This is a genomic window from Gemella taiwanensis (assembly GCF_054054385.1).
This window is the reverse complement of sequence record NZ_JBSMTL010000002.1, coordinates 1-115,343: the sequence shown is the minus strand read 5'-3', so window position 1 is coordinate 115,343 and position 115,343 is coordinate 1. Positions and strand designations below refer to the sequence as shown.

Sequence of the window (115,343 nt, the reverse complement as noted above, 5' to 3'; positions counted from 1 at the left end):
TCGTCACTCTTATGTTTTCTAAAGACATCTATATATGAACTAACTCCACCAAGATTTGCTCCTATTTCTTTAATTACTTCTGCCTCAGTTTTATTCTTCGTGTTAAAGTTAAATAATAAATATGATAAAATTGAAGCGTATTGAAGCTGTTCTAGCTCAAAATCGCTAATATCAAAAAGTAATTTAGTATAAGAAATTCCATTTGTTACTGCATTATAATGAGAGAATTTTAAATCTCTATATGTTTCAAATAATGTTTCTTCAAAAGGATTTTTTAACTCAACTTCTTTAGCATCAACACATTTAATTTTTTCAAGATCTTCTTTCTTATCAATACTATTTTGCCAGTTTTGTAGAGATTTCGTATTTTCGACTATATCTTGTAGTTCATTTTCAGATAATGAAGCTTTATATTCAACTAGACTTTTCTCTTTTTGCTCTTTTTCTAAAGTTGGAATTAACTGTAAAACAGCCTGTTTCTCATTATTAATTAGGAACTCTTTTGCAAGACTTTCATATTTTTTATCTTTACAATTTTCTTGTAAATCAGCTATAACTTTATCTAAATCAAATGAAGACAGGATATCTTCTTCACTGTAAAGCCAAGTTCTTAATAATCTTATTGCGTAAGAAACACCTTTAGGTGCAGAAGTTTTGTTAATTTCTTCTTTAATTGAGAAATTTTTCTTATTGATTGAAGCTTGTACTTGTTCATAATCAAAACCTTTTTCAATGATTGATTTAAGAAGTTTTTTGTATTCACTATCAAGATTATCTAATTTATCATCTTTTACATATTTGAAGATGATTGAATAGACAGTTTCTTTTCTATCTTTTTGAACATAACTATAAACATCTTCACAAAAATCATTTTCTATGAAATATTTTCTAAATTCAGTATTACTACTTCCTAGAAGTATATCATCTATAATATCAATATTCTCAATTCTACTGAATTCATTACTATCACCAAGGATGTAATTATATGCAACATATGCCTTGTTGCTTAGCTCTTCGTTGAAATAAGTTCGCTTAACAATTTCTTTTGAAAAATGATTTTGACGTGATAAGTTATAGTCACTATAATCTTTATAATCATAGTTATTTAAATAACTATCGATATGTTCCAAATATTGGTTTACATTTAGATTACCATATAAAAAGATATAACTGTTACTTGGGTGATAATTATAAATGTATGTCTCTAAAAATTCTTCTTGTGTAATTGAAGGAATAGCCTCTGGTTTTCCTCCCGAAGAATATTTATAAGGTGTATCATTAAATAAGTGTTCACTTACATATTGATCAAGAACTTCATCTACTGATGAGTATGCACCTTTCATTTCATTATAAACTACACCTTTGTATATAAGTTCATCCTCTTTATTTTCTAAATGGTAATGCCAACCTTCTTGTGCTAGTATATTTTTATTAACTTTTAAATTCGGATTAAATACGGCATCTAAATAGATGTCCATTAATATTTCTAAATCTTTTTCATTTTTAGATGATACTGGATACATAGTTTTATCAGGAAATGTCATTGCATTTAAAAATGTATTAAAAGAACCTTTAAGTAGTTCTACAAAAGGTTCTTTTACTGGATATTTCGCTGAACCACATAAAACAGAATGTTCTAAAATATGAAAAATACCATTATCATTATAAGGGATAGTTTTAAAACTGATGCTAAAACTTTTATTTATGTCGTCATTTTCAAAGAAAACTAATCTAGCACGAGTTTTAGTATGCTCATAAAGATAAGCATTTGTATTAATATTTTTTAGATATTTCTTTTCTATAAGTTCAAATGTCATATTATTTAATTATTTCATAGTAGATTACATTTTTAGTAATGTAAGAACATCATAACCTTGTAGTTTGTCCATTCCATTTAGACCATCTAGTTCGATTAAGAATGCAATACCTACTACGATTCCTCCTAATTCTTCTACTAATTTAATAGTTGCTTCAATTGTTCCACCAGTAGCTAATAAATCGTCAGTGATAAGAACACGTTGACCTGGTTTAATAGCATCTTTGTGCATTGTTAAAGTGTTACTACCATATTCTAAATCATATTGGTAAGAAATAACTTCACGAGGTAATTTATTAGGTTTTCTAACAGGAACGAACCCAATACCTAATGAATAAGATACAGGACATCCAATGATAAAACCACGTGCTTCTGGTCCAACTACAACATCAACTTTTCTTTCTTTTGCATAGTTAACGATTTGATCAGTAGCATATTTATATGCCTCACCATCTGCCATTAATGTAGTAATATCTTTAAAACTAATTCCTTCTTTTGGCCAATTTTCTACGATTGAAATGTATTTTTCTAAATTCATTTATTTTTCTTTTCTCCTAAATGTTTTCTTAACTCAATTATTATACTATAAAATCCCAAAATAAGCAATTTTAAACACTATTAATACACTAAGAAACAGTAATTTATTAGATTATGAATCTACTTATAATATGAAGAATTTACTTATATAGTATTAGATATCTAGAACTCTGTATATTTTTAGTAATATAAAATCACCAATTGATAAAATCAATTATTATTTGTATTCTATGTTATGTGTTAAAATATATTATAAATACAATATAAGGAGATTTTAGTATGAAAATTACATTTACTGATTCAGCTGTGGATTATATTTATAAAAAATTTGAAAGTAAGGACACTAGTGCATATGATATTATTATCGACTATTTAGATGGAAATAGTCCATATTCTGATAACGTTAATGGGTGTCATTGTCAAGTATATGATAAATATAGAATTCTAATTGTTTCTAAAGAAGATAAAAATATTAAGTGGGATAAATATGATAAAAAACTTTCTACAAACATAGGTACTGTTCATTATCCTTCTTATTATGAAGTGATGTTTGATAAAGACAATAAATTTGATTATAGTGAGACGAATTTTACTTTATATTTAAAGAGCGAAGCGGGAATTATTACAGAACAAGTCCAATTAATAATTAAAAAATAAATTTAAGTAAATTTTAATAAGTTTTGCTAACATTATCATAAGTGTAATTAGAGGAAGGAGAATATTTTGAAATCTTTTCTAAACAGTAGAAAATTAACAGTTTTTCTATTTTTTGTATATTTATTTATTCTTACTTGGGTAATAGTAGCTAAAATGGATTGGAACCTACTTTTAAGTAGTAATATTTCATGGATAAATAATCCTCGTGTATTACTTTATCCTGGTGTAACTTGGAGAACAATCAATCTAGTACCATACAGATTTGGAAATTTTGACATTGTGGAAGTTTTACTTAATATAATTTTCTTTATACCTTTTAGCTTTTATATCAAAATACTATATCCTAAATCGTCTGGCTTAAGCGCTATAATTTTAGGATTTATATTAAGTTTAATATATGAATCTACTCAATATATCTTGACTATTGGGTTCCCTGATATAACAGATTTGATAGATAATACTTTAGGTGCTTGCATAGGAGTAATAATTATCAATATTATTTCTCTAATTTTCAAAGAAAAACTTAGATTGTATATGAATTTCATTTTAATACTTCTTTCGGGATATATTATTTATGAAATAATTAATATAGTATCTTAAATAATAAATAATAACGGATGTACTTGGCGATTGTTAAGTACATCCGTTATTTATATCTTATGTAATTATTATTAAATTTTTAAATTATCTTTTTCTTCTGAAGCCTAATACAGCTAATCCAATACCTAATATACCTAGTAATAATGCTCCAACACTATTTTCAGTTAATCCTGTTTTAGGTAATATATTATTGAATCTTTGTGAAATTGGATTGTTTCCAACATTAGTATTGTTATTTTGAGTAGATAATGTAGAGTTTGTATTAGGATCTTGGTTATGTGATCCATTGTTATTTGTTCTTGAAACAATTGTATATGTATTGAAGTGATCTGTATAGAATGTTAATTTCCCATCTGAATATGAACTTGAGACTTTTTCTAATTTATCACCATTTACATAATAAACTTCTAATGTTTCATTATCTTTAGCAAGAACAGCTACAGTAACTGCTCTAGTTTCACCATTTTTATTTATTACATTTCCATTATCATCTGTGAAGAATAGATCTAAAGTTTTCACAACATTTAAATTCTCATCAAGATTCTTAACTAATTCTTTTACTTCATTTACTTTTTGTTCGTTAGAATTTTGAGCAACAAAGTGAATACCAGTAACATCTTTAGCCTTGAATTTTACAATTACTTCTTCATCTCCAGGTAATTTAGCTACAAGTGTATCTTTTAGATTGCTAAGTTTATCATCATTTGTAGGATTACTTGGTTGTTCAACTGCTGGTGTTTGAGTATTTTCCTCTGATTTAGGCTGTTCTGGTGTTACCTGAGGTTTTTCTTCAACTTTAGGTTGTTCTGGAGTTACTTGAGGTTTTTCTTCAACCTTAGGTTGCTCAGTAGGTTTCTCATCTTTTTTATCTTCTACTTTTGGTTCTTCTTTTTTAACATCAGCATCAACTGTAGTTATAAGTTCAACTAATTTATCATCGATATTAGTAGCATTTTTCTCAAATAAAGTTTTAGTAATTCTATATTTATCTCCTACTTTCATATCATTATCAGTAATTTCTAGTTTTTTATCATCTTCATTAGAAACACTTGAAGAACTAATTTCTTTAATTTCATTGCCACGGATACGTTCTACCTTAGTAACAATATACCAGTTACGACCATAATCATCACTCTTAAGTAGTTCTGCCATAGGTTTAGTTTGTTTACTTAGGAATTCTTTATATTTTTCTAAACCTTGTAAGATACCTTCTCCGCCATAAAACTCAGAACGTCCTCTATACCAGTGTAGAAGATTAAGAATAGTTAATTTCTCATCTTTAGGTTGAATTGTAATCTTGTTATCTTTTGCAACAACATTTAATTCGATAGCTTGTTTTTGTGGATAATAACCTTGTGTTATTTCAGGAGAAATTCCTAATAATTTTGTATCAGAATCATTATACGGCAATGTTGCTGGTAAATTGTTATTAGCGATATCAAGAATTTGTAGACTACCATTTGCTTTAATTAAATCTAACGGTATATTACTAATTTGGTTATTTACCAATCTTACAGTTGCTTTATTTTTAGCTAGTGTTTTCCATAATTCATCAGATAAGCTAGCGATATGGTTATTATTTAAAGCTAGAGTATTTAATTTTGTTAAATTAACTCCATTTTCTGGAAGTGATGTTAATTTGTTATTAGCAGCATATAACTGTGTTAAAGAAGATAAATTAGCAACACTAGCAGGAAGTTTAGTTAGTTCATTATCTGTGAATGATAAGAATGTTAAAGCTGAATTATTATTAAATAAATCATCAGGAAGTGAAACTATTTTATTGTTAGATAAACTTACAGTTTTTAGCTTCTTATTATTAGCAAATACATTTGTCGGTAATGTAGATAGCCATGATTGACTGAATTCAACAGATTCTAATTCAGGATTATTTGCAAACAAACCTTCTGGGATATTACCTAAGTTGTTAGAAGATAAGTTTACAGTTTTTAATTTTTTGTTATTAGCGAATAGGTTTTCAGGTAGTTTAGTAACACCGTTTCCTCCTAAGTTAATACGCTCAATATTAACTGCATTTTTGAATAAGTCTTCTGGTAATTCACCAAAATTATTACTATCAGAAGTGAATGATTTAACTCCAGGACCCATGTGTTTTAGTAAATCTAAGTTGTAAATAGCACCTTTATCAACTTTTCCATCAATCTCTAATGATCCAATGTTGATATCACCAGTGAAGTTTTTTAATTCATCTTCTGTTACTTTACCGTCTTTGTTAGTATCTACCCCATTGGCGATTAATTTTTTCTGAAGAAGATCATCACTTTTTTTACGTTCTTCATTATTTTTTTCTACTAACTCAAATCCATTCCAGCCTTTTTTAATTTCAGGTTTAAATTTCAATTTAACAGTAGTATATTTGTCGAAGTTTCCTTTATCACTTTCTAAAGCGCCCCCATAAGAAACTATAACACCACCTAAGTGTACTTGGTCTAGATCTTCAACCGGAAGAGTAAATAACGCTCTGTCGTATTGTCCTGCTGAGTTCTTCTCACCAAAGTTTTCTTTCACACCTGATTCCCATTTACCTTTGTTTTGGATGGCAAAATCATATAAACCATGAGCAAATAATGTATTTAACATTGTAATACTCATTTTCCCATCTTTAACTACTAATTTCACATTTTTGTCAAAGAATCCTTCTAGCATTGAAGTACCTTGTCTTCCATCAGCGTATAAAGCATTAAATCCTAAAGTATATTCACCATCTTCTAATTTATCAGTAAGTGAATAAGTTTTTTCTTCTTGTTTTTCAGGAGTTTTTTCTGATACTGGTTTTTCTTCAACTACTTTATTACCTGTAGTATATGCTTTACTTTCGCTTCCGTCATTTGCTTTAAATACAATTGTATTATCTCCATCAAAGTTCCAAGCTTTAAATGCTTTAAGACTTTCTCCACCATCGTCGAAAGTAACGATTTGATCTTTCCAGTTTTTATTAAATAGTGATTTATCAAATGATTTTCCATTAATAATTACTTCTTTAGTATTTTTAAGAACATCTTCCGCTTTAAATCCATAAACAAGCGAAATGTTTAATTCATCTCCGTACCCGTTCTTTTCTACTTTAGAAACTAAATCTTTTTGAGCATATGAAGAACTTGTTGTATGCACCTCTTGTTTTGGTTCTGTAGGTTTTACATCTTCTTTTTTATCTGTTGATGTTGGATATGAAATTATTGTTCCATCAACAAGTTTAACTTCTAGTTTGTTGTCAGAATCTTTTAAAGCCTTAACTAAGTCTTCGTTAAAGATTCTGATTCCAAGATATTTTGAAGTTTCTACTTTATCTTTGAAAACATCTTTATTTACAGTTGTACCATTTAGTGTCACACTAGCTATTTCTTCAACAAAATTATCATAAACAGATGTATCAGATAACTCTAAAGTTAAGTGTTTTTCATCTTTCCAGTTTTTACCTTGATCTAATTTAGAAATAGTATATTTAGCATTTGAAGCTGGTTTGTTAGTATCAGTTTCATTTTCTTTTGATGGTGCAGGTGTATCATTACTTGGCTCTACATACCCAGTATCTTCATATGTTGTTTTTGAGCCATCTGTAAATGTAAATTCAATTTTATGTTTATCTTGTTTTTTATAATGCTCAGTTATTGCTTTATCTACAGCAGTTACTTGTCCATCATATAGTTTATAAAATTTACTGTTAGTATTTTGGTTATCAAACCCAAAATCTTTTCCATCTACTGTAAGTTTAGTTACTTTTGTCCAATAATTTCTATAAATATCCGATCCTTCTAAAAAGAAAATTAAAGAATCACTGTCTAATTGTGGTTCTACAATCTTCAAACCTTCATTAATTAATTTTGGTTTAGCTGTTGGATCTACATATCCTTTATCTTCATATACAGCTTTTGAGCCATCTTTAAAAATAAATTCTATTTTGTGTTTGTCTTGTTTATTATAATGATTAGTTATTTCACTATTATTAACATAAATAACACTGTCAAATAATGAATAGTTTTTTGATGCAGATGCTTGATTATTAAAACCAAAATCCTTTCCGTCTATTAATAGCTTATCAATTTTACTCCAGTATCTATTAAATAAAGTATCTGATGTGTCTTGACCTTCAACTGCTATTTCTAAAGAACCACTAGCTCCAATCTCTGGTTCGTATACTTTAAAACCTGTGCTCTGTTGATCTTGTGCATAAACTACATTAGAATTAAGATTTAGTTTAGAATAATTGAAATCTACTGAACCTATACTTAAACAGATAGGTACTGCTAATCCAATTATTAATTTATTATTATATTTTTTGTTCATTACGTTCCTCCATAAAAACAATGATAATCAATATCGATTAATTATAGCTACATTATACTACAACAGGTTAAAAGATACAAGTAAAAACATCAAAATATAAAAAAAATAGAGCATATTTTTATGAAATCAGTTTGGAAAAGATTGATTTCATAGGCTTATACTCTACAAAGTAATGTTCATATTTTTGCCACAATAAAAAAATAATTATTATTAATAATTAGAATCTTTTAGCTATCAAATTATAATGTATTTCGATATCTTCTGGTTCTGTAGCATAACCACGTAAATCGTAGTATTCTCCATCTTTTTCTAATACTGCAGTAGGATAAGATTCTATACCTAAGTTAAGTGTTCTTAGAAAATCTGGATGAATCGGATTCGTATTTTTAAAAGCAATTGTAAGTTTTAAGGCCAAATCAGAACTATCGATTTCATATTTGTCACATAGTTCTAAATATGTTGCAATATCACTTAAACTTTTACCTTCAACAAAAAACTTACATTGCATATCATATGCATAATCTAATAATTTTGAATTTGGTATAAATTCTTTTACTGTATTTAAAGCAATCGCAGGATGAAGTGAATTTAATACCATCTCACCCTCTTCAAGTACTTTTTTATACCCTTCTCCAAACTCAATATTATACATTTCTGAAATTTGTTTATTTCCTTCTGCTATATATGTGTACTCTCCGATTTTTTTACTGTTTTCACCAATAAATAATCCACCAGAGACAATATCAATTTCTATGTCTGTATGATTCTTGTAAAACTCAGTAAATAATTTATCAAAACCATAGCACCAACCACAGTATGCATCCCAAAAATATAATATTTTCATTTTATTCTCCTTTTATTACCTTAATTTTTATCAAAAGCTTTGTTAATATTCGTTATATTCTCTTTTAGTAATAACTTTTCAACTTCGAATATACTTTCCATTCTAACAAAACTTGCTGATTGTTTTAAATCAACTTTTTTATAGTTTTCATTCAATTTAATGGTATTATTCTCAAAAGTTATAAGATTTAATTCTCTAAAAATTTGAATCATGATTTTCAAACTATCCACATTTGTTTTTAATGTTGTTAACAGTTTATCTAATTGCTGTGTAATATTAATTTGTTTATTTGGAATAGATAGAATAATGTTAAATAGTTTTATCAATCTATCTTTATCTATTAAATAAACATCTGATAAAACTTGTTTTTCTTCACAAATTAAATATATTTTCTTAGGTTTTAAATTAACTAATTTCTCAATATATTCTTTACTATTTGGAATGTCTAATAAGTAGATATCTTCAATATTTTCTTCTAATTTTTCAATATCTTTATATAGATAATAATTGATATCCCTGTTATCAATTTTTTTAGAGATTTTTATTGCTTTATTATCAATTTGGGAAATGTCATAATTAATAAATCTTAAGTCTTCAAATAAGAATTCTTTAATATCTATATCTATTATATGAGCTTGTAATTTTGTACGACCGTTAAAGTTATTTTTATCAATTGTACATAATAAATCAATGATATCATTCTTCTCAACTTTTTCAAATGCAACACTATCTTTAAAAGTGATACATTCTAGGTTTCCTACTTCATCAGCAATTGTTAGTCTTAGATACTGGTTATCTGATCCGAAATAAGATTTATTTAGTACCATTGCATTCTCTAATAATACCGTTGGTTTCTCAAAGTCCATACCAAATGGTTTTAATATTTCAAGTGAATTTAGAAATTGATAGCTTATTTCTTCTAAGCTAGTAACAATATCTATTTTTTTAGTTGATTTTAATTCATTATTCTTCTTAAACTTTTCATATTCACAATTTAGAAATTCTTGTATTTTGTCTAGATTAATTTCATCAAACGAAAAACCAGCAGCAAGTGTATGTCCACCAAATGCTAAAAATAAATCAGAAATTTTATTCATAGCTGTGTAGATGTTAAAATCAAAAATGCTTCTAGCTGATCCTTTTAAAATACCCTCTTTATTATTCATAATAAATACAGGTCTTTGATATTTTTCTACTATATTGGATGCTACTATTCCTAGAACGCCTTCATGATAATCTCCAGATATCATAAGTACATTATTATCTTTCTTACTAGAATTCTCTATTTGATCAATAACATCTTTAACAATATCTTCAGTAACTTGTTTACGTTCAATATTGTACTTTTCAATTTGTTCTGCCAATACTCTAGCAGTTTCAGCATCTTCTGCCATTAGGAATGAAAGACCTAATTTAGCACTATCCATTCTACCAATAGAGTTTAGTTTTGGTCCTATGTAAAAGCCTATTGTTTGTTCATCTACTTTTGTATCAATATTTGATAATTCAAGTAACATTTTCAAACCAATACGCGGATCTTCATTTATTAGTTCTAATCCCTGTTTAACAAATATTCTATTCTCATCTGTAATTGATACCATATCAGCGATAGTTCCAATTGCAACTAAGTCTAAAAGAAAATCAGGAAAAATTTCTAGAAGAGCATGTGCAAGTTTAAATGCTACACCTACCCCTGCAAGTTTTTTGAAAGGATAATTTCCTTCTGGATGCTCGGGATGAATAATTGCATATGCATTTGGAATTGTATCTTGAATCTTATGGTGGTCTGTAATAATAACATCACATCCTAATTCATTAGCTAAATCTACTTCTTCTACACCTGCAATCCCATTATCGACTGTAATAATTAATGAAATACCAGATTCAATAATTTTAGTAAATGCTTCTTTATTCGGTCCATACCCCTCTTCGAATCTATTAGGTATGTATGATGAGACATTTGCACCTAAAGAAATCAGTGTTTCAACTAATAAAACTGTTGAAGTTATACCATCTGCATCATAATCCCCATATACTAGAATCTTCTCCTCATTTTCGATCGCTTCATTAATTCTATCAACAGCTTTTTGCATATCATGCATTAGAAACGGATCATATCCTTCTTCATATTCATCTGAAAAATATTTTTTTACTGATGACATATCAGTAATAGAACGAGCATTTAATATTTTAGCAACGTTTTTTGAAATATTATACGATTCTATTTCTTTTATAAAACTTTCATCATATGTTGGATATATCCAATTGTATTTAATTCCCATTTTCTCACCTCACTTCTTTTTATTTCACTATATTTATTCTTTTTTATCTTCTTCTAATTGTTCTTTGGTAAATAATAACTTTTCTGTTCTTTCGTATTTCTTAGAAAGAGTTTTATATTTTTGACGCCAATACAAACTAGCAAGTATCATTCCTATAAAGAAACATACAAAAAATAGAATTGTTAACGGTAATTTCACCGTAAAGAAAATAAATGAAACAGGTACAGAATTATAATTCATTATAAAGAATGTTATTATTGATACAAAGGCTATTACTATACCAAATACTTTATAAGGTAATTTATTATCCATTATTTCACCTCTCTAACCATGTTAGCAAATTCTTCTTCATTTATTACTTTTATTCCTAATTGTTCAGCTTTAGCTAGTTTTGAACCAGCTTTTTCTCCAGCTATTACTAAATCAGTTTTTGAAGTCACACTTCCTGTAACTTTTGCTCCATATTTTTCTAAATATTCTTTAGCTTCATTTCTTGTTAATTCAACTAATTTACCAGTCAGAACTACAGTTTTCCCAGCAAAAATATTATCTGTATTAACTTCTTGAATTTCATACTGAGGATTCATTCCAACTTTAATTAAATCATTTATGAATTTTATGTTATTTTCATCAGATAAATAATCTAAAATAGATTCAGCAGTAATTTGACCTACATCATCTAGATTAACAAGTTCATCTAGAGTAGCATTCATTAAATTAGACAGATTCAAATACTTTTCTGCCAATATTTTCCCTGCTTTTTTTCCTACATTAAGAATACCGAGTGCAAAGATAACTTTGTCTAAACTACTTTTTTTAGAATTCTCAATTGCATTTAGAAGATTATCAGCTGATTTTTCACCCATTCTATCTAATGATATTAATTTTTCTCTTTCTAATGAAAATAAATCAATAGTATGAGCAATAATACCTTTTTCGTAAAGTCTAGCTACAACTTTATCTCCTAATCCTTCAATATTTAAAGCGTCTCTTGAAGCAAAGTGTATTATTCTTCTTATATTTTGGTCGGGACAATCTGGATTTTTACATCTCGTAAATGGATCATTTTCTTTTGTGTAAGTTTGTTGTCCGCACGATGGGCATGTATTAGGCATTACATATTTTATTGAACTCTCAGTTCTTAGTTCTCTAACTACACGTACTACTTTTGGAATTATCTCACCTGCTTTTTTTATAACGACCATATCGTCTATGTGAATATCCAGTTCCTCAATAATATCTTTATTGTGTAAAGAAGCTTTAGATACGGTTGATCCAGAAATTACGATAGGGTCAAGAATAGCTACTGGAGTGATAATACCTGTTCTACCAACACTTAGTTCTACATCAAGCAATTTAGTGGCTAATTCCTCTTCAGGAAATTTATATGCGGTAGCCCATCTTGGACTCTTTTGAGTGTAGCCTACTTTTTCTTGTGTTGAGTACGAATTTACTTTTATAACTATTCCATCGATATCATACGGTAGATCTTTCTTGTGCTCTGTCCAATAATTTATATAATCTATAACCTCATCAATATTTTTGCATAATTTGAAGTTAGGATTAACTGACAAATCATACTCTTTAGCTGTATTTAAAGCATTCTCCTGTGATACAATGCTGTCATCTCCAACTATTGAATAAATAAATGCTGATAATCTTCTTTTTGCAGTTATTTTAGAATCGAGTTGTCTTAATGAACCAGCGGCTGCATTCCTTGGATTAGCAAATAATACTTCATTGTTGCTCTCACGTTCAGAATTTAATAGTTCAAATGATTTTCTCGGCAAGTAAACTTCACCTCTTACTTCAAATGTTCTATTATCTTTTAATACTTTTGGAATTGAGAAAATAGTTTTAATATTTTCAGTAACATCTTCACCAACGCTACCATCTCCACGTGTAGCAGCACTTACCAATCTTCCATCTTCATACTTAATTGAAATTGCTAAACCATCAATTTTTAATTCACATATATATTCAACACTATGATCTGGTACTAATTTTGAAATTCTTGCATCAAAATCTCTTAAATCTTCAGTTGAGAACGTATTAGATAAACTTAACATTGGAACTTTATGTGTTATTTTTTCAAATTCATCTAATACCCTATCTCCTACTCGTTGAGTAGGTGAGTTCTCTAATATATACTCAGGATGATTTTCTTCTAGTTTTTCTAATTGTTTATATAATGTATCATATTCTGTATCAGATATCTGTGGATTATCTTCAACATAATAATCATAAGAATATTTATTTAATAAAGAAACTAATTTCGAAATTTTTTCTTGAACTTGTTTCATAAAAAATTAATCCTTTCTAGTTAAGTTGGCATATTCGATTAGTAATGTTTTCATACCAACTTCACTAAATTCAACTTTAACACTATCACTTGTAATATCTAATACTTTACCCTCACCAAATTTCTTATGAATAACAGTATCGCCGATGCCATAATTGGTACTGATAGCATTCTTTGGTTTATCCGAAATTTTGATTTTCGGACTAAGTTTACTAATAAATTTATTAGCATCTTCTACGTTTGTATTACTAGACTCAAATGCAGAAGATCCAAAAGATGATTCAAAGTGCATAAGTTTATTAGGTACTTCATCTAAAAATCTAGAACGTTTATTCATCTTAATAGAACCAAATTGCATACGTCTATTGGCATATGACATAAATAGTTTTTCTTTAGCACGTGTAATTGCAACATATGCTAAACGACGCTCTTCTTCCATCTTATTTTTCTCATCAGCACTACTTTCCGCATCACGAATTGAAGGGAATAAATTTTCTTCTAACCCCATAATAAACACTACTTTATATTCTAATCCTTTTGCGGCATGAACAGTTGATAAAACGACAGAATCTTCTTCATTTTCATCATCAGCATCTGATGTAAGTGACATCTCAGAAATAAAGTCAATAAGACTATCATTCATACTTGAGAATTGTTTAGCAGAAGATACTAACTCAGAAATATTCTCTATCCTACTTTCAGCATAAGCATCATTTGATTCTTTTAGCATACTTTCATATCCAGAATCTTTATAAATACCAATAATTAATTCATCAATTGAATATTTATCAGTTTCCGAATATTTTTCTATAAGATTTGTCAGCAAATGAACATTAGTTGTAATTTTCTTAGATACCCCTACTGCCTCTATATTTTTTAAAGCATCGAATAACGATATACCATATTGTGTTGCATAGTTGTCAATTTTTTCCATTGAACTTGCGCCAATTCCACGTTTAGGAACATTTATAATTCTTCTTAAACTAAATTCATCATCTCTATTAACAATAACGTTAAGATAGGCAAGTAAATCACGCACCTCTTGACGTTGCAAGAATTTAAGTGATCCAATTAATTTATATGGTATTCCAAAAGCTAAACAAGAATTCTCCATCTGGCGAGAAAGATAGTTAGCTCGGTATAAAATAGCAATATCCTTATACGATATACCTTCTTTTTTCAATTCTAGAATTTTTTTAGCGATATCATCTGTTTCATCTTTATCGTTTGAAGCAGAGTATACGGAGATTTTACCTCCACCTTTGTTTTCAGACCATAGAGCCTTTTCTTTTCTATCAGTATTATTTTTAATTACTGCATTCGCAGCATCTAAAATAGTTGAATTAGAACGATAGTTTTGATCTAAGAAAATCAGCTCAACATCTTTATAATCTTTTTCAAAGTTAATAATATTATCACTACATGCTCCACGCCAACTATAGATACTTTGATCATCGTCCCCAACAACACATACGTTTTTATGGACTTCTGACAACATTTTAATCAATCTATATTGAATTACGTTAGTATCTTGATACTCATCAACATGAATATATTCAAATTTATTTTGATAAATAGCTAGTACTTCAGGGAATTTTTTAAATAGTATGATAGTTTTTAACATAAGGTCGTCAAAATCTAGTACACTATTTTTCTTTAGATATCTTTGGTAATGAGCATATATTTCAGCTACATTTTTCATATATCCATAACGTGATTGTTCTCTCATTGCCTTTACAGTAGTCATACTATTTTTTGCATTTGAAATTATTTTTAATACATTAGCTGGTTGATATGAGTCTTCTGAAAGATTAAGATTTTTAACAATTGTTTTAATAATACTTTTCTGTTCACTAGTATCCAAAATTGTAAAGTTTTTATTATATCCTAGCAATTCTATGTGTTGACGTAAAATTCTTACACACATTGAGTGGAAAGTATTTATCCAAATGTATTTAGAAGTTTCCCCTACTAATGCATAAATTCTTTCTTTCATTTCTTTTGCAGCTTTATTAGTAAAAGTTATCGCTAGTATATTACTTTCTAATACATTTTTTTCTACAATTAAATATGCAATTCTATTAGTTAATACACGTGTTTTTCCACTACCAGCACCAGCTATTACCATTACTGCACCGTCAGTTTTTAAAATAGCTTTTAGCTGATTGTCATTCATATTTTGTACAAAATTCACAGTTATTTCTCCTATATTTTCTCTAATTATATTTTATCATACTTTCAAAATAAAAGGGAGTGACTCTAAAAACTAGATTCCAAGGAAATCAATGTTGCCGAGTCAGTCCCTCTATTTTTATTTAGTTTGTATATAGATTATAAGAATATTGCTATAGCAGAGATAAATCCACTAGCTAATATAATAAAAATCATTAACCATAATACAATTTTAAATAATTTTTTATTCATATATATTATTCTACCTCACCTAATGTTTCTATCCCTAAGTCAAGTTCATCGATGTCATCATTTTCATCATTTTCTACAATTGAGTCAGTTTTTTTCCCAGTTTTATTCATCATTTCTTCCCTAACAAGACCATAAATTTCATTGTAAAGTTCTTCATTTTCTTCGAAAACTTTCTTCACGTTTTCACGACCTTGTCCTAAACGCTCTCCATTATAAGAGAACCATGATCCAGATTTATTAATAATATCTAAATCAACTGCAAAATCAAGAGTTTCTCCGATTTTAGAAATTCCTTCACCAAACATAATATCTACTTCTGCAATTTTAAATGGTGGAGCTACTTTATTTTTAACAATTTTAATTTTTGTTCTGTTACCTAAAATTTCACTATCAGCACCCTTAATTGCTTCCCCTTTACGTACATCAATACGAACTGTAGAATAGAATTTCAGTGCACGTCCACCAGTTGTAACTTCTGGACTACCAAACATTACCCCTACTTTTTCACGAAGTTGGTTGATGAATAATGCAATAGTGTTGGCTTTATTGATTTGACCTGTTAATTTACGTAAAGCTTGTGACATAAGACGAGCTTGTAAACCAATATGGTTAGCTCCCATAACTCCATCGATTTCAGCTTTTGGTACTAATGCTGCAACTGAGTCGATAACGATAATATCAATAGCTCCTGATAAAATTAATTTTTCAGCTATATCAAGTGCCTGTTCACCACTATCTGGTTGAGATAAGAAGAATTTACCTGGTGTAAAATCTACACCTAGAGCTTTTGCATATTCAATATCAAGTGCATTTTCAGCATCTATAAACGCTGCAATACCACCTGTTTTTTGTACTTCCGCAATTGCGTGTAAAGCTATTGTAGTCTTACCTGAAGATTCTGGACCGTATACTTCAACAATACGTCCTTTTGGATATCCTCCAATCCCTAATGCTGAATCTATTGCTAATGAACCTGAAGATACGGCTTCTACTTTAATAGGATTTTCTGAAGAGATATCCATGATAGCACCTTTACCGTATTCTTTTTCAATTACTTTTATGGCTTCGTTAATAGCGGCTTGACGGGCTTTTAAATCGTCTTTTTCAATATGAGTGACTTGTTTATCTTTTGATTTTTTTGCCATTGTTTTTCCTTTCTGCTTATTCTCCAATTACTGTAGTTAAAGTTCCAATACCTTCAACAGTGATTTTAATTTCATCACCTGTTTGTAAGAATCTTGGTGGATTTTGTGCTGCACCTACTCCTGCTGGAGTACCAGTAGCAATAATATCACCAGCTTCTAATGGAACAATTTTACTAATTTCTGCCAATACATCATCAACTCTAAATAACATTTCAGATGTCATAGCATTTTGTTTAATTTCTCCATTAATTTTTGTTACGATACTCATTGATTCAGGTGAACTAACTTCATCTTTAGTTACTAAATAAGGACCTACTACTGCTGATTTTTCTAATGATTTACCTAAGAAAAATTGTCCGTGTTTATATTGTAAATCTGTAGCAGTAATATCATTCATGATTGTGTAACCGAAAATATAATCTAAAACTAAAGGTCTTAGAATGTTTTTACCTGGTTTAGCTATTACCACAGCAAGTTCTCCTCCGAAGTCTAAGCTATCTGTAATATTTTTGTGAGATGGAACTACTTCATTATTTCCAGCTAGAGCTGTTGTTGCTTTCGTAAAGATAAGAACATCTTTAGGAGTTTTAGCAAGCTCATCTCCAAGTTCATTAACATGAGCCTCATAATTGTGTCCAACACAAAGAATATTTTTTGGTGTTCTTGTAATTGGTGAACGCCAAATTATTTTATCAAATGGTACTTTATAACTTTCAGCTTTACCACTTTCTTCAACTAATTTTAGTACTTTTCTAATTTTTTCAATGAAAGAAACTCCATATACTTCAATTGCTTCTCTTAAAGTCGCAGGTATTTTATCAGTATTATCAAAATCTTCTAGTACTTTAATTAGATTCCATGCACTTTCTTCACGTTTTACTTTTACTCCATATAATTCATTATCGTTATAACTGAATGATAAAAATTTCATAGTTGCCTCCTCGACTGTTATAATTTCTTTAAGTTATTATACCATACTTTTAGTAATATTACTATAGAATAATTCAAAAAAATTAAGTTATCCGTATATTTATTTATATAAAATAAGGATAACTTAATAATTTATAAATTATTTTTCAAATTGTTTATTACATCTTTTGGAATACCTAATTTTAATAGTCTTTCTTCAGATGCTTCTTTAATTTCTTCGATTGAAGAAAATGTTTTTAGTAAGAGATTCTTTCTCACTTTTCCAATACCTTGAATATTGTCTAAACTAGAATTGTACATATTTTTAGTTTTAATTGCTCTATGATAAGTAATAGCAAATCTATGTACTTCATCTTGTATTTGTTTTAAGAATAAATATTCTGATGATGTTTTAGGAAACTCAATTATTTCATAATCATCTGTAATTATATATTCAGTAATATGCTTATCATTTTTTGCTAAACCAATAATTTTAACTTGAGTCAAACCAAGCTTCTCATGAACAATTTCTATCGCAGCATTAAGATGATTTTTTCCTCCATCGACAATTAATAATTCTGTATTAGTTTTCTTATCTTTATAGTTTCTATACAAAACTTCTTTCATCGTCTGAACATCATTTATTCCCATAGATTCATCAATTTTAAATTTTCTATAGTTATATGTATTTTTTTTTCCATTTGTAAAATTTACTTTTACCGATACGGCATCTACACCCATAATATTAGAGTTATCAAATGCATCAATACTATCTATTGATTTAACACCTAGTTTCTCTGCTATATTATTTAAAGTTACTTGCAATTTACGTTCTTTTAGCTCTTCAATGGCTAAATTATTGTTTAAATAATGAGAAGCATTTTCTTTTACAGTGTCCAGTATTTTCCTATGATTTCCTCTTTTAGGAATTATAACCTTACAATCAACTACATTTGATAATAAATTGTCATCAACTTCATCAATATAGATTTCTTTAGGTAATTTATTCATAGCATAGTATTGAATTAAATAAGAATATAAAATTTGATCTGGACTGTCGTATAGATTAAAATATTCAACTTTACGTTCAATAATATTACCTAATCTAGATAAAAATATTTGAATACAGATATAATCATTATTAAAACTATATCCTATGTAATCACGATCAATATTATTGCTATCTGCAACAACTTGATTCTGCACTGAAACCTCAATCGATTTTATATAACTATGAATCTGACCTGCGGCTTCGAACTCAAGATTTTTAACATGATCTTGCATTTTATTATTTAAGTCTTCTAAAATTTCTTTAGTATTACCAGTTAGAAATGATTTTATTTTATTAATCTGAGTTTTATATTCATCAGGTGTAATTTTTTTAGCACATGGACCTATACATTCACCTATTTGATAATACATACATGGACGTTTTTCTACAGGATTACACTTTCTAAGTGGATAAATTTTATCAAGAATCTTTTTTACTTCCATAGCAGATTTGATATCAACATATGGACCAAAATAAATATTTTTATTACTCTTTTTATATTTTCTAGTCATTAATAACCTTGGATGTTCTTCCTTAGTAATCATCAAATAAGGGTAACTCTTATCATCTTTTAATCGAATATTAAAGTACGGTCTATATTTTTTTATTAAGTTGTTCTCAAGTAATAATGCTTCCTTCTCTGAGTTTACTATAATGTATTCAAAATCTTCGATTTTTGAAACTAAAGTTTGTGTTTTTTTATTGTGAGTTCCTGTAAAATAACTTTTTACTCTATTCTTTAAATTTTTAGCTTTACCTACATAAATTATTTCTCCAATATTATCTTTATATAGATAACAACCAGGATTATCTGGAAGTAATTCTAATTTTTTTTGTAATGTTAAATTCATTATTATCACCATTTAATTGTATGTTAACTTTTTAAAAAAGGGAGTGACTCAAAAATCGTGATTTCATAGAAATCGATTTTGTCGAGTCACCCCCGCACAGTTTATTAGATATCTAAAAAGCTTACCCAAAGCAAATTTAGATATCAATAAACCACTGCGTCTATGAGTTCTCATGTAAACTATTTTTAAAATCTAGAACTTTTGGGTTAACCCCTTTCATCATCATAATCTAGCTATTATCTCTTCTGTCATTATTATTAACATTAGTTGAAGAGTTTGTATTTCTTGAAGATGAATTATTAGAGTTATTATCATTATTTGTTCTAGGATCAGTATCAGAATCGTCTCTTGAAGTTTTCTTCTCTTTTCCTTTAGAAATTATAATTTCAAGTGATTCCTCACTAGGAATTATACTAGATCCACTTCTTATACTTTGAGAAATTACTGTACCAGCTTCTTTGTCTGAGTATTCTTCTTTATATGAAACATTTTTGAATCCATAAGAAGCAATTATACTTTCAGCTCTACTACTTTCTTCACCGACTAAATTAGGCATAGAAACTTTTTTCTTACCACTTGAAACTTGGATAATTAGTTCTTTTTCCTTTGGAACAATTTCTGTACCCGCTGGGATATTTTGAGAAACTACTTTACCTGTATCATATCTGTCGCTTTCAACTTTCTCAACAGTAATATTTTTAAATCCTAGTTTTGATGCGTTTCTTCTAACATTTTCTTCGTCTATACCAACAAAGTTAGGCATGTCGACAGTTTTCTTACCAGAAGATACTCGTAAGTCCACTTTGGAACCTTTTCTTACTTTTTTGCCAGCCTTAGGATCACTATCAATTACTGTTTTTTCTTTAACATCATCACTTGCTACTTCAGTAATATCTCCAACTTCTAAGCCAGCCTTAACAATAGTAACTTTTGCTTCTTCTAAAGTCTTATTACGGACATCAGGGGCAGAGACACTATTAGCACCTATTAAATAGTTATATGTGAAAAATGCTCCAACAATAATTACTACCATTGCTAGTATTGCGAAGAATATGTGTTTAGCCTTAGAAGTTTGCTCCTTATCATTTTTCTTACTTACACTATTATAACTATTTTTGTACTGTTTATTCTGATATTCCATATTGTTATTGTTATTTTGACGTTGATCCTCTTCATAATCATAATAATCATCTTCTTCATTATAGTTATTATAATCTGAATAACCATGAGGAACATCAATAGGATTTCTATCAATGTATTGAGTTTGATTATAGTTGTTATTTTGAACTGGTTCTGTTGGTATTTTGAATCCTGTATATTTATTTTCGTGTAATCGTTCTGGATTTAATACAGTACTTAAATCTTCAAATAACTCCTTCGAACTTATGTATCGTTCGTTAGGGTTTTTCATTGTGGCTTGAAGTACGATATTTTTTACACTTTGAGGTACATTATCTCTATACTTATCGATATCAGGAAGTTCTTCTTGCAAATGTTTTAAAGCGATAGCAACCGCTGATTCACCTTTGAAAGGTATTTGACCTGTTATCATTTCAAAAATAAGAATACCAAGAGAATATATATCACTTTGAGCTGTAGCAACATTCCCACGAGCTTGTTCTGGAGATAAATAATATACAGTCCCTAACATTTGATTTGTTTGAGTTAATGTAGTATCTCCGTACGCTCTAGCGATACCAAAATCAGTAATCTTACATGTTAAATTCTCATTCATTAATATATTTTGAGGTTTAATGTCTCTATGAATAATACCATTCTGATGGGCATGACTAAGTCCCGCTGCAATTTGTTTAGCTATATGAACAATTGTTTCGATTGGCATACGTGGATTTTTTATCATGTAGTCTTTTAAAGTCATTCCTTCTACATACTCAAGTATCAGATAGTAAAATTCTCCTTCGTTCTCTACGTCATAAATAGATACTATATTAGGATGAGAAAGACTTGTTACTGCTTTCGCCTCTCTATTGAATCTTTTTACTGCATCTTCATCATTAGCATCAATTTTAAATGTTTTAATAGCTACTTGTCTATCTAAAATCGTATCATAACCTAACCAAACAGTGGCCATTCCACCTGTACCTAGATGATCTAAAATTTTATATCTATTACATATAATTTTATTTATCATGGTTTACACCCCCTAGATTTTTTATTATAGCTACAGATATATTATCTACTCCTCCGCGATTAACACACAATTCTATAAGTTTTTCTACAGATATTGATAATTCATTGTTTCTAACTATATCTTGAATTTCTTCATTTTCCATCATGTTCGTTAGACCGTCAGAACATAGTAAAAAATAATCATATTTGCTTAAATCATCAATGAAAGTATGTAAATTAATATTATCTCTTGTAGCTAATGCTTGAGTTAGTACATGGCGTTCTGGATGAGTTTTTGCTTCTTCTTGTGTTATAGCCCCAGCACTTATTAAGGCTCCAACAAATGAATCTTCCACAGTAACTACACTCATCTCATTATCTTTAGTCAAACCATAAGCGCTACTATCACCAATATTATAAACAACAACTTGATTGTCAAATGTAGCTAATGTGACAATAGTAGTTCCCATTTTTTTATTCTTTTCTTGTGACTTGTTAAATAATTCTAAATTCAATTTTTCTATTTTATCACAAAGCCAATTTTTCATATTATTAAAATTAGCAAATGTTAAATTCTGCCACTCTTTTTCTAGAGTCGCCACAATATAATTACTCGAATATGCTGCATTACTATGGCTACCAACACCATCACAAACAACTGCAAGAACTTCACCTTGTTTATTTTTCATAACAGCAATTGCATCCTCATTTTTTTCTTTTCTTCCTTTATTACTATTATACGAATATACTAGTGGCATCTGGAATTCCTCCTTTTACCTCATCCTTACGTTCTTTAGCACGAAGTTGTCCACACGCAGCATCAATATCATCACCTTGAGTTCTTCTAATTGTAACATTAACCTTATTTTTCTTAAGTATTTTTTCAAATGCAAAAATATCGCTCTTACTAGTTCTAACGTAGTTACGTTCTGGTACATAGTTAATTGGGATTAAGTTAACATGACAGTTTAGACCTTTAATAATCTCCGATAATTTCTCTGCATGTTCTTTTTGATCGTTTACTTTACCCATTAGACCATATTCAAAAGTAATACGACGATTAGTAGTTTCTTGATAATATTTTAATGCTTCCATAAGTTTGTCAATATTATAAGCTCTGTTTACTGGCATGATTTTACTTCTTAATTCATTAGTAGGTGCGTGTAAAGAAACCGCGAAGTTAATTTGAACTTTTTCATTCGCAAAATCATAAATTTTCGGCACAATCCCAGAAGTTGAAACAGTAATGTGTCTAGCTCCAATGTTGAAACTTTCATCACTATTTACTATTCTAATAAAATCCATCATCTCATCGTAGTTTTCAAATGGTTCACCAATTCCCATGATTACGATACTAGAGATACGTTCACCTTTTTTATCCAGTTCCTGTTGAACTTTTAACACTTGAGAAACTATCTCACCCGCTTCTAAATTACGTTTTAAACCACCAAGTGTTGAAGCACAGAAAGTACAGCCGATACGACATCCAACTTGTGTTGTTACACAAAGAGAATTACCGTATTTATTTTTCATGAGTACACTCTCAATTGTATATTTGTCTTGTAGCTCAAATAAGAACTTCATAGTACCATCAGCTGATTCTTGTTTAATTATTGTTTTTAAAGTTGTAATTTCGAACTCTTCAGCGAGTTTTTCTTGTAAAGATTTAGGTACATTTTTCATTTCTGAAAAATCTGTAACTCTCTTTTTATATAACCAATCATAAATTTGCTTAGCTCTAAATTTTTTCTCACCAATACTTACAATATATTCTTCTAATTGATCTAGTCTTAAAGAATATATTGACATTTTATCAAAATCTTTTAACCATCTTGACTTTTTATAACCTTTAAAATCTGAAATTAACATTTTGCCTCCATTTTTTTAAGTTTTGCTATAAAGAATCCATCGCAACTATACTCATCGGGTAGTATTTCTAATACACCATTGTCTCTTGTTTTTACTATACTATTATTTAGAGTTATTTTCTCTAAAATAAAATCTCTGTTCTCTTTTAAAAACTTCTCAATATTTTGTATGTTTTCTCTCTTATCAATTGTACAAGTAGAATACAAAAGTGTTCCGCCTTGCTTTACATAATGTTTACTATTTTCTAAAATCTCATACTGAAGTTTTGCGATATCTTCAACATATGCATTTGTGATTTTATATTTAATTTCGGGTTTATTTTTAATAACCCCAATTCCTGAACAAGGGACATCACATACTACTATATCAAATTTATCAGTGAATGAATCGTTCGTTAATGTTGCATCTTGTTCTTTTACTTGAATATTAGTTATTCCAAGTTTTTCTTTATTATCTTCTATTAATTTTAGCTTATGTATATATTTATCACATGAAATTAAACTAGAATTAAAATACTTACTCGCTATATGAAGACTTTTACCTCCTGGAGCAGCACAAGTATCTAGTATTTTGTATTTATTATCTAATGGTAAACCAATTGATGTAGCTACTAACGCACTTGCCTCATCTTGTATAATATAATATCCTTTTGTGAATAAACTACTATCTAGGTTTAATTTATTTAAAACTAGGCTATCTTCACAGATTTCACTCTCGCTAACAGCATCACCTAATTTTTCTATTAGCTCTTTCTTAGTGATTTTTAAAGGATTATATCTAATACTATTTTTACTCTTCTCATTAAAAGATACAACAATTTTTTGAGCTTTTTCTACTCCGTATTGTTCTTTAAGTATATTGTATAATTCGTTAGGGCAACTATTTTCTATACAAAATTGTTCTGTATTATTTCTATATTTTAGATCTAGATTACTAGCATGTCGTTCAATATTTCTAAGAATACCATTTACGAATTTTCCTGTGATATTACCTGCAACTTTCTTACTTAGTTTAACAGCTTCATCAATAACTGCGAAATTCGGAGTTTTATCCATATACAGTAATTGATAAATACTCATTGATAAAATCACTTTAACCTTTGGTTTAACTCTACCTTTTGAATAGCTTTTAAGAATATGTTCAAGATATATTTTATTTTTTATAGTGCCGTACACTACTTCGCTAATAAATCTTTTATCTTGCTCTTGAATCTTATACTGATTAAAGTACTTATTTAACGTAATATTACTATAACCATCTTCTTGAATGATTGTATAAAGTACTTCATAAGCAATCTGCCTAGCATTTATGCTATTCATTGTTTTCACCTAAAATTGTACCTACATAATCTTTCTTATTAGATAAGAAATTTACCACTGGCATGCGCTTTTTACCAGATACTTGAAGTTCATGTACTTTTAGTATTGTTTCATTCCCACATAAAACATAGATGTTTTTCTTATCTTGCTTAACAATTGTTCCTACTTTACTATAACTAGATTGTTCTTCTAATTCAACAACTTCACTAGACCAGATCTTTAACACATTACCATCTAAGTATGTAAACGCCCCTGGTGTAGGATCTAATGCACGAACTTTATTAAATACCTCTCTTGCCGATGTATTCCAATCAATTTTTTCATCTTCTCTTAAAATATTTCTTGCAAAAGTAGCTTGCTCGTCATCTTGTTTTTCAGGTGCTATGTCACCACTAAAAATCTTTGGTAAAGTTTCGTTTAGTAAATCACGTCCAGCTACTGAAAGTTTATCATGTAGTGACTCATAGTTATCGCTATCTAAAATATCAACTTCAACTTTTGAAATCATGTCTCCTGCATCTAGTTTTTTAACCATATACATAATAGTGATACCTGTTTTCTTATGATCTTCTAATATCGAATATTGAATAGGTGCTCCACCTCGTAATTTAGGTAATAAAGACCCGTGAACATTTATACATTTATGTTTTGGAATTTCTAATATTTTTTCAGGTACAAGCTGCCCATATGCAGCAGTAATAATTATATCAGGATTCAGCTCTTTTAATGTATTATATGTCTCTTCATCTGTAGATATTTTTTCAGGTTGTAATACCTTAATATTATTATCTAATGCCACGACTTTTACTGGCGGTGGTGTTAATACTTTTTTCTACCAACTTTTTTGTCTGGTTGGGTAATTACTAAATCTACCCCATAATTTTCAATTAACATTTCTAAAACAGGAACCGCAAACTTTGGAGTTCCCATAAATACTATCTTTTTCTTGTTCATTTATTTCTCCTAATAAAGAATTTAATCTTACTAATTATACCATATTTTTTTATATTCTTCTATTATTAGCCGGTTTTTAGTATCCTAGTTAATAATTATTATTATTATTATTAGATTCAAAGTTCAATAAAAACCTTTTGTTTTCTAATCCAGCAGCATAACCAGTTAAACTTCCATTTGTACCTATAACCCTGTGACAAGGAATAAATATTAACAATGGATTATGTCCTACTGCTCCTCCAACTGCTTGAGATGACATAGTATCTATAGCCTGAAGTTCTGCAATTTTCTTAGAAATATATTTATAAGTAACTACTTCACCATACGGAATATCTTTTAGTAACGACCAAATTTGTTTCCTAAAAGCTGTTCCTATCATTTTTATAGGTATATTTTCCAAACCAGGTTTCTCATTATTAAAATAACTCTCTAACCATAATCTCGCTTCATTAAATATTTCTAAACCATTATTAAATTCGTACATATCTAAATCATCAGGAAAATACCTTTGCTCCTCTAAACAACATCCACATAGATGGATACCATCAGAAATTAAATATAGAAGACCTATCTTACTTTTATACGTGCAATAATACATTCAAAACTCCTTTAATTATTTATATTATAATTATTATAACAAAAAAGAGAGTATGATTAAAAAATCATCTCTCGATTTATTATTATTTATCTTCTTCCTTATAAATTTTAAATAATAAGAATACAACTCCTACACAAATAAAGCAATCAGCCAAGTTGAATATAGGAAAATCATAGCCAAAAATTCTAAAATCTAGGAAATCAACAACTTCATGTCTAGTTAATCTATCAATAAAATTACCAATTGCTCCTCCATAAATTAGAGAAAAAATAGCTTTATCAAAACTCGATAATATATTTCTTTGTTTAACTAAATAATATGTTAAAATAGCAATAAAAATTATCGTAACAACTATAAAAAATATACGGCTATCTTGTAAAATTCCCCATGCGGCTCCTCTATTTCTATGAGATGAAATACTAAAGAAATTAACTATAACTTCCTTACTTTCACCTAATGTAAAATGATTAACTATAAAATTTTTACTAAGTTGATCTAGCAATATTAGAAAACACGCCAGTATAAATATAATTAGCATAGTCCTTCTCCTCTTATTTTAATACTAATAATTTTTCTAATTCGGGGTCAATAAAACGCTCCCCTCTTGCAGGGAGTTTATAACGACCTAAATGAATTAATTGATGATGTATTTTCCCCCAACTTTCCATAGGAAATACACTCATCAGATTTTTTTCGACTTGAAGCGGACTATCATTTATATCCGCAAGACCAAACATTTTTGCAACTCTTTCTACATGAGTATCAACTGCTATAGCAGGTATATTAAAACCAACAGAAAGAACAACATTCGCTGTCTTTCTACCTACACCGGGTAAAGTTTCTAATTCCTCTCTAGTTTGTGGAATTTTATAGTCATAAACGTCTCTAAGCATATTAGCCATTCCAACAATATTTTTTGACTTAGCTTTATAAAGACCTAATGTACGAATATATTTTTCAATGTCTTCTACTTTAGCATCAGCATAGTCATCAATAGTTTTATAATTTTCAAATAATCCTACTGTAGCTCTATTAACATACTCATCTTTACATTGGGCAGACAACAGAACAGCAATAATTAATTCTAAATGGTTAGAAAAATCTAATTCACATTCAACATTAGGAAATACTTTATCCAAATAATCCATTACTTTTTTTGCTTTAATCTTTTTTTGTCTATTTGTTAAACCAGTCATAACCTAAATTACTTCCACTTTCTTTTTTTATTTCTTTACTAACTTTATTGTTTAAAATACCATTAACATAACTAATATTTTTCGAGATAGTTAATGCCTCATCGATTTCTGTTTTTGTATATTTTCTTTCGAACCATGAAGACACTATATCCATCTCTTTTGAAGTTAATATTTTTCCTGTTACTTTCTCAACTAATCTTAAAAGTTCACGTAATGTATAATAATCATCTTTATTATTAAATACTATAAAGTCTATTCTACTATCTGGTAAAAGTGCTATTAATTCTTTCTTAATTAAAATATCTAAGAGAGAAAAAATCTGATCTTCAGAATAACTTAATTTTTCCTTGAAAACTTCTATTGAAAAAGGTATCTTCCCTTGATTTGTCAAATAACTTATCTGAAGAAGAAACATTGCTTCCTCTCCAGATAAGTTATGAGAAGTATAATTCATTAAAAAATCAGCATCAACTAAAAGACCTTTTATATTGATATTGATCATATTAAACTCCTATGGTGTTAGTCTGTTTAATAAACGTGGGAATGGAACAGTTTCACGAACGTGGCCGTTACCAGTAATCCAAGCAACTGTTCTTTCCAACCCTAAACCAAATCCTGCATGTTCAACAGAACCATATTTACGTAAATCTAAATACCAACCATAAGCATCAAGATTTAAATCATGTTTCTTAATATTTTCTAATAGTTTATCATAATCGTCAATACGTTGAGAACCACCAATAATTTCTCCATATCCTTCTGGAGCTATTAAATCCGCACATAATACTACACCAGGTTCATTTGGATCTTCAATCATGTAGAATGGTTTAATATCTAATGGCCAGTGAGTAATAAACACTGGTTTATTATAGCTATTAGCTATAAACGTTTCATGTGGTGACCCAAAATCGTCCCCGTATTCAATGTCGTCAAATCCATTTTCTTTTAATAACTTGATTGCATCTTTATATTTAATACGAGGGAATTCTCCTCTAGCATTTTCTAATGCTTCAATGTCACGACCTAGTACTTTAAGCTGTTCTTGACATTTTTCTAATACATCAGTTAATAAATGATTAACAAAAGCTTCTTGTAAAGCTAAACTTTCATCATGATTACAGAATGCCATTTCAGCTTCAATCATCCAGAACTCGATTAAGTGACGACGAGTTTTAGATTTTTCAGCTCTAAATGTAGGTCCAAATGAGAATACTTTACCAAACGCCATTGCTGTAGCTTCTAAGTATAATTGACCTGACTGAGAAAGGTAAGCTTCTTCGTCAAAGTATTTAGTGTTGAATAATTCTGTTGTTCCTTCAGGAGCTGAAGATGTTAAAATTGGTGGATCAGTTTTTAAGAAACCTTCTTTTTCAAAGAAATCATAAGTAGATTTAATGATTTGATTTCTAATTGTTAAAATAGCATGTTGTTTTTTAGAACGAATCCAAATGTGACGATTATCAGCTAAAAATTCTACTCCATGCTCTTTTGGAGTAATAGGATAATCAACTGCTTCAGAAATTACTTCGAAATCTTCTATCTCTAACTCAATTCCAGAAAGTTCTCTTTCATTTTCTTTAATTAACCCAGTTACTTTTAATGAAGTTTCTTGTGGTAAGTGACGTAATTGTTGATATCTTTCTTCACCTAAAGATTCTTTTAAAGCGATAGCTTGAATAAATCCAGCTCCATATCTTAATTGGAAAAATGCAATTTTACCACTGCTTCTCTTGTTGGCAATCCATGCACCAAGAGTTACTTTTTGACCTAGTTGTTCTTTTAAATTATTAATGTTCAACTTACAGTCCCTCCTATTTTTAATTAATGTTTTGTTCAATTTAAAATTGTCATATATTATATATAAAAACTATTTATATTATAACATAAATTTACTATTTTTTTAATTACGTGTTTTTATTTTTTCTCATCTAATGTTCTAAGTCGCGAAATACTATAATACTTTCAAATATATCTTTAAGATAGTATCGATACTCCAGAATATCCTTCGTCGCGTAACATCTGTAAGATATTTTATTATTTTTTATAACATCATTATATAATTCATTAAAATTATCTTTTATTGAGAAATTATAATATTTTATATAACTTCTTTTTTCTCTTTTGTTAAAATATAAATCCTTATATTTATTACTTTCAAATACATATAGTATTGAGCTTGTAGCTTTTGAATTCAATAATTCCTCATCACCATTACTATAAATATAATGTGCTTTAGCTTTTAGATTTAAATATTTATGGTTTCTAGAATGAATTATATTAATTAATCCCTTTACTTTCTTATCGTCAACAACTGTTAATTTTAAACTATTTTCTTGATTAAGAACAACGAACTTATATGTGTTTTTAGAGTTTGTAAGTACATCTTTCAATTTTCTCATAAATTTGTATGAAGCTGGTAGTATATCTTTATAAGATTTTATATCATTTAATATAGCCTCCACATCTTGAAGAATAAAACTCAAACTATCATTATATAAGAATAAACTTTCTGATAAATACATTTCATGTAAAAATTTTACAAGTCCATCTATATTATTTCTTAACATTTTAATGTTTTTGTCTTTTGGATTTTTCGACACAGCAACATTTAACTCAATGATAACATTTTTATAGAAGTAATCTTTTGTATTTTTTGAATCAAGTTCACGTCCTAAAATCTTTTTGTTTTCAAAAATAAAAGTATGATTTTTCAAGTTATTATTATCCAATAAATACTCGATTGAATTATAATTTGTAACAATATTTTTATAACTATCGGCAACCCTATTCTTTTCATCAAAATAATAAGATTTAGAGCTTATTAAAATACCATTTCTTATATTATCAATATACAATTTCTCAAGATAAAGTAAATTCAACTCACAAAAGTCCCCAGAATTTGTTTCTAATATCCATACATATAATTTTATTAAAAGTTTATCTAAATTTAAATCTTCTTTTTTAGGGAATAGTTTAAATACATTCAATGGAACATAATTACTCTTTTCTTTTAAAATAACATAATTCCTAATTTTAAAGTTGTCTATATATTTCTTTTCACTGATAGATGAAAACATTATAAACTTATCTTTAAAATTGTTATCATTAACATTATATGATACTTTTTTAAAATCTACACCATCAAAATTAATGAAGTCTTCTTTTTTTATTTTCTTTCCTCTAATTATTCTTTTGCAATATCTAGAAAATTTAAGAGTATTGTAATCTATTTTTTCTAAAAGTACTTCTATCTTTTTAAAATTGTTTGAATTTATATTTGCTATTCTCTTAGAAATTTCTTTTAGTAATTCTACAGTTACCTGTACATCAATCGCGGCATTGTGATATCCATCACCAGAGTATAGAGCAAGAGAATTAGATAAATCAGATAATCTATAACTTTCCTGAGTTGGCATAAATAATCTAGCTAGTTCAACTGTATCTAAAGACATTTTAGCATGATATCTTATTCCTACATCATGAAACCTTTTCTTTAAAATTACATAATCAGATGGTAAGCCGTGACAAACAAGTATATCTTCTTTTATGAAGTCATATAATTCTTTCGCAACATCTTCAAAATATAATTTTTCGCTTAACATATCGTTATTAATACCAGTTAACTCAGTAACAAAAGGTGAGACTTGTTTTTTAGGTTTAATATAATAATTAATAGACTCTATCTCTTTAAAGTTTTGATCTAGTTTTGTTGCAGAAAATTGAATTATTTCTTTTTCCTCAGTTAATTCAATATCCACTACACAAAATAATTTATTCATATATTCTCTCACCTCTCTTTCATTATATCTATCTATTATCTCTTATTTTCATTAAAAAATCTAGTATGTCTTTTTTTGTATTATCTATTTTATATAATATAATATCTTCTTCTAGTTTCTTAATGATTTCCTTTATCCACGGTCCTGCAGGCTTATCTATTATACTTATGATTTCCATTGAAGTTATAGCTATATCATTAAAAGATTTAATTGGTAATTTAATTTTTTCTATATCTTCCTTATCACAATAATTAGAATAACTAGCAATAAAAGTAACATCATTAACATCATAGTTATATAAAATTATTTCTAAAGGAACATTACTACTAAAGTCCTCGTTAATTTTTTCATATATTTTAATCTGTTTAATTTCTTTATTAGATAGTTTTAGTTCTTTTAACTTTTCAAAAGAAATATCATTGATTTTAGATAGGATGTATAAACTTTGACAAAATGTATAATTTGAAAAGTCAATTATTCTAGAAATTTCATCTAGAAAAGGAATATAATTATTCAATTTACTATCTAATAATAATTCTAAACTTCGTTTATTTCCTCTTCCTGTTAATAATTTTCTAAATTCATTTACTATACGCTCAATTGAAACAAATTTTATAAGCTCAGCATTATTTTTTATAGCCTTTAAGGTATTTTCTTCAATTTCAAATCCAAGTTTTGAGGAGAAACGGAATGCTCTTAACATTCTTAGGGCATCTTCAAAAAACCTTTCATTAGGATTATTAACAGTTTTTATTACTTTATTTCTTAAATCTCTCTCTCCACAGTGATAATCATACAATTTCCCGTTACTATCTAGAGCCATGGCATTAATAGTAAAATCTCGTCTATCTAAATCTTCCTTTAAATCACTAACAAACTCTACCTTTTCTGGAGTACGATGATCAATATATTCATCCTCAGTTCTAAAAGTTGTTACTTCAAAACTATCACCATTTACTAATATTGTAACCGTTCCGTGTTGTATTCCTGTATCTATACTTTTTCTAAAGATTTGTTTAACTTCATCAGGTAAAGCATTAGTAGTAATGTCTATATCAGAAAATTCATCATTAAGTAAGTAATCTCTAACGCAACCACCCACAAAATATGCTTCATAACCTGCTTCATTGAATTTTTCCAGTACATTTATGGCACTGTTAAATTTCTCATTAAAGTTATTTATATCCATATTATCCTTTCAAAATAGTAAAGGACTGGAGAAACCCCAGCCCTTTTAATCTCTTATATTATTTAGATAAGTTATAAGTATCTCTAGCAATCATAACTTCTTCATCTGTTGGAATAACAAATGCTTTAACTTTAGAGTCTGCTGTAGAAATTTCTGCAACTTTTCCGCGTACATTGTTTCTTTCTTTGTCAACTTGTACACCTAGGAAAGTTAAACCTTCTAATACTTCTTCACGTACCCATGTAGCATTTTCACCAACACCAGCAGTAAATACGATAGCATCTACACCGTTCATAGCTGCAGCATAAGCTCCAACATATTCTTTAATTCTGTTGATGTAAACATCGATTGCTTCAGCAGCATGTGGATTAGTATCTCTTACAGACTCAACGTCACGTAAGTCAGAAGATAATCCTGAAACTCCTTTTAATCCTGATTCAAAGTTGAAAATACGCACGATTTCTTCAAGAGATAATCCAGTTTTTTGAGCGATATAAGGGATAGTAGCTGGATCAATATCACCAGTTCTAGTACCCATTACTAATCCTGATAATGGAGTGAATCCCATAGAAGTGTCGAATGATTTACCATTTTTAATAGCACAAATTGAAGCTCCGTTCCCAATGTGACAAGAAATAGTTTTAAGTTCTTTTGGATCTTTTCCTAAAATTTCAGCAACTTTTTCCCCAATGAATCTGTGGCTAGTTCCGTGAGCACCATATTTACGAACTCCGTATTTTTCATAAAATTCTCTTGGCACAGCATACATGTAAGTTGATTTTGGCATACTTTGGTGGAATGCTGTATCAAATGTTAATACGTTTGGAACACCTGGTAATTCTTTTTGGAATGAACGAACACCTTTAATATTAGCTGGGTTGTGTAAAGGCGCTAAGTCTTCGATTGAATCTACTTTAGCTAACTCTTCATCATTAACTAATACAGAAGCATCATAGAATTCTCCACCATGAACAACACGGTGTCCAACTCCTTCGATTTCTTTAACATCTTTTACAATTCCTAATTTAGTTAATTTTTCAAGTAACATTTCGATTGCCACATCGTGATTTGGAATATCTAATGTTTCTTTATTTTTTTCACCGTTGAATTCGATAGTGAATACACTATTTTCAATACCGATTCTTTCAACTAGTCCTTTTGTAATAACTTTTTCTTCAGGCATTTCAAATAATTGAAATTTTAAAGATGAACTTCCTGAGTTAATAGCTAAAATCTTTGTCATAAGTATATATCTCCTCTTACTCTATTTACATTATATAGTCTATTATCTCATTAATTATAATTAATTACAAGAGTTATTTATAACTTTATAATAAAAAATTTACAAAAAAACTGATAACTAGAATACGCTATCTATATTTTAGTTATCAGTTTTATAAGTTTTTATGTTTTTTTAGCGAATATAAAAATATTTTGATTACAGCATTTAAGAAGTGAATGTACTACTTACTACTACCCATCCGCTATTTTCACTATGTTCAAGTTCACCTCTTGCGTTTACTCTATATTTCCCTACTATACTTCCGTTTTTTTTCAGATTAACATAGGCTAAATGATCGCTACCTAACCAAACATCATATGAAAAATCAGAAGTTGAAGAATTACGAGAAAATTCTTTAATATAAATAGCCCTTGCCCAATCACCGACTTGAGTATCTGTAAGTTCTTTAGTATTCACCGAACTATCTTCTCTAAGTACTATACTACTTGAAGAAGACTTACTATCTTTGCTACTATTATCTTTTGATTTTTCACTTAACCCTTTTACTGTATATGAACGTTTGAATTCACCTTTAAGTTCTAGTTTTTTTGCATCAGCAGAAGATTTACTTAGACTTATTGTTACTTCAACTTTTTCTCCATTTTTTAAGTTATTTGATTTACTATAAGTTATAGTAGGTTCTTGTAGAAATTGTGTTACACTTCCGTCTGCATTTTCTACTGTTGGAATTTTCTTAATATCTGCTGCTGCAGTTCCATCTCCATCAGTTCCGTATGGCTTAAATTCTATTTCATACTGATTAAGATCAACTACCGCCTTCTTATTAACAATATATTTGTTATATGCAAAATATCCAGATATTGCTATAAGTCCAATAATCAAAAAACTAACCAATAGTATTATACCTGTTCTTTTCTTAGGTTCTGCGTATTCTTCATATACTGGATTAAAATTATTATCATTTTGTTCATAATACTCCTGGTTATTAGTTTGGAATTGATTATTATCATTATATGTATTATAATTCATATTTTGATCTTGATAATTTATATCGTAACTATTTAAGCCTTCATTATATTGATCGTTATACTCAGTATTTTGATTTTGTAAGTTACCATTATAATTAACATCTTGACTATATTGACCATTATACATTTCTTGATTTTGATAATTATCGTTATAGATTTGACTTTGGTCATAATTATTCTCATTATAATTCAAGAATTCCTGGTTTTGGTAATTATCATAATAATTTGTATTCTGATCCTGATAACCATTGTTAGATTCGTTGTTATTATATCTTTGATTATTATTACTCATAACTAAACTCCTATACTTCGTTACACTATTTCTATCTAAAATTTATTTTTTATACTTCACTTATAATATTAACATAACTCTAACAATTTTTCTATAACAACCATATTTTGACATAAAATAAAAAGACTATAAGACTAACTTTCATCAAAATTATAATTCTAATTTAAGTATATTTTATAATCCTTTTATTTATTATTCGCTAATTAAGTTTTCTAACTGTCTCGTTGCAGATTCAATTTCATATCCATGTTTTCTAATTTTCTCATGCCTGGATTTTATTATACAACCTTAAGAACTCTGAAAATCTATTCATAGATTTTCAGAGTTCAAAATATAATTTATTATCCTATTGATCCTTCCATCTCAAATGAAATTAATCTGTTTAATTCTACAGCGTATTCCATTGGAAGTTCTTTCGTAAATGGTTCGATGAATCCCATAACTATCATTTCTGTAGCTTGTCCTTCATCAAGACCTCTACTCATTAAGTAAAATAGTTGTTCTTCTGATACTTTAGATACTTTTGCTTCGTGTTCTAATGATACGTTAGAGTTTTTAACTATGTTGTAAGGAATAGTATCTGAAGTTGAGTATTCATCTAAGATTAATGTATCACATTCAATGTTTGATCGAGATCCTTCTGAGTTTTTACCGAAGTGAATCCATCCACGGTAGTTAACTTTTCCACCACGACGAGACATTGATTTAGAAACAACAGTAGATGATGTTCTAGGCGCTAGGTGAATCATCTTAGAACCCGCATCAAGTACTTGTCCTTCACTAGCCATTGCAATAGATAGTGTACTTCCACTTGCTCCTTCACCAACTAAGATACAAGCTGGATATTTCATTGTTAATTTAGAACCTAAGTTTCCATCTACCCATTCCATTGTCCCGTTTTTCTCAACAATCGCACGCTTAGTAACTAAGTTATAAACGTTTGTTGACCAGTTTTGAATAGTCGTATATCTAAAACGAGCATTTTCTTTAATAAAGATTTCTACTACAGCAGCATGTAGTGAACTAGCTGAGTAAGTTGGAGCAGTACATCCTTCTACATAGTGAAGAGAAGAGTTTTTTTCAATAATAATTAAAGTACGCTCAAACTGCCCCATTTTCTCACTATTAATTCTAAAGTACGCTTGAAGCGGTGCTTCTACAGATACATTTTCTGGACAGTAGATGAATGATCCACCTGACCATACTGCAGAGTTTAATGCAGCGAATTTATTATCATTAAAATCAACAGCTTTTGAGAAGTATTCTTTAAAAATTTCTTCATGATTTTTTAATGCTGTATCAGTATCTTCAAAGATAATTCCTTTTTCTTCGAATTGTTTATGCATATTATGATAAACTACTTCTGATTCATATTGTGCAGATACACCTGCTAAGTATTTTTGTTCAGCTTCTGGAATACCAAGTTTTTCAAAAGTATTTTTAATTTCTTCTGGTACTTCATCCCAAGAACGCTCTGTTTTTTCTGATGGTTTTACATAGTATGTTAAATCCTCAAAATCGATTTCTGATAAGTCTCCACCCCATGTAGGCATCGGCATTCTATAGAACTCTTTTAATGCATTTAGACGATATTCTAACATCCATTGTGGTTCTTCTTTTCTTTCAGAAATTGTCTTGACGATTTCTTTTGTTAATCCTTTATCAGTTTTGAATATAGATACATCTTTATCTGAAAATCCATACTGATAATCGGTAAACATTTCTTCATTTTTATTCAATGCAATCACTCCTTTTTCTATTTATTTTCTTCTAATATTTTTTCTGTAATTTTCCATGCAAGAGTTGCACATTTTACCCTAGCTGGAAGTTGAGAAATATTTTGTAATGAAATACTATCTTCTAAGTTTTCTTCATTAAATTCATTTCCCATTATCATATTTAAAAAGTCTTTAATTTTGGCATTTGCTTTTTCTACTGATAGACCTTTTAGTTCTTCTGTTAACATTGAAGCTGAAGCTAACGAAATAGAACAACCAGTCCCAACAAATTTGATATCCTCAATAATATCATCAACTAATTTCATACTAACAGTTATTTTATCACCACATGAAGGATTTAACATCTCTAGCTTATAACTATTTTCTATTACTCCATTATTTCTAGGATGTTTACTATGATCTAAGATTACTTGTTTATATAAACTTTTTAAATCACTAAAACTCATTTTCGAAAAACTCCTTCGTTTCTTTTAAAGTTTGAATAAAGAAATCTATTTCTTCTTTTGTATTATATAGATATAGACTCGCTCTCGCTACCGAATATGTTCCTAATTTTCCTAATAATGGTTGTGTACATTGATGACCTGCTCTTATACAAATTCCTTTTTCATCTAAGAAACTAGTTAAGTCATGAGGATGAACACCTACTAAGTTAAAAGATACTAACGAAACTCTGTCTTCGATATTTTTCACACCATATATCTCAATGTTCTCAATTTTAGACAATTCAGAATACATATATTCTGTAAGTTCTTTTGTATACTTTTCTATATTTTCTAATCCAATACTATTTAAATACTTAATAGTTGCAGCTAGTCCAGCAGCTTCAGCTAGAAGTGGTGTTCCCGCTTCAAACTTATCTGGAAGTATAGCCCACGTTGCAGAAGTATCTTCAACAATACCAATCATTCCTCCACCAAATTCTACTGGATCAAATTTTTCTAATAAGCTCTTTTTACCATAAAGCACACCTATACCAGTAGGTCCACACATCTTATGCGCACTAAAAGCTAAAACATCACAATTCATTTTTTGCACATCAATTCTTAAATGTGGTACTGATTGGGCAGCATCTACTACAAAATAAATATCTTTATCTTTTAATAATTCACCAATTTCATATACCGGATTAATATTCCCTAATACATTAGAAGCGTGACATATTGAAACAATTTTAGTTTTTTCTGTAATAAACTCTTTAAGTTGCTTAATACTAATTCTTCCTTCTTCATCTAGTTCTAAATATTTTAAAACTAGATTTTTACGTTTAGCCAGTTGTTGCCAAGGAATAATATTAGCGTGGTGCTCCATGAATGTAAGAATAATCTCATCACCTTCACTAACATCTTGTTCTAGAATTCTTGCTGCAAAATTTAAGCTCTCAGTAGTTCCACTAGTATAAATTACTTCTTCGTAGCTACTAGCATTAATAAATTCTTTTACAAGCTCCTTTGAACCTTCATAGATTTTTTCAGGTTCATCCCCTAATGTGTAAACAGATCTATGAATATTCGAATTATAATTTCTGTAGTAATCTGAAATAGCATCAATTACTTGGTTTGGTTTTTGAGTAGTAGCTCCGTTATCAAAAAATATCAAATCATTATTCGATATCTTTCTTTTTAATATAGGAAAATCTTCTCTATATTTTTTTAAATCTATCATTATTACTCACTCTCATTATTGTTAATTTTTTCGTCAATAAGAATTGTTACAAGTTCTTTGATTTTATCTACTGTTAATTCTGCGATTACAGGTGATAGGAATCCGTGAACTAGTAATCTACTTGATTCTTTTCTTGTTAATCCTCTACTTTGTAAGTAGTATAATTGCTCTTCATCAATACGTCCTAAAGAAGCACCGTGTCCTGCCATAACATCATTCTCATCGATTAATAGCATTGGATTTGCATCAGCTTTTGCTTCAGATGAAAGTGTTAGCATTCGAGAACTTTGATAAGCATTAGAACCTGTTGCTCCTTTAACGATAAATCCTACACCGTTAAATACGATATGTGATCTATCTAGTAATACACCGTGTTGAAGAATATCACCTTTACTGCTTAGTCCTTGGTTAACTACTTCACTGTTGAAGTAAGTTTTTTGTTCTTTAACTCCTAAAGTAACAATCTTAAGGTTAGCTTCAGAACCATCACCAAGAATATTCGTTGTATTATCATGATATACATCTGCCTCATCCATCGCTGCAACATTCCAGTTAATTAATGAATCCCTGTATGTTAATCCACGACGTAAAATAGTTCCACGTTTCTCACCTGGTTGGTTTGTGATAGAGCTATAATTAATTTGCGCTCCCTCATGAGCTACAACTTCAGATACTAAGCTGAATGGAGCTTTGTCTTCTCTTTGATTATTTACATAATTTTCAATGAAGTTAAATTTGGCGTTTTTACCAACTTGGATAGTAACATGGTTAAATATACTTTGTTCTTTATCCGAAATTACAATATATTGAAGTGGTTCTTCTATTACCACATTATCCTTAACATCAATAAATAATCCTGCATTTAATAATGTATAGTGCACAGCCGTCACTTTACTTTCTGCATAATCAACTACACTCATAAAGCTGTCTTTAATATGATTATCATTCATAGCCGAAAAAATATCTTTAATAACTACTTTATCTGCATATTTTTCTGGAATGTTAATATGTACAATAGTGTTATTTTTTTGCACTACAGCAAAATCATCATTATTAATTCCATATTTAGTTATATCTATATTTCCTTCATTTTCTAATCTTAGAGTTGAAAAATCAACATTAAATAAGTTCCATCTTTCTAACTCCATAGACTCTAGTTTTGGAAAAGATAGTGTATAACTTTTATATAACGCTAATTTTCTAGTATTTAAAAACCATTCTGGTTCATTTGTATTTGAAAAAATGCTTTGTAAAGTTTTAATACTTAATTTTAATTTATTATTTTCCATATTAAACCTCTTCTTTTAGCCAATCATAACCTTCTTTTTCTAAACGAAGCGCTAATTCAGGTCCACCTGATTTTACGATTTTTCCATCCATTAATACATGAACGAAATCTGGCTCAATGTAATCTAATAATCTTTGGTAGTGAGTGATTATTAAGCAACCAAAGTTTTCTCCACGCATTTTGTTGACACCTTTTGATACTACTTTTAATGCATCGATATCTAAACCTGAGTCAATTTCATCTAGAATAGCAAATTTTGGTTCTAACATCATCATTTGTAAGATTTCGTTACGTTTCTTTTCTCCACCAGAGAAACCATCATTTACATAACGTTGAGACATTTTTAGATCCATATCTAAAAATTCCATTGTTTTATCTAATTTTTTAATGTATTGCATTAGAGGAATACTATCTTCACGTTGAGCATTAATTGCTGATTTAATGAACTCCGAAGTTGGAACTCCTGGTACTTCTGATGGATATTGCATAGCTAAAAATAGTCCAGCACGAGCTCTTTCATCAACTTCCATCTCTAATACTTCTTCATCATCTAATAAGATACTTCCACCATCTACTTCATATTTTGGGTGACCCATAATTGCAGAAGCTAATGTAGATTTACCAGCTCCGTTCGGTCCCATTACCGCATGAATTTCACCAGATTTTATTTCTAAGTTAAGTCCTTTTAATATTTGTTTTTCATTAATTGATACTTCTAGATTTTTTATATCAAGAACTGACATTTTATTTCCTCCATCTTTTATATTTTACGATTTATAAGTAAGATATCTAATACTGATAATCGTTATTTTCATAATATTAATTATAAAGGTTTTCATAATTATTATCAAATTATCAGTTTGATAAATTTTTCAATCAAAATAAACTTTAACTGATTTATTTTCAGTTAAAATACATATCATAATTATATTACAAACTTCCTTTTAAATTAACACAGTAAAAGAATCTCCAATAAAATATTATTGAAGATTCCTTAATATAATTTATTCTATTTTGAAAACTCCCACATTGCTACGATTTCTGTTTTTAATTCATCGTAAGACCATTTTTTTAATGTTCTTGTGTAACTATTAGGATCATTAATTATATAATTACCATCTTCATCTTTTGCAGTGATTAATATTATATGACCCACTGTTGTGAATTTTCCAGGGTGTACAGAAGCTATAATAGGATTTCCTTTATCTAAACTTGCATTTATTGCTTCTTTACTTAATGGAACTCCTGTAGATTTTACACCATATTCTTTAGCTATATAATCGAAAAAGCTCCATTTTGTTCCTTCTTCAGCAAAGTAACCATTTGCATCTTCTTTTTCAGCAATACTCTTTGGAGTAATTGACTTATCGTCTAATATTCCTCCTAAAGCCATAGCTACACAAGTTGGTCCACATCCCCCAATAGCGATATTAGTTCCACCAAGTTTATCATATGCCCATCTTTTATCCCATTGTATGTAATAAGGGTACTTTCTATCTATATCTACTGTTTGTCCCTGTTCAAAAGGTGTAGCTTGTTGACCTGCCAAGTAACCAAGAACATACTGAGTAGCATCTTTATTATTTGCTAATAATTTTTGTTCTGCTTCTGGCAAATGTTCTCTTTGTAAATAGATTAATTGACCTATTAAACTTCCATTAGCATTCTGAAGAAGATTAGCTTCTACACCATTAGGAGTAGTTATAAATGGCGAAGGTTGAGCAACACCTTGAATTCCATCTCGAGCATTTGCAATATTTTCTTTTTTTGATTCAACTTTAGTAGTGTTATTAGTACTCTTACTCGAGTAATTAAATAGTAGTTCTTTATTATTTTGAACTACATATAATACTATAGTACAAATAACAAGAATAGCAACTACCAAAATATCAATATTTTTTCTTTTCATTTAACACCTCTTTATTTACTTTTTTTCACTAAAATTATCCCTACAGAAATAACTATTATATATCCTATCAAACTTTGCAAGTCTGGTAACTCATTGAAGAATATAAATCCTAAAATTCCAGAAAATAAGACTTGCGAATAATCAAAAACCGATATATTTTTTGCGGCTGCGTATTTATATGCAAAAGTTACACCATACTGCCCTACAGTCGCTGATGCACCAGCTAATAATAACATTGAGAATTGAAACACTGTCATATCTCTATAATCAAAAATAAGATATGGCAACAACATGAAGGTAGATAATGTCGAGAAGAAGAAAATTATAAATTCTCCTGAAACATTATGTGTTCCTAGATACCTAACACAAGTGTAAGCTATACCAGAACAAAAGGCTCCTAGAAGGGCAGCCAACGCCCCCATACTAATAAAACCATCACCTGTAGGTCTTACGATAAATCCTACACCTATAAAAGCAATAATTATAGATATTAGCTGAAATACTGTCATTTTTTCTTTAAAGAATATAAACGACAATATTAAAATTACAAATGGCGATAACTTTTGTATTATCGTTGAATCTGCTAGACTTATATGAGTTATTGCATAAAAATTAAACACCAATCCTATTGTTCCAAAAACACTACGTGAAATTAATACACTCCATTCAATTTTATCTTTTGGCAGATTAATTACTTTCCAATGCTTTATTAAGGGAATTGACGAGATTCCAACCGCAATAATATTTCTGAAAAAACCTTTTTGCATAGATGGTAGATCTCCAGCCAATTTTATAAATAGAGACATAAGAGAAAAACCAAATCCTGCTACGACTATGCAAAATATCCCCATTAAAATGTTATTTTTTTTATCCATTCTTAAACTCCAATATACTTAATATTTGTTTAATTGTTTGTTCAATGTTATCTTTAGTTACACTCTTATTCATAGCCTTTTCCAACGAAAGAAATCTTCTTTGAATTGAGAATGAAGCATCTACAAGTTCCTTATCTTCACTACTTAATTCCCTTAGTTCTTCATCGAGAATACTACCAGCTAGAAAAATAACTTTTTTATTAAATTTCTTCGCTATTCTAGCAATTTCTATTGGTGCTTTCCCCATATAACTTTGTTTATCAAGTTTTCCTTCTCCTGTAATTACTATATCTATACCTTGAATTTTTTTCTCTAAATCTAGATAATTAATCATGAAACTTGAACCAGATTGTATAGTAGAATCTAGGAAAGATAAAAAGGCGTATCCTAATCCCCCAGCAGCTCCACTACCTGGATAAGATGAATAGTCTTTCCCGATAACTGCTAAAACTTTTTCTGAAAAATTTTCAACATAAGCATCTACAATTGAAAAATCATCTTCTTTTAATCCTTTTTGTTTTGAATAAATATATGTAGCGCCATTTTTACCAAACAAAGAACTATTTACATCACTAATAACTGTAAATTTAGCCTTAGAGAGTTTCTGATTCTTATTATCTAAATTTATATTCTCTATCTTACTTAAATCAGTTATTCCATCGCTACAACTTTCACCACTTAAACTCGTAAACTTAATACCTAATTCACTGAGCATTCCAATGCCACAATCATTAGTTGCACTACCACCTAAACCAATAATGAAACTTTCAATATCCTCATCTAATAAATGAGCAATCAGTTTACCTAGACCAACGGTTGATGTCTTATACGGATCTTTTTGACCTTCTGAGAGTTGTTTTAACCCGATAACCTCAGCAATTTCAATTACAGCTTCCTTAGTAATATTATTTACTAAATAGTTCACCGTGTGTTCTTGAAGAGCTGCATTTATAGTTTTAAATTGTCTTTTTTCAAAATTTTTAAATAAACCTAAAAAACCATCACCACCATCAGCAACTACCTCCATAGTCACTTCATGATTATAAATAGATTTATTTATTTTATTTGAAATTATTTTCCCAATTTCATAAGAAGATAAAGAGCCCTTGAATTCATTAACTGCTACTAAAAATTTCATAAAATATCAACTCCCCCTATAAATCTGTTATATATATCTAGTTAATTTTATCATTAAATCGCTTTAAATTAAAGTTCAAATAATGAAAATAAAGAATAAAAACATTTTCATTGATAAAATTTACACAAATACTTTAAATTTGCATTTATTTTTAGTATAATAATTATGTAAAGTATTTTACTTTATATTTAGGGTTAAAAATAGAACTCACTTTTTTGATTATATTAAAAAATATACAGTGTTAATTTGTCAACTGTAGAAGCAAACTACTTTTAGTTTTACAATTATAAGTAATCCTCATGTTTGTGCCAGTAAGCTACAGTAAACATTTTAAATATATTAGTTCTACGAGTTTCTAATTCCCTAAATTTAGACTAATATAATAACTGTAAAAAACCACGAAGTTTACCCCTAAACTTTCGTGGTTTTCAATTTAATTTTTGTTATATATAATAAAAAATCTTTTATAAAGATAACCTAATCTTTATAAAAGATTTAATTAGTTTATTATGCAAAACACAATTAAAATTATATATTAATAGTTATATTTAAGTTAGTATTTTAAACTATTTATCTCGTTTTAATAAATAATCTGCAAAATCTATCAATAAACTATTATTTAATTGTTTTGCTGTATTTATAGCATTATCTGTATGTTTTTGAAGTAGTTCCTCACATTCATCAATACCATAGAAGCTAAGATATGTAATCATATCATCATCACTTGGTAATTTTCCAATTTTTTCAAAATCACCATAATAATCAAGTATATCATCTTTAATTTGATAAGCAATACCTAACTGTCTACCAAATTCTTTAACACTATCATAATCTATAGCTCTATCTGCGACTAAACAAGCGAAATCCATCGGTAATTCAATTAAACGTCCTGTTTTCAAACTGTGCATTTTTCTTAAATAGTCCGCATCGACATTGTAATTTTTTTGTTTTACATCATATACTTGACCTGCAATCATACCCATAGCTCCAGAATAATTAGCGAATTGCTTAATTAATCTAACTTTTAAAGTCGGCTCAACATTAGAGTCACTAAGTACTTCAAAAGCCAACGTTAACATAGCATCACCAGTAAGTACCGCAAGATCCTGACCAAAAACTTTATGATTCGTGAGTTTCCCCCAACGATAATCATCATTGTCCATCTCTGGTAAGTCATCATGGACTAATGAATATGTGTGAACTAACTCAATGGCTAGCGCAATATCAAAATACTTTGTATAATCTACTTCATAGTATTTTAACAAATATAAAAATGATAGCGGCCTAATTTTCTTACCGTCATTCACTAACGAATATGTAATAGATTCTTTTAAAATATCAGGCATCTCTAATTGTTCAATATATTCTTTAGCAAAACTATTTAATTGATCTTTATTTTCTTCTATGAAGTTTTTAAAATTATTCATCCTCTTTGAAATCCTTAGTTAATTTAGCTACTTCTTTCTCTGCATTACTTATTAACTCATTGCAGTTTTTAATCAAATCGATTCCTTGTTTATATCGTTCTAACGAATCTTCTAAAGATAGTTTTCCAGATTCTAATTCTGCAACAATTTTCTCAAGATTCATTAAACTTGTTTCAAAATTCTCTTTACCCATTTACTTAACTCCTTTACCGGATATATTGTTAACTTTACAATCAAGACTTCCATCGGCTAATTGAACAATAATATCATCACCTGTTTTAACATTCTTAACAGATGTTATTTTTTCATCATTTAAGAATGCAACAGAATAACCTTTTTTCATAATATTTAACGGTGAATTTGCTTCTAATCGATTTATCTCAGCAGTAAAGTTTTCTTTAAATCTAGCCAACAAGTCAAAGTTCATAAACTTATCAGTTGAAATTGATAAACCACTTTTCTTGTCCTTAACAAGTATTTGCAAGGATTTACTAAGTTCTTTTTCTAACAACTCAACAGTTCTTCTGTACTCTGTAAATATTTTTGAATAGTTTTTATAGTATGGATTGTTTTCACTATTACTTATTCTATTTTTATAATTTTGAAGAATATAAGTAATAGTATTTGTTAGTTTATCATAATTAAATGAGATTCTATTTTTAATATCTTCAATATTAGGTGTTACCAATTCCGCAGCTGCAGTTGGTGTAGAAGCTCTTCTATCAGATACAAAATCAGCAAGCGTTGTATCTGTCTCATGTCCTATTCCTGTTACTATTGGTGTCTTACAGTTGAAAATCGCTCTAATTACTTCTTCAGTATTAAAACTCCATAGGTCTTCTATTGATCCACCACCTCGCCCTAGTATAATTACATCATTAGAACCATCATCAGCTAGTTTAATGTTTTTAACTATATCTTGAACAGAATTATCACCTTGTACTAAAGTAGAATAAATATTTATCTTTGCTATTGGAAAACGACGTTGAATTGTTCTAGTAATATCTTGAACAGCTGCTCCAGTTTTTGCTGTTACAACAGCTATATTTTGAGCAAAACTTGGTATTTGTTTTTTATACTGAGGTAGAAAAAGTCCTTCTTTCTCTAATTTCTCCTTTAGCTCTAAAAACTTCTGATATAATTCACCGATTCTATCTTTTTTCATATCGGTAACTAAAAGATTATGCTCTCCACGAGGAAAGTAATAATTAATCTTTGACTTAATTAAAACTGTATCACCATCTTTAAAATCCTTTGATTTCGCTCCGAACCAAACTGCATTTATTCTAGTATTTTCATCTTTTATTGAAAAATATATATTATTGTTATTATGAAGTTTAAAATTCGAGATTTCACCCTTTATATATATTTCACCTAAATATGGATCTAATAAAAACTTTCTCTCAATATATTTGTTTAATGCTGTAACGGTTAGATATGTTCTTTCTTCCATCTACCTTTACCTCTTATTTTGTTGAGTTTTCTACAATTCCTTTTAGTACTCCGTTGATAAATTTATAACTTTCATCTTTTTCGCTATATTTTTTTGAAAGTTCAACAGCTTCATTTATAGAAACTTTATAAGGAATATCGCTATAAAGAATTTCATAAGCTGAAATACGCAGTATTTGTCTATCCATTTTTGATAAACGGTCTAGTTTCCAATCTTTTAAATTATTTGAAATTACCTCATCAATTTCATCTTTTTTTTCAATAATCTCAGTTAATGTTTTATTTACATAAATACTTGTAGAAATTTCTTCTTGTTCTAAGTCTAACAGCTCAATAAAATCTAGTTCAGTATTCTCTACTTGGAATAAAATTTTAAAAACTGCTTCTCTAAGTTCATGTCTGCTCTTCATTTATATCTCCTAAATTAAAAATCAATTCCAATTATATTAACATTTACAGTTTTAGTATTAATTTCTGTCATATTAAATATTGAATTTCTTACATTTTCTTGAATTTTTCTTGCTGTTTTAGCTACAGAGAAACCAGATTTTAAGTTACAATAAACATCTATAACTAATTCTGATCCTGCAAATTCTAGTTCAACTCCACGAGAGTAAACTTTTTTTCCTAATAATTTAGAAACCCCTTCAACTTCAGTTGCTGCTATATTAGCAATAACTTCTAAAGCGTTTGGATTAATTTCTACTTTTCCTAATTTTTTAGTTTCCATTCTCATTTCCTCCAAAATTATATTTAATACTAGAAATAATCTAACATTAAATTATTATTTGTCCATAATAATCTTATTAATTATACCATATTTTCAGGAAAAAAGGGAGAGATTACCTTAAAATAGTTAATCGTTAAAACTATTTTTTGGGCAATCCCTTCCCTATTATCATTCAGAAAAAATATTAGATATTAGCTAATAATTCTTCAAATGCTTTATCAATATTATCTTTATTTTTTGCTCCTGCTTGAGCCATATCTGGACGTCCACCACCACGTCCATCACATACTGTTGCTAATACGTTTACTAGTTTTCCAGCGTTATATTTATCAGTGATAGCTTTGTCTACAGCAACTACGAAGTTTACTTTATCTTCATTTACTGAAGCAAAAGCAATAACATAGTTTTCTAATTTAGACTTAGCATTGTCAACAAGTTGTTTTAAGTGATTCATATTTTCTGATTCTACTACACTTGTTAGTACATTTACACCATTTACTTCTTTAATATTGTTTACTAAGTTGTTTAATTCAGCATTAGCAATTTTTTGTTGTAAGCTTTCTTTTTCTTTAGCCAGTTTCTTAATTTCTGATTGTAATCCAGAAACTTTTTCTAGTACATTAGAAACATTAGCTTTTGTTAATTTTTCAACAGAACGAAGTGTTTCTTCTTGTTCTCTTAAATACTCGTATGCTGCTTTTCCTGTTAAAGCTTCAATTCTACGTACACCTGCAGCTACACCTGATTCAGAAACAATCTTGAAGATTCCAACTTCAGCACTGTTAGCGTTATGAGTACCACCACATAATTCAATAGAATAATCTCCGATAGAAACTACACGAACTACATCTCCGTATTTTTCACCGAATAATGCTTGAGCACCAAGTTTTCTTGCTTCAGCTATTGGCATCTCTTCTGTTTTGATTTCTAATGCATTCCAAATTTGATTGTTAACTTCTTTCTCAACTTTTTCTATTTCTTCTTTAGTTAGTGGAGCGAAGTGAGTAATATCAAATCTTAGTTTTTCATCAGTTACTAGTGATCCTGCTTGTTTAATGTGAGAACCAACTTCATGACGAAGAGCTTCATTTAATAAGTGAGTTGCAGTGTGGTTTTTCTCAATATTTAATCTATAAGCTCTATCTACTTCTAGTTTATATTCTTTACCAACTAGTAATTCACCTTCTAGTACTTTTACTAAGTGAATGTGACGTTTATCAGGAAGTTTCTTAACATCTATTACTTCTGCTTTGAATCCATCTGCTAATACTAAACCTCTGTCAGCTACTTGACCACCACTTTCAGCATAGAATGGAGTTTTATCAAATACTACTTTTATATTCTCTTCACCATTATAGTTTTCTAATAAGTTATCTTCTTTATCAACTATAGCTAATAATTTACCTTCATCTGTAAGTTTAGTATATCCAGTAAACTCACTGTCTCCTACTATTCTGTTGTATAGGTCAGATTGTACTTGCATTGAAGAATCTTCTTGACGAGATGAACGAGCACGTTCTTTTTGTTTTTCCATCTCTTCATTAAACCCGTCAATATCAACTGTTAATCCTAATTCTTCTGCATATTCTTCAGTTAATTCAATTGGGAATCCAAAAGTATCATAAAGTTTAAATGCATCTTTACCAGAAATTACTTTTGTTGTATCTTTAACTTCTTTTGCAATATTATTTAAGATTGCTTCACCTTCGTTTAGTGTTTCGTGGAATCTATCTTCCTCCTTAAGAATTACATCTTTTACAAAGCTTGCACTTTCTTTAACATTTGGATAGTAGTCTTCCATAATTTCAGCAACAACATCTGTTAATTTGTACATAAATGAGTTATTTAATCCTAAAACTTTAGCATATCTAACTGCACGACGTAAAAGTCTTCTAAGTATGTATCCACGTCCTTCATTTGATGGTAATGCTCCATCAGCGATAGCGAATGCTACTGTTCTAATGTGATCAGCGATAACTTTGAATGCTACATCTTGCTCAGCATTCACACCATATTTAGCTCCAGAAAGTTTTTCAATTTCTCTAATGATTGGAATAAATAAGTCTGTATCAAAGTTTGTTGGAACATCTTGTAATACAGATACAATTCTCTCTAATCCCATTCCTGTATCTATGTTTTTTGCAGGAAGTTCAGTGTAAGTACCATCAGCATTGTGGTTATATTGACTGAATACTACGTTCCAAACCTCTAGATATCTATCGTTTTCTCCACCTGGGTACATTTCCTCTTTTGGTGACCATGTATCAGCGTCTTCTCCACGGTCATAGAAAATTTCAGTATTAGGTCCAGAAGGTCCTTCTCCGATATCCCAGAAGTTACCTTCAATACGAATAATTCTATCCTCTGGAAGACCGATAACATTACGCCATATATCGTATGCTTCAGTATCTTCAGGGTGAATTGTTACTGATAATTTTTCTTTTTCTAATCCTAACCATTTTTCAGAAGTTAAGAATTCCCAAGCCCAAGGTACTGCTTCATTTTTGAAGTAGTCACCAATTGAGAAGTTTCCTAACATCTCAAAGAATGTATGGTGACGCGCAGTTTTACCTACATTTTCAATGTCGTTAGTTCTAATTGATTTTTGTGAGTTAGTAATTCTTGGATTTTCAGGTATCTCTCTACCATCAAAATATTTTTTTAGTGTTGCAACCCCTGAGTTAATCCATAGTAATGTAGGATCGTCAACTGGTACTAAAGATGCACTTGGTTCAATTTTGTGTCCTTTTTCTACGAAGAAATCTAAATACATTCTTCTAATTTGTGTTGATGTTAGTTGTTTCATTTATATTCTCCTTTCAAGCTAACAAATAAAATAAAAAGCCCCTTGTGTAAATTTAATTACACAAGGGACGACTATAATCGTGTTACCACCCTAATTCGAGTACTTTGTACTCCTCATTAGTTTTTATAACGGCATGAATGCCGATGAAGCACTACATAGGTAGCATAAAAGTTATATTATGAATCCTTTTCACCACTAGATTCTCTCTTTTAAATAATATTACTAACTTTTAATTCCTAAACTTCATTTAATATTTAAGTTTATTATAAACAGTTAAATAACATTTGTCAATAGAAATTATTTAGAATCCCTCATTTCGAGTATAGCTTTTTTTTGCCACAGCTTCATATTTTGTTTAAGTGTGTCGAATCCATACACGAAATTTAAAGTATCAAGGCTATTAATTTCTTTCTTATCATTGTCTTTTTTTTGTTTAAAGTTTAATGTTGCATTAATTTTATTATCCTTGATAGATAGGACTTTTACTTCTAAAATTTCATCTTGTTTTATATAACTACTTATATCAAATATAAAACAATTTGTAATTTCAGAAATGTGTATTAAACCTACCATCTTGTCTCGTGTTTCAATAAAAGCACCATATGGTTTAACGGCTGTTACTTTTACTTTTATGATATCGCCAGGGCGAATTTCTCTATAGCTCATTTTTAATTTTCTCTACAACTGCTTCAACAGTAAATCCATATTCTTCAATTACTTTATTCGCAGGTGCAGAAGCTCCAAATTTATCAATTCCGATTGCTAATCCATCTAAACCAACATATTTGTACCAAAGAGCACTGTTACCCATTTCTAATGATACACGACGACGTATATTAAGTGGTAATAATTCTTCTTTATATTCTTTTGATTGTTCTTCGAATAACTCAACTGAAGGCATACTTACAACACGTACTTTTGAACCATCTTTTTCTAATTCACGTGCTACATCAATTGCTAATGCAACTTCAGATCCTGTAGCGATTAGAATAGTATCGAAGTCTGATGCTGTTTCATGAACAACATAAGCTCCTTTAGTAACTTTCTCAAATGAAGAATTTTCTAAAATTGGTAAGTTTTGACGAGTTAATACGATTGATGTCGGTTTATCATTTGTTTTTTGTGATAGATACCAAGCAGCTTGTGCTTCAGTTGCATCAGCAGGTCTAAATACATATGTGTTTGGAATAGTTCTTAATGATGCTAAGTGTTCAATTGGTTCGTGTGTTGGACCATCCTCACCTACTGCGATACTATCATGTGTAAACACATAAGTTACAGGTAAGTTTTGTAAAGCTGATAATCTTAATGCAGCTTTTAGGTAGTCTGAGAATACGAAGAATGTACCACCGAATACACGTACTCCCCCGTGTAATGTTAACCCATTAAGTACAGTAGCCATGGCAAATTCACGAACACCAAATTGTACATTACGTTCTGTTCTGTGTTCATCATCTTGTAAGCCATCACCTTTAATGAATGTCATATTAGAGTGTGAAAGGTCAGCTGATCCTCCGAAGAATGTTGGTAATACAGCTGCAACACTATTTATTGCATCTTGAGATGAATTACGAGTTGCTTGAGCTTCTCCTACATTTTTGAAGCTGAAGCTTTCTTTTGATAAGTGTTTAATATCTTCACGAGTAAGTGCTTCTTCTAACTCTTTTGCTAATTCAGGGAATTTTACTCTATAATCTGCATATAATTTTTCCCATTTAGCATATTCATTTTCTCCACGTTCTGCAACATTAGCTTTGAAATCAGCATATACATCCGCTGGAATATCAAATGGTTCATTTTCCCAACCGATTTCTTTTCTGAATAATGCTGTTTCTTCATCACCTAATGGTGCACCGTGAACTCCATTTGTTCCTTGTCTATTAGGTGAACCAGCTCCAATAATTGTTTTTACTTCGATTAATGTAGGTTTATCAGATTTTTTAGCTTGTTCAATAGCTGCGCTAACCGCGTCTACATTTGCACCGTCTTCAACAAGGATAGTGTTCCATCCGTATGCTTCATATCTAGCACGAACATTTTCAGAGAATGCATCTTTAGTCTCACCATCTAGACAGATGTCATTTGAATCATATAATACTACAAGTTTATTTAATTTTTGCACTGCTGCAAAACTTGACGCTTCAGAAGCAACACCTTCCATGATATCTCCATCACCACAGATTACATATGTGTAGTGATCAAATAAGTCATAATCTTCTTTGTTATATTTAGCAGCTAAATATCTTTCTGCTAAAGCCATACCTACTGCTGTAGAGATACCTTGTCCTAGTGGTCCTGTTGTTGCATCAATACCTTTAGTGTGCCCAAACTCTGGGTGCCCAGGAGTTTTAGAACCCCATTGCCGGAAGTTTTTAACTTCTTCTAAGGATACATCTTCAAATCCTGAAAGATGTAATAATGAATATAGTAACATTGATCCATGTCCTGCTGATAATACGAATCTATCTCTATTAATCCAGTCAGTTTTCTTTGGATTTACTCTAAGGTGTTTTGTGAATAATGAGTAAGCCATTGGTGCTGCTCCCATTACTACACCAGGGTGTCCTGATTTCGCTTTGTTAATCGCATCAACACCCAATACTTTTATTGCGTTTACTGATTTTTGTGACATAAACTGTCCTCCTAAATTATAACTCTATTCTACCTGAAATAGCCCTTGATAAAGTAACTTCATCGACATACTCAATATCACTTCCAAAGGAAATACCTTGGGCTATTCTAGTAACTCTTATATCTGTATTTTTCAAATACCTAGAAATAAAACTTGCAGTACCCTCACCTTCTGGAGATGAGTTAGTTGCTAGTATTATTTCTTTTACTGTTTCATCTTGTGCTCTTTCAAAAAGAGACTTAATATTAATATCAAGTGGACCTATTCCATCCATCGGTGAAATTAAACCATCAAGTACGTGATACACTCCTCTATATTGTTGCATATTCTCCATTGCTACTAAATCGTTATCATTAGCAACAACACAAATCATCGATTTGTCTCTACCTGCATCAGAGCAAATATCACACACATGGTCTTCACTAAGACGTCCACATACTTCACAATTAGTTAACTTTTCTTTTAAATTTACTAAACTATCCGCAAAGTTTTTTATATCATCATCATGCATTTTTAAAGTATGAAATGCTAATCTTACTGCAGTTTTCTTTCCTATACCAGGTAACAATGAATAACTGTCTATTAAATCTAAAATCGGTTTAGGATATTGCATCTTATAGTCCTGGGATGTTTAATCCGTTTGTAAATTTACCTAATGTTTCCTCTTTTAATTGAGTAGATTTTTCTAACGCATCATTTACTGCAGTTAAAATCATATCTTGAAGCATTTCAATATCTTCTGGATCAACTACTTCTTCTTTAATTTTTATATCTAATATTTTTCCATCACCATTAGCTATTGCTGTTACCATACCACCTGATACAGTTCCTTCAACAGTCTGATCTTTTAATCCTTCTTGGGCTGCTAACATGTCTTTTTGCATTTTTTGCATCTTTCTCATCATTTGTTGCATATTTCCCATTCCGCGCATAATATTTCCTCCTAATGTCTAATTTATATTATAATTCTATTTAAATTTTTACTACTTGTCAATAATTTGGAATTTTTTTCAAGTTATTTCAATTATTTTCAAGCATCTTTTCAAATGTTAGTTTTCTATTATTATATCTCCAAACAACTCATCAATTTTAGTTATTGGCTTTTCTTCAATTTCTTCTTTAATCAAATCGCTTTCTACAACTGGATTTGCAAGTTCATCTTTAAGAACAGTATACTGATGATCTTGAATAGTATAAATCGAGTAATCTACTCCTATAAATCTCTTGAATAGATTTTCCAAATATTTTTTATATTTAGAATTCGGAGCCATTTTTACCATATTATCTACTTCACTAAAAACTAATAATCCACCTTCTTTAGAAGAAGCCACTAATTGACAAGAGCTAAATAATTCTCTCATAGTTACTACTTCTGGATTATTCGAATTCAAGCTTTCATTAATTATCTTGTTAAAAACATTTGCTGCATAATTGGTAAAATTCTCACTTGAAGCCTTCATAAGTTCAATAATCTTATTCTTATCTTTGATAATCACTTCTTTAATCTCTTCTTTTGGAGTACCTTGCCAACTAGTAGCAACCACCTCTTCAACACTGTTATTTTTAATATATTCTTTTGATGATTTACTAATAGAATTTTCAGATAAACTATTTACATTATTACTTAATTGATTTAATTTATCTTCAAGTATCCTAATTTTATTTTCTAATTCAACTGTTCTAGAATTTACCACCGAATTATCAACACTATTTTGAATTGTAGACTGAATAACAGTCTCTTCTTTCGAGCATATTTTTACAATACAAATTTGCATATGACTCATATATTCTGTCGAAAATCTAATATACTGCTCAGTTTGTGATAAATATTCTATAATTTTATAAAAATAGTTAAATCCAACTTTATTAACTTCTTCCGCTATTTTGTCAATATTATATACCGTATACGTAGTGTTATTTAAATTTTTATAAACAACTACATCTCGCGTTACATTAATAAGATCATTAAGTAACAATTTAGTATCCTTAGCCTGGCTAACGAAATTATTATATGTTAATAAAGATTTTGTGACATCTCCTTGTAAAAGACTTCTATAAAATTCAAGAATATCATCTTCACTTATTGAAGAAGTAACTTCTAGTATGTGATCTAAAGTAATTTTTTCTGAATAGTTTGATACTTGATCTAGTATACTAATTGCATCCCTCAGTCCACCTTTAGCAAGAGTTGCAATTTTCTCTATAGCTGCATCTTCAATTACTATTCCTTCATTTTCTGAAATATACTTTAGTCTATCGATTAATTGTTCTTGTGAAAGATTTTTAAACTCAAACCTCTGACATCTTGATAAGATAGTCGCTGGTATTTTATGAATTTCTGTAGTAGCTAATATGAATATCACATGAGCAGGTGGTTCTTCTAAAGTTTTTAATAATGCGTTAAACGCTGCTGTCGTTAGCATGTGCACTTCATCTATGATGTAAACTTTATATTTACCTTCAGTAGGCAAGAATTTAATAGCTTCTTTTATATCACGTACTTCATCTACACCATTATTACTTGCAGCATCAATTTCAATAATATCTACATTTTCTTTTTGATATTCTTCATTACCATTAACTTCATTTGCAAATATTTTTGCAATGGAAGTTTTACCTGTACCTCGAGATCCATAAAATAAATAGGCATGACTAATTTGATCTTTGTCAATCGCATTTTTCAAAACAGAAACAATGTGATTTTGACCTACTATGTCAGTAAATGTTTGTGGTCTATATTTCCTATATAACGCTTGAAACATACAAACCTCCTAAATTATTTTAACTAATATATTATAACATAATTTCAAATTTACTTATAGTAAAAAAAGATATACTCAAAAGTAAAATTTAATAAAAAATCTATATTTTAAGTATATCCTTTTAACTATTATATTTTATTTTTCACCTATAATTTCAAAAATTAGAATGGATTTTCTGTTAAGAACCATCTTCCATTAACTTTTATTACTTTTATAGTTTGACCACTACTACTACCAAAAAGAGAGCCTAAATCTACTCCTTTTACTTTTAGAGAAACTTTTGCTGTTCTATCGTCTATCATTTTTGTTTCTCCAACTTCAACTAGACCTACCAGTCCTTTTGCCATAGTTAATTTTTGTTTATCATCTTCACTCAGATTCCTTAGTTCAGAAATTGCTTTCTGTCTAGATTCAACTCTTTCAAAATGAACATAATCTATCATTTTTTCTAAATCGCCTGACTTAACAGAACTAATCCATCCTTCAACCGCACCTTGTGGTGTAGATGCACCTGGTTTTCCACTACCACTAAAAATAATTAAAGCAATAACTACTACAGCTGCAGCTATTGCAGCAATAATCCCTATAGTTTTATTAGCTACTTTTCTTTTCCCATACATTTGGTTAAAGTTTTGGTTATTCGGTCTAAATTGTGGATTGAATTGATTAGGATTGTTATAACCATTTTGATTATTAAACTGTCCATTATTCATATTCCCAAATTGAGGATTTTGCCCATTATAACCAGGTCCTCTAAATTGTGAGTTTTGACCGTTATAGCCTTGTCCTCTAAATTGTGGATTGTTCACATTATTGAATTGTGGATTTTGACCGTTATAACCTTGTCCTCTAAACTGCGCATTATTCGCATTAGTATTTTGAGGATTTTGTCCACTAGCATACCCTGGGGGTTGTTGATTATTCACATTATTTACCTGTGGGTTTTGGTTTTGATAAGGATGCTGATTATTTACATTTCTATTAAAATTTTGTTGATTTTGTGCATTATAACCATTTACTTGATATTGGCTATTCTGTTGAGGATATCCTTGATTTGGTTGATTATTTTGAGGTGTTCCGTTTGGATTTACATTTTGTCCTCTATTATTCATAACAACTTTCTCCTTTTTATTAATTTTTGGAAGATAAAATATAGAATATTTTAAAATTTTATTAATAAATACAATTCTTCTTAATACTTTATTATACTAGAGGCTTAGGTTTTTTGTCAACGATATAAAAAGTACCTAATAATAACATTATAACTATAGCGTAAACTACTAAAAATAAAAAAAAAGATTATCCGACTAGATAATCTCATTATTAAACAGAATATTTCTTCTTTTCAAGATAAATTACTACCATAATTGATTTTTCTTTAAATACCATCTTTCATTGTGCTTTTCTACAGTTAAAAAACTTCTGCCATCATTTATTAAGTATTTTTTATCCAAATTGTCTTTTTTATTTATTTTCTTAAATCTAACTATAAACGTATTCAAATCAATCATTTTAACTTCATCTATTTCATTATCATTAACGAACGATTGTAACATATCTAACTTGTATTTTTCTTCTTTGGATATTTTCTTGAATTCTTGCACGGATTCATCTTTATCTTTTTTATTATCATAGTAGATGTAATCAAACATTTTTTCAAAGTCATTCTTTCTTACAGTTTTCATCCACCCTTTTACGACTTCTTTAGGTGTAGCTCCACCTTCCCTTCCAGTAAAAAAAATTGAGAACATAATTATTATTACTAATAATATTACAGATAATAGCCTAACTATTTTATTTTTTGATTTACTATTTAATTGGCGTTTAAAAGCACTATTTAAATCATAAGTCATATTCATTTATCCTTTTTCATGAACTTTATAGAGTATTAATTAATCTTTATTTATATGAATTAAAATAAAATAATATATATCCCAACGAGTAGACAACCAAAACCAGTTATTTGCAAAATTCTCCCAGTTCTTTTACTATCCTTTGCGTACTTTTCAATATTTTCTGGTAACTTCGCTTCTTCAAAACTTATACTGATACCACTAATTAAATGAGCATTATCTCCTCTTAGAATATATTTTGCTACAATAAATAATACCGCTGCGATGTAAAACATTATCGTAGCTATTGCATAATCTATATATTCACTAGGTAGAAGGATAGAAGAAAAAGTTAAGATTTCACATGGTAACATCAGTAAAATCACTGTACTAGTTTTCATAGTAATGCCCCCACTTTCTACTTCAATTAGTTATTCTATATTTCAATTATATTATACAATAACAAAACAATGATGGTCAAAACTTATCAAAAAATAACTCTCCTTACTTTAATTTTTATCCAGTAAAGAGAGTTATAATCAAATTCGATAATCTCGTTTATTTTATTTTCTATTATTAATCTTGAATTTCAAGAATAAATCATTATAAAGTTGAATCATTTTTGGATCTAGGTCTTGATATACCTCTGCTCTATTACCGAAACTTTCTAAATCAGGATAAAATTGTTCATCACTTGTAGTTTCTTCTGGAAGTAACTCTTTAGCTTTAGTATTCGGTGTTGCATATCCAATAAACTCTGAGTTTTTCGCTGCATTTTCCGGTTTTAACATGAAGTTAATAAACTTATATGCTGCTTCTTCGTTTTTAGATGTTTTTGGAATTACTATGTTATCAAACCATAGATTCGTTCCTTCTTTAGGCAATGCATATACCATATTTTCATTCTCATCCATGATAGCTTTAGCATCACCTGAGAACACTACCGAAGCCCATGCTTCATTGTTAATCATAAGCATCTTTTTCTCATCTGAGTTAATGGCTTTAACATTTGGATGAAGTAACTCTAATTTTCTTTCTGCTAGGTTTAGATTTACCTCATTAGTATCATTAACCGAATTACCTTCAGATTGAAGCGCAATCCCCATCATTTCACGAGCCCCATCGATTAATAATACATTATTTGCTAATCTTGAATCCCATAGATCATTCCATTTTTCAAACGTTAAGTCTTCCGGCACTTTAGTTTTATTATATAAAACCCCTAGAGTTCCCCAGAAATATGGAATCGAATATTCATTTTTCGGGTCGAAAGATTTGTCTCTAAACTGTGGATCAATATTATCAAAACCTTCTATTTTACTATGATCTAGTTTCTTTAAAAGATTTAATTTTTTCATCTTTTTAATCATATAATCTGATGGAATTACTATATCATAAGGTGTTGAACCAGCTTGAATTTTTGTAAGCATCGCTTCGTTAGAATCGAATGTTTCATAAACAACTGAAATTCCTGTTTCTTCTTCAAATTTCTTAATTAAATCTGGATCAATATATTCTCCCCAGTTAAAAATTGTTAATGTTTGTTTATCTCCACTATTAGAACTATCAATGAAATTACGACTATATAAAAGTCCTAAACAAATAACTAAAATTGAAACAGCTGAAATAAGTAATTTTTTCATATTATCTTACCTCCCTTTTTAATTTACTAGTATTAATTACATAATAAATAAGTACTGCCACAACAACGAAGATAGTTAACACTGTAGATAAGGCATTAATTTGTAGATTAATACCCTGCCTAGCCATCGAATATATTTCAACAGATAAAGTTTGGAATCCATTACCTGTTACAAAAAATGTAACTGCAAAATCATCTAGAGAATAAGTTAATCCCATGAAAAATCCTGCCCATATTCCAGGAGTAATATAAGGAATAACAATTTTGCTTAAGACTTGTGGATATGTAGCACCAAGGTCAATAGCTGCATCTACCATACTCTTAGGCATTTCATATAATTTAGGTAATACCATAAGCACAACTATAGGAATACTAAATGCAATATGTGATAATAACACTGACCAGAATCCTTGAATTTTGTCTAGTCCTGTATATTTTGAGATAAATGTGAACATTAGTAAGAATGAACATCCAATAATTACATCAGGACTAACTATAAGAATATTATTACCTACTAAGAACGAATTTTTTTGTTTTTTAGATTTTAAGGAATAAATACCTAAAGCACCTAAAGTTCCAAAAATTGCTGAAAAAAGTCCACACAATAATGCAACAACAACTGTGTTAATTACAATAATCATCATACGTGTATTTTCGAATAACTCTACATAATGTTTCCATGAAAAACCTTCAAAGTCAATCATTGTCTTTCCAGAGTTAAATGAGAAATAAGCCAAGTAGATTAGAGGTAAATATAAAATTGCAAAGATAACCCCTAAATATATTTTTGAAGTTAATTTCATTATTTTCTACCTCCAAAATTTGTTTTGTCCTTTGTATTAGTAAGTATCATAATGATACCCATAACTACTATTAAGAATACTGCGATTGTAGAACCAACTCCCCAGTTTTGCGTTACTAAGAAGTGCTCTTCGATAGCTGTACCTAAGTTAATAATTTTATTACCTGCTACTAAACGAGTAATCATAAATAGAGATAACGCAGGAATAAAAGTAACCTGAATACCTGTTTTCACACCATTAATACTTAGTGGTAAAATAATTTTCATGAATGTAGTTTTAAAATCTGCTCCTAGGTCATAAGATGCTTCGATTAAGTTTTTGTTCATTCCAGATACCGAATTATATATAGGTAATAACATAAAAGGTAAGAAAATGTAACTAGATACAAAAATGAAACTGAATGAATTAAATAGTAGACTCTGACTACCGATACCTATGTATTCTAAGAAACTATTAATTGTTCCATATTCTCCAAATAAACCTAAGAATGCATAAGTTTTTAATAAGATATTAATCCATGTTGGTAAAATTATTAGTAAAAGTAATAATTCATTATGTTTACTTTTATTAATCGCAAAAGCTAATGGATAACTAATAATTAAACAAATAAATGTAATTAAAAATGCATACCAAAAACTATATAGTGTCATAAGCACATAAGTACTACTAAAGAATATGTTATAGTTAGCTAATGTGAAATTACCATCTATATCTCTAAATGAATAATAAACGATAAGTACAATTGGAAATACTACAAAAAGTAGCATCCATAAAATATATGGAATCATAAAGAATGATCGAGTTTTTCTATTAAACATCTCTACTCCTCCTCTTCATATGATTCAAGACGAGCATCAAATTCTTCTTCAGTTTCTCCTGGAACCATGATGTGAATTGCTTCAGGATCAAAGTTCAAACTTACAGCAGCGCCTGGTTTTGCTTGTTTTGTTGAATGAACAATCCACTCATTATATTGATCATCTAAACAACAAATTTCATAGTGAACCCCTCTAAACAGTTGAGTATCAACAACTACATTAATTTTTCCTTTTTCAGCGCTTGTAATTTCCAAGTCCTCAGGTCGAATAACAACTTCTACACGTTTATTTTTATCTAATCCAGCATCAACACATTCATATTCTTTACCATAAATTTCAACTAGATAATCATCTAGCATTACTGCATTAACAATATTAGATTCACCAATGAAATCAGCTACGAAACGGTTAACTGGTTCATCATAAATATCAAGTGGTGTTCCACTTTGTTCAATTTTACCGTGATTCATTACAAAAATATAATCACTCATCGCTAAAGCTTCCTCTTGGTCGTGCGTCACATAGATAAACGTAATTCCTGTTTGTTGTTGAAGTTCACGAAGTTCATATTGCATCTCTTGACGTAATTTCAAGTCTAACGCTGATAAAGATTCATCAAGAAGAATAATTTCAGGTTCGTTAACAATAGCACGTGCAATAGCAACACGTTGTTTTTGCCCACCACTCATCTCAGTTAACTCACGTTTTTCAAATCCAGCTAAGTTTACTTGTTTTAGAGCTTTCTTTACTTTTTTCTTGATTATTTCTTTCTTTTCATTTTTTATTTTAAGTCCAAATGCTACATTCTCAAAAACATTCATATGTGGAAATAATGCATAGTCTTGGAATACAGTATTTACATGTCTTTTATTTGCTGGTAAATCATTTACTACCTTACCATCTAATAATACGTCACCTGAAGTTGGACTTAAGAATCCTCCTATTAATTTTAGGATTGTACTTTTCCCGCAACCACTAGGTCCAAGTAATGTATAGAATTTACCTTTTTCTATTTCTAAGTCAATGTTCTTTAGTACGTTATTATTACCGAAAGTCATTGATACATTTTTGAATTCAACAATATTTGCCATTTTTTTCTCCTTATAAATACGAATTAGTAGCTACTATTAACACTTCACATTCTTCATCAAATGGATTCGATAATCTATGTTCAGATGTAGCTAAAAAATAAAAACTTTCATTTGTTGAGGCTATAAATTCCTCATCTCCTAATTTTAATTTACATTTCCCCTTTAGAACATAACATAATGTTTCTGATTCTGAAGGATCAAATGTTTTGTAACTAGAATTTTTCTCTAGTTTTAAAATTAGTGATTCCATTTCCTTTTCATTTGATTCAGGAACCAACCAAGTAAGTTCGTATCCTTCATCAGTTTCTTCATAACTTGTTTGATCCTCTAAAGAATAATAAACCTTTTGGCTTGTACTTTCTTTATCAAAAAAGTCCTTAGGCGCACAACCTAAAACTTGTAATATATTAAAAAAAGTTTCCATCGATGGCGATGCTAGGTCACGTTCTACCTGGGATATATATCCCTTACTCAAGTCTGTACGTTCACCTAATTCTTCTTGGGTGAGGTTTTTTTGTATACGTAGTCTTTTTAATCTTTCACCTATAGAATACATAACTGCTCCTTTTTAGTGAAAAGTTAAAAATTGTTTATCAATATCTAACTTTTCGTTATCTATGTTTATTATTATCTAACTTACTGTAATAATTGTTTACCATTAGTAAACTTATCGTTATTTAAGTTTATTATTAGTAAACACTCTGTTTAGTATAATTAAATCACAAGTTATATATTACTATATTTTATAGTTAAAATCAAGTTAAAATTCCCTATTTTATAAAGTTTTTTTAAGTTAATTTTGCAATATTATTGTCTTCATTTTTCTTTCTTATATCATCAATTTAGTATATAATAATATTATTATCAAGAAAAGACATAATATAAGGAGTCTCAATGAAATTCAATATTACACAAACTTTCCCTACAGTAGAGAGTTACTTAAGTCAATTTTTAAAAGTTTCAAAGAAAAATATCCATACTATAAGAATGAATAATCATCACAATAAAGAATCAATTAAAATAAATTCTAATGAAGCGGAATTAAACTCACCATTAAAAGTAGGAGATATCTTAGAAGTCAACATCGACTTAGCAACTTCGAAATATAAAGAAAATTCTACAGTATCTATAACTAAAGAGTTTGAAGATGAGTACTTATTAGTTGTTTCTAAACCATTTGGTATAAAAACTCACCCAAATGATATAGAATTAGAAGATGATACATTGGTAAACTATTTAATCTCTAACTACAACTACTTAGAACCTATCCATAGACTAGATATTGATACTTGTGGATTAGTAATACTAGCCAAAACACCACTAATTAAAGCAAAACTAGATCAGATGCTTGAACAAAGACAAATTAAACGTTACTATTCTGCATTAATAAAAAATAATATTAAACCACAAACTATCAATTCAAATATAGGTAGAGATAGTAAAGAAAAGAACAAGATGGCAGTAACAAAAAATGGTAAAAATGCAATTACTAATATTCTTTCGTGCGAAAAGATAGATCAAAATAGATTTTTAGTAACAGTATCATTAGAAACTGGGAGAACACATCAAATCCGTGTTCATTTAGCCTCTAATGGAGTTGCAATTATTGGCGATAAACTTTATTCTAAAGATGGATATAAATACGATAAAATGTATTTAGGAGCATTAAAAGTTGAATTTTCACACCCAGTTACAGGACATTCAATAGCAGTTAAATCTTCTTTAGAAAAAGAATTTCTATTATAGATATAAATATAGATATAAAAGAAAAACAGATGTGCATTTTCTACACATCTGTTTAATTTTATTATTTTTTCATTTGTTTTTGAGCTTGTTTTTGCGCTTTTTGCATGTTGCTCATAACTTGGTTAATTTTTTTACGAGATGGTTTTTGTCCCATTTGACTCATCATACTCATAACCATATCTTCGTTAATTTGAGGATTTTTTTCCATGTAGTTCATGAAATTACGTCTTGCTAGGAAGAACCCTCCTACTACACCAGCAAGTAAACAAATTGCTCCAACTAAAATTGTAACTGCAGTTGCACTCATTGTTAATTTCCTTTCTTCTTAGGAGTTATATCTTCTCCGTTTTCATTAATTACTCTTGTATTATCTAATATGTTTCGCATATTAGCTTTAAAATTTTGTAAATATAGTTGTCTATATTTAGCTAATTCTTCTGATTCCTCAGCTGTTAATTCACGCTCTTTTTTTGTAGCGTTTAATGAATTAATTTTAGCAATAATTCCTGTCATTTCCATAATATTATACGCTCATTAACTCATCTTGTTTTTCTTTAGTTACTTTATCGATTTCAGCAACAAATTTATCTGTTACTTTTTGAATATCATCAGAATATCCTTTTAGATCATCTTCAGTAATTTGAGATGATTTTTCTAATTTTTTCATTGAATCCATAGCATCACGACGCACGTTACGTACTGCAACTTTAGCACCTTCTGATTCTTTACCTACTAATTTAGCAAGTTCTTTACGACGTTCTTCAGTTAATGCTGGGAACACAATACGGATTACTGTACCATCATTAGCTGGATTTAATCCTAAATCAGATGCTTGAATAGCTTTTTCGATATCTCCTAATAAAGTTTTTTCATATGGAGAAATAACAAGCATTTTTGGTTCTGGAACAGAAACACCAGCTACTTGGTTAATTGGAGTTGGTACACCATAGTAATCAACTGTTAATCTATCTAAAACAGCAGCACTAGCTTTTCCAGCTCTAATTGATGCTAATTCACGACGTAAACTAGCAATAGCTTTTTCCATTCTTTCGTTTAAATTATTCATAATTTGTTCAGGCATAATTGTAAACTCCTAGTATAAATTTTATTCTATAATTGTTCCTAATTTAGAATCAGAAACAACTTTAACAATGTTATCTGCTTCATCTATTGAAAAGACAATAATTGGCAGGTGGTTATCCATACAGAATGTAATTGCTGTAGAATCCATAATTGTTAAACCTTTGTTCATAATATCCATGTATGATAACTTATCATATTTTGTTGCTGTACTATCAAGTTTAGGATCAGCAGAGTAAACACCATCTACTCCATTTTTACCCATTAAGATAGCTTCTGCACCTATTTCTTTTGCACGTAAAGCTGCTGTAGTATCTGTTGAGAAGTATGGATTACCTATACCAGCTGCAAAGATAGCAACACGACCTTTTTCTAAGTGTCTAATTGCACGTCTTCTGATATAAGGTTCAGCCATTGCTTTCATCTCTACCGAAGTTAATACACGTGTATCAACACCTTTTTGCTCTAATGAATCTTGTAATGCTAATGAGTTCATAACTGTAGCTAACATTCCCATTGAGTCAGCTGTAGCACGTTCCATCCCTAGTTCCTCACCAGTTTTACCACGCCAGATGTTTCCACCACCAACAACGATTGCAACTTCTACCCCTTGTTTTACTACTTCAACGATTTGAGAAGTTATTTTATTAACAACTTCAGAATCAATACCAAATCCTTTTCCACCTGCTAGTGCTTCACCACTAAGTTTATATAAAACTCTTTTATATTTAGTAGCCATTTTTATCCTCCTAATATATTACAGACATTATTGTTTCTACTATATTAATTTTTTAAAAAAGCACACACAAGAAGTGTGTGCTTAACCTCTTTTAATAGTATATATTAAATAGAGAATTATTATTTGCTAGCGTTAACTTGGCTCATTACTTCTTCAGCAAAGTTATCTTCTTTTTTCTCGATACCTTCACCAACTTCGTAACGTACGAATTTAGCAAGTTTTCCACCTTTTGATGCTACGAATTTTTCAACAGTGAAACTATCGTCTTTAACGAATTTTTGTTTAACAACTGTGATTTCTTCTAAGAATTTGTTAATTCTACCAACGATCATTTTTTCAACGATGTTAGCTGGTTTTCCTTCGTTTAATGCTTGCTCAGTTAATACTTTTTTCTCGTGCTCAAGTACACCAGCTGGTACTTCGCTTTCGTCTAAGTATTTAGGAGCTAAAGCAGCGATGTGCATTGCAACATCTTTAGCTGCTTCTTCATCTGTGCTTCCTTCAACAAGAGTAAGAACACCGATTCTTCCTCCCATGTGAGAGTATGCACCAAATGCATCAGCATCTGTTTTAGAAACAACTTCAAATCTTCTTAATGAAAGTTTTTCACCAATTGTAGCGATTCCTTCGTTAATTACTGCTTCAACAGTTCCACCTTGAGCTTCAACTTGAAGAGCTTCTTCTAAAGTTTTTGGTTCAGCTGCTAAGATAGCTTCTGCAACATTTTTTACTAAAGCAACGAATTTTTCGTTTTTAGCAACGAAGTCAGTTTCTGAGTTAATTTCTAAGATAACAGCTTTGTTACCTTTAACTTCGATGTAAGAAAGACCTTCTGCAGCGATTCTGTCAGCTTTTTTAGCTGCTTTAGCGATACCATTTTCTCTTAGGTAGTCGATTGCTGCATCGATATTTCCATCAGTTTGAGTTAGTGCTTTTTTACAGTCCATCATACCAGCACCAGTACGTTCTCTTAATTCTTTTACCAAACTAGCTGTAATTTGTGCCATTTTGATTTGCCTCCGTTATTTTATTTTTATATTTTTAATTATTTATTATCTTTAGATTATTCTTCTGTTGCTTCTACTTCTTTTACGAAAGCTTCTTCAGTTTCTTCAATGTTTCCTTCGTTGTAAGCTACAAAAGCGTCTGCCATTTTAGCTGTTAATAATTTAACTGCACGGATAGCATCGTCGTTTGCAGGTATTACGTAATCTACGTCATCTGGATCACAGTTTGTATCTACGATACCAACTACAGGAATTCCTAATTTTTTAGCTTCAGCAATAGCGTTGTGCTCTTTCTTAGGATCTACTACGAAGATTGCATCTGGCATACCTTTCATTTCACGAATTCCACCTAGGAATTTGTTTAATTTATCGTATTCTTTTCTTAATTCGATAACTTCTTTTTTAGGTAATACTTCGAAAACTCCATCAGCTTCCATTTTTTCGATTTCAGCGATTCTGTCAATACGTCCTTTAATAGTTTTGTAGTTAGTTAAAGTTCCTCCTAACCAACGGTGATTGATGTAGTATTGACCACTTCTTTCAGCTTCTTCTTTAATAGCATCTTGTGCTTGTTTTTTAGTACCTACGAATAACATTTTTCCGCCTTGATCAGCAACTGATTTTACGAACTCGTATGCTTCATCAACTTTCTTAACTGTTTTTTGTAAGTCGATAATGTAGATACCGTTTCTTTCTGTGAAGATGTATTTGTCCATTTTAGGGTTCCATCTTCTTGTTTGGTGACCGAAGTGTACACCAGCTTCTAATAATTGTTTCATTGAAATAACTGCCATAGTTATTTTCCTCCTTGGTTTTTTCCTCCGACACTCTCTAAGCTTACTGCAAACATAAATGCACCGAGCAGCTACTCAAATGTCGTGTGTTATATTTTTGTTGATTTTTACTCAACTTTATTAATTATATAGCAAAAATAATCAAAAATCAAGTGTTTTGTTGGAGTTTTTACTTATAATTACTATATTTAATATCAATATAATTTGATTAATTTTAAATTGTTTATTCTATATATTTATTGTAGAAATATTTATTAATTTTTCATTAATCAAAATAATTTCGTTTAACATCTTGATTTTTTCATTAAGTAGTATTATAATCTATTAGAACGTAATAATTACGAATAACGGAGGAATATTACAAATGAATAAATTTTTTAAACTAATTTCAATTGTTGCTGCATTCACACTACTATTAGTCGGATGTTCAAGCAAAACAAATTCTGGAGCTTCAAACTCTGGAAGTAAAACTAAAATTGTTACTTCAGTAAACTTTTATGCAGAAGTAGCTAAGAGTATTGCAGGAGATAAAGCAGAAGTTTCATCTATTATTACTTCAACTTCAGTTGATCCTCATGATTTCGAACCAACAGCTCAAGATGCTAAAGCTGTAGCTGATGCCAACATTGCTATTTTAAACGGTGGCGGTTATGATTCATGGTTTGAAAAACTTACTGCAAATAGTAAAGACATTAAAAAAATTGATGGTGCTAAACTACTAGGACTTAAAGATGGAGATAATGAACACATTTGGTATAATCCTGAAGTAATGAGTAAAGTTGCTGACGAACTTACTAAAGAATTATCAGAAAAAGATTCTTCTAATAAAGATTTCTACGAAAAAAATAGAGATAACTATAAAAAGGAACTTACTAAAATCACTGATAAAATTAATTCATTAAAAGAAAAAGCAAATGGAAAATCAGTATTAACAACTGAACCAGTTTTTGAATATGCAGTAGATGCATTAGGATTCAAAACTAGTGACCAAGTAAAAAAATTAGCTCAAGCTACTGAAGAAGGTAATGACCCTGCTCCACAAGATTTAAAAGCTATTCAAGAACAAATTAAATCTAAACAAATTTCATTAATCATCAACAATGTTCAAACTACTAACAAAACAATCGAAGGTTTAATTAGCTTAGCTGAACAAAATAAAGTACCAGTACTTAATGTAACTGAAACACAACCTGATGGTAAAACATATATCGAATGGATGTTAGATCAATATAATAAACTAGAAGAAATCTTAAATGGTGGTTCTGGTGAAAAAGCTTATCATGTTGAAGGTGCTGATGAAGGTCACTCTCATGACCACGGTCACGAAGGTCATTCTCATGAAGGACACTCTCACGGAGATAAAGACAAAGATCATGACCACGATCACGAAAAAGAACATAAACATTAATAAGAAGATTAGAAATTAGTCTTCACATATTATAAATATGTAGTATAATATAAAGAAGAGATTCTAAATCGTATCTCTTCTTTTTTATATTCGAAATATAACAAATAAAAATTTTAATAATTTAGGAGATTTTATGACTGAACTTAATATAAAAAATCTCACTTATTCAATAGGAGATAAAACAATTTTAGACAACATTTCTTTTTCTGTATCTTCAGGAGAGGTTGTCGCTGTTGTTGGGAAAAACGGTGTTGGTAAAACAACATTATTAAACAATATACTTGAAAAATTAAATAAAGCTAATGAGATTACTCTTGTAGGAGAAAACCCAACTCTTGGTTATGTCCCTCAGTTTCGACAAATTGATGAAGAACTTCCTTTATCTGCTGCTGACTTTGTATCCCTACCTATTCAAAAAGGATTTCTTCCATGGCTTAGTAAAAAAGAAAAAGAAAGTATAAAGAATGCATTATCTTTAACAAATTCTATAAAACTAGAAAATAAATCTATAGGTACTCTTTCGGGTGGTGAAAAACAACGTGTTTTCTTAGCTCAAGCATTAGTAAACAAACCAAACTTGCTACTTCTTGATGAGTTTACATCTAACCTAGACAAAACTAGTGAAGTTGAATGTATGACGTTAGTTAAAGAAATTACAAAAAAAGAAAACATTATTACTCTTTGTATAACTCATGAACTTTCACTTTTAGATGAAAAATATGTTGATAAAATACTATACCTAGAAGAAGGTTGCTTCAAATTTATCAGTATAGCGGACTATAACAAAGAGAAGAATACACTAAAACTTTGTAAACACTATGTAGGAGATAACAACCATGTTTAATTATGATTTTATGCAAAATGCCTTTATAGCCGGTACAATCGTTGCAATAATGGCAGGATATATAGGTGTGTTTGTAATGGCAAGAAATATGTCATTTATCTCTCACACTCTATCGCATGTCGGATTCGCAGGAGCAGCATTTGCCGTTTTCTTAGGTATAAATCCAATTTACGGACTATTAATTTTTACTGTTACAATGTCTTATCTTGTAGGACATTTAAGTGTAAAAGCATTTAGGAGAGAAGCAACAGTTAGCGTAATGTTAGGTATATTCTTAGGTTTAGGATTATTATTCTTATCACTAACTCCAAAAAGTACAAGTTACGTTAACAATATACTATTTGGTAGTGTCGTTTCAATTACGAGAGACGATGTAAAATTAATATTTAGTTTAGCACTTGCTGTAATACTACTACTTTCTATCTTCTATAGAAAAATCAAATTCGATTCATTTGATGCAATTGGAGCAAAGGCACTTGGACTTAATGGAAAATTTATATCGATATTTTTCTTAGTTTTACTTTCAGTTGCAACAAGTATTACAGTACCAGTAGTAGGAGCATTATTAATGTTTGTTCTTCTAACTGTTCCAGCCAGCGCAGCTAGATATCTTACCAATAAGGTTGGACTTATGATCTTTATCTCAATTTCATTTGCACTTATTGGGACTTGGGCAGGGATTACACTTTCTTACTATACTTCCCTACCTACTACATTCTTCATTGCAACAATAGAAGCACTCTTCTACTTTGCTAGTTTAGGATACTATAACCTTAAGAGAAAGTAATATGATTCAAATAAATCGCTGGGAGTGACTCAAAAATCGTGATTTCGTAGAAATAGATTTTGTCGAGTCACCCCCGCACAGTTTATTAGATAGCTAAAAAGCTTTTATAAAGCGAATTTAGATATCAATAAACCACTGCATCTATGAGTTCTCATGTAAACTATTTTTAAAATCTAGTACTTTTGGGTCAGTCACAGCAGTTTTTAATTGCCCTTCTAAAATACTTTTATCACATAAAAATACCCTAGTTTCATTTCTAAAACTAGGGCTTCTTTATTATCTAGGTTTCACTGAATTTCTAATTCTTTCGTATGCACCTGGTTCAACTTTATCTAGAGAATTTCTAATAATCTCTAAAGTTTTGTTGTAACGATACTCTCTATAATATTGTTCAGCAACAGTTAATTGTTGGTGGAATTCAACATTATCCTTTCTGTATCTATTTGCATAACGAATAAGTTTTTCGATTAACTCGATATCAGTAAGAATGTTATTAACTTCTGATGCATAAATATCAAGTGATTCTTCAGCTTCAGCAACTGCACGTTTTAATAAATCGATATTAATAGGTTCTTTTTTAAGCTCCTCTAATGCATATCTATAACTGTCAGTTACATCTTTATATAAAACGATGAATCTATCACTAAATCCTGGAACACGTGAATTATCCAATTTACGTTTAATAACTTCTTTTTCTTGATTGATGAAGATAAGTTTTTCACGAGCGTGACCTTCTTCTTCACGAAGACTTGTTAGATATCTAGAATAGTTTGTTTGATCTTCTTCGATTTTTTCTAATCCTTGACCTAATAGTTCTACTTTCTCTTTCAAGTCTTTATAGTTTAATTTTGGTTGATTATTAATATATACATCTATATCATGTTTAACATCAAGTAAATCACTAAGTTCATCATAGTAGTTAGCAACCATTTCTTCATCTTTTTGATAGATTTGATATCTATTTTTGATTTCTTGAATATTATTATATAGAGCTTCATTTAGTTTATCTTGTAATTCAAGTTTATTTGTGATTTCTCTATAATTTTCTTCAATGTATTTTTTATAATCAAGTTCTTTTTTAAGATCATTAGAAACTTCATCGATAACATCATAGATACCATCAAGAATATTTTCTATTAAATCTATATCACCAGATTTAACTTTTTCACGTGCATCGCTAAGTTGCCATACACTACTTTCAATTTTACTTGAAATTTCTAAATGATTAAGTTTAAATCCTTTTTTCTCCATTTCCTCAACTTTTAGTCTTAATGACTGAATTTGAGCTGGACAAGTTTTTTCAATTTCTTTTAACAGGTCAGGTAAAACTTCCATTCTTTCTTTAAGATCATCTATTAATTCTTTAACAGAATTAATTTTTTCTTGAGCTTCTAGGTATTTACCAGTTGATGTTAAAAGTTTGAAATCATCAAGCTGTGGTGCAATTTCTTTGATACTTTGTTCAAATTGTTCTGCTGCAGCCCCGTATTGATGACGTTTAGCTAATAGTTCTCTATTAAGCTCTTTGTACTCAACTACGATTTCTTCATATAGTTCTCTATTTCTAGGTTCAACTTCTGTTAATTCTTTAATTTCTCTTCTAATTCCAGCAATTCTATCTTTAATATTAGCAATTAATTCACCACTATTCATAATTACTTCATCAGCACGTTTGAAATTAAATTTATCAATATAAGTTTCAGCACTATAAAGATCTCTGTCAAGTTCTTCAATATCGATGCTTTGAATTTCGTACCATTCACTTTCCCATTGAGAATAAAGTTTTTCAGCTTTACCAGCAATTTCTAGTGCTTTTACCTTTTTCAAATCATCAGATAGTGTTTCTCTTTCTAGCTCATCTTTCATAACTAAAAGAGGGTATAAATCTTGTTTTTTCCTATTTCTAAAGACGAATAGAGCTACTACTCCTCCAAGAACAAGGATACACACAAATAAAAATATATATGTCATATATCTTCCCCCTGAATGTTTTATTTAATTGTTTACGTTTATTAATACAATAACCTAACAAAATTATACCATTTTTATCACAAAAAACAAAGCGTTTCAGTAATTTTTTTAAATTTTTTTCAATTTTTCTTATTAATAAAATCTCTAAGTATTTTTAACAAATTTTTTGTCATCTACTAATTTCCTTTAATAATCTTCATTTTTAAACAATATAAAAATTTTTATTATAAGTATACTATTCTTATCACTTTATTTTTTTTCATATTTATGCGAAAATATACTAAAGTTTTTAAAAGAGGTATATTATGAATATAGTAGAAAATAAACAATTATTTATTGAACAAGCAACGGCATTAGTTTATGGTGAAGAAAACCTAGTAACAAATCTATCAAATCTTTCAGCATTGTATAAAGAATATTTACCGAATACAAACTGGGTTGGATTTTACTTATTAGATGAAAAAAATAACAATCTAGTTCTTGGCCCATTTCAAGGTAAAGTAGCATGTACTCGCATTCCATTTAACAAAGGAGTTTGCGGACACTGCTTCACTACTCGTGAAACTACATACGTTGAGGATGTTCATAAATTTCCAGGCCATATTGCATGCGATAGTGCAACAAACAGTGAACTAGTAGTGCCTATCATTCAAAATGATAAAGTAGTAGCTTTACTAGATATTGATTCTATTGAATTTAATAGATTCTCTAAAGAAGAAGTAGCAGCTTTCAGTGAAGTAACTAAACAAGTTTTTGAAAAAATTAATTTTTAAGAATAATATTAAAGGAGATATACCAATGCAGTATATCTCCTTATTTTTTATTAGTCTATTATACCTTTGAATCTTAGGTAGTTTTCGTAATCCATCTCTTTGTTAATTGCACCTTCAGGTGTTAATTCAATTACTCTATTCGCAATTGTTTGAATAAATTCATAGTCATGAGATGTAAAGAATACAGAACCTTTGAAAGCAATAATACCTTCATTGACTGCTGTAATAGATTCTAAGTCAAGGTGGTTTGTAGGTTCATCTAATAGAATTACATTAGCTTTTGATAACATCATCTTAGACAACATACAACGCATTTTTTCCCCTCCTGATAATACGTGTGCACGTTTAAGTGCTTCTTCACCAGAGAATAACATTCTTCCTAAGAATGAACGTAAGTATGCTTCACTTTCTTCTTCAGGAGAAGCATATTGGCGAAGCCACTCTACTAATGAAAGTTTTAATCCTTCAAAGTATTCAGAGTTATCTTTTGGCATATAACTTCTAGAAGTTGTAATACCCCATTTAACTGTTCCACTATCAGGTTCCATTTCACCAGCAAGAATTTTTAGTAATGTAGTTTTAGCAACTTCATCTCCTAATAAAATAACTTTATCATTAGGATTTACTGTAAAGCTTACATTACTTAATACTTCTTTACCTTCTACAGTTTTGCTTACACCTTCAACAATAAGTAAGTCATTTCCGATTTCACGATCTGGTGTGAAACGAACGTATGGATAACGACGGCTACTTGGTTTAATATCATCAAGAGTAATTTTATCAAGCATTTTCTTTCTACTTGTTGCTTGTTTAGATTTTGAAGCATTTGCAGAGAATCGTGCGATAAATTCTTGTAATTCTTTAATTTTTTCTTCTTTTTTCTTGTTATTATCTTCTGCCATTCTTCTAGCAAGTTGACTAGATTGATACCAGAAGTCATAGTTACCAACATAAAGTTGAATTTTACCAAAGTCTAAATCACAAATATGTGTACAGATATTATTTAAGAAGTGACGGTCGTGGCTGACTACGATAACAGTATTCTCAAAGTTAATTAAGAACTCTTCTAACCACTTAATTGCACTAATATCAAGACCGTTGGTAGGCTCATCCAGTAGAAGTACATCTGGATTACCGAATAATGCTTGTGCTAAAAGAACTTTAACCTTGATAGCATTATCTAACTCTCCCATTAACATATCGTGAAACTCTACAGAAATTCCTAAACCTTCAAGAAGTTGAGCCGCATCACTTTCTGCAGTCCATCCATCCATTTCAGCAAACTCACCTTCAAGTTCAGCTGCAATGATTCCATCTTCTTCAGTAAATGGATCTTTCATGTAAATTTCATTTTTACGGTTCATTACATCCCAAAGACGCTCATGTCCCATCATTACAACATCGATAACTCTATTCTCTTCATATGCGAAGTGGTTTTGACGAAGTACAGCAAGACGTTCACCTTTTCCTAAAGAAACGTGCCCTTGTTGTGAATCAATTTCACCAGATAATAATTTTAAAAATGTTGTTTTACCTGCTCCATTTGCTCCGATTAACCCGTAGCAGTTACCATTTGTAAATTTTATATTTACATCTTCAAATAATTTTCTATCTGCAAAACGTAAACCTAAATTCGTTACTTGTAACATTCTTTTCTCCTTTAAATACTATTTTACTAAATACCTTGAATACAAGTAAATGATTCAAAGTTTGCTCACTTAATATAGTTGAAACTTATAAATCCTCATATTCATAACCAATCAACTATACTGGGGCGACCCAGTAAATACAATTCTTATAAACTATATTTAACGAGTCGCTCCTCTAATTTAATTATTCTTCGTCTTTTTCCTTTTTACTAACACTAGCTATTAAGCTTTCAATGTGTAACGCATATTCAGCTGTAGTGTCATATTGGAAAATAAGTTCAGGAAATTTTCTAATTTTAATTTTTTTAGCAACTTCACTTTTTACGAAACCTTTAATTTTTTTAAATGCTTCTTTTGTTTTTTCTTTTTCACGTTCTCCACCTAAAACAGTGTAGAATACTTTTGCTTGAGAATAATCTCCTGTTAAAGCAACTTCTGTTACAGTAACAAATCCTAAATCATGATTTTTTACTTTTGTAGCTAAGACATAAGTAATTTCTTTTTTAATTTGTTCTGCAAGTCTGTTAACTCTTAGTTCTGACATAAAGTTTGCCTCCTATTTTTTAACTTCTTCCATGATGTATACTTCAAAGACATCTCCTTCTTTAATATCATTGAAGTTTTCTACAGTCATACCACATTCATAACCGCTTTGTACTTCTTTAACATCATCTTTAAATCTTCTTAATGTATCAATTTCACCTTCGTAAATTACTACACTATCACGAATTACACGTACTTTACCATCACGTGATACTTTACCTTCAGTTACGTAAGCACCAGCAATTGTACCAATTTTTGATACTTTGTATACTTGACGTACTTCTGCAAGTCCGATAACTTTTTCTACGAATTCTGGATCTAATAATCCTGTCATCGCAGCTTCAATTTCTTCAATAACTTTGTAGATAATACTGTGAAGACGAATATCTACTTGCTCTGTTTGAGCCATTTGTTTAGCATTATTATCAGGACGTACGTTGAATCCAATAACTACAGCGTTTGATGCTACTGCTAATGTAATATCAGATTCATTAATCGCACCAACACCAGTGTGGATGATACGTACATTAACACCTTCAACATCAATTTTAGCTAATGACATAGCCAATGCTTCAACTGAACCTTGAACGTCTGCTTTAATAATAATGTTAAGGTCTTTCATTTCACCTTGTTTCATTTGTTCAAATAATGTATCTAATGATACAGCTGAGTTAGCTTGACGAGTAGTTTCAATATATTGTTGTTGACGTTTTTCACCGATTTGACGCGCTGTTTTTTCATCTCCAAATACTACGAAACGATCTCCAGCATTAGGAACATCTTGTAAACCAGTAATCTCTACAGGAGTAGATGGTTTAGCAGTTTGGATATTTTTACTACGGTCATTAATCATAGCACGAACACGTCCGAACGTGTTACCAACTACTAAAGGATCTCCAACATTTAAGCTACCATTTTGTACTAGTAATGTTGCTACTGCTCCACGACCTTTATCAAGTTTCGCTTCGATAACTGTACCTAAAGCTAAACGATTCGGATTAGCTTTTAATTCTTGCATTTCAGTTACTAATAAGATATTTTCTAATAATTCATCAATACCCTCACCTTTAAGAGCTGAGATTGGTACGAAGATTGTATCTCCACCCCATTCTTCTGAGATTAGTCCGTATTCTACTAATTCATTCATAACTCTATCTGGGTTTGCTTGAGGTTTATCCATTTTGTTTACCGCAACAATAATAGGTACATCAGCTGCTTTAGCGTGGTTAATAGCTTCAATAGTTTGAGGCATTACACCATCGTCTGCTGCTACTACTAAGATAGTTACGTCCGTAATTTTAGCTCCACGTGCACGCATTGTTGTGAAGGCTGCGTGACCCGGTGTATCTAAGAAAGTAATCTTCTTATCTTTAGCACGTACTTGATAAGCACCAATGTGTTGTGTGATACCACCTGCTTCACCGGCTGTAACACGTGAATTTCTGATAGTATCTAGTAATGTTGTTTTACCGTGGTCAACGTGTCCCATAATTGTAACGATTGGAGCACGTTCTTTAAGATCTTTATCTGCATCTTCAACTTCGAAGTAAAGATCTAAGTCTTCTTTATTAATCTCAACTTCTTCTTGGATTTCTTTACCATAATCCATAGCGATTAACTCGATTTGCTCTAAAGTAAGAGACTGGTTAATATTCGCCATAATTTTTAGTTCCATAAATAATTTTTTAATAAGTTCAGTCGAACCTACATTTAAAACTTCTGATAATTCACCAACAGTCATTCCATCTTTAACTAAAATAGTATCTTCTGAGATAGTTTCTTCAGATGGTGCTTCAATAATAGCTGGTTGTTGTTTTTGAGATTTTTTGACTTTCTCTTTTTTTATTTTTTTCTTCTTGTTTTTTTTACCTTCATTATTTGAAGATTGTTCATTTTCTGTAACTTTTTCTTGTTTTTTGAAAACACTATCTAGCTTAGCTAACCCCTCTTCTGTTAACATTGACATGTGATTAGATACTTCAATATTAGCATCTTTTAAAACTGTAATAAGGTCTTTTGATTGTTTTCCTACTTCTTTAGCGTACTCATAAATTCTGACTTTTTTCATTACTGTTTTCCTCCTTCTTCTAATAATTGTTTGAATTTTTTTATAAATCCATCATCAGTTATTCCAACAGCTACACGATTATCTCTTCCAATCGCTATGCTTATATTTTCAATCGTTGAAAATTCGATACATTGAACATTATAGAAATTAGCCTTGTCTGTTAATTTCTTTTTAGTATTCATACCGCAATCTTCAGCAATAACTAACAATTTGATTTTATTATTTTTTAAATTTTTTGTGATTAAATCTTCACCTGTAATAAGTTTACCTGCTCTTTGCATTAAACCTAATAAATTATATGCTTTTATCATTATTTTTGTGGAATTGACTTTCTATAAATTAATCTAATTACTTCGTTATAGATAGGTTCCATAACTTCCGGTGATGCAGAGAAAAATTTCTCTAATTGTTTCTTTTCTTGTGCAGCTTTAATAACTTCTAAATCTGAAACTACATACGCACCACGACCTGCTTGTTTACCTGTAGGGTCAACAGAGATTTCTCCTTCTTTATTTTTAACGATTCGTAATAAATCTTTCTTCGGAAACATCTCATTTGTTAAAATACATTTTCTTGTTGGTATTTTTCTTTTTTTCACAGTCAACACCTCACTATTCAGTAGCTTTTATATCGATTTTCCAACCAGTTAATTTAGCAGCAAGTCTAACGTTTTGACCTTTTTTACCAATTGCTAGAGAAAGTTGATCATCTTTCACTTTAACATTAGCGATTTTTTCTTCTTCATCAATAGTGATTTCTTCAACTTTTGCTGGTGCTAACGCATTAATAATAAATTTAACTGGATCAGCATCCCAAGTAATAATATCAATTTTTTCACCGTTTAGTTCTTCAACGATACGGTTAACACGATCACCTTTATTACCTACACATGCTCCTACAGGATCAATGTTTTTATCTTCAGCATAAACAGCTAATTTAGTTCTTTCCCCTGCTTCACGAGATACACTCTTAATTTCTACTGTTCCACTATAAATTTCAGGAACTTCGATTTCGAACAATCTTCTGATGAATTCAGGATGTGATCTAGAAGCTAATACGTGTGGCTTGCTTCCGCGACTTGGGTTATCAACTTTTGCGATGTAAACTTTAATAGGAGTTTGAGGAATGTATGTTTCACCTTTAACTCTTTCATTTTCACCTAAAATAGCTTCAATTTTTCCAAGTTTAACATAAACATATCTTGAGTCAATTCTATCTACAGTTCCAGATAAAATTTCACCTTCATGTTCTATATATTCTTTATATAAAATTTCTTTTTCAGCTTCACGAAGTCTTTGTAATAAAGCTTGTTTCGCAGCTTGCGCACCAACACGACCAAAGTCACTTGGTAAATCAACTACTTCGTAAATATCCCCAACTTCATATGCAGGATTAATTTGCAATGCATCTTCAAGTGCAAACTCAATTCTATCATCGTAAACTTCTTCAACAACATCTTTTCTAATAATAAATTTATAATCACCAGTTGCTCTGTTGAAATCTACTCTTACGTTTTTTGCAGCATTAAAATTCTTTTTATAAGCTGATAATAAAGCTAATTCAATAGCTTCTACTAGAATATCTTCTGCGATTCCTTTTTCTTGTTCAATTAATTTAATAGCTTTAAGCAAATCCTTGCTCATCTTTCTTTCTCCTTTAATAATTAAAATTTAACAGCTAATCTAATTTTAGCGATTTTACTATAGTTAATCGTTGATTTTTTTACTCTTGCTTTATCTTTATATTCAACAGTAATTTCTTCACCCTCAACAGCTAGTATATCACCATAAAACTCTTTTTGATTATCAATTTTTTCATATGTTTTAATATAAACGTGTTTACCTACAGAATTAGTTACTTCTTCAAGATTTCTAAGATCTCTTTCTATACCTGGAGAAGAAACTTCTAGATAATACTTATCACTGATGAAATCTTCTTTATCCAGCTCTTCTGCTAACTTTTCACTTAATAATACACAATCATCAAGTGATAATCCACCATCTTTATCGAAGTAAATGCGTAAGAAGTACTCAGTTCCTTCTTTTACGTATTCAACATCATAAAGAGAAAATTCCGTATTTTCTGTTTGTTTTGTTGCTATAGTTTTAACTTTTTCTACAATACTCATACAGCATACCTCTTTCTTAGTTTTTATTGCAATATAAAAGAGCGGAGAACCTTTCAAAATTCACCACCCTTTCGGTAATTTATTTCAATGTAAGTACATTATATCATATGATTTTTAAAAAATCAAATGATAACTACATTTTAGTACGAATTACTTCAATTTTGTATCCATCTGGATCTTTAATGAAGTAGTAGCTTGGCGAGAATCCTGGAAGACCTTTAAGATCTGTTACATCGTATCCAGCAGCCTTGTGTTTTTCGTATAATGCTTCTAAGTCTTCAACAGAGATAGCAATGTGACCATATCCATCCCCAAGTTCATATGCACCGTGATCATAGTTATAAGTTAATTCTAACTCATAGTTTGATCCAGGTAATGTTAGATATACTAACGTGAACTTGTATTCAGGAAAGTCTCTTTCACGACTTACTTCAAAGTCGAATGCTTCAGTATAAAATTTAACTGATTCTTTTAAATCTGCTACACGGTAGCAAGTATGCGCCATAGTTTGAACCATTTTTTTCACCTCTTAAAATTTTTTATTATAAAATTGTCCATCCAATTGCAACTGCTCCTAATCCAAGGTGTGTAGAGATAACTGGACTTATTCCATCTATATCTACAGTTACATTCGAATAATTTTCTTCGACATATTTTTTAATTTCTTCAGCTTTGTCTAATGCATCAACGTGCAGAACACACACAGTGATGTGTTCTCCTTCATGTTGTTTATAATATTCATCAAATAATTCATACATTCTTGATACAACTTTTTTATATGTACGAATTTTTTGGAAAGGTACTATCACCTTATCATCAAAATGTAGTAATGGTTTTACTTGAAGTAAACTTCCTACTACTGCTTGAGCTCCACTTAAACGACCACTACGTTGAAGGTGAGATAAATCATCTGCCATAAAGTATGCATCAGAATCTTTTTTCATCTCATTTAAAGCTGAAATGATTTCACTAGACGTTTTACCTTCTTTAATTAGTTTTGCTGCCTTAATCGCATAATATCCTTCTGGTCTACAAGAAACTTCAGAATCGAAAGGATGTACATTTAATCCATCAATCATTAATCCAGCTACAGAATATGATGAATATGTTCCGCTTATTCCACTTGATAGTGCAATAGCAATTACATCAGTATACCCTTCTTCTTTTAATTTTTCTAAGCAAGCTACAACTTCCCCAATCGCTGGTTGTGATGTTGTAGGGAAGCTATTGTTAGGATTTTTTAAGTATTCATGATATTTATCAAGTGGCATATCAATAACTTCTTTATATGAATTATTATCAATAATAAGATTTAAATAAACCGTGCGAATATCCAGTTCTTTTTTCAAATCTTCTGATAAATATGCAGTTGAATCCATAATTATTGCAATCTTTTCCACATTCTATCCAACTACCTTAAAGATAGCTTTTCCTTTCTTAGAATTTTTCGATATTATAAAGTTCAAGCTCAACCTTAGTCTCTCTACCCATAATTTCAATCATAACGTCAGCTTTATAATTGTGTAAATCTAAGTTTACAACTTTACCTTCCATGTCTACGAATGGTCCAGAGATTACGCGAACATAATCACCAACCTCAATATCAACATCAACAACATTTGATAATCCCATTTGTTGTAAAATAAAGTTAATTTCTTCTGGTAATAATGGACTAGGTTTTGAACCTCCACCATGAGATCCAACAAATCCTGTTACACCAGGAGTATTTCTAACAACAAACCAAGAATCATCAGTCATTACTAGTTCAACAAGTACATAACCTGGGAATGTTTTTCTATTTACTTCTTTTTTCTTTCCAGTTGGAGTTAAGATAGTTTCTTTTTCTTCTGGAACAACGATTCTAAAAATCTTATCTTCCATTCCAAGAGACTCAACTCTTTTTTCAATATTATCTTTAACTTTGTTTTCATAACCAGAATAAGTATGAATTACATACCATTCTTTACTTACTGTATCACTCATAATAACCTCTCTTATCTACTAAAATGTCTAATTCCAGCAGTTATTCCTAAATCAACTACGTAGCTAAATAACATTAATATTCCAACTACAATAATAACAATCAATGTTTTTCTAACAAGTTCACTAAATGTTGGCCAACTTACTTTATGCATTTCAGCAACAACATTTTTTAAAAATCTTATCATCTAATTACAAACCTCCCAAATAAATTTCTTTACTATTCTACATTTTATAAATTATAACATAGTATAATATATAAGTCTATATATCTATAAAAAATAATGCATTCTTGTTCAATATATTATTGTATCATTATTTCATAAACATTTCAATTAAATATAATCTCAAAAAGTACTAAATATTGTTAAATTTATTTAGCTAGTAAATCGTAAGCGGCAGTTAATGTATTTCTCATTAACATTGTGATTGTTAAAGGTCCTACCCCTCCTGGAACAGGAGAAATATAAGAAACCTTATCAATAAATTCATCTAGATTTACATCTCCAACTAACTTACCATCTTTATAGTTATTTCCTACATCGATAATAGTACATGTTGGTTTTACTTTTTCTTTTCCACTTAAGAAATGCGCAGCTCCAACACAGCTAACAATAATGTCAGCTTGTTCGATTAAAGATTCTAAATCTTTAGTTCTAGAGTGAGCTGTTATTACAGTTGCATTATTTTGTAAAAGTAAAGTTGAAATTGGTTTACCAACAATATTACTTCTACCTATTACTAATGAAAGTTTCCCAGAGATTTCTTCTCCAGTTGATTTAATCATCTCTAAAATCCCGAGTGGAGTACATGGTATAAGTTTAGCTTCTCCAATTACTAATTTACCTACATTAATTGGATGAAATCCATCAACATCTTTATCCGGACTTACAGCATTTAATACTTTTTCAGCATCAATATGTCTTGGTAATGGTAATTGCACTAAAATTCCATGAACTTTTTCATCTTTATTTAATTTTTCAATTTCAGTTAATAAATCATCAGTAGAAATTTCCTCAGGTAATTCTATTTTTATTGAATTAATATTATTTTCAATACAAGCTTTATGTTTAGAATTAACATAACTTCTTGACGCTTTATTATCTCCGACTAACACAACCGCAAGAGTTGGTTCAATCCCTTTTTCTCTTAATGCAGTTGCTTCGTCTTTAATCTCTCCTCGCAATTTCTTTGCAAGTTCAGTCCCACTAATGATTTTTGTCATTCTTTGTTCCTCTTTTTATTTTTAATTTCGATTGATTTTCTGTCCCGTTTAATAATCTTTTTATATTCTTTTTATGCATATAAATTACAAATACACACATAACCATCATAACCCATTTATCAATACCAGCTTCAAAGAAACCAAGATAACCTATTGCTGTTAAGCTTATTAGAATACTTCCTAATGAAACATAACCAGTTAAAAATAGTGTTGAAAAGAATATAGCTAATAATAATAAACTTAACATTGGATAAAGGAAGATAAACACTCCTGATCCTGTAGCTACCGCTTTTCCACCTTTGAAGTTTGCAAAGATAGGAAACACATGCCCTATCATTGCAAAAGCTCCAAATATTGATAGATAATCAACTCCACCAAGCAGCAAAGTTGGAAGAAATGTTGCTATTATCCCCTTAGAAACATCACAGATAAACACTGTTACTCCAGCTTTCTTACCAAGACATCTGAATGTATTTGTCGTTCCTAAGTTTCCACTTCCTAATGTTCTAATATCAGTATTATAAAATACTTTTCCTACGATTAATGCAAATGGTATAGAACCAATTACATAAGCTAAAATGCAAAATAATATTATTTGTGTAATCATAGACTACCTACCTAATAATTGCTCCGTACGCTGTAAGTGCAGCAAGTACATTTTCATGAACCGCTGTTACTTCTTCATCTGTTAAAGTTTTTTGTTTATCGCTATAAGTAATAGTTAGAGCTAATGATTTTTTACCTGCTAATAATTCAACACCAGCATATAAATCGAATAGTTCTACATTAGTAATAAGCTTACTATTTACAGATTCGATTACATTATAAATATTTTGATATTCGTCTTTAACATCAACTAACATAGCTATATCACGTGTAATTTCAGGATATTTCGTTACTTCTTCATATTTAGGTTTAACTTTACTTTCTGAAATCACATCATCTAAATTAATTTCAAATACATAAGTAGTATTTAGACCAAGTTTATCAGCAACTTGTGGATGAACCTCTCCGATGAAACCAATACGTTTTTCTCCTAAGTATACTTCAGCAAAACGTCCTGGGTGCATTCCTTCAAGATTAGATTTTTTGTATGTAACTTTTTCTTCTAATCCTAAACGTTCAAATACAACTTCTAGGTATCCTTTAGCTGCGAAGAAGTCTAAAGCACTGCTTTCTTTAAGCCATTTAGTTGCTCTTTCTTCCCCAGTTAACGCAGCACTTAAATATAATGTTTCTTTCGGTTGAATATTGTCATCACCACTTCCGAAGAATACACGACCAATTTCTAATAATTTAAGGTCTTTTTGTTTTCTAGCCACATTGTATTGAACTGTATTTAATAATCCCGGAACTAAACTTTGACGTAAAGTCGAGTGAGTTTCAGTCATAGGCATTAATAATCTTACTTTATGGTGATTTTCTAAAGTATATTGAGTTGCTTCTTCTTCAGATACTAATGAGTAATTAATTGTATCATTAAATCCTAAGCTAGCATATACTCCACGTAAATCACGTACCATTCTTTGAGAATAAGTTAAACCACCTTTAGTAGTTTTAGAGAATTTTGGTAATGTTGATGCTAAATTATCGTATCCGTAAATTCTAATAACTTCTTCTACTAAATCTTGTTTAATTGATATATCTGGTCTTCTAGTAGGTACTTTAACTACTAAGTTATCTCCTGAAACTTCTACTGTAAAGCTTAATCCTTCTAGAATTGCTACGATTTCTTCAGTAGTTAAAGTTATACCAAGATAATTATTGATATAAGAAGTAGTAATTTCTACAACTTTCTCTTTTTCTTTATTTATGATACCAACAGAACTTTCAACTACTGCATTTGGACATAATTCTAAAATTAATTCTACCGCACGAGCAAGTGCTGCTTTTTGCATATTTGGATCAATTCCTTTTTCAAATCTTGCAGAAGAATCACTTCTTAAACCATGTGCTGCTGAAGTACGACGCACTGATGTAGGATTGAAATACGCAGATTCTAAAATAATGTTTTTAGTTTTTTCACTTACTTCTGTATTTTTACCACCCATTACTCCACCAAGAGCAATAGTACGAGTTCCATCTGTAATTACTAAGTCTGTTGTTTGTAATTTTCTCTCTTCTCCATCAAGAGTTTCAAGAACTTCACCTTCTTTAGCGTCACGAACTACAATTTTATCTCCTACTAAATCTTTATCGAAAGCATGCATTGGTTGACCAAATTCTAAAAGTACATAGTTTGTAATATCTACGATGTTGTTGATTGGACGAATACCAGAATTCATAAGTCTTGTTTGTAACCATAATGGAGAATCTTTAACCTCTACATTTTTAACAACTTGACCTACATAGTTTCTACAAGAATCACTTTCAATAGAAACTTGTAATGAAGTTGCTTCATAGTTTTCTTCTTTTTCAACATCTTTAAAATCAACTTTATTATTATATAAAGCACCTAATTCATAAGTAAGACCACGCATACTAAGTGCATCAGCTCTGTTTGGAGTAATTGAAAGATCTAAGATATAGTCATTTAACCCTAATACTTCAACAACATCAGAACCAAGTTCTTGTTCAGTTTCAAAAACATAGATTCCTTCTTGATAGTTTTTAGGAACAACACTTTTACTTAATCCTAATTCACCTAATGAACAAATCATACCTTGTGATTCTACACCACGAAGTTTAGCTTTTTTAATTTTAATTCCTGGTAATTTTGCTCCAACTTTAGCAACAATTACATATTGTCCTGCATCAACATTTGGTGCACCACAAACTATCTGTAAGTTTCCTTCTTCACCAATGTTAACTTGACATACGTTTAATTTTTCAGCATCAGGGTGTTTTTCTTTAGATTCAACATATCCAACTACTACACCAGAAATCTCTTCTGCTAAATATTCAACACCTTCTACTTCAATACCACCACGAGTGATTTTTTCAGCTAATGCATTAGCATTATCTTCAACATTTGTATATTGTTTTAACCAATTATAACTTACTAACATTACTACCTCCTATTAATCGTTTCTATCACTATTGAATTGTTGTAAGAATCTTACGTCATTTGTATAGAAACTTCTAATATCGCTAATACCATATTTTAACATCGCAACACGTTCTGGTCCCATTCCAAAGGCAAATCCAGTATAAACTTCTGGGTCAAAACCAGCCATTTTAAGAACATTAGGATGCACCATACCTGCACCTAAAATTTCAAGCCACTTAATGTTTTCTTCATCATCCTCGTTACCCCAAGATACATCAACCTCTACAGATGGTTCAGTAAACGGGAAGAAACTTGGACGTAGACGGATTTTTTTGTTTTCTCCGAATACAGCTTTAATAAAGTGTTCTAAAGTTCCTTTTAAATCACTAAAAGTAATATTTTTATCAACTACTAATCCTTCAATTTGTGTAAACTGATGAGAGTGTGTAGCATCATCATTATCACGACGGAATACTTTACCAGGGCAAATAATCTTGATTGGTCCCTCACCATTAGCTTTTAACATTTCACGAGCTTGAACAGGTGAAGTTTGCGTTCTCATTAACAATTCATTTGTAATATAAAATGAATCTTGCATATCACGAGCTGGGTGGTCTTTTGGTAAGTTTAACATTTCAAAGTTAAATTTATCAGTTTCAACCTCTGGACCTTCTGCAACAGAATATCCCATTGAAATAAAGATTTCTTCAATTTCTTTAATAATTTTGTTTAATGGATTTAATCCACCTAATTGTACTTTTTTACTAGGTAGAGTTACATCAATTTCCTCACTTGCTAATTTTAATTCTAATGCAGCTTTAGCTAGTTCTGCTTTTTTCTCTTCTAAACTATTGTTAATAAAAGTCTTAACTTCATTAACAAGTTTCCCAAAAGTTGGTCTTTCTTCTGGAGATAAATCACGTGCACCTTTCATAACTTCTGTTAATGCACCTTTTTTTCCTAAAAATTTAACTCTTAGGTCATAAAGTTCTTTTTCATCTTTAATTGTTTTAACTAATTCTAAATATTCTTTTCTTATATTCTCTAAAGTCATAAGTTCCTCCTTAAAAATTTAATATAAAGACATAGGTATAAGTTCTATTATTTGTCCAAAATAAAAAGCCCCTCGAGACTAACTCTCGAGGGACGAATATATCGTGGTACCACCCATATTTCAAAGCAATTCGCTTCCTTAACATGGTTTTTAACGGGCACCAACCGATTGTACTCATAATCTACTTATACAATTACTCATAAGCTGAAAATATATTCTCAGTTAGTACAACTCTTTCAGTCACGTAGTTGCTCCCTGTTAAAAACATCCAATATACCGTCTTAATCATCGTTTTTAAAAAATTTTATATTTAAAATGATAATATAAATATACTATAATGTCAACTAATAAAGCAATTTTCATTAAAAATTCTATAATTTCAAAACCACATTACGCTCTAAATATTAATTATTTAAAATTAATTATTGATTAACTGATGAATAAATATAAAAAGGTTCTTGGGATAACCAAAAACCTTTATTATATTATATTATTTTGTATATTCTTCTACTAATGCTAATACTTCTTCAGTTGTTGAACACATAATAGCTCTATCAACTAACTCTTTCATTTTTTCTAATGATAAGTTTTTGATTTGGCTACGTGCTTGAAGAATTGAAGTAGCTGACATAGAGAATTCATCTAATCCCATACCTAATAGTAATGGAATAGCTAAGCTATCTCCAGCCATTTCTCCACACATTCCAGTCCATTTACCTTCTTTGTGAGATGCTTCAATAACATTCTTCACAAGACGTAAGATTGCTGGGTTATATGGTTGGTATAAGTATGAAACTTTTTCACTCATACGGTCTGCAGCCATTGTGTATTGAACAAGGTCATTAGTACCGATTGAGAAGAAGTCAACTTCTTTAGCGAAGATGTCAGCGATAACAGCAGTTGATGGAATCTCAACCATGATACCTAATTCGATATCGTTACTTACTGCAACACCTTCAGCTACTAATTTTTCTTTTTCTTCTAAGAATAAAGCTTTAGCAGCTCTGAATTCTTGAACTGTAGCGATCATTGGGAACATTACACAAAGTTTACCGTAAACTGAAGCACGTAATAATGCTCTAAGTTGAGTTCTAAATAAGTCTTTTTCTTCTAAGCAAAGACGAATAGCTCTAAACCCTAAGAATGGGTTCATTTCTTTTGGTAAATCTAAGTATGGTAATTCTTTATCTCCACCGATATCTAAAGTACGAACAACAACAGGTTTGTCACCCATTCCTTCTAATACAGCTTTATAAGCTTCGAATTGCTCATCTTCAGTAGGTAGTTGATCACGTCCCATGTATAGGAACTCTGTACGGTATAAACCAACAGCTTCCCCTCCATTGTTATTAACACCTTCTAAATCAGCGGGTGTACCAATGTTTGCAGCTAAAAGAACTTCATGTCCATCTTGAGTTACAGATTTTTCTGTTACTAATTTAGCCCATTCAGCTTTTTGCGCTTCAAATTTAGCGTGTTTTTTCTTTAATTCAGCTGTAGTAGCTTCATCTGGATTTACGTATACAACACCTTCTAATCCATCAAGAATTAAAACATCACCATTCTTAACTTCTTCAGTAATTGTACTAGTTCCTACTACTGCAGGAATTTCTAATGATCTCGCCATGATAGCTGAGTGAGAAGTACGTCCACCGATGTTAGTTGCAAAACCTTTAACAAATTGTTTGTTAAGTTGAGCAGTATCAGATGGAGTTAAGTCTTCAGCAATAACGATTACTTCTTCATCGATTAAACTTGGATTTGGTAAATCTACACCTAGTAAGTGTGCTAAAATACGTTTAGAAACGTCACGAATATCAGCAGCACGTTCTTTCATGTAGTCATTATCCATTGCTTCAAACATAGAAACAAACATGTCTGAAGTTTCTTTTAATGCATATTCAGCATTAATTTCTTTTGATTGAATATCAGTTTTAACAGTTCCCATGAATTCTGGGTCTTCTAAAATTAATAAGTGAGCTTCAAAAATCGCTGCTTTATCAGCACCTAAATTTTCGTGAGCTTTATCTTTAATAATAGTTAATTCTTTTTTAGAAATTTCAATAGCATCTTCAAAACGTTTAACCTCAGCTTCAACGTCTTGAACTTTAACTTCTTTAACTGTTAAATCAGGCTCAACAAAAATGTATGCTTTAGCAAAAGATATCCCTTGAGAAGCTGCAATACCTTTTAGTTGTAACATTTTATGCTAATCCTTCTTTCTTCATTGTTTCTTCTAAAGCTGCTAATGCTTCTGCTTCGTCAGCTCCGTCAGCATAGATTACGATATCAGCGTCTTTTCCAACTCCAAGACTCATAACACCCATGATTGATTTTAAGTTAACTTTACGTCCGTTGAATTCTAATTCAATGTTTGATTGGAATTTAGAAGCAGCTTGTACTAATAAAGTAGCTGGTCTAGCGTGGATTCCTGTTTCGTCGATTACTTTAAATTCTTTTTGTAACATAGTTATGTCTCCTTTTATTTAAAAAAATATTTACATTCAAATAATAACATATGAAAGCAATATTTACAAGTGTTTTGTACTTATTTCAGATTCATTACTCTTTGTATTCTATAACAAAGAAAACCATTTCTTATTCAATAGAAAACGAATACTCCATTTCTTATGAAAAATTTATGAAAACACTTTTTTAATGTTAATATTATAATTTCGACTGAAAATAATTAAAAAAGCATCAATTACAAGTGAAGTAACGATACTTTTTTATATAATATTATTGCCAGTTAACTTAAAATCATTATATTTTTATTGTTATATTGTAAACTCATTTAATTTCGTAACTAAACTAATTCTCCACCTAGTTTAATTATCGACTTGAATTTTTCATAATCTTCATGGTTTCTATTAAATTCACGGGCATTTTTGTTTACTTCTTTGAAATCAATTCCTTGATCTTTTGCTGCAAAGACACATCCACAATAACATTGTCTATATATATCATAGTCATTACACATTTCTACAGATCTCTTATATCCATTATTCTTTTTGAAATCTGAAGGTAAATAATAAATTGATACCTGTTCTTGTAATGTATACCCAGCTTCATTAATTACAGTAGCATTTTTCTTAGGACTTAGAGTTAATGCAGATGCAAAATAATCATATCCCAACTCCTCTGCTTTTTGAGCTGACGAATCCAGACGCATTTCATAACAAATATGACATCTATCTCCACCTTCACGATCTTCTTCATGTCCTTTTACAGCACTAATAAATTTACTCGGAGCATATTCATCTGCTAAAAATTTAATTTTCTTATCATTTCTTTTATTAAATTCTTCAACGAAATCCTTTTGTACTAACATACGTTTTATATATTCTTCTTTTGGATGAATATTTGAATTAGAAAAGAATATAGTAATGTCACTAATTTCCGATAAATACTCAAGTACATATGTACTACAAGGAGCACAACAAGAGTGTATTAAGATTTTAGGACGAAAATTAGTCTTTTCCCATTCTTTTATAAGTTCTTTTAAGACATTATCATAATTAATCTTTTGATTTTTATGTCTTGTATTTATAAATTGTTTACTATCAATCATACGAATTCAATCCTTCTAAAATTTCTAATAATTTACTAAACAAGTTTAATATACTTTAATTGATTTTACAATTAATATCATTTCTAATTAAAAGATATTATCAATAACTCCTTTAAACAATTATAAAAATAGGTTCCGAAAAATGAAATTTTAACATTTCAAACTTATCGAAACCCATTGTTTATTAGTTATTCAACTTTATATGTTATTCCTAAATGTTGATATGCTTTAGGTGTTGCGCGACGTCCTCTCGGAGTACGTTCTATAAATCCTTCTTTTACAAGATACGGTTCATAAACATCTTCTATAGTGATACTTTCTTCACCAATTGTCACAGCAATTGTTTCAAGACCAACAGCACGACCATCATAACGTTTAATCAAACATTCTAATATCTTATAGTCGATATTATCAAGACCTTTTGCATCTACTTGAAGTAAATCTAATGACTCAACAGCTAAATCCTTAGCTATTACACCATCATTTTTCACTTGAGCAAAGTCTCTTACACGTTTAAGCAGTCTATTCGCTATACGAGGCGTTCCACGAGATCTCATAGCTATCTCATATGAACTCTCTTCATCTATATCACATTCAAAAATATCAGATGTTCTTTCTATAATATTTTGTAGTTCAGAAATAGTATAGAATTCTAGACGACAATGCACACCGAATCTATCTCGAAGTGGTGCAGTTAAAGCTCCAGCCCTTGTAGTTGCCCCCACCAATGTAAATGGCGGTATTTCAATTCTAATACTGCGCGATTCTTCACCTTTTCCAATTACAATATCAAGATAAAAATCTTCCATCGCAGAATACAGTATCTCTTCGATAGACCTACTTATTCTGTGAATCTCATCGATAAATAGAACATCACCTGGTTCAAGACTAGTTAATATAGCAGCTAAATCTCCAGATTTCTCTATTGCAGGCCCTGAAGTATATTTAATCCCCACTTCCATCTCATTAGCAATAATTGTCGCTAGTGTAGTCTTCCCTAATCCAGGAGGTCCGTATAGTAGGCAGTGATCCAGAACTTCTCCACGAAGTTTTGCAGCTTCTATAAATATTTTTAAATTGCTTTTTATCTGTTCTTGTCCTATATATTGACTAAGAAACTTCGGTCTTAAAGACTGTTCCTCACGCTCTTCACCAAAATTTTGGCTAGCAGATACCATTCTATCTTCCATAATTTCCTCCTTTCATCAATTATGCATTCATTAATAATTTTAATCCTTGTTTTACATATTCATCAACACCAGCGAAGTCAAATGCCGATAATTTTTTCTCGATTTTTGTAAGTTCTTTTTTACTATATCCCAGTGCTTCTAATGCTAACATTGCATCACTTAGATAATTATTTACAGCAGTTGGAGCACTACTAATATTAGTCATACTGAAATCAACCTTCCCTTGTAAATCAAGAATAATTTGTTGAGCAGATTTCTTCCCAATCCCCGGAAACTTCGTTAAATAGTTTACATCTTGATTTTCAATTGCTCCTATAATTTCTTCGCTAGTTCCTCCAGCTAATATAGCTAAAGCACTCTTTGGTCCTACACCTTTTACTTTTAATAATAGTAAAAATACTTTTTTCTGATCTTTATTAGAAAATCCATAAAGTATATTAGAATCTTCTCTTACTTGTTGACTTATAAAAACTATTATTTCTTCATTTAATTGATATTCATATGGATTAGCAACAACTACTTCATAGCCAGTTCCATTGTTATCTACAACGATATTCGTCGGATTTATCTCCGAAATTTTTCCTTTAATATATGCGTACATTACATTCACACTCCTGATTGATTATTTAATTATAAAATTATTCGTAAAAAATCTCAAGTGTTTTATTTAATCAAAATAATTACTTTCACAAAAGGTATAAAAAAACTTGGAACATTATGTACCAAGTTCATATTTCTATTTTACTTTATCTAAATCAACATTCATAACTTTTGCAGTTGCTTCTACTTTTTTATATGCATCTTGATCCACATCAGTAAATCCAGTGATACTGAACATTTTTGTGAATAATTCTTTCATTTTTGGATCATTTTCAACATCACGAAGAGCTTTTTCTAATTTCTCTTGTAACTCTTTATCCATTTTGCTAGAAGTTGTAACCATAACACCAGGAATCATATCACTAGTGGCTAATTTTTGAATATCAGTTTTTGCTTGAGGGAAGTCTTTAGCATATCTATCTTCTACTCCATCAAATGTAGCAATTACATCAACATCTTTATTAAGAAGAAGTTGTAAACTTTTATCATGTCCACCACTAAATTGATAACTAATATCTTTATCTAAGTTAAGACCTGCTTCAACTAACATAGCACCTGGATAAATATATCCTGATGAAGATGAAGGATCTACGAATGCTACTTTTTTACCTTTAACATCTTGAAGTGATTTAATACCAGAATCTTTTCTTACATATAACTCAGCAGTGTATCCAGGTTTTCCTGTTTTACCTTTTGATGTTAGTATAGGTTTTGCACTACTTTGTTTCTGAGCTAGTAGAGATGAAAATGGAGGAATGATACCAAAGTCAACACTTCCACTGCCTAAACCTTCAACTACACCTATATAGTTACTAGCTGTGAAAGCTTCTACTTTTACTCCTAATCTTTCAGAAAGGTAATCAGAGATTGGTTTAAGATCTTCTACAAGTTTCTCACTATTTTTCAGAGGAACAAATCCCATTTTAATAACTTTTTCTTCTTTTTTCGTTTCAGTCTTTGCAGTACATCCAACGATAGAAAAGACAAAAATAAAACTAAATAACGCCAATAATATTTTCTTCATATTATTTCCTCCTCGATATTTTAAAAATAAATTTGATATAATTTTAACACAAAAAAAACAATATATCTAGCTTTTAAAGTGAAATAATAACATTTTTCAATAATAATTTTACATATTATTAAAATAATGTTCGGTAATTACTAATAAATTTTCGAATATTTTCATAATACGAGAAGAAAAACTCAATATAAACCGTAATTTAGGCATAAAAAAAACACCTTATAAAAGATGATCAAAAATTGGAGGCGGCTACCGGATTTGAACCGGTGATCAAGGTTTTGCAGACCCGTGCCTTACCACTTGGCTAAGCCGCCTAAAGATATTAAATTTTAATGGGGCGGCTGAGGGGAATCGAACCCCCGAATGTCGGAACCACAATCCGATGCGTTAACCACTTCGCCACAGCCGCCATATCAAGAACAATATTTATTATACATTTTTCATCAAATTATGTCAAGAACTTTTTTAATAATTTTAAAATAAAGAAATAATTCCCTTTAATGCAATCATTAAAGAGAATTATTTAGTAATTTATTATTTAGTATTTTTTCTTCTTCTTAGTACATATACTAAACAAATTAATGCAAATCCTACAAAAGTTGTAGGTAAAGCTAATGTTCCTGTTTTAGCTAATAGAGAATTTGATTTACCAACAGTTCCAAGATTTACTTGAGAATCGTTCGCCACCATTCCTTGATCTTTAGCTACATCTGCTAAGTCAACACTTGCTTTATCTTTATCTTTTTTAAATACATCGCCAAGTAATGTTGATAATTTAGATTTTCCTTTACTTACTTTTTCTGATGCTTTTTTAAGAGTTTCTAATGCATTGTTTACTTCATCTTGTTTTGCATTTGCATTAGATAATACTAAATTAGCTACTTTAAGAGCTTCTTTATATTCTTTCTTAGCTGTTTCATCTGCATCTTTGAAGCTATCTTGTGATGTAAGGTCACCATTTTTCTCTACCTCAGCCGCAAGCTCTTTTTTATCTACACTTGGAGTTTCTGCTTTTGGTTGTTCTACTTTACCAGTATATTCTTCAGGAGCTTCTACTTTTTCTGGTTCTACAACTGCACCGGCTTGCACTCCTGTATATTCTTTTGGAGCTTCTGCTTTTGCAGAATCAACTACTGCACCGGCTTGCACTCCTGTGTATTCTTTTGGAGCTTCTACCTTCTCTGGTTCTACAATCGCTCCTGCTTGTACTCCAGTGTATTCTTTTGGAGTTTCTACTTTTTCTGGCTCACCTTTTGCTTCTTGCGGTTTAACACCGGTAAGTTTAGAGATAGCTGCATTTAACTCTTCAACAGCTTTATTTACTTCTTCTTGTGTTGCATGTTCATCTTCTAATAGTTGTTTAGCTTTATTAATTGCTTTGTTGTACGCCTCTTTAGCATCTAATGAAGCATATTCATACTTATCACTATCTGTTGTAGCTTTAAAATTATCAGAAGCTAGTTTCAATTGACTCTTATCTACTTTAACCTCTTCTTTAGGTGCATTTTTCTCTACAAGAGCTACAAAATTACTAAATCCATCTACTGTAAAGACGAATTTACCATCAACTACTTCACCATTAACCGGTTCAATTGTTCCATCTTTTTTCTCATGACCAAATTTTGCTGGCGCTTTATCTAATGATAAAGTAACTTTTCTAGTTCCATCAACTTCTACAACTTTATTATTTCTATCTTCTAAATGGATATCATAAAATACTACATCATATTTAGTTAAATCAATCTTACTATCAGTTAACTGTTTAAGTATTTTTTCCTTGCTATCTTTAGTAACATCTCCTACTACAAGTTTATAGTCATTGTATAGTTTCGCTTCACCAAACTCAACTGTTGCTGGTGTAATTGCACCTTCAGCAGTTGTTACGCTAGCTACTTTTTGAGCAACACTTAATTGTAACTCTTTTGTATTACGACCGTTTCCTACTACAAATTCAAAATTATTTTCAGAAGATCTATATCCCTCAGGTAATACTACTTCAACAGTATACTTACCATTGTTTAATCGTTTTTGGAATTCTTTCTCACTATATAAACTTCTAGATAATTCTGTTTTTTCACCTTGCTCATTTGTGACAAATACTTTTGCTCCAGCAGGTATAACTTTATCAAACTTAATTATTGTCGTATTTCTCTTTTGTTCTTCGAATGTGAATTCTACCGTTTTAGTTGAATCATCTTTAGTAATTTCAAAAGCAACTTCTTTAGGACTAGTTAATTTAAGAGCTTCATCAGTTAAAACTACTTGTACAGTATATTTACCATATGGCAGAGCTGTTAGGTTCTTACCATTCTTCGTGAAGTCTTCTCCAACTAACTCACCTTTTTCATTTTTTATAGCATATCTTACGTTAGTAGAATAATCCCCTGTTCCATCTTTAGCTATAGTTTTAACCTCTACAGTACCTTTTTCAGTATTCTGAACTTTTGAAATACCAACACTATCTTTGTTTCCTGCAAAGTCAGCTACTTCATAAGTAAATTTATCAAGAGATACTTTCTCTGGAAGAGTAAATGTACCATCAATATTTGGTTCAACCACAACTTCTTGCTCTACAGTTTTACCGTCTTTACCTTTTTTAGTCACTTTATAGCTTAATTTCTTATAAAGTACTCCACTTCCGTTTTCTTTTACAGCATAAGGTTTAAATGTTCTAGTTTTTTCATCATAGACTCCACCTGTACCAACAATTTGTGGTGCAACTCTATCAAGTGTAACGTTAAATGCTGTTTCCTGCATTTTCGAACCTGTTGCAACAGGACTATAGCTAACTACATACTGATATTCGCCATCTGGTAATGGATTACCATCCTTATCTTGACCTTTCCAGTTTGTTTCAGTAACTAACACAGCTTTTTTATTCGTAGCTTTGTTATGGAAGAAATTCTTTTTACCAGAAACATTACCATTTTCATATAATGGATTTTTACGTTCAACATCATCTTTAGCATAAACTGATAATTTAAGGTTTTCATAGTTTCTTAAGAAAGTTGCTTTAAATCCAATTTCATCGTGCTGTCTATCACCATTTGGAGAAAATGCTAATTTACCAAAATAATTTGACTTACTCTTATGATCAGTATACTCTCCTAAAACTTTTATATGTTTTTCTTCACCATTTACATCAACAGTAACTAATGAAGTAAAGTTATTTTTATCATCACGCTCTGTTGTATTAGGTTTATAATAATAGAATGGTTTTTCATTTCCTTTAAATTCATATATTGGTTTTTCAACTACTGGAAGATTTTGGAACTCACCTTTGAAACCAACATATGGAATTCCAGCAACTGCTGTATTCGTATCTTTAGGATCAAAGAATCTTACAAATCCTTCAAGATAATAACCATTTGGCATTTGCCCTTCTAATTCATTTCTAAATTGTGTAGCATCTACAGTAATCGTAACAGATTTTTCTCCTTTAGCAGGAACAACTACTGTTTCTCCTCCATTACTTTCTGATAATTGTCTAGGTTTTAGTGTAATTTGTCCATTTTCTACACCATCAGTATTTAAATAAGACTTGTAGACAAGTTCTTTAGGTTGATCTGATAAATTATGTAGTACTACATTAAACTTAAATGTATCTTGTACATTACCAAGAGAAATACTTCCATAGTCATTGTCTCCAGTTACATATAAATCACCAAAAGCTGCTTTAGATACATCAATAACCCCAGCACCTTGTTGTCTAGGTGACGTAAATGCTTTTGTTTCATTATTATAATTTGGAATCGCAGTACTCATTAGTAGGTGTTTAATTAATTTCTGTAATTCTTCACCTTGAAGATCCGGATATCTTTCTTGGAATACTTGTCTCATTAAAGATACAGCACCAGCAACGTGTGGTGAAGCCATACTTGTACCACTATCTAATCCGTATGTTCCATTATTAAATGATGAATAAACATCACCACCAGGTGCCGTAACATCTGGCTTAAACAGTCCATCTCCAGTTACACCCCAACTTGTAAAATCAGCAAGTTGATTGGCTTGTGGGTGAGGTCTCTTACTAAAATGTCCAGTGAATTTTAATTTGTAATAATCCGGATAAGTTGCTAATAAATTACCGAATTTATATCCAACGAACACTACAGGGAAGTCACTATCGTAATTGTTTAATGCAACGTTAAGTAACTCTTCTCCACCTTCTTTAGTATTGTATAAAACAGCACCAGCAGCTCCTGCTTTTTTAGCAGCTGCTACTTTATCCGCAAAGGTATTTCCGCCTCCACGCATCATCACTGCAACTTTACCTTTTACATCTTGGTTTTTAAAATCATTTTCTAAACCGTAACCAGCATTAAAATATGAATACTCAGTTTTCGGATTAAATCTTTTAGCAAATGGTCTTATTGTAGCTTCACCATTATCCCATTCTTCATTTCCTTCTAATCCTACAACAGTCATTACCTCAGTATTCATAACACTATTATTTATAGCTGCTACAGCTATTGAGTCTGGTGTTACAGATGGTGTTCCGATTAATCCATAATCTGGGTTTGATGCACTTGGTTTGCTCTGACCATTTCCAAATACATTATCATTACCAGCTGCAACTACAACATTGACTCCCGCTTTTTTAGCAAGTGCAATTGCATCGATAGTACCTTGTCCAACTTCTGTTACCGCTCCTGCAGTAGCACCTAGACTCATATTAATAGAATCAGCTCCTAATTTAACAGCATCTTCTATAGCTTTAACATATAAAAAAGTACTTGTTTTTGCTCCACCTTGTTTATCTGAGAAAACTCTCATAAAGATTAATTGTGATTCTGGAGCGACACCTGCTACATACTCATTATTCGGTGCTTTTTTTGTTGGATTACCTACTGAAGTACCAACAACGTGCATACCGTGTGACTTATCTTTTTTCTCTTTTAAGTTATTATCCCAATCGTAGTAGTTAAATGCATAAATCAGTTTATCACTATACCATTTACCATAGTCAATTCCAGCTTTTTCTCTTACGGCTTCTAGTTCCACTTTATTTTTATATTTAGCTTTACTAGCATCAGTTAAATGTAAAATATCATGATTAGGATCTAAACCTGAGTCAATAACTGCTACAACTCTTCCTTGCCCTTTATAACCTTTATCCCAAAGACCTTGAACACCTATAATTCTATTACTGTCGATAACTGTGTTTTTTAAAGCAGTATCATCTTCATCATTTTTAGTTGTAGTTTCAGGAACTTCATAGTCAACACTCACTTCAACACTGTTTACAAAATCCATAGCTTGAATTTTTTTAGCATCAGCATAAGAAGTTTCTAGAGAAAATCCATTTAAAAGCGTATCATATTCAAATAATAATTTATAATCAACACCTTTATCTTTAATTTCTTTTAATGCTCTTTCACGAGGTTCTTTAGTACTTTTCTCACGTTCTTTTCTACCTTCTTCAGTTTTCAAAGAATTAGGATCTACTTTGTCCTCTTTTAAAGAAACAATAATTTTAACTTTGTCCTCATCTTTAAAAGTATGTGCAGAAGCATTAGATACGGCTTCAGCCTTTCCATTCTCTTCAGCATATACCCATTTTTTCTGTAAATTATTAAAATCCATTACATGTAGATTCGTAAGTAGTAATGTAGCTGTTACGAACGATACAGCAGCTTTTTTTCTAAATTGCATTATTCCTCTCCTTTTTTAAGTTTATTTTAATTACATTTCTCTATTTAAACATATATTTTCTGTAAAATCAATACATTTTTCTGTTTAATTATAAAAAAATAAAGAAAAAACTCAGTTTCCTAAGTTTCTTCTTTATTTTTATTCATGTATCTCTAACGGTAAGCCATCTGGATCAAAGAAAAATGCCATCTTTTTATTATCAAAATCATCATATCTTAATGATTCATGAATAATACCTAGTTCATCAAACTTTTCTAATACCTTCTCGACATCATCAACTCTAAACGCTAAATGTCTTAACTCTGTATGTTCTGGATTTGGCATCTTCGGTCTAATCGGTGCATCTTCTTTTATAAAAATTTCTAATACTAAATTACCCTGTTGTACATTTATAATAATATCATTTTTATCTTTTCTATTGTACTCACTTATTACTTTAAACCCTAATTTATCAACATAAAACTCTTTGGTTTTTTGATAATGAGTTCCAATAATCGCTATATGATGAATATTACTAAACACTAATCTCTTCCTTATTTATATCTCTAACTATTTCTATCGCTTTTGCTAATTGTACAGGATCAACTTCTTCAAAATCCCCTTTTTCTGTGTATCTATAATTTACATCGTCAGCAGTTGTCGTTACGTCTACCCCATACTTTTTAAAAGTTCCATGCACCTGTTTAACCCCTGTTTTAGTAATAATTTTTTCGATATTGTCCGTTGAAATACCAGCACCTGCAAGTATTTCTATGTGTTGACCATATTTTTCTTGAAGATATTTTAACAACTTAGCACCCCTATTAACATTCGCTCCTAGTCCACTTGTTAAAACTCTAGTACAACCAAGACCTATTAAACGCTGTAGGTTATACTCTGGTTCATCTGAACAATCAAACGCTCTATGAAAAACACTCTCTGCTCCAAAACTATCACAAAGCTCTATCATTTTCTCAGTTTCAATCCAATCAATTTTCCTATCTTCAGTAAGGAACCCAAACACTATTCCATTAGCACCATGTTTTAAAAGTTCTTTTGCTTCTCTAAACATTTGTTCTTTTTCTAATTTAGAATAACAAAAACCGCCTCCCCTTGGCCTCACCATCGCCATTATAGGAATTTCTACTCCACTTTCAAGTACCATATCTAAAACAGTTGTTGTAGGTGTTAATCCCCCTAAGTAGCTAGCACTAATTAACTCTATTCTATCAGCACCTTCACTTTGAGCAATTAAACAATCTTGAACACTATTTGCACACACTTCAACTTTTATCATAATCGAAATCTCCTTTTAACTCTTTTACTCTATTATATCACACTTCAAAAAAACAATAAAAATTTATTCTTAATATGTAATAAGGATACGAGACATAAAATCTCATATCCTTATTATTAAGAGTATTATAAAATATTTTATTCTTCTCCAAAAATAGAAGTTCTAAAATCTTTAGTTTTATCAAGATACGCTTTAAAGATTGCTCGTTTTAGTTTAAGAACTCTACTATTTGTGTCAGGGTATAATTTCGCCACATCATCTTCAGCATCTTTTTCAACCGCTTCGTTTATAATACTTCTCAACTTATTAATACTATCAATAGTTACCGTCTCTTGACGTACCCAATTATTAGGATTTATAAAACTAATATTTGTTAATTTATTGAATTTATTTTCTCGTTCTTTATACATAGCTTTTTTGAAATCAGCCCAAGATAAATACTGGTTATTAAATATCTTATTAAGCACTAATTTATCAGTTACCAATCCTACTTCTTTACCGTATGAATTAATTTTGCTTCCATTAGCTTTTGCTTCATTTTCATATTGGTTAGAAATATAAGGTACCATACCTTCTTTATATCCTTTTGCAGCTAATAGTTCAAACGCCATTCGACGACCCATTAAATCACCCGGAGTCCCTTTATCATTACTTAAGGCAGAATATATTGGCGAGAAAAGATTGATTGTGTAGTATCCATTTCGTTTATACTCACCTTCATCAATATACCCTCTTCTTGTAATAATATCATTTTCTATAAGACTATCAAATGAATTTAGTTTTTTAGTCTCATCAATAGTTAATCTACGAACAACATTTGTTGCATAAACATCATTTCCATCAGGATCAGATTTAAATTTATTCTCAACTTTTCTCAATAGATTATATTTTTGATTTACATCTAAACTAGCTACTGCATCACCCTCTAACTTCTCAAGTGTATAAACCAGATCAAATAAGTTATGCATATATTTACGTAAATCTTCTGCATTATTGAATCGTTGAGTAGGATCTTTTACTTGTAATCTATTAGCATTTTCCGCTTCATCATATTTCAATACAGAGTTTATCGTGATTGTTGCATCATTTGGATGATCAGGAGCTTGTAGCAATCCTTTAGCATAAAACTCTGGCCCAAGACCAATTCTTCTTCCGTATCCTCCAAGATAAATTTCTCTATCTGAGTTATGTGTCATTTCATGCGTATATGTTACCGCACCAGATTTATCAAGCATACGATAAGACATATAGTAGAATGCATCACCTGTAGCATATGCACCATTAGCATTATGAACTACGTTATTACCTGCTGGTCCAAAGAAATGTTTGATTGCAGGATGATTAGTTTCAAAAGTTGCTTGGTATGTATCTTTTTCTCCTTTATCATCTGTACCAAATCTAAATGCATCATAGACTAGAACACTTCTATATAATTTTTCTTTATTTTCTTTATCTAATATTTTATACCAATAATCATAATGATCTCTAAATCTAGCAGCCGCTTCCCTAGCTTTTTCTTCAACATACTCATTTAACTTAGCTCCTGCTGGATATTCTTTACTTCTATATCTATCGTAAGCTCCAAATCCAATAGTAGAGATATTCGCTACCATAAATATAGATTTTTCAGGTAATGTTAATAACGGTAATACCATACTTTGATATTTCCATGATGGGCTAGTTAATCTATCATATACACCAATAGAATATTGACTACCTGCTATTGATTGTTTTTCACGTACTTCAGGAATCATAGATTTTTCTTCTACAATATAGGCTTTGGTTTGTTCTTTAAACCATTCGTTATTTGTTTTACTTGGAACGAAAACTTTTCTATATTTTTCCAATGTATCAAATAAACTATTAGTTCCATAATTTTTAGATAATAGTACATTATATGTAATAACATTATTTTTAGCTAATAGATTATTATATCCGGATTTACCTAATTCGATAACATTATCTAATGCAAAACTATTAGATTTACCAAAGAAGTCTAACTTGTACATAATTAAATCTTTAGCATTTGTTTCACCATAGTTAAAATTGTACCAACGTTCTAGATATGTTAAACCTAAAAGCAGTGCCTCTTTATTATTTCTAATTTTTTCTACTACATAATTATCTATTATTGAATTATTATTTTCAGCTATCGCCGAATCTGCAGAAAGTAGTTTTGTTAAACTATCTCTCAAATTATTTTTAGTAGTATTAAACTGTTCATCTAAATATAACTCTGTTAAACTAATATCTTTAGAAATATCTAATACTTTTCTAATTGCATCTGATTTATATTCTACTTTATTTAATTCTGGTAATACTTTATCTAAAATATTTTGATAATTGCGAAGTAATGTATTCGGTGTGTAAATTAACTTTGTACCGTTCACACTATACTCTGCTATATTTGAAAAATCACTTTGATATTGTACATTCATCATTTCTGAAGTATTATCCGCGTAATATAGTAATAGTTTATTTATACTTGATTTATTTCCGTTAATATCACTAATTACTTCTTTATCTTTCATAGGAACTACTGATAATAATTCTTTTTTGTAAAGATTACTACTAGTTTCTACTAAATTCCCATACTTAACTATTGTTTCTCTATTATAGAATGGTAATAGTTTTTCTATATTTTTATAAACTTGTTCTTTTGATGAATCGGCATTTTCAAGATTTCTATAGTCAGTTATATATCTAGAAGAGAAATTGAAGTCTTCTATTATGGTATTTTTCTTAGGAACAAGTTCTGCTTTCTTCTCTGAAACTTTATTATTTTCTAATATAGTACCTCTTTGTTTTTCTGAATCTCTGCTAAGTACTTCGTCATCTACCTGTACTACATTTACTACTTTATTATTTTTATTACTATATGTGTTAGTTGCTCTTATACCATTAAAATCATAACCAGCAATAGCATTACCATTCGTAACATTAACATCACTTAGCACATCAGATAGTCGACCTGAATTTTCAACTTCTCCTGAATTATCCCAAAGATTACCTACAACTCCTCCAACATTACCAAAAGGCTTCACATTATTAAGATTACCTTCAGCATAACTATTTCTAATCGTTGCTTTTTTATCTACAACTCCCGCTATACCACCAACAACCTGATCTCCAGAATTTGCATTTGTCGCCATATCAATAGATGAAACTGATCTGTCAATTAAAGCACCAGCTCCTGACAGTTTTCCAACTAAACCACCTATTTGATAACTAGATCTTGTGTTATACGTATTTGTTACTCTACCAGTAAAACTACTATTATATATTTTAGAATCATTAACTTGTGTGACTAAACCACCTATACCACGTTCACCAGCAATAACTCCAGATGAATGAACATTAGTAATTGTAGTTCCATTATTAGCCTCTTTCGCTATTGTAGCAGCAGCATCTTTAGAAGTAACATTTGCTTCTTTTATTGAAAGATCTTGAATAGTAGCACGACTCAAAGAATTAAATAACGGTTTCTTCAAATTATATATAGCGTAGTACTTATCTTTGTTTGTACCAATTAACTTACCACTAAAGTTTTTATTAACATAACTTTCTTGACCATCTTGAAGTTCAACTTCACGAGCATCCATAGTTGCACCTAAGCGAAACTCTCCGGAAGGATTATTATTCATTGCATCTACTAGATTTTTGAATGATGTATAAACTCCCACTTCACTTTTCTGAGTTTTTGGTAAGTAGTATGTAAAATTATCTAGTACTTTATTATTTTCATGGTGTATCAGATTTGTTGCATGTGCTACTATTTTATAGACGTCTCTATTATCTTTATTAGCATTAGTAATACTTTCAACTGGAAGCATTACATCTTTAAAGTTCTCTGATTTTACTTTCATGAAGTAATTTTGTGGGTCATTTGGCACAGAAGCTAATGAAGTTACATGACGATACTTAGTACCATCTTTTGAATATAGTTCTACAGAAGAAATATTTCTAAGTTCTAATTTTTTAAAAACTTCTTTTTCTTCTTTAACATCGTCTTTTTTCTCATCTTTATGACGTTCAAGAGCATCATATTTAGGTGTAATTTCTTTACCGTTTAGAATACTTCTAATCCAAGCTAATTGTGTTGGAGATAAAATTAATCCTCCTGAACGATTCTCAGCTCCATTTTGGTGTATACCAATGACCTCTCCTTTAGAGTTAAAGATTCCTCCACCGCTCATACCAGCTTTTCCACCTTGGTACTGGACACCATATGTATTATTAGCGTATTTTTGTTCCATCTCAACGGTAGTGTCTTTTAAGTGAGTATACTTCCCAGCTGGATATCCATGAACATTTAGTTTGTCATGAACATTTACCTTCGAGTAATTTTCTACTAAGTTGGCATATGGTCTTCTAGTAGATTCAGGTAATTTAATAACTGCTAAATCGTAGATAAATCCTTTTGGATAATCTTTTTGATTATAGAAGTGTATATCGTTTGATGTGAAGGAACCTTTTTGGCCATCAGGCGTCTGCCATTCATATGTATTTTTAACCTTATCGCCTCTAAATTCACCCGTACTGTTATCTGCAGAATTATTTATGAAGTTATGTGCCACTGTCAACAATACATTAGGAGCTATAAAAGTAGCTGAACCCGTTCCTGATAATGCTTTATTATCTTTAACAAAATTCATTCTAAGAAGTGCACTAGCATTTTTTTCTACATTATTGTTTTCTGTTGTATTGTTAGACTCTACCGCAGGTTTTGAACTCTCTATTTTCGGTAATTCGATTTTCCCTGTATATTCTTTTGGTGGCTCTACTTTTTCCGGTTCCACTATCGCTCCAGCCTGTACTCCTGTATATTCTTTTGGCGGCTCTACTATTTCTGGCTCAACAATCGCTCCAGCTTGTACTCCTGTGTATTCCTTCGGTGCTTCTGCTTTTGCTGGTTCCACTATCGCTCCAGCTTGCACTCCTGTGTATTCTTTTGGTGCTTCTGCTTTCGCTGGTTCTACAACCGCTCCAGCTTGTACTCCTTTATACTCAGGTTTTACTTCAACAGCAGGTTTTACTAATTTTTCCCCTTTCGGAGTAACTGAGCTAACTGCTTTTTTCATTCCTTTTTCTATAATTTCTGAAACTGGTGCTTTTGTATTAGTAGAAATTAACTCTCTAGAAACTTCTTTTCCCTCTACGGTAAATATTCTAATAACCTCAGTCTTTTTACCTGCTTGTCCATGTTGTTTTACTCTTGTTGTTCCTTCAGGTAACTGGTTATTATTTTCTATAACTTGATTATATTGTATAGGCGTTTCTACTGTTTTATCAGTATATAATAATTCAGGTTTAGTTAGTTTTCCAGCTAACACTTCATCTTGAGGATTCACTGTATTAACCCCTAATACTTTTCTATCCTCTTTTTTATTTGTATTTTCTATTACTCTTTTATCTTCTTTTTTATCAACATTATTTGATGTTGTTTTATTTTCCTGTTTTATTTCTGTTGCATTTGTATTCGTAATTCCATTTAATTGTGGTTGTTTTTTAGTATTTTGTTGTGACGTAACATTTTCTTTAACTTCTTCATTTACTTTTTTAGTTTCACCTTCATTTTTAATAAATCCAACAAAACTATATCCAGGAATCGAAGAAATCTTAGGAAGTTTATCTCCAACTTTAAGGTTATAATCCATGTTATAGATAGATAATTTTAAGTCTTCCATAGCTCTAACCGGTAACTCTAGAGTAGTCGCTCCCATACTAGTAACTAACAGTATTGATAGTATTTTACGTGATTTATTTTTATCTTTTGCTACAACAACTACTAATAGTCCTAACATTCCTCCTAGGATCATACTTCCTACTCCATAATTTAAACCGGTATTAGGTAACTTATTTAGTTGTGTTGTTTTTGTTGGTTTAAATACTAAGTAATATGTTTCTTCTGCGCTATTTACAATACTCGGTACTTCTTTTTTTACTAATTCTTTCTCTTTATCTGTAAGATTGTCCTCTCCTACATATTTGTAGTGAACTACTGCATTATCCGCAGCTCTTACAATATTTTCTTCAGGTTGAATAGTTGACACCATAAAAAAAGATCCTATTGTCATCGAACAAACTCCAATAGTCAATTTTCTTAGTGAAAACTTATTTTGTTTTTCCCCTAAAAATTTTTTCAACTGTATACCCTTCTTTCATAATATGATACTAAGATTAATTTTGTTTATAATTAATACATTAATTGTAAGCTTTTTCTAGATCAAATGCAAGAAAATAGCTATAAATTCTATGTTTTATTAATTACAATTTATTTTTAATATAATAATTTACTCATTATATTTAACACTATAAATTTATGTTAACCAACTATAACTTCAGTTTCCAAAATAAAAAAACTGGAAGTTTCTTAATTCACTTCCAGTTAAATTCTATTTATTTAACATACCAGCCTGAAGTTGGTACATTTTGTAATAATTACCTTTTAGAGCTATTAACTCTTCATGTGTTCCAGATTCAATAATCTCACCTTTGTCTAACACATAGATACAGTTAGAATCTTGAATAGTAGATAATCTATGAGCAATCGCTATAGTCGTTCTACCTTTTCTCATTTTTTCAAGAGAATTTTGAATCAGTTCTTCAGTTTCAGAGTCGATATTTGCAGTTGCTTCATCAAGAATAAGAATTTTCGGTTTGCTCGCTATAGTTCTAGCAAATGTCAGAAGTTGTCTTTCTCCACTAGAAAAAGTTGAACCTCTTTCTGTAACAATACTATCATACTTATCTTCTAGTTTGTCAATAAAGTTATGTGCATCGACAAACTTAGCCGCTTCAATAACATCTTCTCTTGTTAATTCTTCATTATACATCTTAATATTAGACTCTACAGTTCCATGATATAGGAATGGATCTTGTAGAACTAATCCAACACTATTTCTCAGTTCTTTAGCACTATAATCTTTAATATCAACACCATCAATTAAGATTTCTCCTCTGTCATAATCATAAAATCTAAGGAATAGATTCATAATTGATGATTTACCAGAACCAGTCGCTCCTACAAAAGCAATACTCTCTCCATTTTTTACACTAAATGAAATGTTTTTAAGTACATCGCGTTTTCCATCATATGAAAAACTGACATTTTTAAACTCAATATCACCTCGAGAAATTTTACAATCACTTTCTCTTTGTTCTGGTTCGTATTCTTCATTATCTATAAGAGTGAAAACACGTCCTGCTGAAATTATAGATGTTTGAAGAATCGAGAAATTTTGCATAAGTTCAATTAACGGATTGAAAAGTTGATTCGTATATTGAATAAATGCATAAATTATCCCAGCTGTAAAACCAGCACTCTCAAAACTCAACCCAAAGTACGTAACAATAACTCCATACGCTAATACTTTGAATAACGCCATCGCAGGTCGCAGTAACAAACTATCAACTTTTAATGATTTAGTATAATAACGAAGGTGTTCATTATTAACCTTTCCAAATTCATCTATTAATCGTTGTTCTTGGTTAAATGCTTGAATTATTTTCATACCTTCGATTGATTCAGATAACTTCGTATTCATTTCACTAATTTTCGCTCGAGAAATTTCTACAAGTTTACTAGATAACTTCTGATACATATATACAGAACCAACCATAACTGGAATGAATAATATCATATAGATAGTAAGTTGCCAACTTAAAGCAATCATCGCAGAAAGTGTTACTACAAACATAAGAATAGTATTTAAGAAACTGGAGAAAATTGTTCCAAACATATCTGCAACAGCTTGCGTATCATTGGTTAATCTTGATACAACAGAACCTACAGGAGTCTTATCAAAGTAAGACATCCCTAATTTTTGCAAGTTAGCAAAACTATCATTTCGTAAATCTCTAACTATACTGTGAGCCACTTTTGCGAAGTAATATTCTCCTAAAAATGTAAACACAACTCTTAGAATAAATAATCCAAAATAAATTATTAATATATATAATCCAGCTTTAGCAATATTTTTTGTAATAAAATTATCAATATAATATTGAGCTAAAAGAGGAATTGCTGTTGCGACTATCGAAGTCATTAATATAAATAATAGTGCTAATATCGATAATCCTTTATAGCGCAACATATAGCGCATTAGTCTAAAAAACGTCTTACTTTTCGACACCTTCACTTCCTCCTTTCAAGCTTTCTTCCATTTGTTGACTTTCATAAGTCTCTTTATACCAACCGTTATTGGCGATAAGTTCATCATGAGTTCCTTTTTCAATAATCGTGTTATCACCTAAAACAATTATTAAATCAGCTTCCACTACTGCAGAAAGTCTATGTGCAGTAATGATATTAGTTTGACCACTACGTTGTTCTTTTAAGTTCTCTAAAATAACATGTTCAGTCTTAGCATCAACCGCAGATAATGAATCATCAAGGATTAAAATTTCAGGATTAATAATTAAAGCACGACTCATCGCTAAACGTTGTTTTTGACCACCTGAAAGACTAACACCTTTTTCTCCAACAATCGTATCAAACTTCTCAGGCATGGCCATTATGTCATCATAAAGACCGCAAATTTTCGTAATTTCCTCTACCTTCTTATCATCGATTTGAGGATTAGCAAAACGAATATTTTCTTTAATCGACATAGCGAATAGTACTTGATCTTGTGGTACATATCCAATAAGTTTTCTTAAGTCACTTAGACTGTATTCAGCAATGTCTCTATTATTAAGCTTGATATTGCCAGTTTTAATATTAAACTCTCTTAATAATAGTCTTAATAGCGTAGTTTTACCAGCTCCAGTAACACCAACGATACCCAGTGTTTGACCTTTTTCAATAGCGAACTTAATATCTCTTAGAACACTCTTACCTTCTTCAAATTCGAAGTTGTTGATATTATATTCAAGTCTACCATTTTCAGCTTTGATATTACTATCTAAGTTAGTATTTACCTCATTAGCTTCCGCTAATAAACTCTCAATACGTTTATAAGATACTTCACCACGTTGCGATATATTGTATAACCAACCAATGGCTTGAAGCGGCCATACTAACATATCAAGATAAGTCACGAAAGTAACTAACTCCCCAACAGATAAATCACCATTTGAGATAAAAATACCACCGAAAATAAGAGTTAGTGTATAAGATAATCCAACAAAGATTAATACCATTGGATCGAATAAAGAATTATACTTAGCAGCAATAACATTCTTTCTGAATACTTTTTTATTAACTTCTTTAAAACTCTTTATTTCATCGTTACCATAACCGAATGATTTCGTAACTTTTATCCCTGAAACACTTTCTTGAACCTTGTTATTCAAATCTGAAAATGATTCTTGCGCTTCTTCAAAACTTTCATAGTTTTTATCACCAATATAATTAGTAGCATACGCTAAAAATGGTAAAGGAATAATAGCTATTAAAGTTAATTTGAAATCTATTAAGAATATCATCGTGAACAACGTAACTAGTGCAGTAATGCTTGCATCAACCGCAGACATCACTCCACCACCCGCAACCATTGCCACAGAGTTTATATCATTCGTCGCATGTGCCATTAAATCTCCAGTACGGTACTTTTGGAAGAACGAAGGAGACATCTTTGTAAAATGTTCAAAAAGTCTCGATCTTAAAATACGACCTAAGTTATACGCAGCTCCAAAAATGTAAACACGCCAAACATAACGAAGAGCATACATAGCAAGAGCAGCTAATACTAAATAACCAACATATAAAAATAACTGTCCTTTCGTCAGATTACCTGATTCAATTCTATCAATTACTGTACCGATAACTTTCGGCGGAATCAAGTTAAAAATACTTACTAGAATAAGAGCAATTATTCCTATTAAATATCGTTTTTTTTCTAGCTTCATAAACCAAGCTAATTTTCTAAACAAATACATCTACATTCCTCCTTCTCTTTCTTCTAATTTCGAGAAGACCTCTCCGATTTTTCCATTAATAACAAGATCTGCCATATTATCCTGTGGTGTAGAAGTTTTATTAATAACAATTAAATACTTACCTCTAAAATAATGCAGTAAGTTAGCAGCAGGATAAACACTTAATGAAGTTCCGCCAATAATCAATACATCAGCTTTTTCTATAAAGTTAATAGAAGCATTAAATACTGTCATATCAAGTTCTTCTTCATAAAGAGTTACATAAGGTTTTATAACCCCACCACATTTATCACAACTAGGTATTTCTTCAGTCTTAGCTAAGAAATCTTCTAAATTATAAAAAGACTTACACTTCGTACAATAGTTTGCATCCACACTTCCATGTAGTTTCAAAACATTTTTACTTCCTGCTTGTTCATGAAGTGTGTCTATATTTTGAGTAACAACAGCTTTTAACTTACCTTGTTTTTCTAACTCCACTAAATAATAATGCGCCTTATTCGGTTTAGCATCAGGATAGACCAAATGCTTCTTATAAAAATCAAAGAAATCTACAGGATACTTCACAAACATCGTTCTTGATACGAGCTGTTCTGGAGTAAAATGGCGATTAAGTTCCACGCTAAACACACCATTTGCACTTCTAAAATCTGGAATATCAGATTCTGTAGAAACACCAGCACCACCAAAAAATACAATATTGTCATTTGATTTTATTATATCTCTTAGTTTTTCTATATTATTCATAATACTACCTCCTTATAATATTATAAAAGCTATGAAAAGAAGGAAACTCTTTTTTAAGTCTCCTTCTTTAAATTAACTACTAATTAGTTTCTTTATCTTTTTGAGCTTTTAACTCTTTGATACGTTGTTTACGCTCTTCGATACGAGCTTTTTTCTCTTCACGAGAAGCACTCTTAACTGGACCACGTGCGATATGTTCTTTACTATCATTAGTTACAAGGTTCGTTGGTTCTTGTTTCATCTCGATTTCTTCGTGGCGTTCTACTCTAATACGCATTAAGTTAGTAACAACTTCAACTTGAATGTCATCAATCATGTCCTCGAACATTTGGTAACCTTCAGTTTTGTATTCACGAAGTGGATCAATTTGTCCATATGAACGTAGGAAAATCCCTTTTCTAAGTTGATCCATTTGGTCGATATGATCAGTCCATCTATCATCAATTGCATTAAGAAGAATGTATTTCTCGAATGAATTCATAGTTTCATCACCAAGTAACTCACGTTTTTCAGCTAACTCTAAATTAATTCTGTGTAATACTAATTCACGAATTTCATCATCAGACATAACATCTGAGTATTCACTCTCAGTAATAGGTTTTTGACCTAAGAACTTCTCGTTAAGTGATTTAATGATTTCTTCTGTTTCCTCTTTTTCACTGTGCGCTTCTAAGTTTTCAATGATAAATGCCATAGTTTTATCAACTGCATCACCGATCATTTCTTGAATAATATCAGTAACTACTTCGTTTTCTAATACTTCATTTCTTTCAGCGTACATAATTTCACGTTGTTTACGTAATACATCATCATATTGAAGTACTTGTTTACGTGAGTCATAGTTATTACCTTCAACACGTTTTTGAGCACTTTCTACAGATCTACTTACCATTCTACTTTCAAGTGGTGTATCTACATCTTTACCCATAATTTTTTGTAATCTATCAGCTCCGAAACGAACCATTAGCTCATCTTCAAGAGATAAATAGAATCTACTGTAACCAGGGTCCCCTTGACGTCCTGAACGTCCACGTAGCTGGTTATCAATACGACGAGATTCGTGACGTTCTGTACCGATTACAGCAAGACCACCTAATTCACGAACACCTTCACCAAGTTTAATATCCGTACCACGACCAGCCATGTTAGTCGCGATTGTTACTGAACCACGTTGACCAGCTTGTTTAATAATTTCTGCTTCACTTTCATTTTGCTTAGCATTAAGTACTTTATGAGGTACTCCATATCTATATAATAACTTAGATACTAATTCACTCGTTTCAATAGAGACTGTACCTAAAAGAACTGGTTGCCCTTTGTCATAACGTTCTTTAACTTCTTGAGCTACCGCATTGAACTTAGCTTCCATGTTTGAATAAATATAGTCTGGTGCATCAATCCTTTGGATAGGTCTGTTTGTAGGAATAGTTGTTACAAACATGTTGTAAATATTTCTAAATTCCTCTTCCTCTGTTTTACCAGTACCTGTCATACCACTAAGTTTTTTGTACATTCTGAAGAAGTTTTGGAAAGTAATAGTCGCCATTGTTTTACTTTCTTTTTGAATAGGAACACCTTCTTTAGCTTCGATAGCTTGGTGTAACCCTTCAGAGAAACGACGACCAGGCATTGTACGACCTGTAAATTGGTCAACGATTAAGATCTCTCCATCTTCAGCAACTACGTAGTCAACATCTAAAGCCATTGTGTAGTTAGCTTTTAACGCTTGGTTAATGTGGTGAGTTAAATCAACATTTTTTAATTCATAAAGATTTTTTAATCCAAAGTAACTTTCAGCTTTATCAATACCATTTTCAGAAAGTTGAATAGCTTTAGTTTTAATATCTAAAGTATAATCTCCATCACTTCCATCTTCTTCCTCTGCTTTTTTCAGAGTTTTAACGAAAGCATTCGCTACTTGGTAAAGTGAAGTTGATTCTTGTCCTTCACCAGAAATAATAAGTGGTGTACGAGCTTCATCGATAAGAACTGAGTCAACCTCATCGATTACGGCATAGTTTAATGGACGTTGAACACGAGCTTCAACCGTCTTAACCATATTATCTCTTAAATAGTCAAATCCTAACTCATTGTTTGTTGAGTATGTAATATCAGCATTGTACGCTGCTCTTTTTTCTTCAGAGTTTAAAGAGTTTAAGTTAAGCCCAACAGAAAGTCCCATATAGTTATAGAAAACTCCCATTTCTTGAGCATCACGTTGAGATAAGTATTCGTTAACTGTAACAACGTGTACCCCTTCTCCAGCTAATGCATTTAAGTATACAGGCATTGTGGCAGTAAGAGTTTTACCTTCCCCTGTTCTCATCTCTGCGATATCCCCACGGTGAAGTGCGATACCACCCATGATTTGAACTTTATATGGTTTCATCCCTAAAGAACGGAATGCCCCTTCACGAGCCGCAGCAAACGCATCTACTAAAATTTTATCTAATATATCCGGTGTTTCTTTACCTTTTTCTTTTTGTTCTTGGATATAAGCTTTAAATTCTTCTGTTTTATTTACTAATTGTTCATCGCTAAGACTTGAATATTCTTCATCTTTAGCTAATACTTTATCAGCTAATTTTGATAAGCTTTTTACTTCTCTTCTGTTAGCATCAAATATTTTTCCTAAAATAGCCATTAACATTTTCCTTCCGACATATTTTTCTATTAAATGATTTTATAATCATATTATAATTCATCTCTTAATTATAACATTCATTTATCTTTAAAGCAACAACAATAATACGATTTTAAGTTGATATTAACTACGTTTTTTATCCAACTAATAAAGCTAAATGAATTTATATATTTTTTAATTTTAAACATACAAAAATTCTAGTAGAACTCCCCCTTAAAATTCTACTAGAATTTTTTTATTTGTATTTTTTTAGTAAATTTTCCAATTTCTCAACATATAAATCTCGAACATTTTGAGGTGCTAATATTTCTATATCATTACCTAAAGAGAAAATCCAACCTAAGAAATGACCACTACACATAACTTCTACAGAAGTTTGATAAGTATCACCTTTTTTATGAATAATAATATCTTTTCCAAATCTATCAACGATTGCTCCTATTAATGACTCTTTAAACTCTAAAGTCACTTTTTCTAAAGTTCCACCGTACATACCAAATATTTTCTTTGAATAACTTGATATATCTTCTTTTTGAAACTTTTCGTGACCTACTCTATCATCAGCAGCAATAACGACATTTCGCATTTTATCAACACGATAATTTTTTATCAACTCTGTCTTAGCATCAAAAGCAACCATATAATAATTTTCATCATTCCATACAAGAGCGAATGGACTTACATTATAAACTTCACCATTTTTTCTATCAATCATCTGTTTTTTATAATTCCATTGCCAATAATTAAAATCAATTTGCTTATTTTCTGCAATTGCATTATGAATTGCATCGACATTGTAGTAAATATTTTCATTTATATATTTATTTTCTTCGAAAGAATATACCTGTCTTTGAATTTTCTGAGCTTGTTTTTTACTCGCTAATTTCTTCAATTTTAAAATTAGATCTCGTGATTTTTTTACAGTTAAAAACTTACTTGCCTGAATTACATCGATTAACATTTTAACCTCAGCAAGCTCAAATTCTCTTTCTACTAATGCATAGATATTCTCACGACCATTCTTTTCAACAACGATATTAAATCCATAATCTTGTAGTAATTCTATATCTTTATATAGAGTTTTTCTCTCAACGATAATTTCTTTTTTCAAGAGTAAAGAAGTTAAGTCTTTCACACTTAAATAAGTATTTTCATCGCTATAATCTCTTAGTATTTCTAATAAGTACAATAGCTTTAATTTTTGATATCTTCCTTTTTCCATAAATTTCGCTCCTTATATACACTTATGTATATAATAACAACTATTTACGAATTTTTCTATTACTTTTATGTATTTTCACATCTCTATTGACAACTTCTGCGATTACAGAACCCCCAGTAACAAAACATACTTTTACAAAGAATTTATCTCCTACTTTATCATAAATTCTTCCTGCACTTTTTGTACCTTTCGCAACAGTTCTACAAGAATTCCCAACATAGCCAACTTTACCAAATGTTTTCATCATTACTTTAATAGCTTCTTCGTCATAATCGTTATCAAACTCTTTTTCACAGCTTATAACATCTCCTACTTTAAAAATCTTATTTCCAAAATAGTGTTCCATCCCTGTAATTGTAATATAATCTTTTTCCATTTTAAATCACCTCTTCGTTTTGTGATTTAATTATAACAATCTATCTGTCCATTTTTTTGGACTCTTTTAAAATTTTATAAAAAAAATAGGGAGTGACTCAAAAATCGTGATTTCGTAGAGAAATGATATGTACCCCTTTTACTGGACAAACCAGTGAAAGGGGTATTTTTATGCGTTATAGTTTTGAATTTAAAGTAAAATGTGTTGAGATGTATGAAAGAGGGGAATATCCAGATACACCTAACGGAATAACCACTAGAAAATTTAAAGATACTATTAGAAAATGGAAAAGAATGGTTGATTCGTTAGGAGTAAGTGTCTTGCGACATAAAACAAAAAATAAGAAGTGGAATCCAGAAGAAAAACTAGTATTAGTTTCTAAAATTTTAGCTGGTTATTCATATAATTCCGTTGCACTAGACAATGGAATTAACTATAGGAC

At 30.1% G+C, this 115,343-nt stretch carries 97 protein-coding genes, 2 tRNA genes and 1 pseudogene (1 of these 100 running past the window's edge); 8 read left to right on the top strand and 92 right to left on the bottom strand.

Annotated features, from left to right (window positions below; all coding sequences use genetic code 11):
- Positions 1–1,817, bottom strand: the 5' portion of a protein-coding gene (locus ACWOA3_RS02555; RefSeq protein ID WP_456883964.1) for an insulinase family protein. 1,051 nt of this gene lie to the left of the window's left edge; only the first 1,817 of its 2,868 coding nucleotides appear in the window; its start codon is at positions 1,815–1,817; the stop codon falls past the left edge of the window.
- Between the two features lie 24 nt (positions 1,818–1,841).
- Positions 1,842–2,354: an adenine phosphoribosyltransferase gene (locus ACWOA3_RS02550; protein ID WP_003146055.1), complete on the bottom strand. Its 513-nt coding sequence runs from the start codon at positions 2,352–2,354 to the stop codon at positions 1,842–1,844.
- A gap of 278 nt (positions 2,355–2,632) precedes the next feature.
- On the opposite strand from ACWOA3_RS02550, the gene ACWOA3_RS02545 reads away from it, so the two are divergent.
- Both ACWOA3_RS02545 and ACWOA3_RS02540 read left to right on the top strand, forming a co-directional pair.
- The gene (locus tag ACWOA3_RS02545; RefSeq protein ID WP_456883963.1) at positions 2,633–3,010 is read left to right on the top strand and encodes an iron-sulfur cluster biosynthesis family protein; all 378 of its coding nucleotides are present in this window, start codon (positions 2,633–2,635) and stop codon (positions 3,008–3,010) included.
- Between the two features lie 66 nt (positions 3,011–3,076).
- Positions 3,077–3,610 (top strand): VanZ family protein, encoded by a 534-nt coding sequence (locus ACWOA3_RS02540; RefSeq protein WP_003146059.1) that lies wholly within the window; start codon positions 3,077–3,079, stop codon positions 3,608–3,610.
- 84 nt (positions 3,611–3,694) lie between these two features.
- Here the strand turns inward: ACWOA3_RS02540 and ACWOA3_RS02535 are convergent, their stop codons facing one another.
- The 50 genes and pseudogenes from ACWOA3_RS02535 to ACWOA3_RS02290 all read right to left on the bottom strand — a co-directional run bounded on the left by ACWOA3_RS02535 (position 3,695) and on the right by ACWOA3_RS02290 (position 62,485).
- The gene (locus ACWOA3_RS02535) at positions 3,695–7,915 is read right to left on the bottom strand and encodes an NEAT domain-containing protein (protein WP_456883962.1); all 4,221 of its coding nucleotides are present in this window, start codon (positions 7,913–7,915) and stop codon (positions 3,695–3,697) included.
- Between the two features lie 217 nt (positions 7,916–8,132).
- Entirely contained in the window at positions 8,133–8,759 is a 627-nt protein-coding gene (locus ACWOA3_RS02530; protein WP_456883961.1) for a DsbA family protein, read from the bottom strand.
- Between the two features lie 20 nt (positions 8,760–8,779).
- The gene (gene recJ / locus ACWOA3_RS02525; RefSeq protein WP_003146065.1) at positions 8,780–11,041 is read right to left on the bottom strand and encodes a single-stranded-DNA-specific exonuclease RecJ; all 2,262 of its coding nucleotides are present in this window, start codon (positions 11,039–11,041) and stop codon (positions 8,780–8,782) included.
- Positions 11,042–11,074: 33 nt separating this feature from the next.
- Complete coding sequence (locus tag ACWOA3_RS02520; RefSeq protein ID WP_003146067.1) at positions 11,075–11,353, bottom strand: LapA family protein; 279 nt, start codon at positions 11,351–11,353, stop codon at positions 11,075–11,077.
- Entirely contained in the window at positions 11,353–13,344 is a 1,992-nt protein-coding gene (gene ligA, locus ACWOA3_RS02515) for an NAD-dependent DNA ligase LigA (RefSeq protein WP_456883960.1), read from the bottom strand. Before ligA ends, ACWOA3_RS02520 begins: the two co-directional genes overlap by 1 nt.
- A 6-nt stretch (positions 13,345–13,350) precedes the next feature.
- Entirely contained in the window at positions 13,351–15,537 is a 2,187-nt protein-coding gene (locus tag ACWOA3_RS02510) for an ATP-dependent helicase (protein ID WP_456883959.1), read from the bottom strand.
- A gap of 235 nt (positions 15,538–15,772) precedes the next feature.
- A complete protein-coding gene (gene recA, locus ACWOA3_RS02505) occupies positions 15,773–16,912 on the bottom strand; it encodes a recombinase RecA (RefSeq protein WP_003146073.1) in 1,140 nt (379 codons plus the stop codon).
- A 16-nt stretch (positions 16,913–16,928) separates the two neighbouring features.
- On the bottom strand, positions 16,929–17,843 hold the full coding sequence (locus ACWOA3_RS02500; protein WP_003146075.1) for a fumarylacetoacetate hydrolase family protein: 915 nt from the start codon (positions 17,841–17,843) through the stop codon (positions 16,929–16,931).
- 131 nt (positions 17,844–17,974) lie between these two features.
- A complete protein-coding gene (uvrC, locus tag ACWOA3_RS02495) occupies positions 17,975–19,723 on the bottom strand; it encodes an excinuclease ABC subunit UvrC (protein ID WP_456883958.1) in 1,749 nt (582 codons plus the stop codon).
- Positions 19,724–19,952: 229 nt separating this feature from the next.
- Positions 19,953–21,875 (bottom strand): Stk1 family PASTA domain-containing Ser/Thr kinase, encoded by a 1,923-nt coding sequence (pknB, locus tag ACWOA3_RS02490; RefSeq protein ID WP_456883957.1) that lies wholly within the window; start codon positions 21,873–21,875, stop codon positions 19,953–19,955.
- On the bottom strand, positions 21,865–22,611 hold the full coding sequence (locus tag ACWOA3_RS02485) for a protein phosphatase 2C domain-containing protein (RefSeq protein ID WP_003146081.1): 747 nt from the start codon (positions 22,609–22,611) through the stop codon (positions 21,865–21,867). Before ACWOA3_RS02485 ends, pknB begins: the two co-directional genes overlap by 11 nt.
- The gene (gene rlmN / locus ACWOA3_RS02480; protein WP_314990783.1) at positions 22,589–23,722 is read right to left on the bottom strand and encodes a 23S rRNA (adenine(2503)-C(2))-methyltransferase RlmN; all 1,134 of its coding nucleotides are present in this window, start codon (positions 23,720–23,722) and stop codon (positions 22,589–22,591) included. The genes ACWOA3_RS02485 and rlmN overlap by 23 nt, the downstream gene beginning before the upstream one ends.
- Entirely contained in the window at positions 23,716–25,041 is a 1,326-nt protein-coding gene (rsmB, locus tag ACWOA3_RS02475; RefSeq protein ID WP_456883956.1) for a 16S rRNA (cytosine(967)-C(5))-methyltransferase RsmB, read from the bottom strand. The genes rlmN and rsmB overlap by 7 nt, the downstream gene beginning before the upstream one ends.
- Positions 25,034–25,995: pseudogene (fmt, locus tag ACWOA3_RS02470) on the bottom strand (methionyl-tRNA formyltransferase). The gene rsmB and the pseudogene fmt overlap by 8 nt, the downstream one beginning before the upstream one ends.
- An 88-nt stretch (positions 25,996–26,083) precedes the next feature.
- On the bottom strand, positions 26,084–26,593 hold the full coding sequence (locus ACWOA3_RS02465; RefSeq protein WP_456883955.1) for a methylated-DNA--[protein]-cysteine S-methyltransferase: 510 nt from the start codon (positions 26,591–26,593) through the stop codon (positions 26,084–26,086).
- A gap of 82 nt (positions 26,594–26,675) precedes the next feature.
- Positions 26,676–27,131, bottom strand: coding sequence for a signal peptidase II (lspA, locus tag ACWOA3_RS02460; RefSeq protein WP_442566313.1), 456 nt, complete (start codon positions 27,129–27,131; stop codon positions 26,676–26,678).
- A gap of 13 nt (positions 27,132–27,144) precedes the next feature.
- The gene (nth, locus tag ACWOA3_RS02455; RefSeq protein WP_456883954.1) at positions 27,145–27,789 is read right to left on the bottom strand and encodes an endonuclease III; all 645 of its coding nucleotides are present in this window, start codon (positions 27,787–27,789) and stop codon (positions 27,145–27,147) included.
- The gene (locus tag ACWOA3_RS02450; protein ID WP_003146091.1) at positions 27,770–28,291 is read right to left on the bottom strand and encodes a DnaD domain-containing protein; all 522 of its coding nucleotides are present in this window, start codon (positions 28,289–28,291) and stop codon (positions 27,770–27,772) included. The genes nth and ACWOA3_RS02450 overlap by 20 nt, the downstream gene beginning before the upstream one ends.
- Positions 28,292–28,300: 9 nt before the next feature.
- Positions 28,301–29,587: an asparagine--tRNA ligase gene (gene asnS / locus ACWOA3_RS02445; protein WP_271965376.1), complete on the bottom strand. Its 1,287-nt coding sequence runs from the start codon at positions 29,585–29,587 to the stop codon at positions 28,301–28,303.
- Between the two features lie 130 nt (positions 29,588–29,717).
- Positions 29,718–31,568, bottom strand: coding sequence for a 3'-5' exonuclease (locus tag ACWOA3_RS02440; RefSeq protein WP_456883953.1), 1,851 nt, complete (start codon positions 31,566–31,568; stop codon positions 29,718–29,720).
- A 28-nt stretch (positions 31,569–31,596) separates the two neighbouring features.
- Positions 31,597–32,757 carry a CCA tRNA nucleotidyltransferase gene (locus tag ACWOA3_RS02435; RefSeq protein ID WP_456883952.1) on the bottom strand — a complete coding sequence of 387 codons (1,161 nt, stop codon included), beginning with the start codon at positions 32,755–32,757 and terminating at the stop codon, positions 31,597–31,599.
- A 58-nt stretch (positions 32,758–32,815) separates the two neighbouring features.
- Positions 32,816–34,000, bottom strand: a complete 1,185-nt coding sequence (locus ACWOA3_RS02430; RefSeq protein ID WP_442566310.1) for an acetate/propionate family kinase — start codon at positions 33,998–34,000, stop codon at positions 32,816–32,818.
- 204 nt (positions 34,001–34,204) lie between these two features.
- A complete protein-coding gene (locus ACWOA3_RS02425; protein ID WP_456883951.1) occupies positions 34,205–35,320 on the bottom strand; it encodes a hypothetical protein in 1,116 nt (371 codons plus the stop codon).
- 341 nt (positions 35,321–35,661) lie between these two features.
- Positions 35,662–37,041: a Fe-S cluster assembly protein SufB gene (gene sufB, locus ACWOA3_RS02420; RefSeq protein WP_035466867.1), complete on the bottom strand. Its 1,380-nt coding sequence runs from the start codon at positions 37,039–37,041 to the stop codon at positions 35,662–35,664.
- Positions 37,042–37,076: 35 nt separating this feature from the next.
- Positions 37,077–37,505: a Fe-S cluster assembly sulfur transfer protein SufU gene (gene sufU / locus ACWOA3_RS02415; protein ID WP_003146098.1), complete on the bottom strand. Its 429-nt coding sequence runs from the start codon at positions 37,503–37,505 to the stop codon at positions 37,077–37,079.
- Positions 37,495–38,721, bottom strand: coding sequence for an aminotransferase class V-fold PLP-dependent enzyme (locus ACWOA3_RS02410; RefSeq protein ID WP_456884126.1), 1,227 nt, complete (start codon positions 38,719–38,721; stop codon positions 37,495–37,497). The genes sufU and ACWOA3_RS02410 overlap by 11 nt, the downstream gene beginning before the upstream one ends.
- A gap of 5 nt (positions 38,722–38,726) precedes the next feature.
- Positions 38,727–40,013 (bottom strand): Fe-S cluster assembly protein SufD, encoded by a 1,287-nt coding sequence (gene sufD / locus ACWOA3_RS02405; RefSeq protein WP_456883950.1) that lies wholly within the window; start codon positions 40,011–40,013, stop codon positions 38,727–38,729.
- A gap of 1 nt (position 40,014) precedes the next feature.
- Complete coding sequence (gene sufC, locus ACWOA3_RS02400) at positions 40,015–40,755, bottom strand: Fe-S cluster assembly ATPase SufC (protein WP_271966321.1); 741 nt, start codon at positions 40,753–40,755, stop codon at positions 40,015–40,017.
- 266 nt (positions 40,756–41,021) lie between these two features.
- On the bottom strand, positions 41,022–41,921 hold the full coding sequence (locus ACWOA3_RS02395) for a C39 family peptidase (RefSeq protein WP_456883949.1): 900 nt from the start codon (positions 41,919–41,921) through the stop codon (positions 41,022–41,024).
- A gap of 11 nt (positions 41,922–41,932) precedes the next feature.
- Positions 41,933–42,796, bottom strand: a complete 864-nt coding sequence (locus ACWOA3_RS02390; RefSeq protein ID WP_456883948.1) for a DMT family transporter — start codon at positions 42,794–42,796, stop codon at positions 41,933–41,935.
- Positions 42,789–43,934, bottom strand: coding sequence for a glycerate kinase (locus tag ACWOA3_RS02385; protein WP_456883947.1), 1,146 nt, complete (start codon positions 43,932–43,934; stop codon positions 42,789–42,791). Before ACWOA3_RS02385 ends, ACWOA3_RS02390 begins: the two co-directional genes overlap by 8 nt.
- A 566-nt stretch (positions 43,935–44,500) precedes the next feature.
- On the bottom strand, positions 44,501–45,361 hold the full coding sequence (locus ACWOA3_RS02380; protein ID WP_456883946.1) for a polyprenyl synthetase family protein: 861 nt from the start codon (positions 45,359–45,361) through the stop codon (positions 44,501–44,503).
- Complete coding sequence (xseB, locus tag ACWOA3_RS02375; protein WP_271966326.1) at positions 45,354–45,554, bottom strand: exodeoxyribonuclease VII small subunit; 201 nt, start codon at positions 45,552–45,554, stop codon at positions 45,354–45,356. The genes ACWOA3_RS02380 and xseB overlap by 8 nt, the downstream gene beginning before the upstream one ends.
- On the bottom strand, positions 45,555–46,814 hold the full coding sequence (xseA, locus tag ACWOA3_RS02370) for an exodeoxyribonuclease VII large subunit (protein ID WP_442566303.1): 1,260 nt from the start codon (positions 46,812–46,814) through the stop codon (positions 45,555–45,557). It lies immediately after the preceding gene.
- A 13-nt stretch (positions 46,815–46,827) separates the two neighbouring features.
- Complete coding sequence (gene nusB, locus ACWOA3_RS02365; RefSeq protein ID WP_442566302.1) at positions 46,828–47,223, bottom strand: transcription antitermination factor NusB; 396 nt, start codon at positions 47,221–47,223, stop codon at positions 46,828–46,830.
- A gap of 14 nt (positions 47,224–47,237) precedes the next feature.
- Entirely contained in the window at positions 47,238–47,543 is a 306-nt protein-coding gene (locus tag ACWOA3_RS02360; protein ID WP_271966328.1) for an Asp23/Gls24 family envelope stress response protein, read from the bottom strand.
- A 184-nt stretch (positions 47,544–47,727) separates the two neighbouring features.
- Positions 47,728–50,349, bottom strand: a complete 2,622-nt coding sequence (gene alaS, locus ACWOA3_RS02355; RefSeq protein WP_456883945.1) for an alanine--tRNA ligase — start codon at positions 50,347–50,349, stop codon at positions 47,728–47,730.
- Positions 50,350–50,646: 297 nt separating this feature from the next.
- Positions 50,647–51,015, bottom strand: coding sequence for a S1 RNA-binding domain-containing protein (locus ACWOA3_RS02350; RefSeq protein ID WP_456883944.1), 369 nt, complete (start codon positions 51,013–51,015; stop codon positions 50,647–50,649).
- A complete protein-coding gene (tkt, locus tag ACWOA3_RS02345) occupies positions 51,005–52,981 on the bottom strand; it encodes a transketolase (protein ID WP_456883943.1) in 1,977 nt (658 codons plus the stop codon). The genes ACWOA3_RS02350 and tkt overlap by 11 nt, the downstream gene beginning before the upstream one ends.
- A gap of 16 nt (positions 52,982–52,997) precedes the next feature.
- Entirely contained in the window at positions 52,998–53,594 is a 597-nt protein-coding gene (gene recR / locus ACWOA3_RS02340; RefSeq protein ID WP_442566299.1) for a recombination mediator RecR, read from the bottom strand.
- Between the two features lies 1 nt (position 53,595).
- The gene (locus tag ACWOA3_RS02335; protein ID WP_003146124.1) at positions 53,596–53,913 is read right to left on the bottom strand and encodes a YbaB/EbfC family nucleoid-associated protein; all 318 of its coding nucleotides are present in this window, start codon (positions 53,911–53,913) and stop codon (positions 53,596–53,598) included.
- Positions 53,914–54,030: 117 nt separating this feature from the next.
- Entirely contained in the window at positions 54,031–55,743 is a 1,713-nt protein-coding gene (dnaX, locus tag ACWOA3_RS02330) for a DNA polymerase III subunit gamma/tau (RefSeq protein ID WP_456883942.1), read from the bottom strand.
- A 161-nt stretch (positions 55,744–55,904) separates the two neighbouring features.
- The gene (locus ACWOA3_RS02325) at positions 55,905–56,855 is read right to left on the bottom strand and encodes a DUF4878 domain-containing protein (protein ID WP_456883941.1); all 951 of its coding nucleotides are present in this window, start codon (positions 56,853–56,855) and stop codon (positions 55,905–55,907) included.
- Between the two features lie 246 nt (positions 56,856–57,101).
- A complete protein-coding gene (locus tag ACWOA3_RS02320) occupies positions 57,102–57,596 on the bottom strand; it encodes a hypothetical protein (protein ID WP_456883940.1) in 495 nt (164 codons plus the stop codon).
- 59 nt (positions 57,597–57,655) lie between these two features.
- Positions 57,656–57,976: a hypothetical protein gene (locus tag ACWOA3_RS02315; protein ID WP_456883939.1), complete on the bottom strand. Its 321-nt coding sequence runs from the start codon at positions 57,974–57,976 to the stop codon at positions 57,656–57,658.
- Positions 57,977–58,138: 162 nt separating this feature from the next.
- A complete protein-coding gene (locus tag ACWOA3_RS02310) occupies positions 58,139–59,218 on the bottom strand; it encodes an extracellular solute-binding protein (protein WP_442566294.1) in 1,080 nt (359 codons plus the stop codon).
- Between the two features lies 1 nt (position 59,219).
- Positions 59,220–60,020, bottom strand: coding sequence for an ABC transporter permease subunit (locus ACWOA3_RS02305; RefSeq protein WP_442566293.1), 801 nt, complete (start codon positions 60,018–60,020; stop codon positions 59,220–59,222).
- Positions 60,020–60,838, bottom strand: coding sequence for an ABC transporter permease (locus ACWOA3_RS02300; RefSeq protein ID WP_456883938.1), 819 nt, complete (start codon positions 60,836–60,838; stop codon positions 60,020–60,022). The genes ACWOA3_RS02305 and ACWOA3_RS02300 overlap by 1 nt, the downstream gene beginning before the upstream one ends.
- 2 nt (positions 60,839–60,840) lie before the next feature.
- Positions 60,841–61,929 (bottom strand): ATP-binding cassette domain-containing protein, encoded by a 1,089-nt coding sequence (locus ACWOA3_RS02295; protein ID WP_442566291.1) that lies wholly within the window; start codon positions 61,927–61,929, stop codon positions 60,841–60,843.
- A gap of 10 nt (positions 61,930–61,939) precedes the next feature.
- Positions 61,940–62,485 (bottom strand): helix-turn-helix domain-containing protein, encoded by a 546-nt coding sequence (locus ACWOA3_RS02290; RefSeq protein WP_003146140.1) that lies wholly within the window; start codon positions 62,483–62,485, stop codon positions 61,940–61,942.
- Positions 62,486–62,823: 338 nt separating this feature from the next.
- Between ACWOA3_RS02290 and ACWOA3_RS02285 the strand changes: the two genes are divergently transcribed.
- On the top strand, positions 62,824–63,675 hold the full coding sequence (locus tag ACWOA3_RS02285) for an RluA family pseudouridine synthase (protein WP_456883937.1): 852 nt from the start codon (positions 62,824–62,826) through the stop codon (positions 63,673–63,675).
- Between the two features lie 61 nt (positions 63,676–63,736).
- Here ACWOA3_RS02285 and ACWOA3_RS02280 read toward each other — a convergent pair whose 3' ends face one another.
- From ACWOA3_RS02280 to rpsB, 6 genes are all read right to left on the bottom strand, one after another.
- Positions 63,737–63,982: a YneF family protein gene (locus tag ACWOA3_RS02280; RefSeq protein WP_003146143.1), complete on the bottom strand. Its 246-nt coding sequence runs from the start codon at positions 63,980–63,982 to the stop codon at positions 63,737–63,739.
- Positions 63,983–63,984: 2 nt separating this feature from the next.
- Positions 63,985–64,194, bottom strand: coding sequence for a DUF896 domain-containing protein (locus ACWOA3_RS02275; RefSeq protein ID WP_456883936.1), 210 nt, complete (start codon positions 64,192–64,194; stop codon positions 63,985–63,987).
- 4 nt (positions 64,195–64,198) lie between these two features.
- Complete coding sequence (frr, locus tag ACWOA3_RS02270) at positions 64,199–64,756, bottom strand: ribosome recycling factor (RefSeq protein ID WP_271966343.1); 558 nt, start codon at positions 64,754–64,756, stop codon at positions 64,199–64,201.
- Positions 64,757–64,780: 24 nt separating this feature from the next.
- Positions 64,781–65,494 carry a UMP kinase gene (gene pyrH, locus ACWOA3_RS02265; protein ID WP_003146147.1) on the bottom strand — a complete coding sequence of 238 codons (714 nt, stop codon included), beginning with the start codon at positions 65,492–65,494 and terminating at the stop codon, positions 64,781–64,783.
- A gap of 119 nt (positions 65,495–65,613) precedes the next feature.
- Positions 65,614–66,501 (bottom strand): translation elongation factor Ts, encoded by an 888-nt coding sequence (tsf, locus tag ACWOA3_RS02260; protein WP_456883935.1) that lies wholly within the window; start codon positions 66,499–66,501, stop codon positions 65,614–65,616.
- A gap of 56 nt (positions 66,502–66,557) precedes the next feature.
- Positions 66,558–67,295 (bottom strand): 30S ribosomal protein S2, encoded by a 738-nt coding sequence (gene rpsB / locus ACWOA3_RS02255; protein ID WP_003146149.1) that lies wholly within the window; start codon positions 67,293–67,295, stop codon positions 66,558–66,560.
- A 364-nt stretch (positions 67,296–67,659) separates the two neighbouring features.
- Here rpsB and ACWOA3_RS02250 point away from each other — a divergent pair, with 364 nt between their 5' ends.
- The 3 genes from ACWOA3_RS02250 to ACWOA3_RS02240 all read left to right on the top strand — a co-directional run bounded on the left by ACWOA3_RS02250 (position 67,660) and on the right by ACWOA3_RS02240 (position 70,334).
- Positions 67,660–68,703, top strand: coding sequence for a metal ABC transporter solute-binding protein, Zn/Mn family (locus tag ACWOA3_RS02250; protein WP_456883934.1), 1,044 nt, complete (start codon positions 67,660–67,662; stop codon positions 68,701–68,703).
- A gap of 133 nt (positions 68,704–68,836) precedes the next feature.
- Positions 68,837–69,547 carry a metal ABC transporter ATP-binding protein gene (locus ACWOA3_RS02245; RefSeq protein WP_003146152.1) on the top strand — a complete coding sequence of 237 codons (711 nt, stop codon included), beginning with the start codon at positions 68,837–68,839 and terminating at the stop codon, positions 69,545–69,547.
- Positions 69,540–70,334, top strand: a complete 795-nt coding sequence (locus ACWOA3_RS02240; protein ID WP_003146154.1) for a metal ABC transporter permease — start codon at positions 69,540–69,542, stop codon at positions 70,332–70,334. The genes ACWOA3_RS02245 and ACWOA3_RS02240 overlap by 8 nt, the downstream gene beginning before the upstream one ends.
- Positions 70,335–70,610: 276 nt before the next feature.
- On the opposite strand, the gene ACWOA3_RS02235 is transcribed toward ACWOA3_RS02240, so the two are convergent.
- A complete protein-coding gene (locus ACWOA3_RS02235) occupies positions 70,611–72,305 on the bottom strand; it encodes a septation ring formation regulator EzrA (RefSeq protein WP_314989244.1) in 1,695 nt (564 codons plus the stop codon).
- A 305-nt stretch (positions 72,306–72,610) separates the two neighbouring features.
- Here ACWOA3_RS02235 and ACWOA3_RS02230 point away from each other — a divergent pair, with 305 nt between their 5' ends.
- Positions 72,611–73,078, top strand: coding sequence for a GAF domain-containing protein (locus tag ACWOA3_RS02230; RefSeq protein WP_456883933.1), 468 nt, complete (start codon positions 72,611–72,613; stop codon positions 73,076–73,078).
- Between the two features lie 50 nt (positions 73,079–73,128).
- Here ACWOA3_RS02230 and ACWOA3_RS02225 read toward each other — a convergent pair whose 3' ends face one another.
- The 33 genes from ACWOA3_RS02225 to ACWOA3_RS02065 all read right to left on the bottom strand — a co-directional run bounded on the left by ACWOA3_RS02225 (position 73,129) and on the right by ACWOA3_RS02065 (position 114,901).
- The gene (locus ACWOA3_RS02225) at positions 73,129–74,727 is read right to left on the bottom strand and encodes an ABC-F family ATP-binding cassette domain-containing protein (RefSeq protein ID WP_003146158.1); all 1,599 of its coding nucleotides are present in this window, start codon (positions 74,725–74,727) and stop codon (positions 73,129–73,131) included.
- Between the two features lie 184 nt (positions 74,728–74,911).
- Positions 74,912–75,271 (bottom strand): 30S ribosome-binding factor RbfA, encoded by a 360-nt coding sequence (gene rbfA, locus ACWOA3_RS02220; protein ID WP_048801943.1) that lies wholly within the window; start codon positions 75,269–75,271, stop codon positions 74,912–74,914.
- Between the two features lie 12 nt (positions 75,272–75,283).
- The gene (gene infB, locus ACWOA3_RS02215; protein ID WP_003146161.1) at positions 75,284–77,338 is read right to left on the bottom strand and encodes a translation initiation factor IF-2; all 2,055 of its coding nucleotides are present in this window, start codon (positions 77,336–77,338) and stop codon (positions 75,284–75,286) included.
- Positions 77,338–77,649 (bottom strand): L7Ae/L30e/S12e/Gadd45 family ribosomal protein, encoded by a 312-nt coding sequence (locus tag ACWOA3_RS02210; RefSeq protein ID WP_003146162.1) that lies wholly within the window; start codon positions 77,647–77,649, stop codon positions 77,338–77,340. The genes infB and ACWOA3_RS02210 overlap by 1 nt, the downstream gene beginning before the upstream one ends.
- A complete protein-coding gene (rnpM, locus tag ACWOA3_RS02205; RefSeq protein ID WP_048801940.1) occupies positions 77,649–77,936 on the bottom strand; it encodes an RNase P modulator RnpM in 288 nt (95 codons plus the stop codon). Before rnpM ends, ACWOA3_RS02210 begins: the two co-directional genes overlap by 1 nt.
- A gap of 13 nt (positions 77,937–77,949) precedes the next feature.
- Complete coding sequence (gene nusA, locus ACWOA3_RS02200) at positions 77,950–78,981, bottom strand: transcription termination factor NusA (protein WP_456883932.1); 1,032 nt, start codon at positions 78,979–78,981, stop codon at positions 77,950–77,952.
- A 20-nt stretch (positions 78,982–79,001) separates the two neighbouring features.
- Entirely contained in the window at positions 79,002–79,466 is a 465-nt protein-coding gene (rimP, locus tag ACWOA3_RS02195; protein WP_003146167.1) for a ribosome maturation factor RimP, read from the bottom strand.
- 133 nt (positions 79,467–79,599) lie between these two features.
- Positions 79,600–79,983, bottom strand: a complete 384-nt coding sequence (gene gloA / locus ACWOA3_RS02190; protein WP_003146170.1) for a lactoylglutathione lyase — start codon at positions 79,981–79,983, stop codon at positions 79,600–79,602.
- Positions 79,984–80,008: 25 nt separating this feature from the next.
- Entirely contained in the window at positions 80,009–80,866 is an 858-nt protein-coding gene (locus ACWOA3_RS02185; protein ID WP_456883931.1) for a DegV family protein, read from the bottom strand.
- A 37-nt stretch (positions 80,867–80,903) separates the two neighbouring features.
- Entirely contained in the window at positions 80,904–81,449 is a 546-nt protein-coding gene (nusG, locus tag ACWOA3_RS02180; RefSeq protein WP_456883930.1) for a transcription termination/antitermination protein NusG, read from the bottom strand.
- A gap of 11 nt (positions 81,450–81,460) precedes the next feature.
- Entirely contained in the window at positions 81,461–81,634 is a 174-nt protein-coding gene (gene secE, locus ACWOA3_RS02175; protein ID WP_003146176.1) for a preprotein translocase subunit SecE, read from the bottom strand.
- A 185-nt stretch (positions 81,635–81,819) separates the two neighbouring features.
- Entirely contained in the window at positions 81,820–82,671 is an 852-nt protein-coding gene (locus ACWOA3_RS02170; protein WP_003146178.1) for a bifunctional methylenetetrahydrofolate dehydrogenase/methenyltetrahydrofolate cyclohydrolase, read from the bottom strand.
- Positions 82,655–83,278, bottom strand: a complete 624-nt coding sequence (plsY, locus tag ACWOA3_RS02165) for a glycerol-3-phosphate 1-O-acyltransferase PlsY (protein ID WP_003146180.1) — start codon at positions 83,276–83,278, stop codon at positions 82,655–82,657. The genes ACWOA3_RS02170 and plsY overlap by 17 nt, the downstream gene beginning before the upstream one ends.
- A 7-nt stretch (positions 83,279–83,285) precedes the next feature.
- Positions 83,286–85,679, bottom strand: a complete 2,394-nt coding sequence (gene pheT, locus ACWOA3_RS02160) for a phenylalanine--tRNA ligase subunit beta (RefSeq protein ID WP_456883929.1) — start codon at positions 85,677–85,679, stop codon at positions 83,286–83,288.
- 12 nt (positions 85,680–85,691) lie between these two features.
- Positions 85,692–86,714 carry a phenylalanine--tRNA ligase subunit alpha gene (gene pheS, locus ACWOA3_RS02155; RefSeq protein WP_003146184.1) on the bottom strand — a complete coding sequence of 341 codons (1,023 nt, stop codon included), beginning with the start codon at positions 86,712–86,714 and terminating at the stop codon, positions 85,692–85,694.
- 490 nt (positions 86,715–87,204) lie between these two features.
- Positions 87,205–88,917, bottom strand: coding sequence for a phosphoenolpyruvate--protein phosphotransferase (gene ptsP, locus ACWOA3_RS02150; protein WP_442565858.1), 1,713 nt, complete (start codon positions 88,915–88,917; stop codon positions 87,205–87,207).
- A 1-nt stretch (position 88,918) separates the two neighbouring features.
- Entirely contained in the window at positions 88,919–89,182 is a 264-nt protein-coding gene (locus ACWOA3_RS02145; protein ID WP_003145399.1) for a phosphocarrier protein HPr, read from the bottom strand.
- 338 nt (positions 89,183–89,520) lie between these two features.
- Positions 89,521–90,285 carry an epoxyqueuosine reductase QueH gene (locus ACWOA3_RS02140; RefSeq protein WP_102169714.1) on the bottom strand — a complete coding sequence of 255 codons (765 nt, stop codon included), beginning with the start codon at positions 90,283–90,285 and terminating at the stop codon, positions 89,521–89,523.
- A gap of 188 nt (positions 90,286–90,473) precedes the next feature.
- Entirely contained in the window at positions 90,474–91,475 is a 1,002-nt protein-coding gene (gene ruvB, locus ACWOA3_RS02135) for a Holliday junction branch migration DNA helicase RuvB (protein ID WP_442565857.1), read from the bottom strand.
- Positions 91,476–91,494: 19 nt separating this feature from the next.
- Positions 91,495–92,076, bottom strand: a complete 582-nt coding sequence (ruvA, locus tag ACWOA3_RS02130; RefSeq protein ID WP_456883928.1) for a Holliday junction branch migration protein RuvA — start codon at positions 92,074–92,076, stop codon at positions 91,495–91,497.
- Between the two features lie 135 nt (positions 92,077–92,211).
- A complete protein-coding gene (locus ACWOA3_RS02125) occupies positions 92,212–93,099 on the bottom strand; it encodes a phosphate/phosphite/phosphonate ABC transporter substrate-binding protein (protein ID WP_003146191.1) in 888 nt (295 codons plus the stop codon).
- A gap of 240 nt (positions 93,100–93,339) precedes the next feature.
- A tRNA-Cys gene (locus tag ACWOA3_RS02120) sits at positions 93,340–93,413 on the bottom strand.
- A 19-nt stretch (positions 93,414–93,432) separates the two neighbouring features.
- A tRNA-His gene (locus ACWOA3_RS02115) sits at positions 93,433–93,508 on the bottom strand.
- 125 nt (positions 93,509–93,633) lie between these two features.
- Positions 93,634–98,754, bottom strand: coding sequence for a S8 family serine peptidase (locus tag ACWOA3_RS02110; protein ID WP_456883927.1), 5,121 nt, complete (start codon positions 98,752–98,754; stop codon positions 93,634–93,636).
- 138 nt (positions 98,755–98,892) lie between these two features.
- Positions 98,893–99,276 (bottom strand): SMU1112c/YaeR family gloxylase I-like metalloprotein, encoded by a 384-nt coding sequence (gloA2, locus tag ACWOA3_RS02105; protein WP_456883926.1) that lies wholly within the window; start codon positions 99,274–99,276, stop codon positions 98,893–98,895.
- Positions 99,269–100,030 carry a copper homeostasis protein CutC gene (locus ACWOA3_RS02100; protein ID WP_442565854.1) on the bottom strand — a complete coding sequence of 254 codons (762 nt, stop codon included), beginning with the start codon at positions 100,028–100,030 and terminating at the stop codon, positions 99,269–99,271. Before ACWOA3_RS02100 ends, gloA2 begins: the two co-directional genes overlap by 8 nt.
- 137 nt (positions 100,031–100,167) lie before the next feature.
- Positions 100,168–106,176: a ZmpA/ZmpB/ZmpC family metallo-endopeptidase gene (locus tag ACWOA3_RS02095; RefSeq protein ID WP_456883925.1), complete on the bottom strand. Its 6,009-nt coding sequence runs from the start codon at positions 106,174–106,176 to the stop codon at positions 100,168–100,170.
- A 249-nt stretch (positions 106,177–106,425) separates the two neighbouring features.
- A complete protein-coding gene (locus ACWOA3_RS02090) occupies positions 106,426–108,165 on the bottom strand; it encodes an ABC transporter ATP-binding protein (RefSeq protein WP_456883924.1) in 1,740 nt (579 codons plus the stop codon).
- Entirely contained in the window at positions 108,152–109,912 is a 1,761-nt protein-coding gene (locus ACWOA3_RS02085; protein WP_456883923.1) for an ABC transporter ATP-binding protein, read from the bottom strand. Before ACWOA3_RS02085 ends, ACWOA3_RS02090 begins: the two co-directional genes overlap by 14 nt.
- The gene (locus ACWOA3_RS02080) at positions 109,913–110,659 is read right to left on the bottom strand and encodes an NAD-dependent protein deacylase (RefSeq protein WP_456883922.1); all 747 of its coding nucleotides are present in this window, start codon (positions 110,657–110,659) and stop codon (positions 109,913–109,915) included.
- 79 nt (positions 110,660–110,738) lie between these two features.
- A complete protein-coding gene (gene secA / locus ACWOA3_RS02075) occupies positions 110,739–113,303 on the bottom strand; it encodes a preprotein translocase subunit SecA (protein WP_314989295.1) in 2,565 nt (854 codons plus the stop codon).
- Between the two features lie 235 nt (positions 113,304–113,538).
- On the bottom strand, positions 113,539–114,525 hold the full coding sequence (locus ACWOA3_RS02070) for a helix-turn-helix transcriptional regulator (RefSeq protein WP_456883921.1): 987 nt from the start codon (positions 114,523–114,525) through the stop codon (positions 113,539–113,541).
- A gap of 40 nt (positions 114,526–114,565) precedes the next feature.
- Positions 114,566–114,901 carry an HIRAN domain-containing protein gene (locus tag ACWOA3_RS02065; RefSeq protein WP_204644153.1) on the bottom strand — a complete coding sequence of 112 codons (336 nt, stop codon included), beginning with the start codon at positions 114,899–114,901 and terminating at the stop codon, positions 114,566–114,568.
- 170 nt (positions 114,902–115,071) lie between these two features.
- Here ACWOA3_RS02065 and ACWOA3_RS02060 point away from each other — a divergent pair.
- Positions 115,072–115,343, top strand: a 272-nt coding sequence (locus ACWOA3_RS02060; RefSeq protein WP_456883920.1) for a hypothetical protein, incomplete at its 3' end; no start/stop codon positions are given.

Coding starts and splice junctions, on each gene's coding strand:
- ACWOA3_RS02550 (WP_003146055.1), bottom strand. CDS start 2,354: ATGAATTTAGAAAAATACATTTCAATCGTAGAAAATTGGCCAAAAGAA.
- ACWOA3_RS02545 (WP_456883963.1), top strand. CDS start 2,633: ATGAAAATTACATTTACTGATTCAGCTGTGGATTATATTTATAAAAAA.
- ACWOA3_RS02535 (WP_456883962.1), bottom strand. CDS start 7,915: ATGAACAAAAAATATAATAATAAATTAATAATTGGATTAGCAGTACCT.
- ACWOA3_RS02530 (WP_456883961.1), bottom strand. CDS start 8,759: ATGAAAATATTATATTTTTGGGATGCATACTGTGGTTGGTGCTATGGT.
- recJ (WP_003146065.1), bottom strand. CDS start 11,041: ATGGGAATTAAATACAATTGGATATATCCAACATATGATGAAAGTTTT.
- ACWOA3_RS02520 (WP_003146067.1), bottom strand. CDS start 11,353: ATGGATAATAAATTACCTTATAAAGTATTTGGTATAGTAATAGCCTTT.
- ligA (WP_456883960.1), bottom strand. CDS start 13,344: ATGAAACAAGTTCAAGAAAAAATTTCGAAATTAGTTTCTTTATTAAAT.
- recA (WP_003146073.1), bottom strand. CDS start 16,912: ATGGCAAAAAAATCAAAAGATAAACAAGTCACTCATATTGAAAAAGAC.
- ACWOA3_RS02500 (WP_003146075.1), bottom strand. CDS start 17,843: ATGAAATTTTTATCATTCAGTTATAACGATAATGAATTATATGGAGTA.
- uvrC (WP_456883958.1), bottom strand. CDS start 19,723: ATGAATTTAACATTACAAAAAAAATTAGAATTACTTCCAGATAATCCT.
- pknB (WP_456883957.1), bottom strand. CDS start 21,875: ATGATAAATAAAATTATATGTAATAGATATAAAATTTTAGATCATCTA.
- ACWOA3_RS02485 (WP_003146081.1), bottom strand. CDS start 22,611: ATGCCACTAGTATATTCGTATAATAGTAATAAAGGAAGAAAAGAAAAA.
- rlmN (WP_314990783.1), bottom strand. CDS start 23,722: ATGTTAATTTCAGATTTTAAAGGTTATAAAAAGTCAAGATGGTTAAAA.
- rsmB (WP_456883956.1), bottom strand. CDS start 25,041: ATGAATAGCATAAATGCTAGGCAGATTGCTTATGAAGTACTTTATACA.
- ACWOA3_RS02465 (WP_456883955.1), bottom strand. CDS start 26,593: ATGTATTATTGCACGTATAAAAGTAAGATAGGTCTTCTATATTTAATT.
- lspA (WP_442566313.1), bottom strand. CDS start 27,131: ATGCTAATTATATTTATACTGGCGTGTTTTCTAATATTGCTAGATCAA.
- nth (WP_456883954.1), bottom strand. CDS start 27,789: ATGACTGGTTTAACAAATAGACAAAAAAAGATTAAAGCAAAAAAAGTA.
- ACWOA3_RS02450 (WP_003146091.1), bottom strand. CDS start 28,291: ATGATCAATATCAATATAAAAGGTCTTTTAGTTGATGCTGATTTTTTA.
- ACWOA3_RS02440 (WP_456883953.1), bottom strand. CDS start 31,568: ATGAATAAATTATTTTGTGTAGTGGATATTGAATTAACTGAGGAAAAA.
- ACWOA3_RS02435 (WP_456883952.1), bottom strand. CDS start 32,757: ATGGATATAAATAACTTTAATGAGAAATTTAACAGTGCCATAAATGTA.
- ACWOA3_RS02430 (WP_442566310.1), bottom strand. CDS start 34,000: ATGACAAAGATTTTAGCTATTAACTCAGGAAGTTCATCTTTAAAATTT.
- ACWOA3_RS02425 (WP_456883951.1), bottom strand. CDS start 35,320: ATGAGTAATAATAATCAAAGATATAATAACAACGAATCTAACAATGGT.
- sufB (WP_035466867.1), bottom strand. CDS start 37,041: ATGTTTACCGATTATCAGTATGGATTTTCAGATAAAGATGTATCTATA.
- sufU (WP_003146098.1), bottom strand. CDS start 37,505: ATGAGTTTTAGTGATTTAAAAAGTTTATATAAACAAGTAATCTTAGAT.
- sufD (WP_456883950.1), bottom strand. CDS start 40,013: ATGGAAAATAATAAATTAAAATTAAGTATTAAAACTTTACAAAGCATT.
- sufC (WP_271966321.1), bottom strand. CDS start 40,755: ATGTCAGTTCTTGATATAAAAAATCTAGAAGTATCAATTAATGAAAAA.
- ACWOA3_RS02395 (WP_456883949.1), bottom strand. CDS start 41,921: ATGAAAAGAAAAAATATTGATATTTTGGTAGTTGCTATTCTTGTTATT.
- ACWOA3_RS02390 (WP_456883948.1), bottom strand. CDS start 42,796: ATGGATAAAAAAAATAACATTTTAATGGGGATATTTTGCATAGTCGTA.
- ACWOA3_RS02385 (WP_456883947.1), bottom strand. CDS start 43,934: ATGAAATTTTTAGTAGCAGTTAATGAATTCAAGGGCTCTTTATCTTCT.
- ACWOA3_RS02380 (WP_456883946.1), bottom strand. CDS start 45,361: ATGAATAATTTTAAAAACTTCATAGAAGAAAATAAAGATCAATTAAAT.
- xseB (WP_271966326.1), bottom strand. CDS start 45,554: ATGGGTAAAGAGAATTTTGAAACAAGTTTAATGAATCTTGAGAAAATT.
- xseA (WP_442566303.1), bottom strand. CDS start 46,814: ATGGAAGAAAGAACATATCTAACCGTTACAGCATTAAACAAATATATT.
- nusB (WP_442566302.1), bottom strand. CDS start 47,223: ATGAAGAGCAGACATGAACTTAGAGAAGCAGTTTTTAAAATTTTATTC.
- ACWOA3_RS02360 (WP_271966328.1), bottom strand. CDS start 47,543: ATGGAAACTAAAAAATTAGGAAAAGTAGAAATTAATCCAAACGCTTTA.
- alaS (WP_456883945.1), bottom strand. CDS start 50,349: ATGAAACAACTAACATCAACACAAATTAGAAGAATGTATTTAGATTTC.
- ACWOA3_RS02350 (WP_456883944.1), bottom strand. CDS start 51,015: ATGAGCTATAGAGAAATTCGCCCTGGCGATATCATAAAAGTAAAAGTA.
- tkt (WP_456883943.1), bottom strand. CDS start 52,981: ATGTCACAAAAATCAGTAAACGCAATAAAAGTATTGGGTGTTGATGCG.
- recR (WP_442566299.1), bottom strand. CDS start 53,594: ATGCAATATCCTAAACCGATTTTAGATTTAATAGACAGTTATTCATTG.
- ACWOA3_RS02335 (WP_003146124.1), bottom strand. CDS start 53,913: ATGCGCGGAATGGGAAATATGCAACAAATGATGAGAAAGATGCAAAAA.
- dnaX (WP_456883942.1), bottom strand. CDS start 55,743: ATGTTTCAAGCGTTATATAGGAAATATAGACCACAAACATTTACTGAC.
- ACWOA3_RS02325 (WP_456883941.1), bottom strand. CDS start 56,855: ATGAATAATAGAGGACAAAATGTAAATCCAAACGGAACACCTCAAAAT.
- ACWOA3_RS02320 (WP_456883940.1), bottom strand. CDS start 57,596: ATGACTTATGATTTAAATAGTGCTTTTAAACGCCAATTAAATAGTAAA.
- ACWOA3_RS02315 (WP_456883939.1), bottom strand. CDS start 57,976: ATGAAAACTAGTACAGTGATTTTACTGATGTTACCATGTGAAATCTTA.
- ACWOA3_RS02310 (WP_442566294.1), bottom strand. CDS start 59,218: ATGAAAAAATTACTTATTTCAGCTGTTTCAATTTTAGTTATTTGTTTA.
- ACWOA3_RS02305 (WP_442566293.1), bottom strand. CDS start 60,020: ATGAAATTAACTTCAAAAATATATTTAGGGGTTATCTTTGCAATTTTA.
- ACWOA3_RS02300 (WP_456883938.1), bottom strand. CDS start 60,838: ATGTTTAATAGAAAAACTCGATCATTCTTTATGATTCCATATATTTTA.
- ACWOA3_RS02295 (WP_442566291.1), bottom strand. CDS start 61,929: ATGGCAAATATTGTTGAATTCAAAAATGTATCAATGACTTTCGGTAAT.
- ACWOA3_RS02290 (WP_003146140.1), bottom strand. CDS start 62,485: ATGTATTCTATAGGTGAAAGATTAAAAAGACTACGTATACAAAAAAAC.
- ACWOA3_RS02285 (WP_456883937.1), top strand. CDS start 62,824: ATGAAATTCAATATTACACAAACTTTCCCTACAGTAGAGAGTTACTTA.
- ACWOA3_RS02280 (WP_003146143.1), bottom strand. CDS start 63,982: ATGAGTGCAACTGCAGTTACAATTTTAGTTGGAGCAATTTGTTTACTT.
- ACWOA3_RS02275 (WP_456883936.1), bottom strand. CDS start 64,194: ATGGAAATGACAGGAATTATTGCTAAAATTAATTCATTAAACGCTACA.
- frr (WP_271966343.1), bottom strand. CDS start 64,756: ATGCCTGAACAAATTATGAATAATTTAAACGAAAGAATGGAAAAAGCT.
- pyrH (WP_003146147.1), bottom strand. CDS start 65,494: ATGGCTACTAAATATAAAAGAGTTTTATATAAACTTAGTGGTGAAGCA.
- tsf (WP_456883935.1), bottom strand. CDS start 66,501: ATGGCACAAATTACAGCTAGTTTGGTAAAAGAATTAAGAGAACGTACT.
- rpsB (WP_003146149.1), bottom strand. CDS start 67,295: ATGGCAGTTATTTCAATGAAACAATTATTAGAAGCTGGTGTACACTTC.
- ACWOA3_RS02250 (WP_456883934.1), top strand. CDS start 67,660: ATGAATAAATTTTTTAAACTAATTTCAATTGTTGCTGCATTCACACTA.
- ACWOA3_RS02245 (WP_003146152.1), top strand. CDS start 68,837: ATGACTGAACTTAATATAAAAAATCTCACTTATTCAATAGGAGATAAA.
- ACWOA3_RS02240 (WP_003146154.1), top strand. CDS start 69,540: ATGTTTAATTATGATTTTATGCAAAATGCCTTTATAGCCGGTACAATC.
- ACWOA3_RS02235 (WP_314989244.1), bottom strand. CDS start 72,305: ATGACATATATATTTTTATTTGTGTGTATCCTTGTTCTTGGAGGAGTA.
- ACWOA3_RS02230 (WP_456883933.1), top strand. CDS start 72,611: ATGAATATAGTAGAAAATAAACAATTATTTATTGAACAAGCAACGGCA.
- ACWOA3_RS02225 (WP_003146158.1), bottom strand. CDS start 74,727: ATGTTACAAGTAACGAATTTAGGTTTACGTTTTGCAGATAGAAAATTA.
- rbfA (WP_048801943.1), bottom strand. CDS start 75,271: ATGTCAGAACTAAGAGTTAACAGACTTGCAGAACAAATTAAAAAAGAA.
- infB (WP_003146161.1), bottom strand. CDS start 77,338: ATGAAAAAAGTCAGAATTTATGAGTACGCTAAAGAAGTAGGAAAACAA.
- ACWOA3_RS02210 (WP_003146162.1), bottom strand. CDS start 77,649: ATGATAAAAGCATATAATTTATTAGGTTTAATGCAAAGAGCAGGTAAA.
- nusA (WP_456883932.1), bottom strand. CDS start 78,981: ATGAGCAAGGATTTGCTTAAAGCTATTAAATTAATTGAACAAGAAAAA.
- rimP (WP_003146167.1), bottom strand. CDS start 79,466: ATGAGTATTGTAGAAAAAGTTAAAACTATAGCAACAAAACAAACAGAA.
- gloA (WP_003146170.1), bottom strand. CDS start 79,983: ATGGTTCAAACTATGGCGCATACTTGCTACCGTGTAGCAGATTTAAAA.
- nusG (WP_456883930.1), bottom strand. CDS start 81,449: ATGAGTGATACAGTAAGTAAAGAATGGTATGTAATTCATACTTATTCT.
- secE (WP_003146176.1), bottom strand. CDS start 81,634: ATGATAAGATTTTTAAAAAATGTTGTTGCTGAAATGCATAAAGTAAGT.
- ACWOA3_RS02170 (WP_003146178.1), bottom strand. CDS start 82,671: ATGACAAAAATCATTAGTGGGACTGAACTTGCAAAGAAATTGCGAGGA.
- plsY (WP_003146180.1), bottom strand. CDS start 83,278: ATGATTACACAAATAATATTATTTTGCATTTTAGCTTATGTAATTGGT.
- pheT (WP_456883929.1), bottom strand. CDS start 85,679: ATGTTAGTAAGTTATAATTGGTTAAAACAATATACAAATGTTGAAGAT.
- pheS (WP_003146184.1), bottom strand. CDS start 86,714: ATGACTTTAGAGAATATAAGAAAAGAATATTTAGAATTAGTTAAAACA.
- ptsP (WP_442565858.1), bottom strand. CDS start 88,917: ATGTTACAACTAAAAGGTATTGCAGCTTCTCAAGGGATATCTTTTGCT.
- ACWOA3_RS02145 (WP_003145399.1), bottom strand. CDS start 89,182: ATGTTACAAAAAGAATTTAAAGTAATCGACGAAACAGGAATCCACGCT.
- ACWOA3_RS02140 (WP_102169714.1), bottom strand. CDS start 90,285: ATGATTGATAGTAAACAATTTATAAATACAAGACATAAAAATCAAAAG.
- ruvB (WP_442565857.1), bottom strand. CDS start 91,475: ATGGAAGATAGAATGGTATCTGCTAGCCAAAATTTTGGTGAAGAGCGT.
- ruvA (WP_456883928.1), bottom strand. CDS start 92,076: ATGTACGCATATATTAAAGGAAAAATTTCGGAGATAAATCCGACGAAT.
- ACWOA3_RS02125 (WP_003146191.1), bottom strand. CDS start 93,099: ATGAAGAAAATATTATTGGCGTTATTTAGTTTTATTTTTGTCTTTTCT.
- ACWOA3_RS02110 (WP_456883927.1), bottom strand. CDS start 98,754: ATGCAATTTAGAAAAAAAGCTGCTGTATCGTTCGTAACAGCTACATTA.
- ACWOA3_RS02100 (WP_442565854.1), bottom strand. CDS start 100,030: ATGATAAAAGTTGAAGTGTGTGCAAATAGTGTTCAAGATTGTTTAATT.
- ACWOA3_RS02085 (WP_456883923.1), bottom strand. CDS start 109,912: ATGTATTTGTTTAGAAAATTAGCTTGGTTTATGAAGCTAGAAAAAAAA.
- ACWOA3_RS02080 (WP_456883922.1), bottom strand. CDS start 110,659: ATGAATAATATAGAAAAACTAAGAGATATAATAAAATCAAATGACAAT.
- secA (WP_314989295.1), bottom strand. CDS start 113,303: ATGGCTATTTTAGGAAAAATATTTGATGCTAACAGAAGAGAAGTAAAA.
- ACWOA3_RS02070 (WP_456883921.1), bottom strand. CDS start 114,525: ATGGAAAAAGGAAGATATCAAAAATTAAAGCTATTGTACTTATTAGAA.
- ACWOA3_RS02065 (WP_204644153.1), bottom strand. CDS start 114,901: ATGGAAAAAGATTATATTACAATTACAGGGATGGAACACTATTTTGGA.